The following is a 115,343-nucleotide window of genomic DNA, read 5'->3' as shown; positions in this document are numbered from 1 at the left end:
TAAAGCTTGTCGCAGCCTTGCTTGATTTCGATGGCTTAACTTGAATATATGGGCTAATCACCGCATCTAAGTTTTTCGCACCATCTAAACCTATGCTTGGGGTTGCGACCCAGAATTGACTGCCGCTGCGTGCAATGCTGCTTACATATTTTGGGAAAATACGTGCGGCTACTTTCACGCCGCCACGGTTAAAGTCGGGGTTCACATCTATCACTTCACCTACGGCAACGCCTTGATATTTAATCGCAGCGCCCGGCGCAACACTTGTATTGTCTTGCATGGTTAAATAAATTGTACGCCCAGATTGGCTCGCTTCTTTATAGCTATCATAAAGCTTAAAGCGTCCATTGGCAGCCTTGTTTTCAACGCCATTTAAGCTATCAAAGGCAATCCCGCCACGTACTAGCGTTGAAATTGGGTCAGCTTCAACCTGAATGCCGGTAATTCCTGCTGCGACTTTCACCCCAGAGCGATTCCAAAATACAGTGTCGGATTTGACCAAGTTCAAATAACGGTTTTCGATGCGTAAAGAAATCTCAACGCCGCCGTTATCAATAAGCTTAAAGTCAGAGACTTTGCCGACTTCAATATTATGATAAAGCACAGGGCTGCCTTTATTTATCCCAGGCAACTTGTCGGCATACAGCGTAAATTTCTTCGAGCCTTGGGCTTCATATTTTGCCAATTGAGATTGTGATTGGCTCTTATATAAGTGGAATTCTTTACGCGTTGTTGCTTGGCCATGGCTTTCAAAGGTGATCCCACCGGCAAGTAAGCTTTTTGCTGGTGGCACTGAAAGATCAAATTTACCATCTGCAAAACCTGCGCTAATAGTACCTGAAACATAAAAGCGATTTTCAGATTTAATCAGCGGCATGTATTGATTATCAATCAGTAGGTCAAATTTGATTTCTTCATTATCTAAGTAAACTTTTGTCACGGCGCCAACATTGATCCCACGATAGGTGACGCTAGCGCCTGGTTCAAGGCCAAAGGTATGGTTGGCGGTCAGCGTTATTTTGCTTGATTTTGCAATACTTTGGCTAAGTTCGTTGCTGCGCAAGGCGACAAAATCGCGTGAGCTTTCACCTTCACCCGGCACTATAGTTAAAAAGTTACCGCGAAAAAGGTTGCCAATATTCTTCATTTTACTAAATGAAAGCTGCGGCTCTTCGAGCATAAATTTTGTGCCTTCATTTAAAGTATCGGTAAAGGCAGGCTCAATGGCAGCTTGAGCAACGATTTTTTCACTATGACGCGACAGGTGCACATCTGTGACCTGACCGACCTCAATGCCGCGATACATGATAGGCGAGTTGGCATTAATATCACTGTTATCAGGCAGTTCGATATTGATGCGGATCCCGCGGCCTGCGGTTTTTAGGTTTGAGTAAAGTCTAAAGTTTGTGCCTTCTTCTACCGGCTCACCACCACTTGGCGAATCAACTGAAATGCCGCCGATGAGTAGCGAGGTTAAACTTTCAAGTTGAATGTCAACACCATCAAACCCAACCGTTGCCCCAAGGCCGCTGACATTCCAAAAACGGCTGTCGCTATTAATTAAATGCGCATATTGCTTTTTAATGCTGACTTGGATCTGTACATAGTTAGCATTTTCAGACAACTGATAGTTGGTCACCTTACCGATAGGGATCTTACGATATAAAATTTGTGAGCCAATGCTGACAGAGGCGAGATCAGAAGAGCGTAAGTTAAAGGTCACACCATTGGCAGAGCGGATATCTGAAGGTTCGCTATCTAGCGCAATGTATTCAGGTTTAAAATCTTCTGGCTCCTTGTCCATATCATTGGCAGGTTGCAGCGCAATATAGTTGCCCGAGACAAGGGCATCTAAGCCAGTGATGCCTTCAAGGCTAGCACTTGGTTTGACCAGCCAAAAACGCGTATTGGCGGATAAAAGTTTGGTCGCATTTGGATAGATGTCAGCATCGACATAGATATCTGAAAGGTTGTCGGCAAGACGGACTTTTTTGACCACACCCACTTCAAGGCCCTGATAGCGAATAGTGGTGCGTCCTTCAACTAAGCCTTGGGCATCGCTAAATAAGATTTGGACACTGTCACCTTTTTCACTATATGCTTTATAACCCAGCCAGCCGGCTAAACAAAAGGCTAAAATAGGTAAAATCCATAAAGGCGAAATCTTTCGCTCCTTTTTGATTTTTACTTTTTGAGCATGTTGCAGTACAACAGGTTTATCTTGATTCATGCTTAGTTCTCAACATCCATATGTTCATTATTTTCGTGTGTATCAGTATCTATGTGCTTGTGCCTGCGGGTAACGTCTTTCCAAATCAGTTTGGTATCAAAACATTCTGCAGCAAGCATGGTGAAGATGACGACCAGCCCAAAAGCAAATGCAGCAGGGCCTGGGCCAAAATCTAATAATTGATCGCGATTGAGCAAGTTTACCATAATGGTAATGACAAATAAGTCTAAGACTGACCATTTACCAATCCAGTGAACCAGTCCAAATAACTTCATTCGAAAGGCGTGTTTTGTTTTCACTTTGAAACGAATACAAATCAGAATATACACTAAGCTCACGACTTTAAAAAATGGAATCGCAATACTCGCGGTGAAAATGATAAATGCAATCATTGGGGCGTGAGATTCGACGAAAGCGATCACCCCAGACATGATCGTATCCTCATAAATCACGCCATTACTAAAGACTTGCGTAATGTTCAATAAATTAGCAGCGGGTAAGAATATTGCCGCGCTAATTAAAAAAGCCCAAGTTTTTTGCAGCGATCTTGGCTTTGAAGGGTAAATACGGCCCAGACAGCGTACACAATGATGGCCATGGGGTTGAGAGAGGTGACAATGACTACAATGACGCTCAATTAAAGGCTGCTGTTTTCCCGTTTTATTTTGAATTTGGTATGCAAAGGCAAAAGAGCGCGCGGGTTGCCATAACTCCCAATAGCGACGAACGCGAATCTTTAAAATAGTTGTGACAGCAAACACCTGATAAATCACGAGAAAGATCAGCCCAACTTCAAAGCTTATATCTGCGTAGTCGCGTAGTTTAATATAGGAAACGGCAATGCTGATTAAAAATACATCTATCATTAGCCAGCTTTTAAACAGACTGACAACGCCCATAGAAAGGTGAAAGGTACGAAAGTGGCGTGTGTGTAAACCCCAGTGTGCGCCAATCACGCCGCCAAACACCAGCAAAGGGGTAAAAACACTACAAAACAAAATTAAGGTCGCAAGCCAACCAAAGCCGTCATCAAACAGCATCATGCTGCCTGAAAGCAGACTGGCAGAAAAGTTCACATTAAGCAGTCGCACTTCAATAAAAGGGAAATATAAGGTTGGAATGAAGAGCAATAAGCAAGTGATACTTAAGATTAAATTTGTATTCAGGCTGAGCTCACAGCCGCGATATAACTCTGTGCCGCAGCGAGGACAGTGGGCATTGTGCCCTTGAGCTAAGCTTTCACCTGCGACTTTGAGATCGCAACCCGAGCAAATCACTTCATCTTGTGGTGCTTGATGTAGCATTTGCTGCGCACTGGTTAAATCCGGTACTTGTGTCGTTGGGTCTAGATTAGGCACTTGCATAGGGGGTGATATTATCCTTAATATATCCTTCAATCTTGAGTCTATTGAGTTGCGTTTCAATATTTTTCATGTGTTTTGCGAAAGACAGATGTTTTCATTTGTTAAAAAGTATTTTATCTTAATCTCAAAGAATATGAGTTATATTTTTTGTAAATTGTGTTTTTTATCTTCAATTGGTTATTTTTTGGTTAATAATTAGCCGCTTGAGTCGCAGATATTAAATACTTAGATTATTTTGTTTTATAAATGGATGTACGCATGCAACAGCAACAAGACAGCGCCAAGCTAAAAGACTATCAAACGATGAGTGCTCAAATTTCGGCTTTAATTGAAGGTGAGCCAAATTTGATTGCAAATCTTGCCAATATCAGTGCGCTGCTTAATTTAGAACTTTCTGATATCAACTGGGTTGGTTTTTATCTTTATGATGAAACCAAAGACGAACTTGTACTTGGACCGTTCCAAGGCAACCCAGCTTGCATCCGTATACCTATGGGTCGCGGCGTTTGCGGTACTGCGGCGAAAGAAATGCAAGTCCAACGTGTGGAAGATGTGCATGCATTTGCTGGGCATATTGCCTGTGATGCACGCAGTAATTCTGAAATCGTTGTGCCATTTTCGATTGACGGCAAACTGGTCGGTGTTCTAGATATAGATAGCCCAGAGATTGCAAGATTTGATTTAGAAGATGAGATTGGCTTAACTAAATTAATGAAAGACGTAGAAAATCGCCTCCAATCTAATCAAAAGGCATGATAATTTGCACTTGTTGGTGGTTTTTATGCGCCAAGTCTTTATAATAGCGACAAATATTTACTATAAGAACATCCGTGCGTTTATCGCATTAACCAGGAATCCTCATGGAAAACACTGAAAAGTTAAAAAACACCAAAGAAGTTATCGCTTATATTGCACAAAGTTTCCCTTCATGCTTTACTCTAGAAGGTGAAGCGAAGCCATTAAAAATTGGTATCTTTCAAGAACTTGCTGAACGTCTAAAAGACGATCCTAAAGTCAGTAAAACCCAATTACGTGCAGCGTTACGTCAATATACATCATCTTGGCGTTATCTCCATGGTGTTAAAGCTGGCGCAGTTCGTGTTGATCTTGATGGTCAAGCTTGTGGTGAAATTGAGCAAGAACATGTCGATCATGCTCAAAAAGAACTTGCAGAAAGTAAAGCGCGTGTTGCTGCTCGTCGTAAAGAGCAAGCTCAAAAAGCGCGAGCTGAGAAGCAAGCGAAAAATAAAGACAGCAAGTTTAGCAAGGTCAAGTCGTCTAAGCCGCAGGCGAAGCGTCAAAAGCCTAAATCTGAAACAACTAAACAACAACAATTACAGCAAGCTCAAACTCGTGCCTTAAATGCTGATGAGTTAACCATCGGTAAAGCTGCTTATGTCAATATGGGACAGGGCAACATGGCTGCAACAATTGTCGAAGTCAATAAAGACGACGTTCGTGTACGTCTTGAAAATGGCCTACAAATGGTTGTAAAAGCGGAGTACTTGCGAGTATAAGGAGCTTTCCTACGCATGAATTGCCGATTTAAAAAATCATTGATCGCTGCGAGCCTCGTGCTTGCAGTATCACCAGTTTTAGCATTAGAGGTGACCACACCTGAAACTGCTATTCCTGTATTAAAAGCTGAGTCTCAACATGCGACTGCAAGTCAACGTGTTGCAGCAAGGTTTACCCGATCTCATTATAAACGCTTTATTTTAAACGACGAATTTTCAGAAGCTATCTATGCGCGTTATCTTGATAACTTGGACTATAGCCGTAATATCTTCACTCAAGATGATATTAAGCAAATGGACCAATACAAAGATGTGCTTGATGATCAGCTAAAATCAGGGGATACCAGCGCAGCCTATGCCATGTATAACCTGTCTTTAAAACGTCGTTATGAGCGTTTTGCTTATGCCTTAACCTTACTTGATAAAGAAATTAAGTTTGATACGGATGAGAAGATTGAGCTTGATCGTAGTGAAGCGGCTTGGCCAAAAAATACAGCTGAACTTGATGAACTATGGCGCCAACGTGTTAAATATGACGCGCTAAACTTGAAACTGACTGATAAAAAATGGCCAGAAATTCAAGAGTTACTTGGTAAACGTTATAACAATGCGATTAAGCGTTTAACCCAAGCCCATAGTGAAGATGTGTTCCAAATTTATATGAACTCATTCGCACGTCAAGTCGACCCGCATACAAGCTATCTGTCCCCTCGAAATGCTGAAGAATTCCAATCGGAAATTAGTCTTTCACTAGAAGGGATTGGCGCTGTTTTGCAAGCCGGTGATGATTACACCACGATTCGTTCTCTTGTGCCTGGCGGCCCCGCTGCTATGTCAAAAGAGCTGAAAGAAGGGGATCAGATCCTAAGCGTCGGTCAAGAAAAAGGTGAAATGGTTGATATTATCGGCATGCGCTTGGATGATGTGGTTGAGCTAATTAAAGGGCCAAAAGGTTCGAAAGTTCGCCTGTTAATTTTACCTGAAGGTAAAGACGCCAAGACTCATGTGGTCACCATTAAGCGTGACAAAATCCGCCTTGAAGAAAACGCTGTCAAATCAAAAGTGATGAGCGTTGGTAATAAGAAAATTGGTGTCCTTGAGGTCCCAAGTTTCTATGTTGGCCTAACCCAAGATACAAGCAAGCTAATTAGCGAGCTGAAAAAGCAAGATGTTGACGGCATCGTTGTTGATTTACGCAACAATGGTGGTGGCGCTTTAACCGAAGCGACGGGTATGTCTGGTTTATTCATTAAGAAAGGCCCGATTGTGCAAGTGCGTGACAGTTATGGACGTGTCAATATTAATGTCGACCCTGATGGGGTTGCTGCTTATGATGGGCCAATGACAGTTCTGATTAACCGCTACAGTGCGTCTGCTTCAGAGATTTTTGCCGCAGCGATGCAAGACTATGATCGCGCAGTGATTGTCGGTGAAAACAGTTTTGGTAAAGGTACGGTTCAGCAGCACCGCTCACTCAATGACATCTTAGATGTATTTGATAAAGAGTTAGGTTATGTGCAGTACACGATTCAAAAGTTCTATCGCATTAACGGCGGCAGTACCCAAGAAAAAGGTGTGGTGCCAGATATTGCCTTCCCAACAGCGGTAGACGCATCTGAAACAGGGGAAAGCGTTGAAGATAATGCTTTACCTTGGGATCAAATCAAGCCGGCAAGTTACGATAAAGTGACGACAGATGCTAAGCTTCAGTCTTTAATTCAAGACTTGCAAGCCAAGCATACGGCGCGTATTGCTCAAAGCAAAGAATTCCAATATATCCTCCAAGATATAGAAGAATATAAAGCTGAAAAAGATGATAATTATATCTCTTTAAATGAGAAGATCCGAAAAGAAAAAGCAGATAAGGCTGAAGCAAAATCGCTTGAGCGCATCAACCTAAGGCAAAAAGCTGCAGGCAAAGAAATCTATAAAGATATCGACGATGTGCCCAAAGATTACGAAAGCCCAGATGCTTTCCTTGAAGAAGCGGTAGCGATCACGGCAGATATTATTTCAAAGTAAGCATATTCTGATCACTTTTTCAGTGAAAAGTTTAGTTTTATTTTATTTGCTAACCTTTTGATGACATAAAACATTTAATATCTAAGCGACTTCATCCTGAGGTCGCTTTTTTTTGCAATACAGTTTAAGCTTATAGATAGCAAACTGCCCCTAAACCCTGGTGATATATGTTGTACTCTTCTACTCGAATTCTTTTAATCAGCTCCTTGTTGCTCCCGAGCGCTGCCAGCTTTGCGAATAATATGGCGCGAGTAGAGAAAGATTCACCTTTGCTTCAAATGCCAATCCTAGAACAAGGTGCAATGGTCGATGATCCGAGCCTTGAAACTGAGCTTGAGACAGAGCAAAGGTTGCAAGCAGAAGAAGATGATTATCAACGCAGCTTTGATGACGAAACCTATATTTCATTATTCCCCAACCCTATGTTACTTGGCCAATGGCTGCATAAACAGCAGCGCCCAAATGGGGAGGATTTAACGGTTTGGCTTGAGCTTAAGCCAAATTTTGATTATGAATATTACAGCTATCAAAATGCCGAGCATGTGACCTTTGATCAAGGCCGCTATCAGATGAATAATCAGCAAATGCGCTTTGGTAACTTGTCACATTGGGGCGAGAAGCTCGACTATTATCTTAATTACAATCAGCTTTATCTCAATGGCAACATGTATTATAAAACTATGCCAAAAGAGCTGTTAGGGCACTGGGCAAGTACCAAACTCATTGGCAATCAGCAAAATATTGAGCAAACAGACTTTGTTGAAATATGGCTGTACGATGATTTTTATTTTAATTTTATTAACCGCACCAAGTCGGGTAAAAGTAAAGCGGTTGATGGGATTTACATTGTCACCGGTGATCGTTTGGTATTCTTATACGAAAACGGTGAGTTTTATACTAAGTTTCGTTTTCAAGATAATCGTTTGATCTTAAAAAGTTATAATATTGAAATGCAATTAGTGACGATGAACCCGTAAACCCCAAAACCGATACCCCCCAAAACCTCTAGTGGCTCATATACACTAAGTATTCATATCGGTGAAACTGCTTAGATTTAAATCGATTAGCATATATTCCTATTAAATTAAGCATATATCCTGCATGCATCCTTGTTGCTCGCTTGAATTATTGTCTTTTATTCCATAAAGTGAAGGAGACTAAAAATAATCAAGAATAAGGATATACAATGAGCGACACAGCTTCCGCGACTTTGCAGCCTCAAGCAAAATACCGCAAAGACTATACTCCATCGACTTATACCATTGATGATCTGCATTTAACCTTTGAGCTTGATGATACCAACACGCTCGTCACCGCTATCTCACAAGTACGCCGTCAAACCCAAGGTGACACCTTAATCTTAGATGGTGAAGGGCTTGAACTCTTGAGCCTTATGGTTGATGACAAGAAATGGACGGACTATGAGCAGACCGACACCCAACTTATCTTAAAAAACCTGCCTGATAATTTTAAACTTAGCATTGAAAACAGCATTAACCCAAGTGCCAACACTGCGCTGGAAGGTTTATATAAGTCAGGCGGTGCATTTTGTACCCAATGTGAAGCCGAAGGTTTCCGTCGTATTACCTATTTCCTCGATCGTCCAGATGTACTGGCTAAATATACAGTAACTATCATTGCAAGCCAAAATGACTACCCATATCTCTTAAGTAACGGTAATAAAGTTAAAGAAGGTGCGCTTGAAGATGGCAAACACTGGGTGACCTGGGCCGATCCGCATCCTAAGCCTAGCTATTTATTTGCTTTGGTCGCGGGTGACTTTGATGTCTTGCGTGATCACTTTGTGACCAAGTCTGGACGTGATGTAGCGCTAGAGATTTTTGTTGATAAAGGCAACCTAGATCGCGCGCCACATGCCATGACCTCGCTGAAAAATGCGATGAAATGGGATGAAGATCGCTTTGGCCTCGAGTACGATCTCGATATTTATATGATTGTTGCGGTGGACTTCTTTAATATGGGCGCAATGGAGAACAAGGGCTTAAATGTCTTTAACTCTAAATATGTGCTTGCCAATGACACGACTGCGACCGACCAAGATTATCTTGGGATTGAAGCTGTGATTGGGCATGAATACTTCCATAACTGGACAGGCAACCGTATTACTTGTCAAGACTGGTTCCAATTAAGCCTTAAAGAAGGTTTAACCGTGTTCCGCGATCAAGAGTTTTCATCTGATCTCGGCTCACGCGCGGTGAACCGTATTGATAATGTACGCATCATTCGTGGTCCGCAGTTTGCTGAAGATGCAAGCCCAATGTCACACCCCATTCGCCCTGAAAAAGTTATCGAAATGAATAACTTCTATACCTTAACTGTGTATGAAAAGGGCAGTGAAGTGATCCGCATGATCCATACTTTACTTGGAGAAGAAAACTTCCAAAAAGGCATGCAGCTATATGTGAAACGCCATGATGGCACGGCTGCAACTTGTGAAGATTTTGTCAGTGCGATGGAAGATGCCTCCGGCGTATGCTTAAAACAATTCCGTTTATGGTATAGCCAATCGGGGACGCCAGAAGTCACTGCAAGCAGTGAATACGACAGCGCGGCGCAAACTTGGACTTTAAGTCTTACTCAAGAAACCAAGCCAACCCTAGATCAAGCAGAAAAACAAGCACTGCATATTCCGCTGCGTTTAGGTTTATATACTAAAGCAGGTGACGCGATTGAATTACCAGGCTTTAAGCGTGCGGATACACAAACTCAAGATGTAATTTTAGACTTTACTAAAGCAAGCCAAACTTTTGTGTTTGAAAACATGGCAGAGGATATCGTGCCTGCGTTATTTGCTGAATTCTCTGCGCCAGTGAAAGTCAGCTATGATTATTCAGATGCCGATCTCATGACGCTGATGGTGCATAGCCAAAATGAATTTGCACGTTGGGACAGCGCGCAAAGCTTAATGGCGAAATACATTCGCGCCAATATTCAAGCCTTTGCAGATAAGCGTGAGATGGACTTACCAGAGTCTGTGATTGACGCATTGCGCGGCGCACTTTTAAGTGAGACGTTAGAGCCTGCTTTCATTGCGCAAATGCTTAGCCTGCCAAGTGCCAACGAAGTCGCAGGTTGGCAAACTCCAATTCAAGTAGACGGCATTGACGCAAGCCTTGGCTTTATTAAGAAAACTCTTGCCGATGCCATGAGCGATGAGTTCACAGCGATTTATCATTCACTTAAACAAGAGCGTTATGATATTTCGCATGCGTCAATTGGTAAGCGTAGCCTACGTAACCTATGTTTGAGTTACTTGGCGCATACAGAGCTAGGTGAAGCACTTGTGACAGCGCAATACCAAGCGGCAAACAATATGACAGATACCATGGCGGCGATGAGCGCTGCAAACCAAGCGCAACTATCTTGCCGTGAGCGTTTGATGCAAGATTTCAGTGACAAGTGGTCACACGATGGCTTAGTGATGGATAAATGGTTTATGCTGCAAGGCTCAAACCCTGTGTCAAATGCACTGGAGCAAGTCAAAGCGACCATGTCACACTCTGCCTTTAGTTTGAGTAATCCAAACCGCACGCGCAGTTTGGTGGGCGCTTTCTTTAACCAAAACCCAGTCAATTTCCATGCGCTGGATGGTTCGGGTTATGCCTTTGCGGGTGAAATTTTAGCTAAGCTAAATAAAACTAATCCACAAGTGGCGTCACGTATGATCGATCCTTTACTAAAATATCGTTTATATGATGAAACTCGCCAAGACTTGATCCGCGCTGAGCTTGAAAAACTCGCAGGGCTAGACAACTTAGCCAAAGATTTGTTTGAGAAGATCAATAAAGCCTTATCTATCTAAGCGATAAGCCTAGACATAGCATAAATTCAAAGCAGCCAAGGGGAACTAAGGCTGCTTTTTTATGCGCCAAGTTTTTCGTTTAGTGCGCTTAGTATGTCATTATATTTAAATATTCAAAAAGCATGCCGAAAGATAAAGTTTGGCTCAACTAGGCATGCCAAAGTCAATAAAACCAATGTTGCTCACATTTTTATAACATATATCTAATATTCCACTAAAAACATTTAACTTCAACAAGATAAGTCTTTTAGAATAAGGCGAATTTAATCCAATGTTGGAGTTACAACCTTATGCCGACACGTGAATATATTGCCCCTGTTATTCTAGAAAAAGTCACTCAATTGATTGCAGATAAACTCGATAAAAAAACGCAACCATTTGTGGTGAATCTCTCCCATGCTTTATTTTCCAATGTTTCACATACTGATTTACTGCCACGTCAAGAAGCAGACTTATTCGGCGCCGTGGTTAGCCTCTGGCAACACTTGCAAGCGCAGGCTGAATCTATGACGCAAGCTAAAAAAACTGACCTCAAACCCTCTGTGAAGGTGTTCAACCCAAGCTTGCGTCAAAATGGTTGGAAATCCAGTCATACCGTGGTCGAAATTGTTCTGCCAGATATGGCATTTCTAGTCGACTCAATCAAAATGACCTTGATGCGCTGCGGTTTAACCAGCCACTTTATGGCGAATGCGCCGTTGCAAGTAGAAGTGGATACAAAAGGTGAGATCAAGTCCGTCGCCCAAGATAAAGGCGGGCGTTTTTCTCTTTTTCATATTGAGATAGATAGAATTGATGATGCCAAGCAAATGCAAGCCTTGCAAGCTGAGCTGCTATCTGTGCTAGAAGATACGAAGCTCGTGGTTCAAGACTGGGAGCCAATGGTCAAAAGCTTAAATCAAGTGATAGATGAGATCAAAGCGCATAAACATTTGCCTATAGGTAAAGAGCGCCTTGAAGAAGCTTTAGCCTTTTTAGATTGGCTTGGGGATCATAACTTTACCTTTATGGGCTACAAAGAGTTTATTCTCGGCGAAGATGAAGGCGAAGAGGCATTATTGCCAACCAAGCAAGCCCCGCTTGGGATTTTTAAAGTCGATGGGCGCGTGCGCACGACTAAATTGTCTGAGTTCTCTCAATCAGCGCGTTTAGAAGCGCGTAAAGCTGAGCTGTTAATTCTCACCAAGGGCAATGCCCAGTCACGGATCCACCGTCCTGCGTATACAGATTATATCGGGATCAAAAAGTTTGATGATAAAGGCAAGGTGATTGGTGAGTATCGCTTTACCGGTTTATATACCTCTGCTGTGTATAACCAAAGTGTTGAAAATATCCCGCTGATCCGCGATAAAGTCGCGCGCATTTTAGATAACAGTAGCTATCTTCGCGGCTCACACTCATGGAAGGCGCTGCATAATATCCTTGAAAACTATCCGCGCGATGAGCTCTTGCAAGCAGGTGAAGATGAACTGCTTGAAGTCGGCATGGGTGTGGTGCAGATGCAAGATAGAGACTTATTGCGTTTGTTTGTGCGTCCCGATCCGTTTGGCCGCTTCTTTAGTTGCATGGTGTATGTCAGCAAAGAGCGTTATACCACAGCGCTGCGGATCCAAACCCAAGCCTTGTTTAAACGCTATTTTAAAACCGATCAAGAAGTGGAATTCACGACTTATTTCTCTGAAAGTCCACTTGCGCGCACCCATTATATAGTCAGAGTGGATAGCACGCATGATGTAGATATAGATGTTTCCCTAATCGAGAAGAATTTAATGGAAATTTCAACCAGTTGGGATGATAGATTAAAAGAATCCATGCTCCAAAGTTTTGGCGAAAACAAAGGCACACAAATTGCAAAAGCCTATCAAGGGGCCTTTCCGCCATCTTATAAAGAAGTGACCCTTGCGGGGGCGACAGCTGTGGCAGATGTCGAGCGTTTAGAGTCGTTAACCGATACGCATAAGCTGGAAATGCTATTTTATCGCCCACAAGAAGAAGCAATTGATTCTAAATCTGTGCGTTTAAAGCTTTACCATAAGGATGAGCCAATTCATCTTTCAGATGTGATGCCTATGTTGGAGAACTTTGGCTTGGTCGTGATTGGTGAATCCCCATATCAAATTCAAAAGCAAGACGGCAGCGTGTTTTGGGTTTTAGATTTTTCCATGCAATACACGGCCAAGGCGCTTGACCTTAATAAAGTGCGTGATAATTTCCAAGATGCTTTTGCGAAAGTTTGGCAAGGCGCACTGGAAAATGATGGCTTTAACCGTTTATTGTTAGCATCGGATCTTAATGGCCGCGAAATTACTATCTTACGCGCCTATGCACGTTATATGCGTCAAGTTGGCTTCCCATTTAGTCAGCAATATATTGAAGAGACTTTAACCGCTTATCCAATGCTTGCAAAACGTTTGGTGGAATACTTTACCAAGCGTTTTGATCCAAAGGCGAAAAGTCGTCAAAGTGCACTGGAAAAGCTTGAAGAAAAATTTATTGCTGAGCTAGAGCGTGTCGAGAGTCTTGATGATGACCGCATCTTAAGACGCTATTTAGAGATGATGCAGGCAAGTTTGCGCACCAACTATTTCCAAACATTGGCAAATGGTGAGTTTAAACCTTGGCTATCGATTAAGCTAAGTCCAAAACAGATCCCCGAAATTCCAGCGCCAGTGCCTGCATTTGAAATCTTTGTTTATGCGCCGGATGTGGAAGGGGTGCACTTACGTGGCGGCAAGGTGGCGCGTGGCGGTTTACGTTGGTCGGATCGCCCAGAAGATTTTCGCACTGAAATTTTAGGATTAGTCAAAGCGCAGCAAGTGAAAAATACCGTGATTGTGCCTGTGGGCGCAAAGGGCGGCTTTGTGTGTAAACGTCAGCATTTATGCCAAGGACGCGACGCTATTTTTGCCGAAGGCCAGCGCTGCTATCAAACCTTTATTCGCGCATTGCTTGATGTCTCGGATAACATTATCGATGAGAAGATTGTCGCGCCGAAAAACGTGGTGCGTCATGATGAGGATGATGCGTACCTTGTGGTTGCTGCGGATAAAGGTACGGCAACTTTTTCTGATTTAGCCAACCAAGTCTCGGCAGAATATAACTTCTGGCTTGGCGATGCTTTCGCCTCTGGCGGCTCCAATGGGTATGATCACAAAGCCATGGGGATCACCGCAAAAGGTGCATGGGAGTCCGTCAAACGCCACTTTAGAGAAATGGGCGTCGATTGCCAAACCACGGACTTTACCTGTATCGCAATTGGTGACATGGCTGGGGATGTGTTTGGCAACGGGATGTTGTTATCTAAACATATACGTTTGCAAGCCGCATTTAACCATCTACATATCTTTATTGACCCAAATCCAGATGCTGCGAAAAGTTATGTCGAGCGTGAACGTTTATTTAATCTGCCGCGCTCAAGCTGGGAAGATTACGACAAGTCGCTGATTTCAGAAGGCGGTGGTATTTTCTCACGTAAAGCCAAGTCGATTAAGTTAAGCCCGCAAATTCAAGCCATGCTTAATACCCAAAAAACATCACTGGCGCCAAATGAGCTGATCAAAGCCTTATTGCAAATGCAAGTCGACTTGCTCTGGAATGGCGGCATTGGCACTTATGTGAAAGCGACAAGCGAAACCCATATCGATGTGGGCGATCGCGCCAATGATAACTTACGCGTCAATGGCAGTGAGCTTGGGGCTAAGATTGTGGGTGAAGGCGGCAACCTTGGGATGACCCAACGTGCGCGTATGGAATATGCACTGCATGGCGGACGTGTGAATACTGATTTTGTGGATAACGTTGGCGGGGTGGATTGCTCGGATAATGAAGTTAATATCAAGATCTTACTCAACTCATTGGTTGCAGCGGGCGATTTGACGCTAAAACAGCGCAATCAAGTGCTCGAGAGCATGGAAGATGAAGTTGGACAGATTGTATTAGAAGATGCTTACTTACAAGCTGAGTCCATTTCAGTCACCCAATGGCAAGGAAGTGATCAGCTTAAGACTCAATTGCGCTTTATCCATGCGCTAGAGAAGCAAGATAAGCTGGATCGCGCTTTGGAATATCTTCCAGATGATGAAACCTTACTTGAGCGTGAAAAGCAAGGGCAAGGGCTAACTCGTCCTGAGCTTGCTGTCCTAGTAGCCTATGCCAAAATGGTGTTAAAAGAGCAGCTGATTGTCGAGGGGATCACGCAAGATAGCTATTATGAAAGCCATTTGAGTCATTACTTCCCAAGTAAGATCCGTAAGACCTATGCAAGTGCGATTGCGCAGCACTCATTGCGCCCACAACTAATAGCCACTTCGCTTGCCAACCAAGTGGTCAATGAAATGGGGGCGACTTATGTCATGCGTATGGTGGATGAAACCGGCGCGGATGTTGAATATATCTTACATGCTTATAGCTGCGCACGTGAGATTTTTGATTTTGGTGCGGTATTTGAGCAGATCCGCCAACTCGATAACAAGGTAAACAGTGCGCTGCAATATGAGCTTTTAAGTGAACTGCGCCGTATGATCCGCCGTATTAGCCGCTGGCTTTTGCGTAACCGCTTAAGTGTCACAAGTTTAGCCGAAGTGATTGATACCTTTAAAGCGGATGTGACTTGGGTGGTTGAGCATCTTGATGACGTGCTGGTGGCGAAAGAGCTCAAAGAGCATCAGCAACAGGCGAAAAAATGGCAAGCACAAGGGGTACCACAAGACCTCGCGGTGCGTATCTCATGCTTTAGTAGCTTGTATAGCGCCTTGGATATGAACCGTGTGGCAGTGGAAGCTGGGGTGAGTATTTCTGTGGCGACTCGTTTATATTTCTTGCTCGGTGATAAGCTCTCGCTACATAGCTTCTTAAAACAGATTAATCAGCAATCTGTAGAAAACCATTGGCAAGCGTTGGCGCGCGCAAGTTTTCGAGAAGATTTGGATTGGCAGCAAAGACAGCTTACGGTTCAAGTGCTGCAATGTGAGTCCTTTACGACACTTGCGCAAACTAAGATTGAGGAAAGCGAGCTTGTCAGTCAAAGTTTAAGTCACTGGATGCACGAGCATAAAGAGGCGCTGGGGCGTTGGGAGGCTATTTTGACTGAGTTTAATGTCGGGAGTACCCATGAATCTGCAAAATTTTCAGTCGCATTGCGAGAATTAATGCTTTTAAATTTGAATTGTTCGACAAATCAGTAAATAATATGACCCCGTTTGCAGTGGCTAAATTTATTTTAAATAAAATAGCTTTGTCATTGCCGGGGTTTCTTTATTTTGGAGGCATCATCCATGCTTTATCGCATTGCTCGTACAGGTCTTTTTCAGTTCGATCCAGAAACGGCTCACGAACTCGCTATTAGTAATTTCAAACGCTTCACGCACACACCGCTCGATATTTTCTATTCACAAAATTTACCGCATCGCTCAGTGGAAGTGATGGGCTTAACCTTTAAAAATGCAGTCGGTTTGGCTGCAGGTCTAGATAAAAACGGCGAATGTGTCGATGCCTTTGGAAAAATGGGCTTTGGCTTTGTCGAAGTTGGAACGGTGACGCCGCGACCACAACCGGGGAATGATAAACCGCGTATTTTCCGTTTATTGCCAGCAGAAGGTTTAATTAACCGCATGGGATTTAATAACGAAGGTGTGGATAAGCTGATTGAAAATATCCAAGGGATCAAATTTGATGGGATCTTGGGAATTAATATTGGTAAGAATAAAGACACGCCAATTGAAGAAGGCACGCAAGATTATTTAATTTGTATGGAGAAAGTGTATCCACATGCAGGCTATATCGCGGCAAATATTTCTTCACCAAATACTCCAGGACTGCGCACGCTTCAATATGGTGAAGCCCTAGATGAATTATTATCAGCATTAAAAGCTAAACAAGCAGAGCTTGCCACTTTACATGATAAATATGTTCCGCTGGCGCTTAAAATTGCCCCTGATTTAAGTGACGAAGAATTAGTTCAAATTTGTGATTCATTGAAAAAACATAAAATTGACGGTGTCATTGCAACCAATACGACACTTGATCGCTCACTTGTTGAAGGTTTAAAACATGCGAATGAAACGGGCGGTTTAAGTGGCCGTCCACTCCAATCTCGTAGCACAGAAGTTGTTAAAGCGCTTTATCAAGAATTAGGGGAAGCGATCCCAATTATTGGTGTTGGCGGGATTGATAGCGCAGTGGCGGCAAAAGAAAAGCTGATGGCGGGCGCGAAATTGGTCCAAGTGTATTCTGGTTTTATTTATCACGGTCCAGGGCTTGTGAAAGATATTGTTAAATCTTTGTAAGACTTTTTAGCGCTTGATAAAGGAATATATGAGAAAGGACCTATTTTATATATAAACTTTCAATATTACATGAGCTTTTATTGATAAATTTGATGTCTTTGGCAGAAATAATTACTTTTATATAACAAAGTCGCAATAAATTTATCGAATCAAGGAGCTAGATCAAATTAGGGGCATCAATGTCCCTTTTTTTTTTATAAAAATATAGTAAAATAGATGTATATCTAATTTTTAGCTTCACCATCAGGGAGTGAGAGAGAGGCAATGATTAATCCTTTAAATATTAGCCATTGGTATTTTGATGACGCGAACGCATCTTTATACCTTGCAGTGGAAGGTGAGGATGACGTAAAAGTCAGTTTACCTAAACTGTGTTTGATTCCAAGTGCATTTCAAGAAAATGAATTTGATTTTGAAGATTCAACCGCGATGACTCTTTTTATTGAACAAGTTCGTGATTTAGAATTAACACCTGCGCAACAAATTGAATTGGCTGTTAACGCAACGGCTGCAAAACGTTTTCATAAACCCGTCCAACCTAAGTCTTGGTTTTTTGATATGCAAGATTTAATGCTTGAGCCAGAAGAAGGCGTTTTTTATCAATTAAGCAATGCATTTAACCAAGGTCACTTCTTAACCGTTGATGTGGAAGAGAAGGCAAGTTTATGCCTTGCGTTAGATCTAGACGGTTTCGTTTTAGCTGAAGATAAACATCTAACTTTTGCTGAGCCGATTCGGGTGATGAATAATCGCTTTATTGAAGCAGATATTAACTTTGCGTTGCAATCAGATATGTGGGCAAAAGTTGGTTAATCAGATATAAAACTTGCGCTTAATAGGTAACACCTTTCTTTATCGCTTCCATTTTCTAAGCGTTATCACTTTTCCTCGTCCTTTTTTCGTTAAATTCTCATTCTTTAGCATTGTGATCTTTAGCCTTATTTAACTTTAAGGTATACTGCAACTCCTTTGCGTAACGAAAAATGCCACAATGAATCAATATTTAGCTATCACTTCAAATGGTCTTGAAAACCTGCTTGTCGAAGAACTCACCAAATTAGGTGTCACAGACGCCAAACCTGTTCAAGCTGGGGTGCGTTTTAGCGCCGATCTTGAGCTTGCTTATCGCTGCTGTCTCTGGAGCCGTTTGGCTTCACGCTTTATTTCTATCCTGTCTGAATTTTATTGTAATGATGACATGGATCTCTACCTTGCCGTGCAAGCAATTAACTGGCCAACACATTTTGATTCAGATAAAAAAATCATTGTGGACTTTAACGGGACCAACCGTGAAATTCGTAACAGCCAATATGGCGCGATGAAAGTTAAAGACGGCATTGTTGATACTTTCACCAAGCGTAACCTTGCTCGCCCTGAAATTAGTAAAGAAGCCGCTGATCTGCGCATCCATGTGCGTTTGCATCGTGACCGCGCGATTTTAGGCATAGATATGGTCGGCCGTGGTTTGCACCAACGTGGCTATCGCACTGCAGCAGGGATGGCGCCACTGCGTGAAACCTTAGCGTGCGCAATTTTACTCCGTAGTGGTTGGCAGCCGGGTGAAGCTTTACTTGACCCTATGTGCGGCTCAGGCACCATCTTGATTGAAGCTGCGCTCATGGCAGCGGGCGTTGCCCCTGGCGTAAAACGCGCGCGCTGGTGTTTTGAATCACTCAAAAACTTTGATATTGAAACTTGGATGCAAGTTAAATCTGAGGCGCGCGTGCAATCTAAACGTGGTCTTGGCAAACTTGAACCGATGTTCTTTGGTGTCGATAATGATCCACGCGTATTGAAAACCGCGCAAGAAAATGCCAAACGCGCTGGTGTTGAGCATCTGATCCAATTCTCCCAAGGGGATGCTGCAACTCTTAGCAAGCCAGAAGGCTTTGAAACTGGCGTGATCGTGTCAAACCCTCCATATGGTGAGCGTTTAAGCACAGAGCCGGGCCTTATTGCCTTGTATACTGCATTTGGCGCAGCGATGAAAAACAATTTCACCGGCTGCAAAGCAAGTATCTTCTCATCCAATGATGATCTTTTAAGCTGTTTACGTATGCGCGCAGACAAGCAATACAAGCTCAGCAATGGCGCAATCATGTGTCATCAAAAAAATTATCAGATCACAGCTAAACCTTCGAGTGCTGATGCCAATGGGCCTACCACGCAACACGCTGTTGAGCCTGAAATTGCACCAGATTTTGCCAATCGTTTGAAGAAAAATATGGCAAAATTAGGCAAGTGGGCACGTAAAGAGAAACTAGATTGTTTCCGCATTTATGATGCTGATTTACCCAATTATAATGTAGCGATTGATAAGTATGACGATCACTTGGTGATCCAAGAATACGCGGCGCCAAAATCGGTCCCAGAAGAAACAGCTAAGCGTCGTTTAACTGATATTATTCGCGCGACAATTCAAGTTTTAGATGTTCCTGCTAACAAAGTCATCTTAAAGACCCGTGAGCGTAAAAAAGGCAAAAGCCAGTATCAAAAGCTTGCACAAGAGTCGAACTATATGACAGTGCATGAATATGGCGTTGAGCTACTGGTGAACTTGCATGATTATTTAGATACAGGTTTATTCTTGGATCATAAACTCACGCGTAAACGCATTGGTGAGCTTGCTGCGGGCAAAGATTTCTTAAATCTATTTGCTTATACCGGCAGTGGCAGTGTGCACGCAGCAAAAGGCGGCGCGAAATCAACGACAACGGTTGATATGTCGAATACCTATTTGCAGTGGGCGCAGCAAAATATGGCGCTGAACGGCTTTGACAGTGATGCGCATCAGTTTGAACAAGCCGATTGCTTGCAGTGGCTTGCGCATGAAGATCGCACCTTTGATTTGATTTTTATCGATCCGCCAACATTTTCAAACTCAAAACGCATGAAAGAAAGCTTTGATGTGCAGCGTGATCATATTGCCTTGATGACAGATCTAAAACGTTTATTGCGCCCTGATGGGACCTTGATTTTCTCAAACAATAAACGTCATTTTAAAATGGATCTTGAAGCTTTAGATGGCTTAGGTTTGAAGGCAAATAATATTTCAAGTCAAACCTTACCACTTGATTTTGCGCGTAATAAGCAAATTCATAACTGTTGGTTGATCACCCACAAATAAGGATATTCATGAAGCTATATCTTTTCTCAACCCAAGGTTGTCATTTATGTGAACAGGCCAAAGCTTTATGCCAAGAGATTGGTATTATGCAAGCAATAGAAGAGATAGATATAGCTTTTGATGATGCGCTTTTTGCGCAATACGGGGTGCATATTCCGGTATTGCAACTTGCAGATGACTTAGCGCCAAGTGCGTGTCTTGGGCCGAAACTCTATTGGCCATTTGATAAAACGCAATTAGAACATTGGCTCTTAAGCATTCAATAAGTCATTGAATAGATAAATAAATATAAGGTTTTGATACATATGGCGTTACTCACCATACACAATGGGCAGCTTGCTTTTGGCGATCACCCATTATTAGATAAAGCGGATTTTGCCCTGCAAAACAACGAACGCGTGTGTTTAGTTGGGCGTAATGGCGCAGGAAAATCAACCTTAATGAAGGTGATTGCTGGCGAAATCATTATGGATGATGGACGCCTGCAAGTGACGCAAGATGTTGTGGTTTCACGCCTTGAGCAAGATCCACCCCGTAATGAGCCGGGCACTGTGTTTGAATATGTGTCACAAGGTCTTGCTGAAGCGGGTAAAGTTTTGGCGCGTTATCACGAGCAGCTTGATAAAGTGACCGAAGATCCAAGTGAAAAAAACATCAACCAGTTATCGCGTCTGCAAGAGCAGCTTGATCACTTGGATGGGTGGCGTTTGGATGACCGCATCACGAATATTTTAGCCTCGCTTGGTTTATCGGCAAATACATTGCTTACCGAGCTTTCAGGTGGATGGCAACGTAAAGCAGCGTTAGCTCGCGCTTTGGTTTGCGACCCAGATGTGTTACTTCTTGATGAGCCGACCAACCACTTAGATGTCAGCACCATTGAATGGCTTGAAGGTTTTTTGAAAGATTTTCGCGGATCAATTATCTTTATCTCGCATGACCGCTCTTTTATCCAATCGATGGCCACACGTATTGTCGACTTAGATCGTGGTAAACTAAGCTCATACCCAGGCGATTATCAAACATATCTCACAGATAAAGAAGAAGCACTGCGCGTTGAAGAAATGCAAAATGCAGAGTTTGATAAAAAGCTAGCCCAAGAAGAAGTTTGGATCCGTCAAGGTATTAAAGCACGTCGTACACGTAACGAAGGTCGTGTGCGCGCACTGAAAAAACTACGTGAAGAGCGTGCAGCACGCCGCGAAGTTCAAGGTCGCGCCAATATTAATATTGATGAATCAAACCGTTCTGGCAAAATTATCTTTGAAGCTGAAAACTTGCATTATCGTTTCGATGATAAAATCATCGTGGATAACTTTAGCTTCAATATTATGCGTGGCGACCGGATTGCCTTAATCGGGCCAAACGGCTGTGGTAAGAGTACAGTTTTAAAGCTTCTGCTTGATGAACTCCAGCCACAAGCAGGGCGCTTGCATTGCGGCACGAAACTTGAAGTCGCTTATTTCGACCAATATCGCGAAACCCTTGATCCTGAAAAAACTGTTATGGATAACTTGGCTGACGGCAAACAAGAGGTCACGGTCGGTGGCCGTACGCGTCACGCGCTTGGTTATTTACAAGACTTTTTGTTTGAGCCAAAACGCGCGCGTACACCAGTTAAAGCCTTATCCGGTGGTGAAAAAAACCGTTTACTTTTAGCCCGTTTGTTCTTAAAGTCGAACAACTTATTGATTCTCGATGAGCCAACCAATGATTTAGATATTGAAACATTGGAACTTTTGGAAGATTTACTTGCCAATTATCAAGGCACTTTGCTTTTGGTCAGTCACGATCGTCAATTCGTTGATAATACAGTGACTACAAGTTGGATCTTTGAGGGCGATGGCGTGATTGAAGAATTTGTTGGTGGCTATCATGATGCCAAGCAGCAAAGAGAGCAAGCACTTGCCAAGCGTCAGACAATTCAAGCGGCAAGTACAGCGCAAGCTAAAGCTGAAGAAAAGCCAGCGGTGAAACCTGTTGAGCCAAAAGCTAAGCCAAAAAAATTATCTTATAAACTGCAACGTGAGCTGGAAGCATTGCCTGCACGTTTAGAGGAACTTGAGCAAGAAATCGAAAGCTTGCAAACACAAGTCAATGCACCTGATTTTTTCAGTAAAGATCCTGCTGAGACGCAAAAAATACTAAATCAGCTGCAAACAACCGAAGAAGAATTAGAAGTAGCTTTTGAGCGATGGGAAGCGCTTGAATCGATGCAAAACGCATAAGCTATATTCGTATTAAAGTGATAGGAATCAAATTTTCAATGAAGAATAAAACGTTTAAACTCAGCACTTTATCAGCCGCTTTATTGATGGCGACTGGCGTAAATGCCGCAATTTACAAAGTCGTTGAAGTCACTCCGAGTGATGTGAAAACAACGACTCAAGCTATTGTGGTTCAGCCATCAGATGAAAGCTTAAATAGCTCCAACCCTTTGGGCTGCTTTGGTGAATCGTGCACGGATACAACATATGCGGTAGCAGGTAATACATTTAGTGGTAATCCTGGTATACCTTATGAACAAGAAGTGCCATTTGGTTATGATAATTCGTGGTCTTATTTAGATGAAGACGATCTAGAAAACTATTGTGATTATAATTATGGTTATGAAGATCAACTTTGTGAGAACGTTGCAGATGAACTTTGGTATGGAAATGTTGATGCAGACGCTGAATTAGGTGGTTTGCGTCGTGAGCGTGATGCATTTTATGATGCTAATTATGTGACTAACTCGCTAGGCTTTGTTGAGTCAAGCACTGTGACAGCGCCACTTGATTCAGAGTATAAACCAGGACAAGACACAACAGAAGGTACGCTTGTTGATAACACGAATAATGTGTATATCACCAATTTAGATGATGAAACGCCAATCGGTATTACAAGCTCTGGCTATTATGATGTAGACGGTCATTATGCGCTTGCTTATCGTCAACGTGGTTTTTATGGTGATGTCTCACTACTGCCAAAACAAGATGCAGAGCAAGATATTGTAAAACAAATGGGCCGAACTTACGCCTATGATATATTTGAATATGCCGGTAATAAATATGTTGTTGGCGCAGCGGCTGTAGCACCAGTAAATTTCGGTGAGGCTTATGATTATGATTCAGATGAGTATAATGTTGAAGCAAACATTAGTAATTGTGAAAATGTAACCGATCCTGCGGCCATGTTTGATTGCCAACATGTTGGTTTTGCTCAAAAAGCATATGTTTGGAATATAACCGATGGCGCATCAGGTGTTGCTGCGGCGCAGTGGCATGATGGTGATACTGCGACTGATGATGAAGAAACGGCTCAATCGAGTGTACGCGCGGCAGTTGTACCAGAAACGGGAACATACGCGGGCTTGCCTATTTTAGTTGGCTATGATTCTGATTATGATGATGATGATTTTCGAATGCAAGCGGCTGTATTCTATCCTAAAGATGGTTTTAATGGGGTAACAGAGGAAGCATGGGAGTCGAGCTTTGTTTCAAATGCAGAACTTGAAGATGACAATGATCTAATTTATAGCCACTCGGTTGTGAAAGACATCAATAAAAACTTGATTGCAATTGGTGAATCCAAACGTCGTACCTATTATCCTGAAAACGGAAGTGGTAATACGGAAGGTTTTTATATTGATAATATTGAAAGTGGTAGCCCAAGCGCTACATATTTAGCTGGCGGATTATTCTTGGATGGCACGACTGCTATTCCAAATGCTATCAATAACTTTAATGAAATGGTTGGTACTGTCAGCGTTGAAAATACGGAAGAAGTCGATGGAAAAGCACGTCGCATCCGTGGTTTCATCTATGCGCTTGATGCAGAAGGCACAAATGCTGAGCGCCGTGATATTATCGGTACAAGTGCGACACTTTTGGATGACTTAACGCTTTCAGAAGGTGATAGCGCTTCATCAGAGGCTAATCAATATCGCATTCTTGAAGCCAACGATATTAATGATGCTGGCGTGATTGCTGCAAAAGCAATTAAGTGTGAAGGGGGATACGATGACCTATCTCGTGACGCGCTTTGTGGTAATGGCAGTCAAGATGAAGAAACCGTTGCTGTTAAATTAATTCCAATTAATGGCGCAACAGCCGCTGATCGCGTTTCACGTGATGAAGATGATGGTGAAACTGTTGATCGTGATGGCGGTGGTAGCTTAGGTGTATTTGGCTTATTTGCTTTGGCTTTGGTTTCATTACGCCGAAAGTTTAGCTAAGTCACCAAATTGAAATAAAAATGCAAAATACTTGCCAAAGTAAATAGGACTAAATTGTAAGTCCATATTATACAGTCTAAGTTTTTGTTTTATTTCAGTTAATATACATATTATGAAAGTGGGTTTTGAGATTTCAAAGCTCACTTTTTTTATGCTTGAATTATCATTAAAACTAAACCAAACTGTCATAAGTGGCTTCGTAAAGCGTAAGAAATTTTCTTCATGTTTTATTTAATCTAGAGCCACTGTTATTTGCTTAATGAAATAACTAAGTTGCGAAACTCACAAGTAAAAGGACTGTTTTATGAAGAGACAAAAACGCGACCGCCTCGAAAGAGCTCAATCACAAGGTTACAAAGCTGGACTTAATGGCCGTTCAATGGACGACTGTCCATATCAACAAGCTGAAGCAAGGTCAAATTGGATGGGCGGATGGCGTGATGCTCGGGATGATAAACAATCTGGATTAATTAAATAGAGTAACTTACAGCCAAAACTTGCTATAAAGAATAACGCGATATGAGTTGTTATTTTAGCTGACAGTTTTGGCTTTTATATAAACATCTAGAGCATTATAACTAAATTGATATATGATGAAAATTCAAATCAAACACTGAGGAATAAAAACATAGTTAAATAAAAGATAGGGCTAATAGCAATAAAAAACGCCCTTAATTAAGAGCGTTTAAAACGAGACTATCGAAGGTGTTAGAAAGAAGAGGTGTCTTGGAACAAACCAACTTTTAAATCTTTCGCAACATAGATTTCTTTACCATCAACTAAGACGCGACCATCAGCAAGGCCCATGACTAAGCGACGGTTAACAACACGCTTCATGTTTATTTCGTATGTTACTTTTTTGGCTGTTGGCAAAATTTGACCAGTGAATTTCACTTCACCCACACCTAGTGCGCGACCTTTACCTTCGCCACCAACCCAACCAAGGAAGAAGCCAACTAATTGCCACATTGCATCAAGACCAAGACAACCAGGCATCACAGGATCACCAGGAAAATGGCAATCAAAAAACCATAGATCAGGAGTAATATCTAACTCAGCAATAATTTGACCTTTGTCGAATAGGCCTCCTTCATCACTGATATTGCTGATTCTGTCCATCATGAGCATATTTGGCGCCGGTAATTGTGGGCGACCAGGACCGAAAAGTTCGCCTTGGCTTGAGGCAAGAAGATCTTCACGAGTATAAGCGTTACGTTTGTTTTGCATAATATATCACTCCAAAAAATATCCTACTATCTTAGTGGACAGGTGTACGCTAAACAAATCCGATCAGTGCTGAAAGAGCTTGTTTTTTAAGCGATAGAACCAATTTTCATGTGTATGTTCATCTTTATGAAGATGCTGAATGCGTTTTGCAATTTCATCTAAGACACAAGAGTCACATTCATGATTATCTTCTTCATGGCGGAAAACTTGGTTCAATAAAAGTGGGATGGCATCGTCGACTGAATCAACAGACCATAAATGGAATTGGCCGTCCTGAATTGCTTGCATCACTTCAGGGTTTAAAGATAGGTGACGTAAGTTCGCTTTTGGCAATACAACACCTTGCTTTTGATTAAAACCTTGGTGTTTACAGATATTAAAAAAGCCTTCGATTTTTTCATTTAAACCGCCAACAGCTTGCACACGGCCGAACTGATCAACTGCGCCAGTGACAGCAACATGTTGATTTACAGGGATATTTGAAAGGGCGCTGACCAATGCCGTTAGCTCTGCAAGTGATGCACTGTCCCCATCAACTTCGCTGTAAGACTGTTCGAACACAATCGATGCAGCAAAAGGCAAAGGTTCTTCTAAATCAAGAGCACTAGTCAAGAATGCTTGCATAATCATCATACCTTTCGCATGTAAATTACCGCCTAGCTCTGTTTTATGCTCAACATCAGAAATATCACCATCACCAAGATGCACAACACAAGAAATACGCGCGGGTTCACCATAACTCGTTGGGTGTCCGGTGACTTCAACAACAGTTAATCCATTTACCTGACCTATACGTTGGCCTTGCGTTTCAATAATAACTTGACCATCTAATATATCTTCAAGCGCGCGTTTAGGTAAGTATTCATGATAATAATTTTGCTTTTGAATAGCTTTTTCAATCACAGCCTTATGAATAACAGTGTTGGTTGATAACTGTTTGATTTCATTTAAAATATATTTATGCCATAGCGGTGATAAGGGTAAATAAAACTGGTCTTCAGTCTGACGCGTTCCTTGATTTAAGAAAGCAGCTAACGAAGGTTTATCCGCAAAAGCAGAGAAACCCATCTCTTGGGTTAATTTTTTTAAGTAACCTAAGTAAAGTGAGCTATTATTTTGGTTAAATCTGTATTCAAGTTCAATCTCAGCAAACATCGCAACAGGTGGTCTTAGCCCATCGTCAATTAGCTCAAGATCAGCAAGTTGGTCTCTATCACCAGTGATCACAAGTTTAAACTGGGATTTTTTATCTTCAGGACTTGGATAAATGCGTTTTGGATCACATGCTAGCGCTTGATAAGCTTGCTGATTTAAAATACCTTTAATCAAAGGCCAGTCTTTTGGGTTAGCTAATATTAAATTTGCAGGGATGATTAAAAGTCCTTGATCGGCCAATTCAAATAGACCTTTAATTTCATGAATATCAGCCCCTTGAACTTGATACTGGCCCAAGTAATCTTCAATTTTAATTGATTCAGAAGTCAGTACATGAACAGTACCTTGAGCATCGAACGCATCTTTTAGTAAGTTTCGATATACCAGGTTATCAGGCATATTAATGAGCATCATGGTATGCATCGAGCGTTGAAAGCTTTCGATACTTGCCATCAGGCGGGGTTGCAAGTGATAAAACTCAGTGATTGAGATATCTTGATAGTTATCAAATAAAGATAAAAAAGGTTCGAAAGATGCTTGAAGAGACTGCCAAGGTTCTGGTTTTTTCATTAATTATTCATTCTTTTAAAGGCATACTAAGTTAGCCTAAGTATATAGAAAAAAACAGCTTGAGTATATTCTTCATATCGTTAGAATAGAGATATATTGTGACAGCGTAACTGGCAAAAAACGAGAGTAAACGCGATGAAATACCAACAGCTCGAAAACTTAGAAGCAGGGTGGAAATGGCAGTATCTGCTTAAAAAACATCAATCACAAGTAAAAATCAGTCGATTTATTGATTCCAGTGAAGCGCAAGTTTCTGTTAATAAATTACTTGCCGCAGAACACGATCCGCAAGCGATTGAAAGCTGGATAAATGAAGAAATGAATCCAGATTTAGAAGTGAAGCTAAGCCAAGCCATTAGAGCAAAGCGTAAACGTTATTTCAATGCTGAGCATAAACACACCAAGAAAAAATCGATTGATTTGGAGTACATTGTTTGGGAAAAACTTTCTCAACGTGCCAATCAACTTGGCGCCACATTATCAGACACGATCGAGTATCTATTAACTGAAACCACGCAATTAGATAACTTAGTTGATGATGAATTGGAATTGAAATAAGGCCAAGGTATATCGCAAGGAAAATTAATTATAATATTAAAATACAGGTTTAATAAAATCACATACTTTCAATGATAAGGAATAGCAAATGAAAGCATATCTAGTCTTACTACTGGTAGCAATTGGTTTTCAAGCACAAGCATCAGATGCTGATATTGCAGCGGGTCAAGCGAAGTCGTCTGCATGTGCGGCATGTCACGGCGCAAATGGAATTGCCATTTTACCAACATATCCAAATTTACGTGGCCAAAATGCACCATATATGGAAAAGCAATTAAATGCATACCGTAGCGGTGAACGTAATGATCCATTAATGTCGCCAATGGCGAAAACATTGTCTGACCAAGATGTGAAGAATATTGCAGCGTATTATGAAAGCTTAAAAGATGCAGAGTAAGCATCTTTATTATAAGCATGCCTTAGCGAGCTGACTATAACAATCATTAGGTGCGCATAATGTATCTTATGTTAAATAGGATTTGTATAAATATTCGGATGACTTGCTTTATCTAGACTGCATTTAAATGTTTTAACCAAGTAAAAAGCGAGATTCTATAACTGCGGATTTGTGATATAGATATCTCGCTTATTCTACCCTACTAATTTTTGCTATATATTTTACTCAGCAGATTTCGCTGCGACGACCTCGATTTCAATTAACCAACCAGGGTTTACTAAGCTATGTACATTGAGCGCCGATCGGCTTGGTAAATTCGGCTGCGCTTCTGTACCAAAAAATTGTGTATATCCGGCCATGAAACCTTTAAAGTCAGAGATCCCCGTTTCTTTATCTGGCACAAGGAAAGCCTGCATTTTTACAACATCTTTCATTGTTAAACCTAGTGACTTTAATTTTGCGTCAATAGCGTTTAAGACTGAGACCGTTTGCTGCTCCATATTGCCAAAATACTCAATTGAGTTTTTCTCTTTGGTTTCATCAAAAGCGCCCGGTACTGTGCCACTTAAATAGATAATATCTGTGCCCGCTTTTAAAGTTACAGCTTTGGCAATTGGAAAACTACTGCCCTCATTATAATGTCTTTCGATGGTATCTTGAGCAAAAGCCAAACTTGAAGCGCAGCTCAGGGCTAAAATACATAATTTCTGGCTTACTAATAATTTTTTCATGTTAAATATCCTTATCTAGTTTTGACGTGCAAGTGCTTCATGACCTGCTTTATTATTTCGTGACGTTGTCACTATTGACATTTCAATCGGTTTGCCCTGATTTCCCCATGCGGATTTAATGTAATTCACAACTTGTGTAAATGATTCATCATCTAAGCTATCTTTAAATGAAGGCATTCCAGCACGACCATACATAATGGTATCGACTAACAACTCATTTTCATTTTGCACATAATCGTTGCCTTTTAAGGCAGGAAAAGCACCAGTTATTCCTTCACCTGTAGCTTGGTGACATGCTGCGCATTGTTGCATAAATAATCCTTCACCATCTGGATTTGCAAAACTTGTGGCCGACACAGTTATAAAAAATAGACTCACAATTACTTTTTTCATTATGCTACCTTCGCTGTCTGCGATGCCATTGCATCAAGTTTTGCCAATTGCTCCCATGCCGACTCAATCGCGCCTGCCATCCAGCCCGTCATGTAACTCATATGTTCACCTGCTAGAAAAATATTTCCTTCCGGTTCGCATAACGTTGGATAATATTTGTCACGAGCTTCTTGCGTCCAGCTTGCCCAACCACCTAAGTTATATTTCATTAAATGCCAGCTAACACTTACATGTTTCTCTGCATTAGTCGCATAATCATCGCCATGAACTAAGCTGCCCGATTCAATTGCTTTTTTGAAACGTTCGTCAGCTTTCAAAGCACTAAATTGTGCAGCATCACCATTATAGTTATATGCCGCAAGCAATACGCCTTTATCTGTAAACATATCATGACTTGGATAAGTAATATTTCCAGTCTTAGGGTTGCCAGCTGTGATTAAACTATGACCACCATAAATACCATCGTTTGTCTCCCAAAATCTTGTTTTAGTTTGAATCCCTAGTTTGCAGGCTGGCGTATAAGCGACCGCGCTCATTGCTTGTTTGTACGCTTCAGAAAAATCGGTATCAATTTGTTTTAATACTGAAAGTGGTAAAGTACAAATACAAAAATCAGCTTCAATCGTTTGTGTGCTATCATCCTTTAAGCTTTTGGTTTCAACAAAAACCTTTCCATTCGATTGACGTATTTTGCTGACTTCAGTTTGGTAGCTGATAAATTGTTTCGTTTGCGCTTCAAAGCCTTTGGCAATTTTATCCATACCACCAACTGGTTGGAACGTTGTTTTCGGTTGCGAATGGCTGCTGACAGAACCTGCCACTTTCCAAAGGTTTGATTTGAGTAATTGATCAAGCTTATATGCCTGACTTTCTTTACCTGGATTCATTAATGCAGCCGGATCTTGTAAATAACCACGACCTGAATAACCCTTATATTTCAAATCTTTAGAGTCTAAGTGGCCTTCTTTAACAAGATAATCAAGCATTAACACTTTATCTTCATCTGTCATTGGCATATCAAAGGTTTCACTGCCGATAGATTTTGCCATCATCTCACTCGTATAACCTCGCATATCTGCAAGAATTTCGCGCATTCTTACAGGTTTATCAAAGATACCTTTTTGATGATCATCATAAACCCAAGCATCTTCGTTATAATTGATATAGGTTTCGAGTGGAATGTTGAATTCTTTGGTGTAATAAAGTGTTGATTTATGATGCGCAGGAATACGCATCGGACCCATGTTTAAATACTGACCTTCATCAAAATCGCAGGTTTGTTTTTCATGTCCAAGCTCTTCAATGACTTTGCCATGCCGAGCTGTTTGGCAACGACCACCTGCAAAATCACGTGCTTCTATTATTTGTACTTGATAACCTTTTTTTGCAAGTTCGTATGCAGATGTCATTCCTGCAATCCCTGCTCCGAGAATCACTACTTTTTTACCTGTTCCATTGCTGACAAGCTGCGGTGGTAGATCAGCACTTTGTGCTTGTCTTGCAGTGAATGCATTTAAACCCACAAATGCTGCACTTGCACCACCTAATGCCATCATCTTATATATAAAACTTCTACGACTAATCCCATAAAATTGATTTTCCATAGCATATCCCTATAAATTATATTGTATACATAAGCGTCTTATATTTGACAGGTTTATACTTGCAAGCTTTGTGCCAATATTTTAAATGGGATGAACGATGAGAGATTGGGAATAAAATAGATACAGTTTGAATCATATGCTTAATTTTGGAACTTAACATTGCACTAAAATGATGGGTTTGCGCTAACTTAGTGCTAATTTACATCCTACTATGGGAGTAAAATGTGGTTTTTTTCTATACTAAAGTATTAAGGGTTTGGCTTATTTTTTAAATAAAGGTTGTTATAGTGCATTAGAGGTGCATGTATGAGGCATAGTTAGTGATAATTACCATGCATGTGACACTGTCACTGGAGAAATGATAGAGAATATGAAGGGATTTATTCTTGTGCTGTGTCCATATTACAAATATCATTGCTTGCATCACACTGCGCTTCCACTACAGGATGTTTTGTAAGTTCAGAAGGAATTGAATCAGCGTCTTTTTGATAATTGACCGTTCGCCAGACAAAAGCTGCGATGAGAATTGCCATCATGACTAAAATTTGAATTAATCTTGCCCGTGTGAGTTTTTGCGCTGCCATATATTTACCTTGTTAAATTGTCTGCAATACGAAATCAAGCCGCTGCACAGTTCAAACTTTTTAACATTTATTTCTGTAATGATAAAGGTTATTCCACCCCGAACTAGGATTAAGTGGTTAATTCCAGTATAGTTATCACAACCTTTAATTTGGAAACAAATGCTAGGTTAATTATCTTAACATATTTTGGCTATGCCATTCACAAACCTTTTCCTTATTTACAAGGATGTAGATACCAAGATAATAATGAAAATGTCGAACTCTCATATAATGATCAATAAATTGGAAGCATTGAACTATGAGCCATGAACTTACTACAGCGCATGATTACAACTACAAAGTTGTTCGCCAATTTTCACTCGTCACCATTTTATGGGGCATAGTGGGAATGAGTGTTGGTGTTTTGATTGCCGCACAGCTTGTTTGGCCTGCGCTAAACTTTGATACCCCTTGGCTAACTTATAGCCGCCTTCGCCCACTTCATACCAATGCTGTTATTTTTGCATTTGGTACCAGTGCCCTCTTTGCAGCCTCTTATTATGTGGTGCAACGCACTTGCCAAACTCGCCTTTTTGGGGGCTGGTTAGTTCCTTTCACTTTTTGGGGTTGGCAAGCCGTCATCCTAGCTGCGGCAATAAGTCTGCCTTTAGGTTATACCACAAGTAAAGAATATGCCGAGTTAGAATGGCCAATTGATATAGCCATAACCATTGTTTGGGTAGCCTATGCTATTGTTTTCTTTGGTACTTTAATCAAACGAAAAACCACACATATTTATGTTGCAAACTGGTTTTTTGGCGCATTTATCTTAACCGTGGCTGTCTTACATATTGTAAATAGCTTGGCGTTACCTGTTTCAGCAATGAAATCTTATTCAGTATATTCAGGCGCAGTCGATGCAATGGTGCAATGGTGGTATGGACATAATGCCGTCGGTTTCTTATTAACTGCTGGCTTTTTGGGCATGATGTATTATTTTGTACCAAAACAAGCCCAGCGCCCAGTTTACTCCTATCGTTTATCTATCGTTCACTTTTGGGCTTTGATTTCATTATATATCTGGGCTGGTCCGCACCACTTACATTACACAGCCCTGCCAGATTGGACTCAGTCATTGGGCATGGTAATGTCTGTGGTTTTATTTGTCCCATCATGGGGGGGAATGATTAACGGGATCATGACCCTTTCCGGTGCTTGGCATAAATTACGTTATGATCCTATCTTACGTTTCTTAATTGTGTCCCTTTCTTTCTATGGTATGTCTACGTTTGAAGGCCCAATGATGGCAATTAAAACGGTAAATGCCTTATCTCACTATACAGATTGGACGATTGGTCATGTGCACTCTGGCGCATTAGGTTGGGTTGCAATGGTCACCATAGGTTCACTTTACCACTTGATCCCACGCTTATTTGATCAAGAACGTATGTATTCTGTCAAACTTATCAATGTGCATTTTTATTTAGCTACTTTAGGAACTGTGATTTACATTGTTGCGATGTGGATTTCAGGGGTTCAGCAAGGATTAATGTGGCGCAAAGTTAATTCAGATGGCACTTTAACTTATAGCTTTGTAGAATCTGTTGTGGCGTCACATCCTTATTATTTGGCCCGCTTTGTCGGTGGCTGCATTATTGTGGTTGGGATGCTGATTATGGCTTACAACACTTATAAAACTGTTACAGCACCAAAAAATACTTTAAAAGCAATTGATTATGAGAAGGAAGATGCCCAAGCCATGGAGGTGCGAGCATGAGTGAGAATAAATCAAATCGACACGCCTTAGTCGAGAAAAATGTTGGCTTACTGGCTATCTTAATGGTATTTGCGATTAGCTTAGGGGCTTTAGTAGAGATCACCCCGCTCATTTTTCAAAAGCAAACCAATGAACCGGTTGATAACTTGCGCCCTTATACTGCGCTAGAAATGGAAGGTCGTGATATCTATATCCGTGAAGGCTGTAGCGTTTGTCATAGCCAAATGATCCGACCGTTTCGCTCTGAAACCGAGCGTTATGGTCATTACTCTGTAGCCGGTGAATCCGTCTGGGAACATCCTTTTCTTTGGGGGTCAAAACGTACCGGGCCTGATCTTGCTCGTGTTGGCGGACGATATTCCGATGAATGGCACCGCGTTCACCTGATGGATCCGCGTGCTTTAGTCCCCGAATCCATTATGCCAGCCTATCCTTGGCTTGAAACCAACATCTTAGATGGTAAAGATACGGCGGCCAAACTTAAGCTTTTTAAAGAAAAATTTGGCGTACCTTATACGGATGAGCAAGTTGCAAATGCTCAACAAGATGTCGCAGGTAAAACAGAGATGGATGCTCTGGTTGCCTACCTTCAATCTCTCGGCCATGCCATGAAATAAGGAGTCTTAAATGGATATTATTGATTTTCATACTGTTTGGACTGTCATTATTTTTGTTGGCTTTTTTGGTATTGTCTTTTGGGCCTACAGCTCACGCCAGAAAAAACGCTTCGATGAGGCCGCAAACCTTATCTTTGCCGACGAGAAGAAAGAACTGCAAAATGAACAAGAGGGACACAAATCATGAGTACGTTTTGGAGTGTCTGGATAACCCTTATCACCATCGGAACTTTAGTCGGATGTTTTGCGATTTTAGTCTGGTGTTTAAAAGATAATATGGGGGTAAAAGATGGCGAAGATATGGGCCATGAATATGATGGTATTCGTGAGTTAAATAATCCACTACCAAAATGGTGGACCTACTTGTTCTACGCTTGCTTTATCTTTTCAATCATTTATTTAGCTTTGTTTCCTGGGCTAGGTAACTTCGCCGGCTTACTTGGTTGGACAAGCTCAGATCAACGCGTGAAGAATGTTCAAGAGTTAAAAACTTCAATTGAATATTCAAATCAAAACAAAACTTTAAATCAATACGCAAAAGAGCTTGAGAGCGCAGATAAGTTTTATACTGAGCAATTACAAAAGCTTATCCGCGGCCAAGATGGCGAATATTTAGCGACACAAGAGATAGCCAAAAACCTCGATGCGCTCAAAGTTGGTCAGAACCTGTTTATCCAAAACTGCGCGCAATGCCATGGCTCTGACGCCCGAGGCCAAAAAGGCTTTCCGAATCTAACCGATAAAGCTTGGTTATATGGTGGTGAGCCCCAAGCGATTCTAACCACTATTATGGATGGCCGGATTGGCGCAATGCCAGCTTGGGGGGAAACTCTCGGTGAACAAGGCGTGGAAGAAGTGGTCAGCTACACCTTGAGCTTAACGGGACGTAAAGTAAATACCAAAGATGCCGCAGCAGGAAAAGCTAAATTTGGTGTCTGCGCTGCCTGTCATGGCACAGATGCGAAAGGTAACCCAGCATTTGGTGCACCCGATCTAACCGATGAAGACTGGCTATTTGGTAATTCACGTGAAGATATTACCCAAACTGTCGCCTACGGCCGTCAAGGCATTATGCCCGCTTGGAAAGATATTTTAGGTGAAGATAAAGTTCAACTCTTGACCGCTTATGTTTGGAGCTTAAGTCAAGATAAGCCAGCAGCGCAAAGCAATCCAGCGAACTAAGCGCTGTCTACTCTGCATAAGCCATAAGTTGTAAGATATATACAGCTTATGGCTTTATTTTCTTAATCATGAACAGGAAAACCTGAGATGAAGGCAGTCCATCCACCTTGGTATAAGCAGTTTTGGCCTTGGTTTTTATTACTCTTTCCAATTGGTGTTATTGTTGCTAGTTTTAGTACTTTATATATTTTTACGCAAAATAGCGTCAGCTTAGTCACGGAAGATTATTACAAAGAAGGCAAAGCTATCAACTTAGATCTGACTAAGATTAAAGTCGCCAAAGAACTTGGTTTAGCTGCAGATATTCGCAGTCAGAATACGAGCGTTGAAATTAAATTAAACAAAGGCAAACTTAAACAATATCCCGCGCTAATGGTTAATTTTGCCCATCGAACACTTGCCAATCAAGATTTTAGCCAAACCTTAAGTGCAGATGCGCAAGGTGTGTATCGTTTTCAAAGCGAACATTCCATACAAGGACCTTGGCATATAAAAATTCAGCCACATGATAACGCTTGGCTTATCCAGGGCAAAATTAGCTTCCCAAGCCAAACATTTATAAAAATAATGGAATAATATTGGATGGATGAAGTTTGTTATCACTGCGCAGAACCACTGCCAAAAGGTGAAGATTATCAAATAATTATTTTGGATAAGCCAAGGCAGATGTGCTGCCCCGGTTGTTTGGCCGTGGCGCAAACCATTTTAGATAGCGGTTTAGCATCTTATTATCAATATCGAACTGATACCGCAGCCAAAGCGCAAGCCATACCAAAAGAGCTTGAAGATCTACTGTATTATGACGATCTTGCAGTTCAAGATGAATTCGTTCGCCATGTCGATGATTATAAAGAAATCAGTTTATCGCTTGAAGGCGTCACTTGCGCAGCTTGTGCTTGGTTAATCGAAAAACAGCTGCAAAAGCAAACTGGCATCCTCAAAGTGCAAGTCAATCTCACGACAAGTCGCGCCCTGATCCAATGGGCGCCAAAACAAATTTTATTAAGCAAAATCTTAACCCATATTCATCAACTCGGTTATACCGCTGCCCCATTTGAAGCCAGTCAGCAAGAGGCAAGTTATCATAAGCAAATGCAGCAACTTTTGTATCGATTAGGGATTGCGGGACTTGCCAGCATGCAAGTGATGATGTTGGCTGTCGGCCTATATTTTGAAGTTTTCTCTGATTTAGATGATAAATTTAAACAGTTTTTGCGCATCATCAGCCTGATTTTTGCCACCCCTGTTTTACTTTATTCTGCGCAGCCATTTTACAAGAATGCATGGCATACACTGCGTGCGGGTACGCTGGGCATGGACGTTCCGGTAAGTATCGCACTTATATTTGCTTATGTCGCAAGTATTTATGCCACCTTAACTGGCGTTGGCGATGTATATTTCGAATCCATTTCAATGTTTTGCTTCTTCTTATTACTTGGTCGATTTTTAGAAATGCGCGCACGACGTAAAGCTGCTAGTGCCAGTAGTAACCTTTTAAAGCTCATCCCTAAGGTTGCAACTAAAATCAATGGTGAGCAAATTGCAGTAAAAAGCTTACAACTTGGCGATCAAATCAAGGTGCTCGCTGGCGACACTATTCCTGCTGATGGCGTTATCATCACAGGCAAAACTTATGTGGATGAATCCATGTTAACGGGCGAATCTGTCCCTGTATTGCGCGAAATCAACCAAAGTGTGTATGCTGGCACAATCAACTCTGGTGACACTATTAGTGTGCAAGTTTGCGCGCAAAAACAAAACTTTATGATAGAAAACATCGTCCGCTTGCAAGACAAAGCTCAACAAGCAAAACCTAAAGTCGCTCAACTTGCAGATCAGTTAGCTAAATATTTTGTCGCCCTTTTACTTATTATCGCTGGCTGCACTTGGGCCTATTGGCATGCTTACCTACCTGAACGCGCATTTTGGATCATGCTTTCTGTCTTGGTTGCCACTTGCCCGTGCGCCCTCTCTTTAGCCACTCCAACAGCAATAACTTGCGCGACCTCAAGTTTAAGTAAGCTTGGGATTTTAATGCGTCAAGGCCATGCTTTCGATGCACTGTGTCATGTCAATCAAGTCATTCTAGATAAAACTGGCACGTTGACCACGGGAAAAATTAGTATCACTGAGATTGAAAGCATCAATAGTGATTATACCCAAGCAGATTATCTTGCAATTGCCGCAGCAATCGAGTCCAATGCAAATCATCCCATAGCGCAGGCATTTAAAGGTATAGATTATTCTTCTATTGACTTAGACTTTATTGAAAACCACATAGGTGAAGGTCTTAGCGCTAGGTATCAAGGTCGTTTATGGAAGATAGGAAAACTTAGTTATAGTGCGCCAGATATTAGTTTAAATCATCAAAATTCAGCTAATGAGCATTTACATCGCACTATACTGGATACAGACAAAAATAAAAGCACAGTAATCCAAGAAGCCCAATCTTATATATATTTAAGTTGTGATCATCAGTTGATGGCAAGATTCACTTATCAAGACCCCATTCGCCCTCAAAGTCAGGCATTCATTCAAGCGTTACACCAATCAGGTTTAAGCGTCAGCATCTTAAGTGGTGATCAACTTGAAAGCACCCAAGCAGTTGCGCAACAACTTGGGATTCAACGTTTTCATGCCAATGCCAGCCCACAAGATAAACTGGATATTTTACAAGCGCATTACCAAGATAAAATATGTCTCATGATTGGCGATGGGATAAACGATGCGCCCACTCTGGCCGCAGCTCACCTCTCGATAGCTATGGGAGAAGGGACAGATATTGCCAAAGCATCTGCTGATATGGTGTTACTTGGAGATAAATTAGAACGGGTATTATTTGCAAGGGAACTAGCAAAGCAAACCCAAAGGATCATCCGCCAAAATTTACTCTGGGCACTAGGCTACAACGCCATCATTTTACCTTTAGCCGTGATGGGATATATCGCCCCCTATTTTGCTGTGGTCGGTATGTCGTTAAGCTCACTCATTGTTGTGTCGAACTCCTTGCGCTTATTGACACCAGATCACCAAAACAGGCATTTAAGTGACCTTGTCACACACTCATTACCTAAGCAAAAAGAAGACATTTATGGCTAGTTTATATTTACTTATCCCGATTGCGATTATCTTTGTTTGCATCGCTGTCGGCGTTTTCATTTGGGCCGTAAAATCAGAGCAATTTGAAGATCTTGATCGACAAGGTCACAGCATTTTGTTTGAAGAAGATGATACCAATCACCCCAGTAAAAAGTAATTTCGAATTATAATAATATATTCATAAAGGACGTATATATGAATCTTGATCTCCTTACCGCATTTAGCCTAGGTTTATTTGGCTCAGGCCATTGCCTTGGCATGTGCGGCGGCATTGCTGGTATTTTATCCGTGTCGCAACAATCGCCTTCGCCAGCCCCTTGGCAATCAATGCTTAACCGTAGCAGCGCCTATAATTTAGGACGTTTGTTTAGTTACGCATTAATCGGTGGTTTATTTGGCGCAGCCGTCGCAAGTATGGCTGATCTGATGCAGATCCGGACACCGCTTGTTTATCTACGTTTGTTCTCCGCGATATTTTTAATATTGCTAGCATGTTACCTCGGTCGTTGGTGGATGGGATTAACCTACTTAGAAAAATTAGGCCAAGGGGTATGGCGAATACTCGCTCCCTTGCGCGCAAAACTGCTGCCAATTGAAAATACAAAGCAAGCATTCGGTTTGGGAATGGTCTGGGGATGGCTACCTTGCGGGTTAGTTTATTCAGCGTTAGCTTGGTCAGCCAGCAGTGGCAGTTTTGGCGCAGGCGCCTTAACTATGTTAAGTTTTGGTCTCGGGACACTTCCTATGATGCTTGCCGTTGGGGTTGGCGCAGATAAACTTAAAGCCTTGCTTAATCATTCATTATTTCGCCAAGGCGTTGCTGTCAGCCTTCTCCTCTACGCCGCTTATTTAGTAATGATGTCGTGGCATATGTTATCAAAAATGGCGCACTAAAGGCTGCAAAAAGATTAATCAATTGTTAACTAGCTGTTGGAAGTCAATTTTTTTGTGTCAGTTCACTGAAAAAATAATAAAAAAATATGACAATTCGCTTAAGAATCCTATCCATAGGGGTTACAAACTGCTAAAATTGATATATGTCAATTAAAAGGCTCGATGAAGTTATGAACTCAGAACAACTCAAAATTAAGCGTGTTCAATCTGGTGGCTGTGCAATCCATTGTCAAGATTGTAGTATCAGTCAACTTTGCATCCCTTTCACGCTCAATGAAACAGAACTTGATCAACTTGACGATATTATTGAACGTAAAAAACCTGTGCAAAAAGGTCAAGAAATCTTTAAAGCAGGTGATGATTTAAAATCTCTGTATGCAATACGTTCGGGAACAATCAAAAGTTATACCATTACAGAACAAGGTGACGAGCAAATTACTGCCTTTCATCTTGCCGGTGATTTAATTGGTTTTGATGCGATCAATTCTGATGCACACCCAAGCTTTGCCCAAGCACTTGAAACCTCTATGGTGTGTGAAATCCCTTACGACACCTTAGATGAATTATCAGGTAAAATGCCTAAACTTCGCCAGCAAATCATGCGTTTGATGAGTAGCGAAATTAAAGGCGACCAAGAGATGATTCTATTATTGTCGAAGAAAAATGCAGAAGAGCGTTTAGCCGCTTTCTTGTATAACCTGTCGACCCGTTTTTCAGCGCGTGGTTTTTCTCCAAGAGAGTTTCGTTTAACCATGACCCGTGGGGATATTGGTAATTATCTTGGTCTTACCGTTGAAACTATTAGTCGTTTACTTGGGCGCTTTCAAAAGTCAGACATCTTAGTGGTTAAAGGTAAATATATTACCATCAATGATCATGATGAACTGAAAAAGCTCGCAGGGATCAACTAAACTTCATCTCTCTATCAGAAGCCTTATCGATAACCGTTGCTTTTTACAAGTAGCGGTTTTTCTTTATATATCAATAATTTTATAGGCAGTTTAGCGAGTTCACATCTTGATATTTTACTTTGTATTTACATGGCAATCCTAAAAATCCTGTGATATAACTTATTTATAGTACTCAACAAAGAGCATGGATCTGCTCGAAATGAGTGAAGCCCATTCATGTTAAAGGGGTTATTTATGAGTAAATATAAAAGCTTGCTAGTTGTCGCAAATATCAATCAAATGGAACAATCCGCCCTTGCGCGTGCTTTCTCATTGATCAAATCAACACCAAAAGAAGCAAAAATCACTTTCTTCCTTTCTATCTATGATTTTTCATATGATATGACTTCAATGCTTTCATCTGATGAACGTGATGCGATGCGTCGCGGCGTGATTGCTCAGCGTGAAGAGTGGCTTGCAGAAGCTGCCAAACCTTATTTATTACCTGATGTGGAATTTGAAATCAAAGTCGTCTGGCACCATCGACCTTATGAAGCCATTATTGCTGAAGTCTTCTCCGGTGCACATGATATTGTGATCAAAGCGACACGCAAACACGACACCCTCGAATCTGTGCTCTTCACACCTACTGACTGGCACTTATTGCGCAAATGCCCAACGCCTGTGCTACTAGTGAAAAACCACGACTGGCCAGAAAATGGCGGCAACATTGTTACCTCTGTGCACATTGGATCTGAAAATGAAGCCCACCTTGCCTTAAATGAGTCTATGGTTGAACTCGGCCAAGCTTTTGCCACGCGTTTAAATGCAAATCTTCATCTTGTGAATGCCTATCCGGTAACACCAGCCAATGTGACGGTTGAATTGCCAGAATTTGACCCAACAGCTTACACAGATGCGGTCCGTGGCTACCACTTAACCGCAATGAAAGCGCTACGCCAAAAGTTTGGCATTGATGAGTCATTCACTAAAGTAGAGGAAGGTTTACCAGAGGATGTGATCCCAAATGCTGCGCATGATTTGGATGCGGGTTTGGTCATTTTAGGCACGACAGGTCGCACAGGCTTGTCTGCTGTCTTTATAGGTAATACCGCTGAGCATGTGATTGATAAGATCAACTGCGACGTGCTGGCGCTTAAACCTTCAGGTTATATCAGCCCACTGGATCCAACCCAAGTAGCAAATTAACCCCTTAAGCTTAAATAAAAAAACGGCGCCCAAATCTGAGGCGCCGTTTTTTATCAAATGAGTCAATAATATTTAGTCAACATTCGCCACATTGATAAACATTGAGTCGTCTACATCTTTAGCCGAGACATCAAAAAGCTCAGTTGTTTGCTCACCAGATGATGAAATTTGTGCTTCGTTATAGGCATATTCAGCGCGCTCTTGAGTGCGATCAATTGGCAAATCAATAAAGTTAAAGATTTCGCGATCAGCTAACTGACTAGGGCTCACGTTTTGCAGCGACTTAAAGATATTCTCAATACGTCCTGGAGTCTTTTTATCCCATTCCACCAGCATAGCTTTAATCGATTGACGCTGAAGGTTTTCTTGCGAGCCACATAAGTTACACGGAATAATTGGGAATTGCTTTTGCTCAGCGTAGCGGATCAAATCTTTCTCACGGCAATACGCTAGCGGGCGGATCACAACATTACGTTTATCATCAGAGCGAAGCTTAGGCGGCATAGCTTTTAAGCGCGCGCCGTGGAACATATTCAAGAACATGGTTTCAACCATATCATCCATGTGATGCCCCAGCGCAATCTTAGTCGCGCCAATTTTTTCCGCAAAGGCATATAAAGTGCCGCGGCGCAGACGTGAACATAAACCACAAGTGGTTTTCCCCTCAGGGATCTTTTCTTTCACAACAGAATAAGTATCTTTATCAATCACGTAATAATCAATGCCTAAGGTTTCAAAATAATCAGGCAAGATATGCGCAGGAAACCCAGGTTGCTTTTGATCTAGGTTAACCGCAATCACGCGAAAGTTAATTGGCGCAGCTTTTTGCAAATTAAGCAAAATATCTAGCATCGCAAACGAGTCTTTGCCGCCACTAATACAAGCCATGACCACATCGCCCTCTTCAATCATATTATAATCAATGATGGCATGTCCCATTTGACGACGAAGGCGTTTTTGGAGTTTATTAAACTCATGTGCTTGTTTACGCGCGATAGCTGTTTGTTCTGTCATAATCTTATATTGGTTATATGATGGAAGAAGTGGGCGCAGATTATACGCCTTTTGGCTAGTGCGTGTAAAGTCACACACTGTCGCAAGACTTAAATGAAGGCTAAATCGACGCTAAATGAAAGCTTGAGAGATGTTTACAAGGCCTATGGCTAGTCTAACCTACTGACTCAGCGCGATATAAGGCAAGATGCGGACACTTTGACTTGGCAAATGTACGATTTCATTTTCCGCTAAGCTTGAAAGCGGCACTTGCAAACGCCCATTATCAATTGTTAAACGCTGCCCTTGTGTGGTTTCAATCGTTTGTGTGAGCGGCTGTTTAAATTCAAAGGTAAGCCCTATCACGTTCGGCGCATCACCAAAGCTTCCAACTAGCTTTTGATATAAGCCTTGCATTTGATTCACAATCGGCTTCATCTGTTGCAGACTCACCTGATTGAGGTTCTCTTTTGCGCGTGCGACCATAGAAATATTACAGCTATCACCTTGCACAAGTTTGATATATACCAAGGGATTGGCTTTCTTTAAGTTACTATCGATTGGCAAAGCCAGTGAGCGATCGGCATTGGCAGATAAACGTTCAAAATGCGCTTCTTTTTCCATCCAAGCATCTTGAATTTCACACCGTTCACCTGATGTTGGGGCTACAAAATAGAGCCCCATAGTGAGCTTAGGAAAATCAGCATCTTGACTGTATTTCAATTGAGAATACAGCTGGCTATAGCTAAAGCGATAATCATAGTCCGCTTCGCCTTGATTGGCGAAAACATGCAGCGGCATCGCAAACAGCAAGCTGAGCAAGAGTGATTTCCCTAAACCTTTATGCATCAAATGTAGAATCCTTTTTATCATCAGAGGTTTTCACAGCTTCTGGTTTGACATGACTTTGCGCGGCGTCCGATGAAGTATTGACATCACTTGGGTGCGTATCGGCCTTGTTCGCTTGCGAGTGGCTATGCTCAGATGAAGAGGCTGTCGAATCCTCAGAATGAGTGTTTGGCGCATGAATATGTAAGCGAACCCCAAACATGTCGCGATACAACACGCCTTTGAGATGGAAGAACCAAGGCAAAGTAAAGATAAGCGGAAAGCCTGAGAAGAAAATCGACAAAGCTAAAATACTAAAACCAAACAATGAAATCATCAGTACTGCAGAGAACTTCTTGTTCACAGCTTTAAACGACACCAGCATCGCTTTTAACGGCGGCAAGCGTTTTTCACAAATAAGTAAGTTGGCTTGGCCCAGTGCTATCACCACATAGAGAGAAATTAAGGCAAAAATCATCCCAGCAATGCCTTGAAGCAACATAGAAAACACAGTCATCACAATAATTGGCAGGGTAAATTGCAAGCCACGCAAAATATGTGAAGGTTTGGTCGCAAGCCCTACCGCATGGCTCATTCCCATTAAACACACCCCAGCATAAAGTGGCGCAGTGATGATTTCATAGCTTAAGTTTGCAATAAAAAAGGCATCAAGGACAGGCAGCAACATCTCATTCATCTGCGCCTCGGTTAGACTCGTATCACTTTGTAGTTGTCTCGCCAATTCCACAAGCGGCGTTAAATCCCCAAGCTTCATTTTTAATGCAAGATAGAAAATGCCAACCACAACGATGAGCAAAATTAAGATTGAAGGCACGAAACTGAAAAAATGCTTTAAGGTGAGCTGCCAGCTTTCTTTGATCACTTTGGCAGGACTAAGTTGGTAATTACCCGTTAAGGCTTGCTCTAGGCTACCTCCAACGTGAACTTCTTGAACTTTTTTTTCTTGCATGTAAAAACCTTGTAAAACGCGAATCCATACGTATGTAGATTGCAAAGACTCGCATATAGATTACTAAATAAATGAACCCAAGAGTATACGACAATTTAAACATCAGAATAACTATTTATCCGAAATTCAAGGTAAAATACATACTTGCACAGCAAGTTTAAGTGAAAAATTTGTGATCAAGCTAGGAAAAAACTAGGAATTTAAACGCTCAAAGATTATTATCGCCCTTGTCATTCATTTTATTATTCGATAAGCCAAAAGTTTATGCCTAAACTATTAAAATGGTGCCTAAACTGACTTATCTAGACCTTGGAGGTTCACAGACATTGAACGCAGCAATAGCCAAAGCGCCAAGTATCATCCAACTACAAAATGTAGAAAAGAGTTTTGATGGCAAGACCGTCATAGAAAAATTCAACCTAGAAGTCAATCATGGTGAATTTTTAACGATTCTTGGTCCTTCGGGTTGTGGCAAAACCACAGTTTTAAGGATGTTAGCAGGGTTTGAATCCGTTGATTCGGGCACTATTTTACTCGCCGACCAAGATGTGACAGATTTGCCTCCAGAGCAGCGTCATGTCAACACTGTCTTTCAAAGCTATGCCTTGTTCCCACACATGAGTGTGTATGACAATGTCGCATTTGGCTTAAAGATGCAAAAAGTTGCCAGTGATGAAATTCATCAACGTGTGATGGACACCTTAAAAATTGTGCGTTTGGATAATATGGCGCAACGCATGCCGCATCAGTTATCTGGTGGCCAGCAACAACGTATCGCCATTGCACGCGCTGTGGTGAACAAACCAAAAGTATTGCTACTCGATGAATCCCTTTCTGCGCTGGACTATAAATTGCGTAAGCAAATGCAATTAGAGCTTAAGCAATTGCAACGCCAGCTTGGCATTACCTTTATCTTCGTGACCCATGATCAAGAAGAAGCCCTATCTATGTCCGATCGCATTATCGTGATGCGTGATGGCGTGATCGAGCAAGACGGTTCGCCGCGTGAAATCTATGAAGAACCAAAAAACTTATTTGTCGCCCGCTTTATCGGTGAGATTAATGTCTTTGAAGCGACAGTGATTGAACGCATTGATGAGAAAACCATTCAAGCGAGCATTGAAAATGTGCCATGCGTGGTGCATTACGATCAAGAGGTTGAAGCCGGTCAAACCTTACAAGTGCTGCTGCGCCCTGAAGATATCCGTATTGAAGAAATCAAAGAAGAGCAAGACAAAGGCATTGTCGGTCACGTGTTAGAGCGCACCTATAAAGGCATGACGCTTGATTCTGTGATTGAGCTTGAAGAGTCTGGCATGCGCGTGATGGTGAGTGAGTTCTTTAACGAAGACGATCCGGATGTGGATCACTCGCTTGGGCAAAAAGTGTCTATTACTTGGGTCGACAGTTGGGAAGTTGTCTTAACTGATACGGATACACTCCTTGAGAATGAGTAATAAAATGAAATCTAAATTTTCTTTGCAAAATTGGATCATTACTTTAATTGTTGGTTGGCTTACTTTATTTGTGCTTGTGCCAAATATTATGATTATCGTCACCAGCTTTCTCACCCGTGATGAAGCCAATTTAATCAGTTTAGTCTTTACTTGGGATAACTATCTTCGCCTTGGCGATCCTCTATATGCGAAAGTGCTGTGGCACTCGTTATATATGGCGGTGATTGCAACTGGGCTATGCTTACTTATTGGTTATCCCTTTGCTTACATTATTGCCAAGATGCCAAGCCGCATCCGCCCTTTAATGCTGTTTTTAGTGATTGTCCCATTTTGGACCAACTCTTTAATCCGCACCTATGGTTTAAAGATAGTCTTAGGCACCCAAGGGATCATCAATAAAAGCTTGATCAGCCTTGAGATTATTGAACGCCCTATTCGCATCATGTATACCGAGCATGCGGTGATGATTGGCCTTGTTTATATCCTCTTGCCTTTTATGATTTTGCCTTTATATTCAGCGATAGAAAAGCTAGACCGTTCATACATTGAAGCGGCGCGTGATTTAGGTGCCAACCGCCTGCAAACCTTTAAAAACGTAACCTTGCCATTAACTATGCCGGGGATCATCGGCGGCTGCTTATTGGTGCTTTTGCCAGCCTTAGGTATGTTTTATGTCTCCGACTTACTGGGCGGTGCGAAAAACCTACTCATAGGTAATGTGATTAAGAGCCAAGTACTCAACGCACGTGATTGGCCATTTGGCGCCGCAACGAGTATCGCCCTCACCCTTGTGATGGCCTTGATGCTGTATTTCTATTATCGTGCAGGTAAATTGCTGAACAAAAAAGTGGAGTTAGATTCATGATGAGCAAAGTTTTCAAATCTAGCTTTATGAGCATAGTATATCTGTTCTTGTATCTACCCATTATTGTATTAATTGTAAACTCATTTAATAACAATAAGTTTGGCATGCGTTGGGATGGTTTCACGTTAAAGTGGTATCAGCAATTAATTCACAATGACAGCTTGATGCAAGCCGCTGGCCACTCCATTACCATTGCCGTGTTGTCAGCGTCAGCCGCAGCGCTCATTGGCAGTTTAACCGCTGTCGCGCTGTATCGTTATCGCTTTCGTGGTAAAGGCGCGGTCAATGGTCTCTTGTTTGTTGTGATGATGTCGCCGGATATCGTGATGGCAATTTCCTTGCTTGCGCTCTTCTTACTCCTTGGGGTGCAACTTGGGTTCTTGTCGCTACTTATTGCACACATTACTTTTTGTCTGCCATTTGTAGTGGTCACCGTCTACAGCCGGCTGAAAGGCTTTGACCTAAAAATGCTTGAAGCGGCGAAAGATTTAGGTGCAAGTGAATGGATTATTTTAACTAAAATTATTCTGCCACTGGCAAAACCTGCACTGGCTGCCGGCTGGCTACTAAGCTTTACCCTGTCACTGGATGATGTGATCATCAGCTCCTTTGTAACAGGCCCAAGCTACGAAATTTTGCCACTGAAGATCTACTCAATGGTCAAAGTTGGCATTTCTCCAGAAATCAATGCACTAGCGTGCGTGATGCTGATTGCGTCACTCATTTTAGTCATCATCTCTCAATTACTTGCGCGTGATAAAGCCCAAGTAAAACCTTGATATTAATCTTTAATCTCAAACAGCCTTGTGTAAAATAGATACTTTATATCGTATTACACAAGGCGCTTCTTGTTTATCTAGTAATACCAACCACCAACATGATGGGAATTAATATGAAAAAATGGACAACCCTCATTGCAGGCGCAGCGCTTGCAGCTTCAGTTATCGCAGCGCCAGCATCGGCTGCCGATGATGAGCTTTATTTCTATAACTGGTCTGAGTATATTCCAAGCTCAGTGTTGCAAGAGTTCACCAAAGAAACCGGTATCAAGGTGATTTACTCGACTTATGAATCAAACGAGTCAATGTATGCAAAATTAAAGACTCAAGGGGATGGCTATGATTTAGTTGTGCCATCTACTTATTTTGTATCGAAAATGCGCAAAGAAAACATGCTGCAAAAAATCGATCACAGCAAACTTGAGCACTTCAAAGATTTAGATCCTAACTATTTAAATAAACCTTTTGATCCAAATAATGATTACTCTATTCCATACGTATGGGGGGCAACAGGGATTGGTATCAACAACGATATGATTGATGGCGCTGATATCAAAAACTGGGCTGATTTATGGGATCCGAAATGGGTCGGTCAACTAATGGTAATGGATGACCCACGAGAGCTCTTCCACATTGCTTTGGTTAAGCTTGGTTATTCACCAAACACCACCAATCCAGATGAAATTAAAGCTGCCTATGAAGAGCTGAAAAAGCTGATGCCAAACATCTTGGTCTTTAACTCTGATAACCCAGCGAACCCTTATGTAGCAGGTGAAACCTCACTTGGTATGCTATGGAATGGTTCTGCGTATGCAGCCGAAGAGTCTGGCGCTCCGGTAAGTATTATTTGGCCTGAAAAAGGTGCTATCTTCTGGATGGACAGCTTAGCAATTCCTGCAGGTGCAAAAAACGTTGAAGCGGCGCATAAGATGATAGATTTCTTACTTCGCCCTGAAAATGCGGCTAAGATTGCTGCTGAAGTAGGTTATCCTACGCCGGTGAAAGCTGCTTACCCATTACTGCCAAAAGAGTTTGCCAATGATCCAAACGTCTTCCCACCACAAGAAGTCATGGACTCAGGCGTTTGGCAGGATGAAGTTGGCGAAGCAAATACCTTATATGAAGAGTATTTCCAAAAGCTAAAAGTTGATATGTAAGCAAAGCTTAAGCATTAACATATAAACAAAAAGCATACCTAACTATTGGGTATGCTTTTTTTACCTTCAATCCGATGAACGGAAAGTTAAAGCGCAATGGCCTCAATGCGATAGCCTTGACACAGTTGTTCCACCAACTTTGGCACAACTTCCCCAGCTTTGCCATATATAGCATTGGAGAACTCACTTTCCACTGCACTAGGCTCCAAGTTAACTTCTAAGGTCTGCGCGCCGTGGATGCGTGCATCACGCACAAAGCCTGCTGCCGGGTAGACGACTCCGGATGTCCCAATGGCAATAAATAAATCTGCAGCTGCAAGCTTGTCATAGATTTGCGTCATATATAATGGCATCTCACCAAACCACACAATATGCGGACGCAATGGGTTAGGGATCTGGCAGCAATGGCAGAGGTCGGATTCACTCACGTCGCTAAGCTCCTCTTGGACTTGGTTGGTCTGTGGACAACGCACTTTTAAAAGCTCACCGTGCATATGCAAGATATTTTGGCTCCCCGCACGCTCGTGAAGGTTATCTATATTTTGGGTAACCAAAGTGAAAGTGCCCGACTGGGCTAAAATCGCCGCTTCCAATTGCGCCAAAGCTAGATGCGCCGAATTCGGCTGAATCTTAGGATCGAGTAGCTGAGCACGACGCTGATTATAAAAACCTTGTACTAATTTAGAGTTACGCGCATAACCTTCGGGAGTTGCCACATCTTCAATCGAATGATTTTCCCATAAACCGTCACTACTGCGAAAGGTTGCAATCCCAGATTCTGCTGACACCCCAGCACCTGTTAAGACGACAATATTTTTATAGGCTAAGCTTGAAGCGCCCATTATTTGCTTACTCATTTACTGTCCTTAGGTTTTAATATTATAGAAATACAATAGCTGTTGCTAAAATGTTATTAAACTGATAAAACAAAAACATATATATAAATAATAAGGATATACCTTGTGATAAAGCAGCTTACCCCTATGCTTTGGTGTGTACTCGTGCTCCTTTGTAGCTTATTTTCACCATATTCTATGGCAGCGCCTTGGTCGCTCACCCCGGATATGATGCAGCCTAAGATCAGCGCGAGCGCCAAAAATATCGAAGATGAAGTGAATAAATTACCTGAGTTGATTTTTCAATCAAGTAAAAATCAGCAGCAAGTAAAGAACCTTCTTGCGCAAACCTTGTTGGAAATTCAAAACGAACAGCGTAACTTTGGGCAAATGTTGCAGCGTTATCGCTCTCGTCAAGATGAATATTCTTGGCATCAAGCACAAGCGCTTTACCTTAGCCTACATAGCTTAAGCCAGTCAAAGCAAAACCTACTCGCCCGCGCCGATAGCCAAACCAAACGTCATCTCACAGGTTTTGGCCCTGATGGCGTGCGTCAGTTTAAAGCAGAGCTCTCTCTTACTTTATTAAATGCACAATTTTTGGGCCTGTATCAAATTGAAAGCTTTAAACAGCTACTAAAAGATGTTCGCGTCTCCCCTATCCCAGTGTTATTTGCTTTGTTTAAAATTTTAATTGTACTGTGGATTTTGCGCTGGTGGCTAAAACAAAGCGGTCCTATCATTCAACAGTTTCGCAGACATCACTTCTTATCTGAGAAGCCGCCGTCGCACCTTGCTAAAACCGCTTGGTATATTCTAAAAGCGCATCGACCAATTGCCTTTTTAATCGCCATTACGATTAGTCTGCGTATCCTGTCTGGTTTACCTAGTTTGCAACACTTGCAACTACTCGACATTTTTATCTGGTGGATTTTAGGCGGCTCGATTGCCGTGCAGCTTATCTTAGAGTTTGTATACCGCAACCGCTCGAAGAATAACCCAGAACTCACCAAGTTGCGTCTTTCCAGCATTCGTTACTATGTGTGGAGCTTTATTATTGCAGGCGTAACCTTGCAACTGGCAAAACGCACCATAGGTGAAGGTACCATTTATTATTGGATCTCTCACTTTATGGTCTTGTGGTTTGTGATTGTGACCATCATCGTATTGAGAAAATGGAAAGATTTCATTTTTGAATTTGATACCTTAGACGAAAATCAAGTCCTACCGGTTTGGGTTCGTTGGGCGCAAAACCATAAAAATGACTTTGGTTTATCCAGCATCGCAACCATAGCGATGGCTTTTTATCGCTTTGCAAGGCATCTAAAGTTCTTAACCATAGCTTGTTTATCGCGTTATACCATTTTCCGCCAATTGCTAGCGTATCTGTTTAGAATTGAGGTGGCCAAGCAAACTGATAACGAAGATTGTCGCCATTTATTGCCACTTGATGAAGAAACCATTTATCAATACGTCCTACCTGGTCACGAAAACAGTGAACTTATCGCGTATGCAGATGCTGAAATCGAGCAGCTTGGGCATTATATTTTAAGTGATACCCCAGCCCTGTGCGTGATTTCAGGTGAACGCGGCGTGGGCACCACCACTGTGCTCAAACGCATCTTATCCAATGTTGAAACCCACGCGAGCGCAACGCCAGTTTATCTCAACTGCCCTAACGCAGGTTATCAAGCGCTTTTAACTGAGTTTGCATTGCAAATTGGCCTGAGCGAGGAAACCACTGAAATTCAACTTCTTGGCCACTTACGTAAAAGTGAAATCTGTTATGTGATTGCGATTGATAACTGCCAACGCTTAGTCAAACCAAAAGTAGGCGGTTTAACCGAGCTGTTGAAACTAACGAACCTTATCCGCCGCTCGAAGAAAAATCATCGCGCTATTTTAGCAATTGAAAAATCAAGCTGGCGCTTTGTTGATCGCGCGCGTGGTGAACGTTTGTTATTTGATCTCGTCAAGATGCTGCCGCGTTGGAGTGAAGTCCAAATTGGGCAACTGTTTGATACCCGTTTAAATAAAGAGCATCCAATTAGCTTTGAAGGTTTAAACCTGCCCAAACAATGGGATCAAGATGATATGAGCGAAGAAGAACGCACGCGTACCGGTTTATATAAAGTGCTTTGGCACTATGCAGACGGTAACCCAAGTATCGCACTGCGCTTTTTCCGTTTATCGCTGCGCCACAATACGCGCTCAGATAAAGTTGTCTTGCGTCTGTTTAATGCCCCGCAAGCACAAGAGCTTGATAGCATGCCAAAACCTATGCTTGCGATCTTACGCGCAATTGTTCAGCTTGAAGTCTCAACGCCGGAAGAGCTTGCCCAATGTACTCAGCTTGGCCTTGCTGAAGTCATTGGTTGTATGCGCTTTTTTGAAAGTCGTGGTTATGTTGAATGGCGCGATGAAAAAGCCCGCATTTCCGATCACTGGTATCGCTATATTACCAACACCCTGCATCGTCAACATCTATTGGTGAAGTAAGATGAAAAATACTTATATGAAATTTATATCCGCGACGCGCCAGCGATTGCTTCTACTTGGCAGCTTAGTGCTGATGCTTATGAGCCCATTGGCCTTTGCTGAAGATCCTAGCTTAGATCTAGAAAATATTACCCAAATCACTAGCCTTATCCGCTGGGGAGGTGTCGTCTTTTCTTTCTTCATCATTCTAGGCGTTTGGATTTTACTCAAAACCATTAGCAAAATTATTGAAGGGATAAGTAGCCAATTTGTCCAATACCGCTTGGTACTGCAAAAATTCTTCTCATTCTTTCAGTTTTTTGTTTATGTCAGCGCAGGCTTAGTCGTCTTTATGATGAGCTTTCGCATCAACGAGCAAATCTTAACCTTGATTGGTGGCACGCTCGCCGTGTCGATAGGTTTTGCGATGAAAGATCTCGCAGCATCCTTTATCGCCGGCTTAACCGTAATGATTGACCGCCCCTTCCAAGTTGGTGACAGGGTCACCTTCGAAGGTTTTTATGGTGATATCATTGCCATCGGTTTACGCTCGGTTCGTATGCGCACCTTAACCGATGACATTATCACGATTCCAAATAACAAGTTCCTAAGTGAAGCCAGTATGAGTGGCAACTATGGCGCGTTGGATATGCAATGCGTGATCCCCTTTTACATAGGTATGGATCAAGACATTAACCTTGCGCGCGATTTGATCCAAGAAGCGGCATCATCAAGTCGCTATATTCACTTGCCACAACCTGTCGTGGTCTTGGTCTCACAAGATATACATGATAATTACTTGGCGATTAAACTCACTTGTAAAGCGTATGTCGTGGACACTGTTTATGAGAAGCTGTTTGAAACTGATATTACCTTGCGTGTGATGCAAGAGTTTCGTAAGCACAAGATCATGCCACCAATGATTGCGGTGCAGCATACGCCATCAGCCCAGTCTTAAGTGTCTGGCCAAGGCTTCGCTTTATTATTGCTAAGAGATGCTTTATCATCTGCGCAAAGTAATGATATTAAAAAATGAGAAATTATGTCGCGTATTATTAGCTACACCTACAAAAAAGAACAAAAAACGCTGCTCTTTAGCTATAGAGAGTATCGAAACATTCATGAAGCTGTTGCAGCGCATGAAGGAATTGATATTTCAGCTTTTTTAAAAACTGAGCTCGCGCTTGAAGCTGTCAGTGATGACAAGACAGTCCGTGAGCACAGAGATGCGCACTTTAAGAAGCTAGGTTTTGGTCGTATCTTCCTTTTGCCTAAAGAAAATAAAGGCATAGGTAAAAAATAAACACTGCGCCTAATAAAAAACCTCTTTATTCATGCCGACAACGCAAACGAATAAAGAGGTTTAATTATAGCTAAGCCTTGGCTTATTTATGAGTTAAAAGCGATTAATCCAAGTTAAGGAAAGCTGCGCCGCGCACGCCACCTGAATCACCGTGTTTTGCTTTTAATATTTGTGGCACTTGCGCCGCCGCCATTAAGTGTGGACGAATGGCATCAGGTAACACCTTGTACAAATGTTCAAAGTTAGATAACCCACCACCAAGTAAAATCACGTTCGCGTCAAACATGGTTTGAATGTTAGCAATACAACGCGCCAAAAGCTCGACAAACATCTCGACAAATTCAACCGCTTGCGCCTCACCTAATGCAAACTGCTCAATGATTTTAACCGCTTTCACTTTCTCGCCGTGTTTGGCTGCATAAAGCCACTCAAAACCACGTCCAGAAAGATAATTATCAATACAACCTTTGTTGTCACAACCGCACTCAAAAATTGGTGCTTTGTCTGCGCCACCAAAGAAATCAACTAAAAGCATCCAAGCATCAAGCGGCAAACGTGTATGCCCTAACTCTCCTGCTACATTGCTTGAGCCTGAGACCACATGCCCGTTAACGACAATTCCGCCACCAAAGCCTGTGCCTAAAATTAGCCCCAAGACAACTTCTTTCCCTTGATGCTCCTCATCCCATGCTTCAGACAATGCAAAACAGTTTGCATCATTTGATATTTTCACAGGACGACCAAGACGCGCTTCGAGATCGGCGCGCAGCAGTTTGCCTTTTGCAGCAGGCACGTTTGATGTCAACAGTGAACCATCCACAACATTTTCAACCCCAGGTAAGCCGATCCCGACTAAGCCTTTCGTTTCAAATTGTGCATCATACTCTTCCACCAGCCCAACAATCGCATCAACCAGAGCTTGATAGTCAGAAGTTGGGGTTGCAACACGCTGCGTTGCCATACGCGTAAGTGTTTTATCAAATGCACCGAATTCAATTTTCGTGCCACCTACGTCTAATCCATAATACATGCACATTTCTCCAAAAGTTCAACAAAGATTCATTTGATTTGCATATAATAACTGATTTTTTGCGATAAACTGCGACTTATTTACAATAAACTGAATAAAAACATTTAAATAATGAATTTTTTTAGCTAGAAATATATAGCTGTGTGATGTAGAATTTTGTTTTAGTTTACAAAACACATTGTCCTATTTTATGAAAAATTGATCTAGATTAAGAACTTAATCTAAATTGTTCGTAAAATAGCCAAACTAACCTTTTATTAACATAACTTTTAAAATTAGAATAATTATGAAAAATAGATTAAAGCCTCAAGGAATGATGGCGGCGGGTCTTTTAGCTGCGCTTTTACTCTCGGGATGTTCGACGACCCCTGATTCAGCTAATAAACTAGAGCAAGCCAATTATCAAACAAATGCTCATAAATTGGCTTCAAACAAAGCCTCGCAAAATATGGACCTAGCACCAGAGCTCGATGCTAGAACGCAATTTCAACAGTTATTTAATTCATGGTCAGGTGTCCCGTATCGTTTCGGTGGCAACTCAAAGCGCGGCATTGATTGCTCAGCACTGATGCAAGTTTCGATGCAGCGACTGTTCGACATGAACCTTCCTCGTACCACTGCTCTTCAAGTCAAACAAGGTCATTACATTGACCGCAAAGATGCCAAATTTGGTGATCTAATTTTCTTTAGAACCGGTCGTAACGCCCGCCACGTAGGTCTTTATATCGGCGAAGGCAAATTCATGCACGCATCCTCTTCTCGCGGCGTGATGATTTCACGAACGGATAATCCATACTGGGCAAGCAAATTCTGGCAGTTCCGCCGTTACGAAGGCGTTCAGCAAAGCCTAAACCCAACACAAAACTTTAATCGCTTGCAAACCGTTTCAACCAACGGCTAAAAGTAATACTAAATCATCAGTAAACCCATAAGCTGCTTTTTATGCTCGTATTTGTGGATTTACTGATGATTAGCGACCTTCTGTAAAATACTTCCGCTGCTCGACTTTTCTATCGCTCTGCTTTTAATCCCCTTCACACTGTGTTTTCTTATTTTTGAATGTAATATTTCATTATAAAATCATTCAATCTGGGACAGATCTCAAAGCTTCGCCCTATTTTAATAAAAGTATATGATAAACAAGTACCTAGTTTTCAGCTACACTATGCATAGCGTCTTAATTTATCCGAGGTGATGTATGTGGCGAGCAATAGAAGCACAATTAAGTCAAAGCTTAGGTTTTTCTTTCAAAATTCTTGAGCGTCAGCAACTTAAACGTAAAGATATTCACGGTAGCCCTGCGCAAAACTATTATCTCATTGGTGATCAAGATAAACGTTACTTCATTAAGTTAAGTGCGCGTGAAAATCTCGAACACTTTCAAATCGAAGCAGACAATATCGAACTCTTGGCTAAATCAGAGACCTTGCAAGTCTCGATGCCTATTTGTTATGGCCACTGTAAAGATCATGCTTTTATCGCGTATCACTATTACCCAACTAAATCTCTTGCTGCGCCAAATGATGCGCAAGTCTTTGGGCGCCAGTTAGCAAAATTGCATGCATGGGGTGAACAAATTGAATTTGGGTTTGATCATGATAACTACCTTGAGCATATTTTACAGCCCAACCAATGGCATAAAAAATGGGCAAGTTTCTTTGCCGAACATCGCATTGGTTGGCAATTACAGCTGCTCAAAGAAAAAGACATCACATTTGGCGACATCGATGAGATTATTTCACAGGTCAGAACCCAACTAGCTTCCCATCAACCCAAACCAAGTTTGTTGCATGGCAACCTCACCCCTGAGCACCTTGCACTTTCAGTCGAAGGGCCGATTATTTTCCAGCCTGCAAGTTATTGGGCCGATCGTGAATATGATATCGCCATCTTACTGCAAAACAATGAGATTCATCCAAGCTGGCTGGAAGCCTACCAGACGCAATATGCTTTGCCTCAAGGCTACCATAGTCGAAGCGGCTTATATCAAAGCTACCATTTACTTAATCAATATAATCAAGAATTAGCCATGCAACAGGAAGATTCAACTCGCCATCAAGAATGCCAACAAGCCATTGATAAGCTTTTTGTCTAAATAAATACTTGCGACTTGATTGTGGCTAAATCTTTTCTTTTAGAATAAAGCAAGATAAACTCCGAAGATTGAGCTTTTCTACTTTATTTTTAAAAGGAAATTGTGTGCAGCGTTATCAAAAAGAAGCGAAGTTATTAGTTAAATTAGCAACCCCAGTACTCCTCGCTTCGATCGCACAAACGGGCATGGGCTTTGTCGATACAGTCATGGCTGGTGGCGTAAGTGCAACCGATATGGCGGCTGTTGCCGTCGCAACCAGTATCTGGAACCCTGCGATTTTATTTGGCATCGGCTTATTATTAGCCTTAGTGCCTGTTATTGCTTATTTGAACGGTGCTTCTCGTCAAGAAAAAATTGCCTTTGAAATCCAACAAGGTTTTTATCTTGCTTGTTTTATTTCAATTCCAATTATATTGATTTTGACGCAAACACAATACATCATGCAAGTCTTGGAAGTTGAAGAAGCGCTTGCTAGCAAAGCCAATGGTTACCTGTTTGCCATGGTGTTTGCTGTGCCTGCTTTTCTATTTTTCCAGACTTTACGCAGCCTTGCTGATGGTCTTTCCTTAACCACGCCGGCAATGATTTTAGGCTTTTTCGGTCTTTTAATTAATATTCCACTAAACTGGATTTTTGTTTACGGTAAATTTGGCATGCCGGCGCTTGGCGCAGTCGGTTGTGGCGTCGCAACTGTAATCGTTTATTGGTTAATGTTTCTTGGCATGCTTGGTTATGTACTAAAAGCTAAACGCCTGCAAAAGCTAAAGATTTTCGCAAAGATTTATCCGCCAAAGTTAAAAGAATTAACCCGTTTATTTAAGCTAGGTTTTCCTGTCGGCGCAGCAATTTTCTTTGAAGTCTCACTCTTTGCCGCTGTCGCGTTATTAATTGCGCCGCTTGGCTCGATAACAGTAGCAGCGCACCAAGTCGCACTGAATTTCTCTTCGCTTATTTTTATGCTGCCAATGAGCATCGGCTCAGCGACTACCATTCGCGTTGGCCATCAACTCGGCGAATCACATGTCGATGGCGCGCGTGTGTCTTCCCGTGTGGGCATTTTGTTTGGTTTATCGACTGCGATTGTAACGGCCGTGCTAACCATCGTCTTTCGCCCTGAGATCATTAACCTCTACACAGACAATGCAGAAGTAGCAAATGTTGCGATGACGCTATTATTGATGGCTGGTATTTATCAATGCACAGATGCGATTCAAGTAATTGCTGCGGGTGCGCTGCGTGGTTATAAAGACATGACAGCAATTTTATTTGCCACCTTAATTTCCTACTGGGGCGTTGGCATGACGCTGGGTTATATCTTTGGCCACACCAGTTTGCTTACGCCTGAACCACTTGGCGCAATGGGCTATTGGATTGGCTTAATTTTAGGTTTAACCTGCGCCGCTGTTTTATTAGGCTTAAGGCTGCATTGGATCCACAAACAAAGTGATGCTTTTCAGCTAAGGTTCTCTAATCACTAAAACATCAGTGATTTATTTTAGAGATATCGACGCCATCATCTAAACTAAATAAATTCGTCAAATAAAGCGCTTAAGCTATCATGATGACGAATTTAGATTCAATTTTTTATAGGATATTTATGCAAAACGCAGCGATCTTTGATATGGATGGTTTAATGGTCAACTCCGAACCATTCTGGCAACAGGCCCAATTGGAAGTTTTCCCTACTTTAGGAGTGAGCATTAGTCAACAAGATACGATCGATACAACCGGCGTGCGTATCGACCAAATTGTCGAAAAATACTATAAAAGCCAAGGTTGGAAAAATCTCAGCTGTAAGAAAGTTGAAAAGATGATTTTAAATCGCGTGATTGAATTGGTGCAAGAGCATAAGCCTATGATGCCAGGCCTGATGCCGGCGATTGAATTGTTTGAATCGCTCGGCTTTCGTTTAGCCCTTGCTTCTTCATCGCCGATGCAACTCATTCAAGCCACATTGAGTGCCTTTGAGCTTGAAAGCCGCTTTGAAGCCGTTGTTTCTGCGGAAGAACTGCCCTATGGTAAACCGCACCCAGAAGTCTATTTAAATGCCGCAGACGCACTTGGGATCCACCCGTTTGATTGTGTCGCATTGGAGGACTCCTTTACAGGCCTACTTGCGGCAAAATCTGCGCAGATGAAAACTATCGTCGTCCCAGAGTTGAGCCACTTTGCCCAAGAGCGTTTTGCGATTGCAGACCTAAAACTGCAGTCTTTAACTGAGCTTGATGCTGAAAAAATCAAAAGCTTGTTTTAACACTTGTTATCACTAGCAACATGTATTTAAAGTCTGCGCTGAATGCCTGCTTGGCACCAGCGTAGGATTCTTATTGACTATGCAAGGCATAAACTTTCGCGACATCTTTACTGCTTAATTTACCGCAAATTTGCTGCTTCTCATCGAGAACCCACAAGTCTTGTTTTTGACCGAGCAATTTTGGCATCACAGACTCAAGGTTCGCATTTTGATCCACCCATAAGGACTCGTCCATATCATTGGCGGCCTGAACTTGAAGCAAAGGCTGCATAAAGTGGCACACCCGCATGGCCTTAGCTTTATTCACATCATTGACAAAATCTGCCACATATTGATTGGCTGGCTTTTGCAAAATATCAATCGGACGCCCTTGCTGCACCAATTGTCCATCTTTTAAGATCGCAATCTTATCCCCAAGACGCAGCGCTTCATCTAAATCATGGGTGATAAAGATAATTGTTTTTTGCAGCTGTTGTTGCAGTGCAATCAATTGGCTTTGCATGTCACTGCGAATCAAGGGATCAAGCGCAGAAAAAGCCTCATCCATCAATAAAATTGGCGCATCGGTACACAAGGCACGCGCAAGTCCGACACGTTGCTGTTGCCCCCCGGATAACTGACTTGGGTAGTGAGACTCATAACCGCTTAAACCAACAGTCTCCACCCACTTTTGCGCTTTCGCCTGCACGGCTTGTTTAGGCAGTTTTTGAATATGTAGTCCATAGCCGACATTGTCTAAAATGGTTTTATGTGGCAAGAGTGCGAAACGCTGAAATACCATCGCGAGGTGCTTTTTTCTAAATTCATTCATGGCTTTTGGCGATAGATCGCAAATATTCGTGCCTTGAATTTGGATTTCGCCTGCGGTGGGTTCAATTAAGCGGTTAAAGTGACGTATCAGCGTGGACTTGCCTGAGCCGGACAGTCCCATGATGACAAAGATCTCACCTTCTTCAATGCTTAAATTAATATCTTCCAAGCCCAAGGTGTGATCGGTTTGCTCAAGTAGTTGGTCTTTGCTCATGCCACGCCGAACTTTTTCTAACACTTGCTTTGGGTAGGCGCCAAATATTTTATATAGGCCTTTAATTTCAATTAAGCTCATACGGACCCACCTTTGGTTAAATGACGTTGACTTCGTTTGGCATAGGCTTGCGAGATGCGATCAAATACAATCGCAAGAATAACTATCGCTAAACCGTTAAACAAACCGAGTGTAAAGTGCTGATTGGTAATTGATTTTAAAACAGGTTGGCCCAAGCCTTTAACCCCTATCATAGACGCCACAACCACCATGGCGAGCGCCATCATAATGGTTTGGTTTATCCCTGCCATAATATTTGGCATCGCCAACGGCAATTGCACGCCAAATAAGCGCTGCCACCGACTTGCGCCATAAGCGGTAGCCGCTTCCAGAATTTCTTTATCGACTAGGCGGATGCCTAAATTGGTCAAGCGTATCACAGGGGCAATGGCATAGGTCACAACAGCTAAAAGCCCAGGAATACGACCAATCCCTAAAAGCATCACCACAGGAATTAAATACACAAAAGCAGGCATGGTTTGCATCACATCTAAAATCGGCCGAAAACATTTTTCAAACCGATTCGAGCTTGCCATCAAAATGCCTATCGGCAACCCTATGCCAACCGCGAGAAAGGTCGCCACTAAAATAATCGACATGGTGCGCATCGTATCTTCCCACATGCCAAAAATGCCGATAAATAAGAAAGCCGCTGTAACGCCAAAAGTTAATTTGAATGAGCGGCTAGCTAGGTACGCAACCCCTGCAATGAAAGCGATGATGATCCACCAAGGCGTGCCGAGCAAGAGCTTTTCTAAAGCGATTAAAAAGCTTTGTAAAGGTTGAAAAAAACCTTCAATTTGCATGCCATAGTCGCGTGAAAAATCACGGTATGCCCCATCAAAGGTTTTTCTGATCCATGCCAGTTGGCTGCGATCAAGTTCAGGGAATTCGGTTAGCCAGTCCGCTGCAGACATATATACCTTCTTCTATTATTTTATGTATTCTTAAACTTATGCCATCATCGGCTATAAGTCTGCTGCGGCAGCTTTGAGTTTTTCAACCGTTGGCGCGTCAAACCAAGTAGACCACATGGATTGTTTGTTTTGCATAAACTCTATCATTGCCGCTTCACCATCTGCTTGGTTATCTTCCATCCAAACCAATAGTTGATTTAACTCTGTATTGGTAAAGCTTCGTTTTGCAAGATATTGCATTGCCTCTGGCGCACGTTTTGCAAACTCACCTGTGGTAACCGTTTTCACGCTCAAACGTGGCCACATAATTGGTTTTGGATTGTCACACACTTCTTGGGTAATGCAGTTTTCATAATGCGCCACATCAGTGCCTTGGCCAAAATCAACTTTCACCATAGGATATTTACCGAGTACAGCTGTCGGCGCCCAATAATAACCAAACCAAGGCGCCTCACGGGTATAAGCTTTGGCAATCGTTCCAGCTAGCGCGCCACTTGAACCTGGGTCAACTTTGACAAAATTTTGATCTTTAAGATTTAACGCATCAAAGATATGCCCTGCGGAAATTTGGCACGTCCAACCAGCAGGACAGGTATAAAAGGCATTGGTTTGCGGATCTTCTGGATTTTTAAATAGCGCAGCATTTTTCTTTATCCCTTCAATGGTAGCAAGGCTTGGGTCTTTATCTACCATATATTTAGGTACGTAATAACCTTCTTCTCCGCCATCAGCCAAACTATCCCCAGCATAAACGAGGCGACCTTCTTCAACCCCTTTTTCAAGCACTTCACGCGATGAGTTGGTCCAAAGCTCCGGCGCAATATCCGGACGACCTTTTTCCACCATAGAGGTAGTGGTTGGAATCGTATCCCCTGGCACGAGTTCCACTTCACAGCCGTAAGCATGAGATAAAATGAAAGCATCCAAATTAGCCATAAAACTTGCAGTGTTCCAGTTCATATCGGCAATCGTGACTTCTCCACAGCTTTGTGAAACCTCATCGCTCGCAGCAAATGCCACGCCGGCACCACTCATCCAAGTTGCAGCAACGCAAAGCGCTGTAAGTGTTAATCTTTTTTGCATCGTCTATCCCTAACTTTGTCGATTAAAATTCAGCATAGATCTTACTTGATGTCACAATGCGGCGCTAAACACAAAGCAAATTCTGTTAGCGAGGTCATGTTTATCATCCAAAATGCGAAACATTAGGCATAAAAAAACAGCAGCCACCTGAAATGACTGCTGTTTGATTTAAACTTATTTACGGATCAAGGTTTAAATTATTCTTCTTTGCCCGCAAGAAGTGAGCGGTAAATCACTGCGCCTAAAATTGCACCAATGATAGGAGCAACCCAGAACAACCATAATTGGCTAACAGCCCAATCACCCACATACAATGCAACACCAGTACTACGCGCTGGGTTCACAGACGTATTCGTCACAGGGATTGAAATTAAGTGGATCAAAGTTAAACATAAACCAATCGCGATTGGCGCAAAACCTGCTGGTGCGCGTTTATCTGTTGCGCCCATGATAACAATCAAGAACATCATGGTCATCACAACTTCACATACTAGCGCAGCCGTCATGCTGTAACCACCCGGTGAATGTTCACCATAACCATTTGAGGCAAAACCACTTGCAACTAAATCAAAGCCTGCTTGGCCTGATGCAATCACAGCTAAAACGCCACCAGCAATTAAACCACCAATAACTTGCGCGATAATATAAGGAACAAGATCTTTGGTTTCAAAGCGACCACCGGCCCAAAGGCCAATTGAAACAGCTGGGTTTAAGTGACAACCTGAAATATGACCAATTGCGAATGCCATTGTTAAAACTGTTAAACCAAAAGCAAGCGACACACCCAAAAGGCCAATCCCTACATCAGGAAATGCGGCAGCAAGCACTGCACTTCCACACCCACCAAGTACTAACCAAAAAGTGCCAAAGCACTCTGCAAGATATTTATTCATCCGTCCATCCTTAATTGTTTATTGTCTTGATCCGTAATTGCGTCATCACAACGCTTACGCTTAATACTGTATATTCACTGTATAAACACTGTGTAAAGTCTAAAAATTCACTGTATAAAGACTGTTTCACACCAATATTGAGCGTTCATTTTCAGTATAACTGCAATTTTTTACATTCTTAATATAAATCAGATTTAACAAATTAACCACAATTATATTAGTTATAAATTGTTTTACATCAAATAGATAAGCCAAATCACAACTAAATGTTATTTTTGCGTAAAGAGTTTCACAAAGCGAAAAGATCAAATTAATTCTTTACAATTGTGCCAGTCTAAACTACTGTTTACCTATACAGTATGTATATAGGAACAGTAATTATGTACCCAAGCAAATATCAAGCATTATCCAAAGAAATGATGACAAGTGCAGAGTTAACAAATACTGAGCACGTATATAAACTCAATCGTGTATGGCTTAAAAAAGCTGAACGTGAATATAACGTCAGTCATAAGACGCACACACATCTTGCGCATAACGGCTATGATGATGAATTCATCAGTCAATTAAACGCATACCTTGCTCAAGACGAAGATGACTTAATTGATGAGTTAATGGGGTTTACCGAAACACTTGCAGCCTGCATGCCGGTACATAAATGGATCCACTTCAGCGCCTACGCACAAATGCCAAGTCGCCAATTCCTATATAAATTTGGTATTCACGAAAGCTACAAATGTATTAAGTCGCGCCGAGCTTCACAGCGTAGCGAGTATGATATTCTGACGAAAGTGATCCAAGAAGGAAAATCTAGTCTCGTGATTGCAAGTGAAAACTTTAGCTACGCACAAAAGCAAAGCTTAACCAAACTTGCGCAAGAGTTTGATTGCCAGATTTACTTTCAATCTTCTCACTTAGCACACTTTTGTCAACGTGAGCATTTAACCTATTTAGATAAAAAAAATGCCCTGCCACAAAGTTACCGTGCAAGCCTTGCGCAATATCTAGATGGCGCGCAGGATTTACAAAATCTAAACCTAACGGCAAGACATTAAAAATTAACGAGATATAAACTTAAGCAAACGTTTGCTTTTTAATTTGGTGGGCGTAAAATATGGCACCAGAGTAAACCAATCGCTCATTTCTTTTGTTTAATCATCTTAATATAGGGTTCTTATGAGTCTTGCCAATCAAGTTTTAGCCGTAAATGATAATTTCCCGATCCGCACCAGCGCACCTGTTCACAGTGGTAAGGTCCGCTCTGTTTATTGGTTAACCGACGAAGATAGCCGCCGCCTTATCCAAGAAAGAGACTATCCGGTACCTGCAGATACCCCGCTTGCAGTGATGGTTATTAGCGATCGCATTTCAGCGTTTGACTGTATCTGGCAAGGTGAAGAAGGCTTAAAAGGCGTGCCGGGCAAAGGCGCTGCGCTCAATACAATTGCTAACCATTGGTTTAAGTTATTTAAGCAGCAAGGGCTTGCTGATAGCCATATTCTTGAAACGCCACACCCATTGGTTTGGATTGTCCAAAAAGCCCGTCCGATTAAACTCGAAGCCATTTGCCGCCAATACATTACCGGCTCGATGTGGCGTGCCTATGAAAAAGGCGAACGTGAATTTTGCGGGATCCAACTGCCTGATGGCCTTCACGCCAACCAAAAACTTGACACCCCACTTCTGACACCTTCAACAAAAGGCATCTTAAAAGGCATTCCAAACGTTCCAGAAGTGGATGATGTGAATGTGACACGTCAAGATATCCTTAACAGCTATACTGATTTTAACTTTAATAGCGCTGAAGATATCGACCTCTATGAAAAATTATTAGTTGAAGGCTTTGATGTTATTTCTGCGGCACTAGCAAACATAGGTCAAATCTTTGTCGATACTAAGTTTGAGTTTGGTTATGTCAAAGACAAGCAAGGCCAAGATAAACTCATTTATATGGATGAGGTTGGCACACCTGACTCCTCTCGTATTTGGGATGAAGCAGCATATAAAGAAGGCAAAATCATCGAAAAATCAAAAGAAGGTTTCCGCCAATTTCTGCTAAACCACTTCCCTGATCCAGATATCTTGCTCAATAAAGACCGCATGGATGAACGTACCGCACTTGCGACAGATAACCTTTTGCCGCAAGAAGCGATGCTTGATTTATCACGCGTGTACTTAGATCTAGCAGAGCAAATTACAGGTCATCTAATCCAAGTTTCAGCCGATCCAGAGCAAGAAATTTTAGCAATTCTGGACAAAGAGTTTCATTTAATCGCTAAATAAAGAAGGATTTGGAATAAAACTATCAAGGGCGCTTCATCATCCGTTATAATCTGTGAGATCGATCGGCAAATCAAATACCTAGACTTGTTATCATTATGTTCTGTCTAGTTTATAAGAAAGTGATTTATGTTGCATCTAAGTAAAAATGCGACCCATCACCCTATATAAAGCCGTCAAACCCTTAGCCAAGAAGAGTTTACAATGGATTATAACGACCAAAAGCGCCCTCTTTATATTACCTACGCAGGTCCTGTATTGATGTCTACCCCACTGCTCAATAAAGGCAGTGCTTTTACCTTTGAAGAACGCCAAGAATTTAACCTTGAAGGTCTATTGCCTGAAGCAATGGAAACTATTCAAGAACAAGCCGAACGCGCTTATAAGCAATATTTAGGCTTTGATAATGATATAGATAAGCACATTTATTTGCGCAATATCCAAGATACCAATGAAACGCTTTTTTATCGTTTAGTACAAAACCATATTGAAGAAATGATGCCAATCATCTACACCCCAACGGTTGGCGCAGCATGTGAAAACTTCTCAACCATTTATCGTCGTGGCCGTGGTTTATTCCTTTCTTATCAAAACCGCGATCGCCTTGATGATTTAATCAACAATTCCACTAGCCAAAACGTAAAAGTGATTGTGATAACTGACGGTGAGCGTATTTTAGGTCTTGGCGATCAAGGCATTGGCGGTATGGGGATCCCTATTGGTAAGCTCTCTTTATATACTGCCTGTGGTGGCATCAGCCCAGCCTATACCTTACCAATCGTGTTAGATGTGGGCACCAATAACCCACAACGCCTTGCTGATCCTATGTATATGGGCTGGCGACACCCGCGTATTACCGGCGCAGAATACGATGCCTTTGTCGATAATTGTATTCAAGCAATTCGTCGCCGCTGGCCGGATGCATTGGTTCAGTTTGAAGATTTTGCACAAAAAAATGCCATGCCTTTACTTAATCGTTATAAGGATAAAATCTGCTGCTTTAATGACGATATTCAAGGCACTGCGGCGGTCACGGTTGGCTCTTTGATTGCAGCCTGTAATGCTGCTGGCAGCCAACTCAAAGATCAACGCGTTACTTTTGTTGGCGCAGGCTCTGCCGGCTGTGGTATTGCTGAAGCAATTATTGCCCAAATGGTAGCCGAAGGTTTAGATGAGGCTTCTGCGCGTGCACAAGTTTATATGGTTGATCGCTGGGGGCTATTGCAAGAAGGCATGGCCAATCTACTTGATTTCCAAAAGCCATTGGCACAAAAGCTAGCGCATTTAGAAAACTGGCAAACCAGTGATGACACACAACAAGGCTTTTCTTTATTAGATGTGATGATCAACGCCAAACCAACCGTATTAATTGGTGTTTCTGGTGTGCCTGGGCTCTTTAGCCAAGAAGTCATTCAAACCATGCATCAACACTGCAAACGCCCGATAATTTTTCCACTCTCAAACCCAACCAGCCGCGTAGAAGGCGCGCCATGTGATATGCTTGAATGGACCAACGGCGAAGCACTTGTTGCGACCGGGAGCCCATTTAAAGCCGTCAATTATAAAGGCAAGTTAATTCCTATTGCGCAATGTAACAACAGTTATATTTTCCCTGGCATTGGGCTTGGCGTATTGGCTGTGAATGCCTCTCGAGTAACTGATGAAATGCTTATGGCATCGAGTCGAGCATTAGCCGAATGTTCACCTTTGGCGCAACAAGGCACAGGCGCACTCTTGCCACCGCTTGAAGAAATTCACAGCGTATCGAAAAAAATCGCCTTTGCGGTAGCGAAAAAAGCCATCGAGCAAGGTGTTGCCCTTGAAGTCACAGACAAAGCGATCACCAGTGCAATTGAAAATGGCTTCTGGCAGCCAGAATACCGCCGTTATAAGCGCACAGCATTCTAGCAAAGACCTTGTTTTTGTTAAGATTTGGTGATTTTTGAAGGATTAAAACAGCAGAGCTAACTAATCTGTTGTTTTTCTTTTCTTAATTGATCATTGGCTGTTATAGTAGGTGACTTGTTTGAACTTAGACACAGTAAATTAACCAGCATATGCCAAGATCTAATTATCACCAACATTCTAAACCAAGTCGCTTAAAGTGGATTTTCCTTTGGGGATTCATTGCGATGAATGTTGTGCTTGTCGGTCTTTTTGCTGCAGATTATTTATTTGTCTCGAAAGCACGCAATGACATCTATTATAAGATCTCAGATGTTCCGGTGCACGATGTTGGCTTAGTCCTTGGCACCAGTAAGTACATCGGCAAGGTCTTAAACCCCTATTATACGCATCGTATCGACGCTGCAATCGCCTTATATGAAAATCAAAAAGTCTCACACTTTTTGCTAAGTGGTGACAATGCCCATCGTTCTTATAATGAGCCTTGGACCATGAAGCGTGACCTTTTAAAAGCCAATATTCCAGAAACAAATATTCATCTCGATTATGCCGGGTTTCGAACCTTGGACTCTATCGTCCGCGCGAAAAAGGTATTTAAATCCGATAACTTTTTGATCATCACACAAAAGTTTCATTGTGAACGCGCCCTTTATATTGCCCATTTTAACGAGATACATGCCAGTTGTTTGGCTGTACCGGGCGCCAGTGATAACTCAGGCATTTATCTACGCTTGCGCGAGGTGTTTGCTCGTGTCAAAGCTTTGCTCGATTTATATGTTTTAGATCAAGAACCTAAATTTCTTGGCCCTGAAGAGCCGATCTTACATGATGCGCCAACAGAGCCATCACAGAGCGCAGAGCCAACTCAAACGCTCCCTGCCACTCTAGATTCAGCGAGTTAAGTGCGCAAGCGCCTCAAACAAAGCATCTATCTCTTCACGCTTGTTGTAATGCATCAAGCCCACTCTTAAAACGCCTTCATCTTCTTCAAACTCAATTTGTTTGATTAAATCTAGCGCATAAAAATGCCCACTCCAGGTATAAATTTCATCATCAGCCAACCATTCGCTAAGACTTTGCGCCGAGATGCCATGACATGATAAGGCAAAAGTTGGCGTACGAGATGTGGGATCTGCCTGTGCTTCACCATGCAAAACGATGTTTGGAAAATCACGTAATTTAGTTAAAAAATACTGACTCAGCTTAGTTTCATAAGCTTGAATATGTGCAAATGATTGCGCTAAGCGCGCTCGACGGGTTGCAAAAATTTTATCGCTCAAAGGCTCGCCCCATTGGCTTAGATAATCCAAAGTGGCAATAAACCCACTTAATGCTTCAAAGTTTTGGGTGCCAGTTTCAAAACGCGCCGCACCAATATTCTTCGCCGCTCTAAGTTTATATGGAATCAAACTATTTAAATGCTCAGGGGCGATATAAGCTAAGCCTAGATGTGGCCCATAAAATTTATATGCTGAGCAAACAAGGTAATCACAACCAAGCGCCTGCACATCCATTAAGCCATGTGGCGCATAATGCACAGCGTCAATATAAACTTGCGCGCCAACACTGTGCACCATCTCAATCACCTTTTTAAGATCGACAATGCTGCCAATCGCATTCGACGCATAGGTCAGAGCAACCAGTTTGGTTTTCGGACTTAACAGTGAGGCTAAATGTTCAAGGTCAATATTGGTTTTGTCTTGATTGAGTCCAACTTGATGACAAATCACGTTTTTATCTTTTGCCGCTAATACCCATGGGGTGATATTGGCATCATGATCAAGGCTTGAAACAATCACTTCATCTGAGCTTTGCCACTGATTGGCAATACTGCGACTGAGTTGGAAAGTTAAACTCGTCATATTTGCGCCAAAAACAATGCAATCTGAACGCGATGCATTCACAAGTACCTGACCTGCAATCCGGGCCTGATCTAACAATTCAGTGGTAGCAACACTTGGCCGAGAACTACCACCTAAGTTTGAATTACCGGTTTCTAAATAGGCACGCATCGCAGTCAAGACCATATTGGGCACTTGCGCACCACCGGGCCCATCGAAGTAAATCTGCTCACCTGCCAACGCTGGAAACTGAGCTCGAATCGAATCAATGTTTTGCCCTATCTTATCTGCTGTCAATGTACTGACCATAATCTAATCCCTATCCTATGCGCTACCTAGTCGTCAACTAGCTTAAAATTAAGAGTGGTGTGTGGGTAATGGATGTTTACTGGGTTCTCGATTAGCGGTAATCACCATCACATCCATATAACCATCACGACTCGCATCTTGACGTACGATTGGGCTCGCGTAATGCCATAATTGATGATCCGAAAGAATCACTAAATCCCCATCTTCTAATACCTTACTTAGCATAGCGGGCAAAGATTTATCTGCAAAGACTTGTGTTGTACCACCATAAATATTGCGACGACTAACACCAAAAAGTGCAACGCTATCAAAACCATCTTGATGGATCCCTTCTGGCGCAACTGGGGTTTGCTCAGCAAAAGTAACAATCCGCATTTGGTGGATTTCAAGGGCTTGTCCTGGGGCGAAGTGATTAGCTTGTATAAAGATATCGCACGCTTCTTTTAATGCCTCACTGTGTATCACTTGTTTTTCAAGACCTTGGAAATGACGCTTCACATCGCCTTGAAATTTATTGTAATCTTTCGATTGAATAAAATCGTGATTCGTAGATTCGATAAGTTTTTCAGGGTACCAATAGAGCACTGAATAACGTCTTAATCTGTATTGGCCATCGGCATGCGGTGTGTGCGGCAGACGATCAAAACTTGCGCGAATGTGATCAAGTTTAGCGCGCGTCACTTGCGTGATTTGAAGCAAAGGTGCAGGGGTGGCAAGAGGCATTTGTTGATGCGCTGAGTGATGCATAGCAAATGATGAAATATTTTGCTCTTGGTTAGGTATACGAGACATATATCCTCCTAGATGCGATTTAACGCATATTAATTCTATCTTTATAAGGATTAGCCAATATTTTTGATTTTTCAATATCCTTAGTTTTAAAATGCTCGTCCAATCTAACCCTTTTACGTCTCAATCTTGTTTATCTTTTCGCTAATCTATTGAAACTTGAAACAAAGGCTTTCATTAGCGAATTAATTTACTTACAATTTGCCAATATGTATTTTACACTCAAGCAGAATTAAAAAAGCACTCCAACAAAAGGGATCACCATGAGCGATATTAAACATTGCCCGTTACTTATTTTAGGTTCAGGACCTGCGGGTTATACCGCTGCTGTGTATGCGGCGCGTGCAAACCTAAACCCAGTTCTCGTGACGGGGATTCAGCAAGGTGGGCAGCTTACGACAACCACTGAAGTCGAAAACTGGCCAGGCGATGCAAATGATCTCACCGGCCCAGATCTTATGGTGCGAATGCAAGCGCACGCAGAGAAATTTAATACTGAAATTATTTTTGATCATATCAACGAAGTCGATTTCTCAAAGCGCCCATTTACCCTCACTGGTGACTCAGGCCAATACACAGCTGATGCAGTGATTATTTCAACCGGCGCAAGCGCTAAATATATTGGCCTTGAGTCAGAGGAAGCATTTAAAGGCCGCGGCGTTTCTGCGTGCGCCACTTGTGATGGTTTCTTCTATAAAAATCAAAAAGTAGCAGTCGTTGGCGGTGGCAATACTGCAGTTGAAGAAGCACTTTATCTTGCCAATATCGCAAGTGAAGTTCATCTGATTCACCGCCGTGACAATTTCCGCGCGGAAAAAATCTTAATTGACCGTTTAATGGCTAAAGTTGATGAGGGCAAAATTGTTCTGCACACCAAGCGTACGCTTGATGAAGTCCTAGGCGATGAGATGGGTGTCACCTCAGTGCGCCTACAAGATACGCAATCAAATGAAACCGAAGTGCTTGACGTGCTTGGCGTCTTTATTGCGATTGGTCACCAGCCAAATACCAGCATCTTCGAAGGTCAACTGGAGATGAACAATGGCTATATCAAGGTGCAATCTGGCCTTGAAGGCAATGCGACGCAAACCAGTGTCGAAGGTGTATTTGCCGCTGGTGATGTGATGGATCATGTTTATCGTCAGGCCATTACGTCTGCGGGCACAGGTTGTATGGCTGCCCTTGATGCTGAGCGCTATCTCGACGCAAAAACTCAAGCTTAATTTCAGCCTCGTTCATTCTCTCCTTGACTGCCTCGCACCGATGAGCTTTGTATGCCAAAGCCGGTGAGCGCATAATCAAGGAGAGACTTGTCCTTTCTATTCAAAGGCTATACTTTCCATGGATAAAGAACAAAGAAAACAACTCAATGCTTGGCTGAAAGATCAAAGTAAGCTAGCTAAGCGTTGGTTAACTATCAGTATTGTATTAGGGCTTGTTAGTACCCTTTTCTTAATCGCTCAAGCCGGCCTACTTGCTTCCATCTTACATCAGTTGATCATCGAGAGCGTCGCGCCCTCAGCACTGATTGCAAGCTTTGTTTATCTATTACTCGCCGTTGCAGGTCGCGCAGCCTGTCAATGGGGGCGTGAAATCGCAGGTTATCGCTGTGGTGAACAAGTCCGCATCTATATCCGTCATCAAATCATTGAAAAGCTGACGGATTTAGGCCCTGCTTATATTAAAGGTAAACCTGCTGGTGCATGGGCAAGTCTGTTACTTGAACAAGTCGAAGAGATGCAAGACTTCTTCTCTCGCTATTTACCACAAATGGCGCTTTCAGTACTGATCCCATTTATGATTATCGTCGTGGTATTTCCCGCCAACTGGGCAGCTGGTTTAATCTTTTTAATCACAGCGCCACTCGTGCCACTTTTTATGGCGCTAGCTGGTATGAAAGCTGCTGATGCGAATAAACGTAACTTTAAAGCCTTACAACGCTTATCTGGTCACTTTTACGACAGGCTTCAAGCCATGACAACTATACGCCTGTTTAATCGCGCAGAGGATGAAGCGCAGACGATGCAGGCTGCTTCTGAAGTTTTTCGTAAAAGCACAATGGAAATTTTGCGTATTGCGTTTTTATCCTCAGCGATTTTAGAGTTTTTCACCTCTATCTCCATTGCCCTAACCGCAGTTTATTTTGGCTTTAGCTTTATTGGCGAATTAAACTTTGGTTACTATGGCGCGGGGATCACTCTCTTTACCGGTTTATTTGTACTAATCTTAGCCCCTGAGTTTTATCAACCGCTACGCGATCTGGGTACATTTTATCATGCCAAAGCTCAAGCATTAGGCGCAGCTGAATCAATTGTTGAGTTTTTAGATGCCAAAGCTGACGGCGCGCAAATGGGTGATGCCGCCTTACCTGCTATGCCGGTACATATAAAAGCCAAAGATTTAACCGTGTTTAGCCCTGAAGGCGACAAACTTGTTGGTCCTATTAGCTTTGAGATTGCTGCCAATCAGTCAGTTGCATTAGTAGGCCCAAGTGGCGCGGGTAAAACGAGTTTAGTCAATGCAATACTCGGCTTCTTGCCATATACAGGCAGCTTACAAGTCAACCAAGTCGAATTAAAAACACTGAGTCGCTTGGATTGGCATCAACACATTAGTTGGGTGGGTCAAAACCCGCTACTACTGCATGGCACTATCTATGAAAATATTACCTTAGGTCAAACCCAAGTATCTGAAGACGCCTTACAACAAGCGATCAAAGCATCCTTTGCGGATGAATTCATTGCGCGTTTAGGCTTAGATCATCCGATTGGGGATAGATCATCTGGTTTATCCGTCGGCCAAGCACAACGTATCGCTCTTGCTCGCGCTATGCTCCAAAATGGTCTTTTTTGGCTACTCGATGAACCCAGTGCGAGTCTTGATGCTAACAGTGAAAAACTTGTCAGCAAAGCCTTGCGCACACAAACTCAAGATAAAACCTGCTTGATGGTCACCCACCGTTTGGATGATCTGGCCAATGTGGAACAAATTATTGTGCTTGAAAACGGCTTAATTTGTGAGCATGGTGATTTTGAGTCCCTTTCATCCGCCAACGGTCTATTCGCACAAATGCTCGCTGCAAACCAACCGCAACAAGGAGATCTCGATGCGTGATTTAATGCCTTATATTAAATTATATAAAAAGCATTGGTTTAGCTTAAACCTCGGCATATTACTCGCATTTGCGACTTTAGTTGCATCGCTGGGCTTATTAACCTTATCCGGTTGGTTTTTAACCGCAGCTGCGGTCGCGGGCTTAAGTGTCGCGCGTGAAACCTTTAACTATATGCTACCCGGTGGAGGCGTGCGCGGGTTTGCAATGGGCCGTACCGCTGGCCGTTGGGGTGAGCGTGTCGTTTCACACGATGCAACATTTAAGCTCTTGTCTGATTTACGTATTTTCTTTTTCAGAAAACTAACCCCGCTGATCCCAGGGAACTTTTCTAAGCTGCGTGACGCGGACTTGCTGAACCGTCTTGTGGCAGATGTCAGCGCAATGGATCATGTTTATTTACGCTTAATCAGCCCAATTGTGGTCAGCTTTTTTGGGATCATCTCACTCAGTTTAGTCGTCGGTTATTTCGACCGCACCATAGGTCTGACACTCGGCGGCATTTTGATGCTATTGCTATTTACTTGGCCAATTTTGTTCTACAAACTCGGTAAGAAAAATGGCTACGCACAAGCGCAAAACAAAGCCTCATTTCGTATAGCTACATTAGATTGGTTACAGGGTAACACTGAACTTGTCTTATTCGGAGCAGAGAAAGCCTATCGCGAAAAACTTGAAGCTCAGCAAACAAAGCTTTTACATAATCAATTAGTCGACGCCAAACTGACAGGGTTTGCCAATGCTCTACTTATTTTAGTCAATGGTTGGACTCTTGTTTTAATCATCTGGATGGGCGCGCAAGCAATTCAAGGTCCAGATGGCCTTACGCCACCTATGCTAGCTTTATTTGCCTTTGCTACCATGGCAAGTGTTGAGATTTTAATGCCAATTGCTGGCGCATTCCAATACTTAGGCCAAACCTTAGCCAGTGCTAAACGTCTAAACGAAGTCTTGCAAGCTACGCCTGATGTCGTCTTTGATGAAGATGGAATTAAAACAGCTGAGGATGCTCAAATTGAAGTATCAAATGTTAGCTTTAGCTACCAACAAGATGGCAAGGTGACAGCGCAGCCTTGGCAACTTGGCCCACTTAATATGAAAATTCCAGCCAAACATAAGGTGGCTATTTTAGGTCAAACGGGCTCAGGTAAATCAACGTTATTACAATTATTTACTCGTCAGTTTGATCCTCAATCTGGCAGTTTATTGCTCGGAGGTCATGAAATTAAAGACTGGAGCGAAGCCGGTTTACGTCAGATGATTTCAGTCGTTAGCCAACGTGTGGATATCTTAAACGCTAGCCTTGAAGACAACCTATTGCTTGCAGAACCGGATGCTACAAGAGCACAATTAAGTGATGCGCTAACGCAAGTTGGGCTTGCACACTTACTTGAAAAGCAAGGACTTGATACTTGGCTTGGCGATGGTGGTCGCCAGCTTTCTGGGGGTGAAAAACGCCGTTTGGGGATTGCTCGTGCACTCTTGCACAATGCGCCAATCTTAATACTTGATGAGCCAACTGAAGGGCTAGATCAATCGACTCAGCAACAAATCATGGCTCGTTTACTCGCACATAGCCAAGATAAAACACTGATTTTTGTTACCCATAGATTAGTGGGACTTGAGAAAATGGATGCAATATATCTAATGGATCAAGGCCAAGTTGTCGAAGCCGGTACGCATCAAGATTTAATCGCCCAACAAGGTTTTTATTATCAATTAAATCAACGTATTGATTGATTATTAGTAAACTAAAAATAAAGGCAGCTAAATATCAGCTGCCTTTTTTATGTCTCGATGAATAGAAGCTCTTATGCTTGATGCTTGGCCGCAAAAGATTTCATAAATTCAACTAAGGCTGCAACGCCTTCTAATGGCATGGCATTATAAATCGATGCACGCATTCCACCCACAGCGCGGTGCCCTTTTAGTGCAACCAAACCTTGCGCCGTTGCTTCTTTCAAAAACTCGCTATCTAGGCTTGGATCAGCAAGCAAGAATGGAACATTCATGCGAGAACGATTTGCCGCAGCAACATTATTTTGATAAAAATCAGACGCTTCAATATAAGAGTATAATAAATCAGCTTTTGCTTGGTTAGTCGCTTGCATGCTTGCGATCCCGCCATGCTCAAGCAACCACTCAAAGACTAAACCTGAGAGATACCAAGCAAAGGTTGGTGGTGTGTTGTACATCGACTCTTTCGCATCTAAAATTTTATAGTTCAAAATACTCGGCGTTGAGTCGGCCGCATACTCAAGCAAATCATCACGTACAATAACCAAGCAAAGACCGGCTGGGCCAATATTTTTCTGCGCCCCAGCATAGATCACGCCATAACGCGACACATCAATTTCTTTCGATAAGATATTCGATGACATATCTGCCACAATCGGCTTGTCTGTGACAGGTAAATCATTAATTTCAATCCCGTCAATCGTTTCATTCGGGCAAAAATGAACATAGCTCGTATCCTCAGGAATTTGCCACTGATCTGCCGGCACGACAGATTTTACGCCATTTTCTTCAATTACGGCATCAATACGGTGAACTTGCGTATATTTTTGCGCTTCTTCAATCGCACTATTTGCCCAATATCCAGAATTAACATAACAAGGTGTACCAGTAAGACCTGCAAGGTTTTGTGGTAATGCAGCAAACTGACCACGCGCGCCACCTTGGCAAAAAAGCACTTTATAATTGTTTGGAATACCCATCAACTGACGTAAATCTTGCTCAGCTTTGGTCGCGACATGAATGAATTCAGGACTGCGGTGGCTAATTTCCATCACAGAGCGTCCCATTCCTTGCCAATCAATAAACTCTGCTTGTGCTTTTTGCATCACAGCTTGTGGTAAAGCTGCTGGCCCTGCACTGAAATTAAACACTTTGCTCATTCCTGACTCCTTGTTTTGATTCAAATCTTGCCACCTTTGGCTATTCATTGGTTATATCATTTTTATCTTTATCTCTCATCTATTTATTTAGATTTTTTGCATAAAAAAAAGAGACCCGAAGATCTCTTTCTTAGCTTTTCTAGAAAAAATTATAAAAAGGCGGCACCCAGCATCATATATGGCATGGTTTGTCCATTTGAGAAGGTCATGGTGCCATCTTCAAGTTTACCTTTAAGCAAATAGCCTTCATCTGTTTTTTCCATCATTTTCATTTTTAATAACTTTTCAAACTTAGGCTTGAGCTCAGGAAATTGAAGTAAAATTTCTTCTGAGACCAATGTATCCGTGTCAAGCGTAATCGCGCTGATAAATTTAAACGGGGCACTCACAGGTGATGGCGCATTTTCAGGTACAGCAATATTAATCGCACTTTTGACCTTGCCCTCACCAAGCGAGACTTCAAAGTTATTTAAGCCTGTTTCAAAGCCTTGCTGCATAATTTGGTTTAAATAAGTAAATGCGCGCTGGCTATCTTCTTGATTTGGATTTTGCGCTTTATTAACCAGCTCCACTAAAGCAATAAAGCTTTGTGCATCAATATCTTTCACACCAAAATCAAGTTTTAAATCTTTAAAGTTTAAGCCTTGATAATCTAAACTATCTAAGGTCGCAATTGACTGATTTGAGAGTCTTGTCTGATCATCCCCTAGACTTGTTTGATATTCATAATCTAGGTTTTTAACCGTCAAAGCATCCAGAGTTTTAGCATTCGTAAAATCCAGATCTGACGCTTTGATGCCCTGCTTACCAATCCAGAAATTACCTTGACGGTAGCCATCAGCATAGCCTTCAAAGACAGCAGCAGTAAAAGACTCATCTTGATTTAAAATTAACTTCAGGCCTTCACTATGATACTGCATTTCTACCTTACCATCAGATCCAAGCGCGACATCAGCAGTCAGAGGTTTAATATCTAGTTGTGATGCATCATCAAAGACTTGCTTATATGCCCCCAGTTTGATGTCTAAATCTGTTGAACCCGTAATATAGGTCGTGGTTTTTAAATCGAGAGGAATCGGGTTTTCCATCTCAAATTCATTATCACTTGACACAGACCAAATGCCATGGCTGATATCATGCTTAATTGCAAACTCGGTTGGCAAATGCGCATCGGTTAAAATTGCTTTTAAATTAGGGTCAATAACCGTCACATTTGAACGAGCGAGAGAAGAAAGATAACCACGTTCATAGCTGACAAGCTCAAGCTTTACACGTGAATCATCAAACTGTGTAAATTGTTTTTCAATTTGCTTTTGTGCCAGTTGTCCAACCGCGAGTGGCCAACATGCAGCGATCGCTAACGCGCCTGCGATAGCCCCTGTTTTTTGAAGTGAATGCATTAAGCTTTTTCCGTATATAGGATGAGTTCAACACCAAAAGGTACGCCTTCTGATGCGTAGAATACTTGAATGATACTCAGTATATACTTAACGCCTTGTCGGATGCTAGCATTGCATCTCTTTCTGCCTAAAAGCTGCACAAATTAATGTTTTGTTTAGGCATTCTTTACATTTAAGATTTGCCTGTCATCACTTTAAAGAACAATATTGATGGCTTTGATAATTTACATTGTGCTTTGCATCTGTCAAAATTAGCTTTTTTCGTTGTTATCTTTATTCAAAAGGAATTTTCCACCATGCGTCAATCGCTTCTAGCCCTCTCTTTACTGCTTGCTACACCAGCAGTCTTTGCTCAAAGCCAATCAAACATGAGTAACTTTAGTTATGATTATCTCGAGGCACGAGTCGGGTTCTCTCCATTTACTTTTGGTGGCGCTGTGAGTAAATCAATCCACCCAAATGCACATGCAATTTTTGAACTTGATAGTGAATTTGAAGATGACTATAGCTTTGGTGCGGGTCTTGGCTTCCATGCTCCTATCAATAATTATGCAGATGTAATGGGTGAACTTGTCGTTCGTTTTGCAGATGACGACAAGCATAAATATGATAATGATGCGGGTGTTGATTTTAATATTGGCCTGCGTCAATGGATGTCACCACGTATTGAAGTCGGTGGTACTGTTGGTTATTACACGATGAATAACAAACGCGATACTGATGATGTATATGGCACAGTTTTTGGTCGCTTCCATGCAACTGAGCTATTTTCATTAGGTCTTGAGGCTAAAATCAATGACTTCTACGGCTCTCAAGGCATGATCAGCACACGTTTTAAGTTCTAAGCATTCAATAAAACGTAAACATTCTAGCCTTAAAGCACAACAAAAAAGCCAACCGAGATAATCAAGGTTGGCTTTATTTTTGTTATAGAAAAAATGTAGGATGTAGAGATAAAATGAGTGCAGTTATATTAATGAGTTAAACCTGCACTAGTTAATAACTCTTGTTTTCTAGGTTCTTGTAATAATTGCCAATGACAACCATCTGCTGCGCCAGCAAATTTCCACAGTAGACGAATATCAATGTCATCCCCATACGCTTGTTTGACTTTTTGGAATACAACTTCTGGGCCAACATCCATAAAGGTGCTGACATCAGGAATACCTGCTTTTTTCACCATTCTTTCAAGTGTCAATTGCATATTGGGTAGGTCACGCAGACGTAAGCTTTCTTGTGATTTTTGTTGCTTACGCTCAACTTTAGAGCAGTCAATTGATTGTTTAATATAATAATCTAATTCATTATCACGATTTGAGAACATATCTGTGATATCAAAATAGTTTACTGTTGCTACCGTTTGTTTCTTCACGTGTTTATAACGAACACAACCTTTTTCAGCGAGTGCTTCATCCAAGGTTTCACTGCCTCGAATAAAAATTGCACCGTTAGAAATCAAAGCATACATAGCACCATCGCTAAAAAGGCCTGTCCCTCCAAACATAGAACGTTTTTGAAATGAACCAAATTTAGCCACATACTCAACAAATGCTTGTTCCACTGTCGTTCCCATTATACCCTCCATTCTTATAGCCTCTCCCCCTGAGATCCTATAAGTTGATATGTTTTAAACATTTTGGTAAATGTCACCCATTGGTCATTTTTTCAACAAATGTTAACCAGTTAAAAAATAACGAATGGATTAACTCCTTGGTTTCACGTTTTTTGCGAGCGATAAAACATAATTATTCACCCGCCTATATCTTACTCGATGAAAGAAATGGCAAAAGTATTTAGATCACATTTATCCGAGAAAAGAGATTCAAAAATGTGAACCACACCGCATAAAAAATTAATCCATTTCTTTTATGGGGCAAATTAATTGCCCTATTTCGCAAAAATGTCATCTTATTATGCTAGCTAGATTAAACTTTTTGCACAAAATTGGCGTTTTTAACACAAATTCATATTTTCATACGAAGAAAGATAAATCCTTACAATTAAATATCTTTCTCACTAGACATCTTGTAAAATGTTACAAAGTTATCAAGTTGTTTAAATTCAATTGTAAAAATTCACTAAAAATTTAGACCTTGTGTCATAAAAACGCAAACAATAATTTCATATTCCCCTTAAAAATCACTGTGAGGAACCTATGTTTGGCAGCTTTTTGCTCATTTTTACCCCATTAATCCTTGGCTATTTGATCAAACTGAGCAAAAACCATCACCTTGATTGGGTGAATCAATTAACTGGGTATCTCATTGGTTTAATTTTATTTTTAATGGGTTTGAGCTTGGCTAGCTTGGATAATTTGTCACAAAACATTCAAAGTATTTTAAGTTATACCTTATGCTTTTTTGTTGTAATCGGCGCATTTAATCTTGCTGTGCTTCCCATCATAGATAAATATATCCCCTTGAATGTTGAGCAACATCAAACAAAACTGCCTTTATCAAAAATGGCCCTTGAATCCATTAAATTGATTCTCTATGTCTTCGCGGGTTTAGTGATTGGTTTACTGTTAAAACTACCAAACCTTTGGATTGATACGGCATCAGAGTCAATCTTGTTGTTTTTATTATTTTTAATTGGCATCCAATTACGTAATTCTGGCCTCACCTTGCGTCAAATTCTGATTAACAAACACGGTATGTTGATTGCTTTGGTGATGATTGGCACTTCTTTAATCGGCGGTCTGGTCTGTGCTTATTTGCTTGACCTGCCTTTGTATCAATCACTGGCGATGTCTTCAGGGTTTGGCTGGTATTCATTGTCTGGCATTTTAATTGGCGATGCCTTTGGCCCAATTTTTGGCGGAGCGTCCTTTTTACTTGAACTCTTACGTGAACTTGCAGCCCTCATCATGATCCCGCTGCTGATTGCTCGTTATCCAAACACAGCCATTGGTTATGCTGGTGCCACTGCTATGGATTTCACCTTACCGATTATTCAAAGCACTGGCGGTGTGCGCTGCGTTCCGGTTGCCATCGTCAGCGGCTTTATTTTAAGTTTGATGGTGCCGACCTTGATGGTCATGTTGATTTCACTTGCTGCGGCATAAAAAGAGCGAAACGAGAAGAAAAAGCCTAAACTGTGGCTGAGTTAATCTTTTTAATCTAGAAACTATGTTAGCTTATAAAAATATACAGCTGATAGGGATTTTATTGTGAGTTTACAAAAAGTATTGATTCATCAATCTAGGCTTTTGATTTCTTCTGCCATTTTTATTCTCGGGATACAAGTTTCCTCAGCAAGTGAAGCCCCAGCAGATCTTGCTTATACAGCGCCCCAAAAGCAATGCTTAGTCACTCAATACAAAACCTATGTGGATGCCTCATTAACTTGGTATCAAGCCCTCGTTACGCAAGTGGTAAGTCAAAATGAACGTCTTGATGATGTTGGCGAATGGTTTTTAACTGGGCGCCAACATCACTTTGCCTTAAATCAGGCTGCTTTCACTCACTTTCTTGAGACAAACCCTAAAAGAATCACACTCGATAATGGGGTCGAGTCTTCGCTCGTCTTAACTCAGCAAGATATTCAAGCCCTAAGTCAACAAGATTCGAGCTTAGGTAAAGTTGCCAAACAAACCTTTGATGATCGCCAAGCACCCAATCACCCACAAAACTACCAATTGCGTGAAGCCATTGCGCACGAGCTAAGCCAAACAGCCAATATGCAGGCAGCTTTAGATGATTACAATGCAAGTGTCAGCAAAATCTCTAAAGAGTCATGCCTCTAATGCTTAACTCTGCTTGCTATTTCTAGTCAGATTAGCTATTTTTGCTATCCATTTGAGACTTTTATTTATTTTTATCCCTAAAATAGTTAAAGGATATATAAGTTAGCTCGCTTGATAGTAATAATAAAAAAGGCTTATGCAGCAAGTGCAAACTACAAATTCAAATAAAGATGTTGATGTAAACTTTGAAAGCCTATTGCGAATATTTACAGTGCCAGAGGCTGCAAATTCGACATTAAGTCAAATTGAACAACACATCTCTCAAAACCTCAATCAATTCTTAAATGATCATATTGTGGCTGAAGAAAAACCTTTATCGGAAATCGAAAAAGATTTTTCTAGAGCTGCGATCCCTGAGCTGCCAAGTTTTGTATCCGATCATAGCCAGTATTTACTCGATACCTTGGTTGCCCATTCAGTGCATACCTCATCGCCAAGTTTTATCGGTCATATGACGTCGGCCCTACCGTATTTTTTGATGCCGCTTTCAAAAATCATGATTGCACTGAATCAAAACTTGGTCAAAATCGAAACCTCAAAGGCATTCACACCGCTTGAGCGCCAAGTTTTGGGCATGCTCCATCACCTTATATATCAACAAGATGACAGTTTCTATCAAACTTGGATGCACGATGCAAACCACCCGCTTGGCGCCTTTTGTTCGGGTGGCACAGTGGCGAATATTACTGCGTTGTGGGTTGCGCGCAATCAAGCCTTAAAAGCAGATGGGGACTTTGCAGGCGTCGGTCAAGAAGGCCTGCTGGCTGCGATGCGTCATTATGGCTATCAGGATCTTGCCATTTTAGTCTCGGAACGTGGCCATTATTCACTGAAAAAAGCGGCGAATGTGTTAGGCATTGGGCAAAAAAACTTGGTCGCGGTGAAAACTAATGCCAAAAATCAAATTTGCTTAGATGACTTAGAGGCTAAACTTGTCGCTCTGAAAGCTAAAAAGATCAAACCTTTTGCGATTATTGGTGTGGCTGGCACGACTGAAACCGGCACAGTGGACCCTTTAACTGAGATGGCCCATATTGCACGTGCCCATGATTGTCACTTTCATGTCGACGCAGCTTGGGGCGGCGCTTCATTAATGTCGAATAAATACCGTCATTTGCTTAAAGGCATTGAGCTAGCAGATTCCGTCACCATAGATGCACATAAGCAAATGTATATACCTATGGGCGCTGGCATGGTGCTGTTTAAAAACCCACAATCGATGCAAGCTATTGAACATCACGCAGAATATATTTTGCGTCAAGGCTCTAAAGATTTGGGGGCATATACATTAGAAGGCTCGCGCTCTGGAATTGCGATGCTTGTTTATGCAAGTTTGCATATTTTAGGTCGCCCAGGGTATGAGCTACTTATCAATGAAAGTATCGAAAAAGCGAAATATTTTGCCGATCTTATCAAACAGCACCCTGATTTTGAGCTGATCTCCGAACCTGAGCTTTGCCTATTAACTTACCGTTATGTGCCGCAAAAAGTTCAGCAAGCGCTAAAAGTAGCAACGCCAGAGCAAGCACAAGCATTGCACCAAGAGCTCAACTTGTTGACCCAGTTTATTCAAAAAATTCAGCGCGAAAACGGAAAATCCTTTGTTTCGCGTACTTTGCTGACCCCTGCCAAATATAACTTTGAAAAAACGAATGTGTTACGTGTTGTGCTAGCCAACCCGTTAACGACAAAAGAGATCTTGCAATCTGTCTTGGCAGAGCAAATCGAAATTGCACAAACCAGTATCCAAGCTTTGCCAGCTATCAATGCATTAGTGGATGAAATTCTAGCGATATAAAAGCAAGAAAGTCGCTCAAAATACAATGCGTTTAAATCCAAAACAATAAAAAACCGCAACGGAATCAATACCATTGCGGTTTTTCTATATAAGACTTAGTGCTCCTAAGACTCAATTCTGATAAAGCTAAACGAAACGAGAACCCTAGCAAGCTAAGGCTCCTTGTTAAAATTAAGCTTTTGGTGTATCAGAGTCGAGTTTGGTCTTTTCTACATCTGCGTCATCTGCCGCTTTTGCAGTATGCTTGACTTCTTCATACCAAAGATCATGGTGCTCTTTTGCCCAAGTCTCATCGACTTCACCGGTAACCATGCCCTCAAGCGCGCCTTCCATACCAAATAAACCGATATAAATATGGAAGATAAAGCCGCAGATCAGCACAAGCGCCGTCAGCATGTGAAGCAAGTTGGCGACATCAAGATCACGACGTCCTTGGCCAAAGATAGGGAAATCCAACACAAAGCCAGAAATACCTGCCACGAAGCCGCAGAAAATCAGCATCCAGAAGATAAGCTTTTCCCCTGCATTGGAGAAACCAGCCGATGGATGCGTCCCTTTATGCTTACCCACCATACCGCCAAGTTTTTGCATCCAACCAATATCGGTTTTATTAAATAAACTCTTACGCCACCATTTTAATAGCACACAGGTTAATAAAATAAAGAAGATTGGACCAATGTAGTTATGATATTGCTTGGCGCCATAAATAATTGCACCCCAGACATCCGTCGGTACGATTGGCTTAATGATAAACTTACCGTAAGTCAGGGTAAGGCCACTAAATGCCAAAGTCAAAAAAGTGAACGCCATCGACCAATGCAAAGTACGATCCCAACGTGACCAACGTTTGATCTTACGCCCTGTTCTTGGCGCAGACAGCTTCAATGGGCCAACGATAAAGTATGCCGCAATCACCATAGCCAAACTGCCAAAAACAGCCAAAGCGCCTAGCGGAGACATCCACTTTTCTTTCACTTTAAACCATAGCTCGCTTGGTGGACTCACCGCAATCCCATGCTCCATAGATTTAGAAGTGGTGTAACCCTCTGCGCCACCTTTGGCTTCTTCGAAAAATTCTTTGCCACCAAGGCTAGTCATTTCACGTTCAGCCGTGCCAACTGCAACCGACTCAGAGAAAGTGTTGTTGTCTTGTTTTGCTGCTTCTTGCTCTTGCGCAAAACTTGGCATACTCAGCCATAACAAGGTCGAGCAAACCAACACAACCCAAGCACGTATATTGAATAATTTCATTACTGCCTCCTAGCTTGCATCATAGCCAAGATTGGCTTTGAGTTGTTGATCGTTTTCATGCATGGCTAAAGCAACCTTATCCCCACGCATATCAAGACGTTTGTCCATCACCTCACGGATCACAGGTAAATCACCCGCAATCAATGCTTTGGTTGAACAAAGTGACGCGCACATTGGAAGCTTGCCTTCTGCAATACGGTTTGCGCCGTATAAAGTACGCTCTTTTTCTGAGCCAACTTCTGCATTTGGACCGCCCGAGCAATAAGTACATTTATCCATAGTGCCACGCTCTGCAAACGCGCCATGTTGGATAAATTGTGGCGCGCCAAATGGACAAGCCATCAAGCAATAGCCACAACCAATGCACAAGTCTTTGTCGTGCTGCACAATATTGTCTTCAGTGCGGTTAAAGCAATCTGCTGGACAGACTTGCATACACGGCGCATCATCACAATGCATACACGCAATTGAGATGGACACTTCATCTTTTTGACCATCATTTAAGGTCACAATGCGACGACGTTGGATGCCCCATTGAAGCGCATCGTCGTTTTCATTTTTACATGCTGTGACACACCCATTACACTCAATGCAACGGTCGGTATCACAGATAAATTTCATTTTAGCCATTGTTTTCTCCTAAACCTTGAAGGCATCCTATGCTTTGCTGATATGGCACAAGCTGACTTTTGTCTCTTGCATTTGCGTCACAGGATCATAACCATAAGTGGTTGCCGTATTTGCAGATTCACCTAATACGTAAGGCGCTGTGCCTTCAGGGTATTTGTCGAGTAAATCTTCACCTTGGAAATGCCCACCAAAGTGGAATGGCATAAAGGCAAGCCCAGGTTGAACACGTTCAGTCACCATAGCTTTGACCTTCACGCGGCCTTTTTCCGCGCCTTCAACCCACACATCATCGCCATCATTAAAGCCATTTTCTGCGGCGTCTTGCGGGTGAACTTCAACAAACATCTCTTGTTGTAGTTCTGCTAGCCAAGGGCTTGAACGGGTTTCTTCACCGCCCCCTTCATATTCCACCAAACGACCAGTGGTTAAGATAATTGGGTACTCTTGTGATTTGTCTTGATCTTGGATGCTCTTATATAAGGTCGGCAGACGGAAAATCGCTGCGTTATCATCCCAAGTTGGATAATCTTTCACGAGATCGCGACGGCGAGTATAAAGCGGCTCACGGTGCAGTGGCACGCGATCTGGGAACTGCCAGACAATCGTACGCGCTTTGCCATTACCAAATGGAATACAGCCGTGTTTAATCGCCACGCGTTGAATGCCGCCAGAAAGGTCGGTTTTCCAGTTTTTGCCTTCTGCGCTTTGTTTTTCAGCGTCAGTGAGTTCGTCCCACCAACCAAGCTGCTTCAATAGCTTGTCGCTAAATTCTGGGAAGCCTTCTTCGATTTCACAGCCGACAGGGAAACTGCCTTTTTCAGCCAGCAAACTCTTGCCTTCAAACGACACCCCAAAACGGGTTCTGAAGTTACCGCCACCTTTTGCAACCGGCTTAGATGTGTCATAAAGGATATGCGTGCCTGGGTGCTTCATCTCTGGCGTGCCCCAACATGGCCATGGCAGACCATAAGTTTCGCCGGCGAGCGCTGACACTTCACCATTGGCTTCGAGGTTATCGTGATCAAACACATGCCAGTTTTGTTGGTGCGCTTTTAAACGCTCTGGGCTTTGACCTGTGTAACCAATGGTCCACATGCCTTGGTTAAATTCACGGGTAATGTCTTCAATCACAGGTTGATTGTTTTCAATACGCACGTTTTTAAACAATTTGTCGGCAAAACCAAGTTTCTTGGTGAGCAAGTACATGATTTCATGGTCAGGCTTTGAATCAAACAAAGGTTCAATCACTTGATCGCGCCATTGAATTGAGCGGTTTGATGCGGTGACAGAGCCATAAGTTTCAAACTGAGTCGTAGCAGGCAATAAATACACGCCATCAGTGCGACCGTTTAATACTGATGCAACGGTTGGATATGGGTCCACAATCACCATCATATCTAGCTTTTGCATCGCTTTAGGCATTTCATGACCACGGGTTTGCGAGTTGACCGCATGGCCCCAATAGAACATAGCGCGAATGTTATCGTTTTGCTCGATTTTCGACTTGTCCTCTAACACGCCATCAATCCAACGCGAGACGGGAATCCCTGCGCTATTCATCGGCAAGTTGCCATTATATTCGGTTTGATCAAAGCGCGATTTTAGCCATTCATACTCAATCCCCCAGACGCCACACCAGTGTTGCCATGCACCTTCTGCAAGGCCGTAATAGCCTGGTAAGTCATGAGATAACACGCCTAAGTCAGTTGCGCCTTGTACGTTATCGTGCCCGCGGAAGATATTCGCACCACCGCCTGATTTACCCATGTTGCCAAGGGCGAGCTCAAGTACGCAGTAAGCACGAGTATTGTTACTACCGGTTGTATGTTGTGTGCCGCCCATACACCAGACGACGCAACCAGGGCGGTGCTCTGAAAGAATTTTTGCGGTTTGGAAAACATCTGCTTCAGGCACGCCAGTGACGCGTTCAACTTCTGCTGGCGTCCATTTGGCAACTTCTTCGCGGATCTCATCCATACCAAACACGCGTTGGTGAATAAATTCGCTATCTTCCCACTTGTTAGCAAAGACATGCCACAAAATGCCCCAAATAAAGGCGACATCTGTGCCTGGGCGCAAGCTTACATAATGATCAGACTTAGCTGCGGTGCGGGTGCGACGCGGATCGGCGACCACGATTTTACAATCATTGCGGTCTTTGGCGATCAAGATATGTTGCATCGCAACCGGGTGCGCTTCGGCAGGGTTGGAGCCAATAAAAAGAATCGACTTACAGTGATGCATGTCGTTAAACGAGTTGGTCATGGCGCCATAGCCCCAAGTGTTGGCAACACCTGATACTGTGGTGGAGTGACAAATACGCGCTTGGTGATCGACGTTATTTGTGCCCCACATCGACGCCATTTTACGAAAGCTATAGGCTTGTTCGTTGTTGTGTTTTGCAGAGCCTAAGAAGTAAACCGAATCAGGCCCTGATTCTTCACGAATTTGTAGCGCTTTATTGCCAATTTCTTCAATCGCGGTTTCCCAATCAATGCGTTGCCATTTGCCATCAACCATTTTCATTGGGTATTTTAGACGCTTCTCACCACGTCCATGCTCACGCAGCGCAGCACCTTTGGCGCAGTGACCACCAGCATTAAATGGGTGATCAAAGGCAGGTTCCTGCCCTGTCCAGACGCCGTTTTGTACTTCGGCGTAAATCCCGCAACCAACGGAGCAGTGTGAACAAATAGTGCGTTTGATTTCAACTTTGGCATCGTGATCAATGTCTTGCTCACTGGCCTGAGCTTTTTGCATCATCATTGGCGCAAACAAACTTGAGCTTGCCGCTGCCACTGAGGTTGACTTTAAAAAGTGACGACGGCTGAGTCCTTGCGCTTTTGGCGACTCAATCGTATCACTACGCTTGGTTAGTTTCATAAGGAGCTCCTAAGCCTACAGTGAGTCGTAATAATCACGAATGTGTGCGGTTTCGTGATAGTGATTTTCAATTTTGTCTTGCTTTTTGTCTTGCTTAGGCGATTGCGTGGTCGTCATCTCTTTTGCTACCACTGTAGTGGCAACACTTGCACCGGCAAGCACAGCCACACCTTTTAGCCATTGGCGACGACTTTGATCAACATTCGCTTGATCTTGAGCGTTATCCTCTGTCATCTTTTATTCCTTATCTTCCAGTGTATCGTGCGTATCAATCGTTTGAACTTGGATCTGTTGAGACGCTTGTTTGTTAAGTTTTAATGTGTAGCGTAACTTTTCATCTTGATAAAAAACGCTAAAAAATCCAGCCAAGGCTTTATAAAAGTCCGCTGATTTTGCTTTTTCTATCTCGTGAATCAAACTTTCACCCCAAGTGGCTAAGTGGCGTTTAAAAAAGCCGGCTTGGGCTGGGTGTTCATCTAAAATCAAATAGGCTTGCACTTCTAAAATTGCAGCCATTGAATCTTCTGGCTCTTTGACATCATCTTGACGCTCAAAGCCTAAAATTTTCAGATCTTGTCTTAGCTCGGCAAGTGGTTTTTCCATTAAACTGCCGGTTAAATGCCATGATGCATACGGCACTACTTCACCGCGCCCAAGGCCAATGAAAAGCTCAAAAAACTCGTCATTGATTTGTGCTGGTGTCAGCGACGCTGATTTTTTGGCTAACACTTGGGCTGCTTTTTTAAGTGGATCGCTTGCCAGCACTGCACTTGTGTCTAAATCGCTTAAAAAGTCTAGCTGCGCCTGACTTGGGGCTTGACGAAATAAAGCAGCAAAGAGTTGGTATAAGCCTGCGATATCTTGCGCATCTTGTTCTTTTTGAGGGCCCGGCATCGGCTTAGTTTGATCTTGAGTCATGTTTTATCCAATTAAATTCGTGATTGCTTGGCAGGATCGGCAATCAGCTCTTCCATCTTGTCTTTCACGCGGCAATCTTCACACATCGAAATACGTCTTTGTGCTTCAGGCGTCGCGAAGTGAGAATTACCAGCTAGTTTTTCGGTCAACATTTTAATCATAGACGCTGGCGCGAATGGTTTACTACAACGCAAACATAATGCCGCTTCTTCTTGATGCAAAACTTGCACGCCACGGCGTAAATTGCGATCCCAGTTCATTTGTGGGACTAATTCAAGCGCAGATTCAGGACAAGCTTTTTCACACAAACCACATTGCACACAATCTTGTTCGCATATCTGTAATTTAGGTTCATTCACGCCGGATTTTAAAGCCCCTGTCGGACAAACCGCGACACAGCTCATGCATAAGGTACAATCTTGGTTGCAGCTTAAGGTGCCAAAAGCATCGCCTTGCGCCATCGGGTAAACCTTAATCGCATCTTCTGCTTGCAGACTCGGCGCAGCATTGGCCAGCGCATCTAATGATTCAAATAAACGCATGCGTTTCGGTGATTTTGGTTTGACCACTGGCTTTGGCTTAGCAGCAGCTTTAAAATCAAACTCTTGCTTTTTACCTTTGCGCCCTTGGTCAATGGGCATTGGGCTAATATCAAGACTTGGGATCTGCGCATTTGGCGCCGTATCTGGCCAGCGCAGTGGCAGCGTTTCTTCAAACAATTCTGGCAACTGACCACGCATTTCTTCCATATACCAAATATCAATGCGCTTTTCACTGTGGCCAAGTTGGCTTAATAACGTTTTGGCTTGTGCCACTTGCGCTTCTAGCACATCTCTAACTTGCTTTGGCATACGTAAACTGGCAGCAAAAGCGACTTGCACCGCGCCATGGGTTAAGGCTTCAAACCAAGTATCTATGCCCACACTAGGCAGTTCTTCCAATTCAATCGGCAACACGCGCGCAGGCAACATTTGTAAAATCATTTGGTTATATTCTTGATGCGCTTGGCTGCAAAACAGCACCACAGGTGCATGCCCCTTTGCGGCTAAGAAATTGCCGAGCAAACGACGCATAAAGTTCTGGGTTTGCTGCGCTTGTGGGTAAATATAACGAATCGCTTCGGTTGGGCAGGCGCTGGCACATGTGCCAATGCCTTGGCATAAGTTGGGATTAATTTGAATATCAAATCCTGCGCGATCATTGGCAACGCTTGAAAGCGCGTCAGCCGGACATGCATCAATGCAGCGAGTGCAACCTTCAAGGCCGCGGACGCTGTGCGCGCACAACTCAGGCGTTAAATCAAAATACTTTGGCTTATCAAAAGCGCCTATCATCTCTGGCAACTCCTCAAGCGCTTGCTCAAGTTTTGGATAACCACGACCAACCGGATAATACCCCAGCGCCGGCAATGCAGCAGGCAATAAACCTTTTGTTGTCATATCAAGGACTAAATCAAAGCCAGATTGACCAATAAAAGCAGGTGCTAAGCTTATAAAATCACTCTCGGACGAGGGTTTGATCCGCGCGATAAACGCGCCTAAACTCCCTGATAAGTCTATTTCTTGCGCTGAAATAAGTTCAATTGTTGAATCTAGGTGAAGCGGCTTAAGCACTTCGGATAAAGCAATTTCATCTTGATTTAAGACGACTAAATACAAACTTGTCATCTGCGCGGCAAGCAAATTGAGCCAACTCAGATCGGTTTGTGCAAGCAGCCAACTTAGCTCAGTTGTGAGGAGCAAATTACCATTGGATTGAAACTCAACCGAGACTGGATTTAAGTTCTCAACCTCAGGCGTGTATAAAAATGCCTCACTGCGAGATGGGTGATATAAGGCATGCGCCTCATCGGTTAATTGTTGATATAGGCTCATAGTCATTGGCTCTTGATCTAGCATCTGGGAAGGCTCTGATATAGACAAAACATCTGCAACGAAAGGCTCAGAGTTGTCAACGTGATGGGATGGCGCCGCATCCTTTGCTTTATCTTCTACACTGGTTTGCAACGTTTTCCAAACCGCAAGCCCTTCCACATAGGCTTTGTCTAATTTGGGAATATTCGAATAATCTAAGTTATAGCTATCGAGTGGGTCGATCGCATCAAAATCACCACCATGGAAAATATCTGATAAATTAAGATCTTCTAATCGTGGGGAGGAAATTTTAATACTGGAATCAAGCGACTCTTTGGGGGTTGAATCTGTATTGCTTGAGAGTGATTGCTCAGAATCTAACGTAGAAGAAGTGTTATCTGACTGGGATGCGAATTGAGTATTATTTTCAATATTAGAATGAGATTCATTCTCTTGTAATTTGTGATTGGAATCGGATGACGCGATGAGGTTATCTTGGGAATGGTTCAATTTTTCTTTTTGAGGGCTAATATCGTTTTGATTTTGCGATGCTTTTCGCTTTATCCATCGCTGTAAACGCCCTTCATTTAATGATCCATCATTATTGGCTGGCACGCCCCACTCCTCGGTATTTTTTCTTTTTCACTTCAACTAACTCGCCATGCTTGGTCATATATGCTTCCATCCAAATCTGCACAGCAAGTGGCATATCTAACGCCAAAACTTGATAATCCGCATCCATATAAGCGGCAGCGCTAGCTTGAGAGGCAGTAAGCTTGACGGCTTTTTTATGCTCATCTTGGGTTAAAACTAAGAAGAGCTTTGGCTGTGTAGAGGATAAATTAAATCGATAATCCATACGCTCATCACGAAAGAGCTCAAGCACCAAACTGGTTTGATAGCAGGCAGCATCGCGATTACTGTCATCTGCTAAATTTACATTCGCATCGTGGACAAAATCTTGCGGGCTTAATATCACGCCCTGCCATTGCCACTCTTCACTCTGCCAACGGCTAATTTGATAGGTTTGTTTGATTAACTCACAAACGATTGGCCATTGCGCCGATGTTTTTTGCATTGCTCACTCCCGCATGCATTTTGACCTGACAAAGAGATATCCATAAAAAAACTAATGTTACAGAATTTAACTTAAAATCAAGTAAATGCCTATTTAAATAATAGAATATTAACTTAACTGAACATTTTTTGAACACCAAAAGAATTGTTAATTCAATAAATTGAATAATACGTCTATTAGTATATATTAACTTTATCATTCTACCTGGACATGCTCCCAATTGGTCATTTGAATTGATCAAGATCAATTAAATATCAATTAGTTAGTTTTTTAAAAATACTTCTCATTATACTCTTTGTGCTGTCACTTAAAGCCGCCACTGACGAAAAGGATGCTCTTTTGAAAACACCTCACTTTATTCAAACCGGAACCAAGCCTAGCCTCACTCAAGAAGTAGCCGTGGTGGATGAATATGGCGAAGCGATGACCCAGTCGATCGCATGTGAACAACCATTAACGGTTTTATTAAACTGGAAGGAAGTTGTGACCTTGATGACCTTAGGTGCGCGTCCGCAAGAGCTGGTCTTAGGCTATTTAAAAAATCAGAGTTTTTTAAGCGATCCGAGTCAACTGGAATCTGTGATTATTGACTGGGACACACATAGCGCAGCGGTCGTCACCAGCGAGCAAACCCAAGACATAGACAAAGCACTTGAGAAAAAAACCGTCACCTCAGGCTGCGGTCAAGGCACCATGTATGGCAACGTCATGGCAAGTTTGGAAGATTATCAAGTCCCTCAAACCGAGCTCAAGCAATCTCAAATCTACGCTTGCCTAGAAGCCTTAACTCATTTTAATCAAACTTATAAAAAAGCAGGTGCGGTGCACGGCTGCGCAGTATGTGAAGATGACAAAATCTTGTCTTTTGTCGAAGATGTCGGTCGTCATAATGCAGTCGATACCCTTGCAGGTGAGTTATGGCTCAAGCAAATCTCAGGAAATAACAAAATTTTTTATACCACTGGGCGCCTCACCTCTGAAATGGTGATTAAAGTCGCGCAGATGGGGATCCCTGTCTTATTGTCTCGTTCAGGGGTGACACAAATGGGTTTAGATTTAGCTCAAAAATTTGGTATCACTACCATAGCCAGAGCAAAAGGCTTACGTTTTCAAGTCTTTACTGGCGCAGAAAAAATCATCTTTGATGTTAAAGGTGACCAATAAGCTGTATTGTTTCAACTTTTTAGGACGGCTCTCGTTTTAAAAAATCTTTTCTTTCACAACACAATGAATAAGGATCATTTTATGAAATCTCGTTTTGCAGCGGTTTTACTCCTTTGCGCAAGTTTCTTGACTCACGCCGCCACAGATAACTCTGAGCTTCCAAAAATTCGTCTTGCGACAACAACGAGTACTTATCACTCTGGGCTTTTAGATTATTTATTACCTAAGTTTAAAAAAGATACAGGTTATGAAGTCGATGTACTGGCGACCGGTACAGGTAAAGCTTTGAAAATGGGTGAAAATGGCGATGTTGATTTAGTTATTACGCACGCACCAGCTTCTGAAAAAGCCTTCGTTGATGCAGGTTTTGGGGTTGAGCCGCACCATTTAATGTATAACGACTTCGTGCTTGTTGGCCCTAAAGCCGATCCGGCAAAAATCAAAGGCACTGACAAAGCAGCCGTAGCGCTTGAAAAAATTGCAGCAGCAAACCAAACCTTTATCTCTCGCGGCGATGACAGCGGCACAGATAAAAAAGAAAAAGCTTTATGGGCAAGTGTTAATGCAACGCCAGAGTTTGAAAACTATCGCTCAATTGGTCAAGGCATGGGCCCTGTGCTTACCATGGCAAATGAAACGCAAGGTTACACACTAACCGACCGTGGCACTTGGCTTGCGTATCAAGCAAAACTTGATCTTGAAATCGTGCTTGAAGGGGATGCTGAGCTATTTAACCCGTATCAAGTGATCTTGGTGAACCCTGCTCGTTATGATGGCCTAAACACGAAAGGCGCGCGCACTTTTTCTGATTGGTTGATTTCTGATGAAGGTCAAAAGCTCATCAACAGCTATCAAGTACAAGGCCAACAGCTATTTACTGCAAGCTATGACGGTAAATAACGACTAACGCTATGCAACTTTGGCAAACCACACAAGATGCAATAGCGCTACTCATACAATTTGACACGCACCTGTGGCAGATTGTATGGGTATCCTTTTCTGTATCCATCACCGCTCTCGCATTCGTCGCTTTACCTGCGATTCTTGCGGCTTTTATTTTAAGTTACTGTAAATTCCCCGGTCGATGGCTAATTTTATCTGCCATTCAAACCATGCAAGCCATCCCTACCGTCGTCATAGGTTTACTCCTGTATCTCTTGCTTTCACGCGCAGGACCTTTAGGCGATTGGCAAATGCTCTTTACTCAAAAAGCCATGATTCTCGGCCAAGCTTTTATTTGCTTTCCTATTTTAACCGCGATGATGCAAGCTGCGTTTACACAAAGTGATCGCCGCACGATAGAAACCGCCTACACCCTTGGCGTGTCTTACCCACGCATTGCGATGACGCTGTTATGGGAAACACGTTTTGCCCTTTTTGCCGCGCTTATCACCGCATTTTCTCGTATTATCACTGAGGTTGGCTGCTCGATGATGGTAGGTGGCAATATTTTAGGCAGCACCCGAAATATCCCCACAGCAATCGCTTTAGAAAGTCAAAAAGGTGCATTTGCACAAGGGGTTGCGCTTGGGATCGTATTATTGATTTTGGCATTGATTTTAAACATTGGTCTGAGCGTCACCAAAGGTCGATCGTATTTAAGGACTTGATATGACTTTTCCATTAGGGCTACAAGATGTGGTGATGTCTTTTAATGATCGCCTATTGTTCCACATTCCTCAGTTGTCACTCAGCCCTGGCGAGGCAATCTACCTTACTGGTGCCAATGGCATAGGTAAAACCACCTTATTAAAGATCTTATCTGGGCTGATAAAGCCCACTCAAGGGAAAGTCCTTGGCTTATCCCCTTGGTACCAACAGTTTTATGGACGCCGCAACCACCAAGCCGTGTATCTCCATCAAAGCCCATACCTATTTGATACCACAGTTTTTAAAAATATTTATTACCCCATTCGGTTTGAATCTGGCTTAAAACGTGACAAACGGGCGAAAGTATTGGATGCGATTCGCCGTGTTGGATTAGAACATTTAACCCACGAGCATATCAGCATTTTATCCGGTGGCGAAAAGCAGCGAGTGGCAATGGCTAGAGCTTGGGTCACCCATCCGCAAATTTTATTAATGGATGAACCCAGCGCATCACTTGATCAAGAGTCCATCTCTCGGTTAGTCTTATTGGCAAAAGATTTACTTCAGCGCGGCACAAGCCTTGTGATCACAAGCCATCAGCAAAATGCATTAACCGAGTTATGCCAACGCCAATGGGAAATAAAAGATCACAGCTTAACCGACGTTCCTATTTTACAAATTATTCAAGAGAAACAATATGTTAAAAGCATCGCAAATTGATTGGGTCATTCTCGCAGGTGGACGTGCAACCCGCATGGGCGGTCAAGATAAAGGTCTTATCATGCTCAATCAAGAGCCGATGATAAGCCATATTCTGCACCATTTAAGCCCGCAAACTGATTCAATTTATATCAATGCGAACCGCAATCTTGAGACCTATCAAAAATATGCGCCTGTTTTTAGTGATGAATCAAAAGATTTTGCAGGGCCGCTAGCTGGCATGCTGGCTGGCTTAAAACAGGCTGGCGAGCAGCCTTGGGTTGGTTTTATTCCCTGTGATGGGCCAAATATTCCTGCCGATCTTGCCGAGCGTTTTGTCAAAACGTATCAAGATGCAAACCAAAGTGATGCTCAAATTTTAGTTGCCCATGATGGTGATTTTTATCAGCCTGTGTTTACCCTCTTTCGTCGTGATCTCTTACCTAAACTCGAAGCATTTTTAGCCAGCGGTCAAAGAAAAATCATTGATTTATATAAAGATGCCACCACTATTGAAGTTGATTTTAGTGATGCGCGCGAAACCTTTATTAATCTCAATACGCAAGAAGATGTGAAAAATCACGCCGAAGTGATGCGCAGCGTGCAAGCACGAAAGAACCGCGACGCGCAAACACAAACCATGATTGAAAAGATGCCGACGCCAATCCTTGGCTTTGCCGCTTATTCTGGCACAGGTAAAACGACCCTTTTAGAGCAGTTATTGCCAAAACTGACGGCTGCGGGTTTGAAAATAGGTATGTTTAAGCATGCACACCATGCCTTTGATGTCGACAAACCGGGCAAAGATAGCTATCGCTTACGTAAAGCTGGCGCAGGTCAAATGCTGATTGCCTCACGTAATCGTTATGTATTGATGACAGAAACCCCAGAGGCGGAAGCCCAGTTTGTTGATCTTCTTGATCGCTTTGATCATCAAGCGCTTGATCTGATCTTAGTCGAAGGCTGTAAAAATTTAAGCTTTCCAAAAATTGAACTGCACCGTGAAGCCTTAGATAAACCTTGGCTCTATCCGTTTGATCCAAATATCATTGCTGTGTGTCATGATAGCCAATCCCTGCCGCACCCATTTTTAGATAAGCCTTTGCCTGAGTTAGAATTAAATGACTTGGATGCGATTGCCACCTTTGTCCAAGAATGGGCCAAGCAGTCAAAATCAACAGCGGCGCCAGCCTGCGTGACATCAAAGCAAGCCGTAACAGTGCAAAACGCAGCGCCATCCACTTCCAATCAATGTGACGTGCTTTCCCCTGCATTTTTATCGGTTGCCGAGGGACGCGAACGCATTTTGCAAACGTTAGCACCAATCGCTAACCAAAAATCTGAGAGCTTAGCTCTTGAGCAAAGTTATCACCGGCATTTAGCTACAGATATTTTCTCCCCACTTAATGTCCCAGCGCATACTAACTCCGCGATGGATGGTTATGCGGTTCGCAGTGAAGATTTTGTCAACCTTGAGGCTCATTCAGATGGTTTAACCTTTGAGTGTATCGGCACTGTGTTTGCCGGCCAAATGAGTGATAAAGTGCTTGGGAAAAACCAAGCGTTAAAAATTATGACAGGCGCGCCAATGCCACAAGGCGCAGATACTGTCATTATGCGTGAACTGGCAGACTTACAAGGTGACAAGGTCACTTTCTCTGAAAAAGTCTTGCCCTTTAAAGCCGGCCAACATGTGCGCCAAGCTGGGGAAGATTTAGCCAAAGATGCACTTGTGTTTGCCCAAGGCACACAAATTGCTTCTGCCCAAATGGGCATGCTCGCCTCGCTTGGTATCGCTCACGTTGAGGTACGCGCCAAACTTAAAGTCGCTATTTTCTCAACCGGTGATGAAGTGACAGCGCCCGGTCAGCCTCTTGCCAATGCGAGTATTTATGATGCCAACCGCTATAGCCTGACGGGGCAATTGCAACGTCTTGGTTGTGATGTAGTAGATCTTGGGATCATCGAAGACAATCAAGCCAGTATTGAAAACACCTTAACCAAGGCAAGCGAGCAAGCTGATTTGATTTTATCTTCGGGTGGGGTTTCCGTTGGCGATGCAGATTATATTAAAGCTGCATTAGATAAACTTGGGCAAATTGATTTTTGGCGGATTAATATGCGCCCGGGCCGTCCACTTGCCTTTGGTCATCTGTACACTGAAACTAAATCAGACGCTAAATCAGTGCCTTTCTTTGGTTTGCCGGGGAACCCTGTGGCAACCTTAATTGCTTTTTTAACCTTTGTGGAGCCGGCGATTTATCAGCTTCAAGGGCGCAGTGATTGGCAAGAAAATCTATTGCCTGCCATTGCGCAAGAAGATCTTCGCTCCCGTGTGGGACGCACTGAGTTTAGCCGTGGCTTTTATACGCTTAACAGCCAAGGGCAATTAGTGGTGAAATCGACTGGCTCACAAGGCTCAGGGATTTTACGCTCGATGCATGAAGCCAACTGTATCATTCAAATTGCGCCTGAAGTTGAAAAAGTCAAAGCGGGCGAAATCGTGATGGTGATGCCTTTATCTGGCAAGTTATAAGCTTATACGCTTGAAAGCATTTGCTTCAAAATAAAACAAAAAAGCTGCATTTAGGTACAGATTTCATACCTAAATGCAGCTTTTAGTTTGGTCAAAATTAAGCTTGAATGCCTCGATAAAACTTAATTTTCACATAAATTTCAATCGTTTTAATAAGATGTATTCACCCACAAAACATAAAAGCAAGAAAACGCAGAAAATACCGAATGCCCACGGACTGTCGACGCCTGGCATGCCGCCAATGTTGATCCCTAAAAGCCCAGTTAAGAAACTCACAGGTAAAAACAATGCCGCAATAATCGTAAATAAATAACTGTTACGATTCATAATTTCGTTTTGCTCTTGCTCCGCATCTGCCTTCATGATCCCCACTTGCTCCAGATAGAAATTAATCGATTCATTAATTCGGCTAATAGTATCGACGATATTTCTAAGCTTAGCTTGCAAATTTTCACAGGTATGATGCCCTGCTTCATAAAAATCACTCAGCGCGTAAAATTGAGGTTTCATAAAACGTTTAAATTTTAATAAGCGTTTATGGGTAAAATACAGCGCATCGGTATCATACCTTTCTTCTTCCTCAAGCTTTTCTAATGCTGTTTCGACTTGGTTTAAGTATTGCTCAATATTACGGTTTAAGCTTTCAACCATATTTAAGATCAAAAGCGCAATTGATTTTGGTCCTTTTCCCTCGCGTAACGCTTCACGAATTTGCGCAATCGCCCGTGACGGTGTTTTACGCGTGGAGATCAAACGATCTTTAAACCAATACAGACGTAAACTGAGCATATCATCCGCCTGCGCCCCTTCATTAAGGTTAACGCCGCGCAAGATCAATAAAAATGAGCCATCCTCATAGACCTCAAAGCGTGGGCGTGTATCATCCGCGGTTAAACTTTCAATCACCGCCGAATCAATGCCTTGCTCACGCATCCAAGTTTTAAGCCCTTTGGCTTCGCGCTGACAATGGCACCATTGATTGGCCTTGAGATTTATATCGTGATCAAGTGATGCTGCTATCGCCCCGCGGGGACCAAATTCCCAGTGATCAATTAAAAACTCTGCCATATTGTTCTCATTTTAAACGACTGATGAAAAGTTATGCTTGGAATGCTTCGCGCTGTGCAAGCGTTTCGTGCCAAGCTTTAATTGCTGGGTATTTGCCATACACTTCAATCTCGAGCGCTTTGATGCATACGCCAACAAACAAGAAGCCTGTGATGTCGACGATACTAAACTTATCACCAGCAATATAGGCTGACGCTTGCAGTCTTTTCTCAAGTTTAGGCAAAAATTCTTCTACGCGTAATTTTGACTCATCGCCCCATGCTTTGACGCAACGCTCGCGATCGCTATAGGCTCCGCTCAGGTTGCGGAAAGCTTGGAATGCCAGATAAAGACCATCTAATTCCAACACACGGTGCCACATTTCAATGCTAGCTTGCTCATATGGCGTTTCACCAAACAGGTGACCTTTATGATCATGCAGTGCATCAAAATAGCGACAAATCGCTACCGATTCACTTAAAGAATCGCCATTATCGAGTAAAAGTGTTGGCACCTTGCCGCTCACACTGATCGCCTGAAATTCTTCTTTTAGGTTATCACCACCACGAATATCAATCACTTCACGTGGGACGTCCACACCAATTTCTTTTAAGAAAATTGAGACGCGACGAGAACTTGGGCTTGGTGGTGCTTCATATAATTTCATGACAGATTTCCTTTCTTCTTAAAGATAACACTTTGTTAACAAAACTAGTTGAGTAACACTATATGTTCTCTCTTAGTTGGGTCAAGCTATTTTATTTTTATCAGGTCTTTATATAAAAAAACGCCGCCCATCTCACAAGGCAGCGTTTTGCATCAGATATAGCTTATTCGTTCAAGGCGCTGATGATGTCACGCCAATCGGCTAATTTAAAATTTTGATTTTCTTGCGCATACAAGGCGTTCACATTATAACCATCTTGGGCAATGAAAAAGCCTTCTGGGTATATACCATCAATCGCATAAGAAACCGCGTGGATCCCATCGGTTTCACTCGCCCCATCCAGGCCGTTTTGATCATCTGCAACCAAAGCAAAGGAGCCTAAATAAGTGTGTTCTTGCTCAAGATCATAGACTGCATAAGTATGATTACCTTGGCTAGAAGCTAATAAATAGCGCTCACCATTGGCTTCATAAATAGACAAGCCTTCCACATCATCGACTAAATTTTTTCCATCGATTTGGATGATCATCTGCCCCTCTGTGCTGGCATATTCCGACGCCTCAAACATCCAAATGCCTTCATCTTCTTCGCCGACATATAAGCGATCCCTTGTTGGATCACTAACGCAGCCCTCAGGTTGTGATGGCACACTTAAACGACGCACTATTTCACCAGATATCTCGCCTGAAGAAACCGTTAAGCGCCACTGTTCAATCTCGCCACTCTTGCCATTCATAAAGACATACGGCGTTCCATCATCGGCTTGATACATGCACAAGCCATACACTTCATTCAGCTCAGATAATAGTTGCCCTGATTGTGTATTATCTCCTACCGCAGACAAGCTTTGGATCACCGGCGCACCGCTATTTGGTGCTTGAATTTGATACAGTGCAATACTGTTATTAGAGCGATCACTAGCAGCGCCTAAGGCAATTGGCGTCGACGTATACCCATTCACTCTTTGGATGATATCCACATTATTTGGCTCGCCTTGATCTAGGTATTGCAACGTTTCCCCTTGCAAATTATAAGCAACTAAGCCGCCTTGTTTATTGGTTGCGATGATCAGGCTCTCCTGCGGCGCGTCTTGGTTATACCAAAATGCTGGATCATCTGCAGCGTCGCCATCATCTTCGACAGGCTCGGTTTCTGCGTGAACTGTGACTAATGCAGCATCCGCCTTTGCAATATCGTTGGCAGTTAAAGGGTTCACTATCGGCGCTGCGGCTAACATAGATGTTTGATTTAAATCTGTATAGGTAATTTTTTCATAAACCGGTTGCGCCAGCTCAGTATTGGCAAGCCAGAGTCCATCTGTCCCTGTGATGAGGGATTTCACGACCTCAAAGCCTTCAGGAACATATTGCGCATTAAATTGCCAATCTTCGCTCTGATACAAGGTTAAACCATTGGCTTCATCGCCAACCACAAGATAACCCTGCCCATCTTCTAAATAAACATAATCCAAACCTTCGATTTCACCAAGATGGCCTAATGGCGCAATCCCATCAACAAGTTGACGCGAGTTAATATCTTCAGGATCTGCGCCATATGCCCATACTCCAACATCTTGCTCTGCAATATATAAAGTTGCGCTGGCATCATCCACAATACATGCACTGAGCTCCCCTCCGATATTTAAACTACGCGCAGCAATGGCCATGCCTTGCGAATCAGTCAGAACGCTTTGGATGCTACCATCTTGATAATGCATCTTATACTGAGCCGCAACGCCCGCTTCACTGATGGCGGTCAAAAGTAACTGCCCATTGGTTGGATTTTTATACATGCATACCCCTTCAGCCGCCATATCTAAATCAAGTCGGCCTATATCTGTGAGTTGCAGTTGATTATTTTGGGTTGCAATACTATAAAAACCAATCGCACTTTCTTCAGGAAGCGCAAGCGCTAGCAAATCCACCGTTTCGCCAAAATCTGACGCGAGTTGATAGCGCACATCTGCGCCAGTCGGTTCAATGTTTTCTAGGTGCAATGTTTCAGCGCCTTGCGCATCATATGCCGCTAATCCATCCCCTTCTAACGTAGCAAACAAATAGGTCTCGGATGTATCTTGCGGATTTTGCCAATACGCGCCATCGCCAATGTCTTCATAACTCGTCTTAGTCTGCGCTGAACTTATAAGCGTATCTGTGGTGTAGGCGCCTTGGCTAGAACTTGAGTCAGAATCAGAACCACAAGCCGTTAATAAGCTTGTCGCAATCAAAGTTAAAGGTAAAAAAACGTTAGATTTCATGTGTTGCCTCCAAATAAATAGTGCTTAGCAATCTATCTATTGGATTTGACAAGTTTGTGACACCTAAAAATATAAAAGATATAAATCAATAGCTTATATTAATAAAAGGCAAGTAATGAGCTTTTAGGACTTTTGTTTAGCGACTTGTCTATCAGTATTAAGCGCAGCAAAAGCGGATATTTCTCAGTTTTCAAGCCTATTTACAGATACAAACTAAGATTCACTGAGCTTTTTTGACTACTTATTTTGTTCATCTATTCTTCATATCCACTGGCTACACTTCTAAGGTTTAAATGATTGTATTTAGGTAAATTATGTTGCATCAATATTGGAAACGTTGCGTTTATCAAGGACGAGAGATGTGCTACGCACTAAAGGTTCACCAGATTTGGTTTGTGCTCCAAAGCCTGCTTTTTTTATTGCTCTTACTTTGGAATCACCATTTTGGAAGCCTTAAACCTGCCGAGCAATGGGACTGGATAGATATTACCGCAGAAGGCTCATCTGTGGTGATGTGTCTCTTATGGCTCGCGTTTATTTTGTCTTTACGTCAACCTGGGGCGACGACGCGCTGCTTTGCGATTGGCTTTATTTGTATGAGCCTATCCTTGGCGCAAGACTTAATTGACGAATTTATCAAGTTAAGCCAGCACCAAAACATAGCGAATATGTTTGAATCTTTGGCTTTAGGTTTTGTTCTGATTATTTATGCATTTTGGAAGTGGCGCGAAGAGCAACAAGGTTTGACCCATTACCTGATCCAACGTCAAAAACTCAACGTGAATCACCCAATCCTGTCTCAAGGCCTAACCTTACCTGATTTTCAATTCTTAAAACAAAACATCCAGCAAGCCTCACAAAAAGATAGCTTAGAAGACCAATGGTTAGTCGTCATAAGCCTAGATCCGGGGCAAGTTTTACAAGCCCAACTACCCTGCGCACAAGTCAATAAATTGACCTTATTTATCTCAGAGTTACTCTTAATTAGTGTCCGTGAGCAAGATTTAGTCTGCCGTTATGCGGGGCAATCTTATATGATCTGGCTGCCCAATACTGATGAAACTCAAGCCAAGCGTCTCACGCAAACTGTGCATGAACAACTCAATCGCTATATCTTTCATGTATCCAACAGCCAAAGTTTAGGCTTTACTTGGCATGTTAATTTGGTGCCAAAGTCGAAGTCTGAGTACGCAAAGAGAAGTCCAGAACTGTTACTTAAGGAGGCAATAGACCTGATATCTAAACAGCAGCGCATGCCTGCCGCGCCGTTATCAACCAATCCTGATAGTGAAATAACCAATGCTTGCTAAGCTTGAGATTCAATCTTGTCAATCGATAAGCCTAGATCAAAAGGTGCTGCCTGCGCATCAACACTTGGCATTGTTATTTGATTTGATCCAAGAAAAAGGTCTAAATCTTGACTATTTACTCTGCAAAACGGGGATTTTTCAAGACGATCTGACGGATCTCAACTACAAAATAAGTGCCAAGCAATTGTCACAACTTATCATCAACTTAAGCCAAACTGGGATGGCTGATGAATTAAGTTTTTTATATGGTCAGCGGCTGTTTTTAAGCTTTTTTGATCCACAAAGCCATTTATTAACCCATGCACCGGATAGTTTAACCTTACTGAGAAATCTTTCGACGCATCAGTTGGTATTTTTTCCACTTTTAAAGTTGGTCATTCAAGCCAGTGAAACCGATATTTATTTAAGCTTTGAAGATCCCTTTGGGGTCAGCTTTGGGCTGACTCAATCTAAGAGGCGTGATTATATGGATTGGCTAGTGGAGAGTTTCATTAGTGGACTCGTAAGCTTATACCAGTGGTTAAGCAAGCAAGCGCCAAACTGGCAAATTCAAATGCCTTGGCATGAGAGCAAACAGCCCTATTATCATTTATATTGGCAACAAGCGGATAAGTTTGACGCTGGGGATTATATATTAGTTAAAAAAGAACCTACATTAGAGCCAATCGACACGGCTTCACCGCGTTTGTATGCCATGGCAAATAAGCGTGCCCACCCAATTGAAATAGGTTTTTTAAGTTATATTCGTGAGTATTTTCGGCAATCTTTGCAAGCGCCGCCAAGCCTAGAGCAATTGGCCGAAGACTTGGCTATTAGCCCTGCGACCTTGAAGCGACGTCTTAAAGCTCATCATACAAATTACCGCACCCTGCTAGATGAAGTGCGCAAGCAGCATGCGGATTTTTTATCTAAAGTCTATGCCTATTCAGATGAAAGGATAGCGCTTGAAATGAAGTTTTTTGATGTCAGCAATTATCGCCGCGCGTTTAAACGTTGGCTGTCGCTTCACACCTAACGCATTACCACATCAAATCATCTGGCACGACAAAATCTTTATATGGGTCATCTTCATCGACATCTTGCTCCACATCTACTTGGTTGTTTAACACAATGTAAGATGCATCACGTTGCGCGATTTTATCCGCAGCATTAGCGGAGATCACAGCATAACCTTCTCCAACACGCACAATGGCTAAACGACCTTTGACCAACTGCTTTTGCATATCTTCGGTCACATCTAAGAACTTCACTTTGTTGTCGTCGGTAAAGTTATAACGTACTTCACCTGCGCTTAAATCCAAGCGGTTCATTTCAATCATTTGTTTAATTTGCGCTTGGATCTCTTTGGCACGGGCTTGCTCTTTTTGCGCCGCAGCTAATTCTTTATCACGTTGTGCTTGCGCTTCTTTATTTGCCGCCACAGCCTCACGCGCTTCACGAACTTGAGTGCGTGACTTTTTAGATGATTTTTTAGCTTTGGCGAGTTTTTTTTGATTCACAAGGCCAGCTTTAAGCATTTGTTCTTGAAGAGTTAGTTTTGCCATGAAGATCTCAATAATAATTAAAAAAGTGTCTATCTTGCCCAAAATAAGTGGCATACAATCAAGAGGATTGCGGCTTCAACTATGCTAAAACTAGCATCTTGAGGTTACTTGGGTATATTGGCTTCATAATAAATCGAATACCCTTTGAATTCAAACCACAAATCGACATTTCAGCCGAATAATAGGTCTTTGTATGGCTTCTGAGCAAACGCCCGCTTTACTCCATAAATACCGCAAACCACGCTTTGCCCTCTCGCTTGGCGCCTTTGTTTGCTTTGCTCATCTTTATCTATTCCAACCTATGTTGCCTGATCTGGCGCGTGCATTTGACGTATCGGCAACCTTAGTTAACTGGGTACTTGCTAGCGCAACCTTAGCATTAGCTCTAGGCTTATTGCCTTGGGCTATTTTGTCTGAAAAGTATGGCCGCCGCCCCTTCATGCTGATGAGTTTATACGCCATTCCTGTGATAAGCCTGCTGATGCTGAGCGCCTCAAACTTACACGCTTTAATCTTCTTACGAGCACTTTTGGGTCTATTTTTAGGCAGTTATGTCGCCATTGCGTCCGCTTATATGGCAGAAGAGTTTCCACCGCAAGTTTTTATCGCTGCCATGGGGGCATATGTGGCGGCAAATGCGTTAGGTGGGATCACCGGCAGGGTTTATGGCGGGCTTGCAACGAGTTATCTTGACTGGAAATATGCCTTATTGATCTTAAGCCTAGTCACGATTATTGCTGCGTTTTATGTGCATAAACACTTACCTAAACAGCAGAACTTTGTTGCCAGTGATGCGAATTTTAAACAAGAGACCCAAAAAGCGATTCGCCACTTAACCAATCCAAAACTGTGGATAGCGATGCTCATTGGCGGATTAAACTTTGCCCTTTTTGTGAACCTTTATTCGGTGATGGGGTTTCGTTTAACTGCGCCGCCATATAACTATCCGGTTGGGATCAGCGCGATGATCTTTTTGTGCTATTTTGCCGGCACCATTAGCGCGCAGTTAACTAGTATTTGGCGCAAGCATTATCGCGCCACACAAGGCATGTGCATGGGCAGCATCATTTCCTTGCTTGGGATGTTTATTACCTCGGCAGCGCATCCGCTCGCCATGATTGCGGGCTTATTGTTAATCAGTTTTGGCGCATTCTTTACCCATGCCATGGCTTATGCTTGGGTGAGTCAACACGCGCAGCAAGCCAAGGCAAGTGCCAGCGCCTTGTATTTAATTCATTATTATACGGGCGGCAGTCTGGGCGGCTTTTTGCTTTTATATTGCTGGGAAGTGTTTGCTTGGCATGGAGTGATTTATGCCGCATCTTGCTTATATCTACTTCTATTTGTGGCTATCTGGCGTCTTTCACGATACAACCAAATGGCTTAATTAAATAAAAGTCGAGGTTTACCTGCGATATCCAAGCGCTCAACTGGGCTGTCAAACAAAGCGCTTAATCGCTCACTTGTCATCAGTTGATTCGTGTCACCAAAGCCTTGTACTTGACCCTTTTTGAGCAGTAAAACTTTATCGGCAAACTGCAAGCTACGGTTTAAATCATGACTCACCAAGCAGACCATCAGCCCCTCTTTGGCAAGCGCGTCAATAAATGCATACAGCAAACCTTGTTGCGCAATATCAAGTGGTGCGGCTGGCTCATCAAGCAACATGAGTTTTGCCTGTGGGTTTAAACGCGGCAAGACTTGCAGCGCGATCCCAACCAAACGTACCCGTTGAAATTCACCGCCTGAAAGCTGGTTTAGATCTTTATCTAGCATGCTTTGTATTTGCAGTGAAGTAGCTAATGACTTCAATGCGCTATCAAACTCAGCTTTTTTTGTCCATGGTTTGCGCGCTAAAGATAGAAAGTGGCTGACAGATAGATTAAATGCCATGTGCTGACTTTGGGTTAAGTAGGCTCTTAAATGGGATAAAGTTTGCATTGATTGGCTGCGCAGATTTAGCTCATCTAGCCAGACTTCACCTTGATAGCTAGTCAGCCCAGATAACGCTTGCAAAAGACTCGACTTACCGCTGCCGTTCGCGCCCAAGATATGCAAGATCTCGCCAGCTTGTAGCTGAAAGTTGACCCCTTGAACCCTTTTTTCAAGGCCTAAGTTAATGACATTTAAGCTCATGATTTTAATAACATCCAAATAAAAATAGGTGCGCCGAGTGTGGTGGTCACAACCCCTAATGGCAATTCAGCACTTGGCAGCGCAAAACGTGCAATCACATCGGAGAAAACAAGCAGTCCTGCCCCTAAAACCGCCGAAAATGGCAACACATATTTATTTTCATAACCTATCCATAAGCGCACAAAATGCGGCACCACGAGGCCAACAAAGCTTATTACCCCAGCTAAAGCGACAGAGAAACCGACTAAAATTGAGATAACTAAAATAAGTTGCCAGCGCATACGCAGCACATCGACGCCAAGCTGCTTTGCCCCCTCTTCGCCAAGCATTAAATAATCGAGTTTCTTACTTTGTAAAATTAAAAATGCCATGCAAGGCAGCATCAAAACACTTAAGCCTAGTTGTTGCCATGTGACGCTGCCAACGCTGCCCATCAGCCAATACATCAAAAGGCGCAAGTTTAAATTATCGCTAAAATAAAATGCCCAAGTCACCACGGCGCCAGAGATGATCCCAAAGGCCACCCCAATAAGCAGTAAGCGACTGGTTGAAAGGCGAAAATAATGGCTGCTGGTCACCAAGATAAAGGTGATCCCCAAGGCGCCAATAATTGCAGGTAAGAATTGCCCAAGGCCATCAAAAAGATTAGGAAAGATAAATAAAGTCAGCACCAATGCCATGCTCGCGCCACCTGAAATGCCAAGCATGCCAGCTTCTGCCAAGGGGTTTGCGAGTAAGACTTGCAAGCTTGCACCAGAGATGGCTAATGCTGCGCCAATTAAAAGGCAAGTCAGGACACGAGGCAGGCGCAACTCAAGCAACACTTGGCTGGCAAGATCGCTTGAAGTGTTGGGATCAAAAAATGACAGGTCGCCCCAAAAGAGCGCAATACTGATGCTAAGCAGTAAAAACAGACTGATCCCAGTCGCTGAGAGATGGAGCCGATTCTTAGAAACCAATGTATGCCCGACCGTTAAAGATAAAAGGCATAGGTTAACTGTGATTTTTTTCAATTGCAAACGGCAATAAATCACTTTCAATTAAAGGACTTGCAATTAAACCTGCACGTTGCCCCACTTCTACCGCGTCATTGGCAAATAAGATGATTTCTCCTGCCTTGGCAAGGTAGCCTTGTGAGGTATCTTTGGCGATTTCAATATCCGTTTCAAAACGATTGAAATTTATTAATTTATCTGGCTCTAAGAAATGTATCCCACCTTTATTTTCAATAACTTGAGAAACTTTATAAAAGGATGTGGAATGGCTTAGTTGGCGCTGCGGTGTGCGATTTGATTCAAAGCCATCTTTATGCGTCAACAGTTCACGCAATGGGGTTTCAAATCGGGCAAGATCCTGCGGATTATTCTCCCCTAGCGGTTTGAGTTGTCCAAGCTCTAAAGTGGCGGCATGCGCGCAATAAAAAGCATGGCTAAACCAACTTAAAGTTGAAGAAGCTTGATTCGACACCACCACAGCATCCATATTTAAATGGATTAACATCTGGTGCAAACGTTGGCTACGCTTTGGGTCAATCGGTAATGGGCTAATCGCAAAGTGCGGATAAATCGAGGGGCGAATGGAGCAATGCAGATCAAAATGCCATCTGTGGTGCGGGTTAGTTGTTGCATAAAAATCAGCTAAAGCGTGCTTAATTTGACGCGCGATATTGGCTTCAATGCCTTGCGCAGCAACCTCTTCTTCATCTTGATTGGCAAATAAGCGGTTTAAATTTTGCTCAAAGTAGCGCACATGGGCAAGGGTTGCTTTGGCGTGGGCGAAGATAAATAAACACGGCCAATGCAGTGCTTGTTTTTGATTGAGAATATCTTGCGCAATCTGTGCCAAGCACTCTATCGGCGCCGTCTCATCACCATGAATCCCAGCCGAAAGGACAATACTTTTATGCAGATCCCATACCTTTGGATCTTTCATTTCATAATGAGGATATATCTCTTGCGCCTGCCCGCCTTTTTTATCTGAACATGGCTTATCGAGTCGCGGCCGCAGCGCAAAGATGCCATCACCTAGAATTTCGATATCTAGATGTGGCAAACGCGTATGCCCAAGTGGCCAAGATGAATCCAGATAACAAGCAAGCAAGTCTTTTTGCATTAATTGAATAAATTGCAGCATACATCCTCCTTGATAAATACTTCAATTATTATTCAGCATGTTCGTTAAAGCTTAGATGACAATAGGTATAAGATCCTTTTGCGCTATCATTAATTCAAGCTTAGGTTCTCGGTTATGCTTGTCAATAAATATGCAGATTCGCTTATCTAGCATTTGAGAAAGCGCAAAATCTAGCTCAGATACTTCATGATAAATGGTTCGCTCTGCGTCACGACGCACAAGATCGATAAACTCAAACGGACAATCGGCAGGATAAAACACACACTCAGCCTGCTGCATCAAACGTAGTGCTTTTAAGCTTAACATTTCCGCGTCATCACCAAACTCGATCCAATGGACGCGTCCTTGCTGCTCAGGCGCTTGTTGCAGCAAGCTTTGATATAAATCTTCTAATTCATGTCTGGTTTGAATATTTTCAAGACTTGGCGCTTCAAAAAACACTTCCCAGAACTTGCGTCTGTCATCCACACTTGGCAGCTTTTGCTGAATATCTTGACGCTTACTCGCGGCAAAGTCTGCTAATAGAGCTAAGTTTTGCGCCAATTGGCTTTCAAGGCGCTCACGCAGTTTACGGATCAACACAGGTGAACTACCACCGCTGGAGATCGCGATTTGAATTCGCCCACGATTTAAAATGGATGGGGTAATAAAGTCACAATGTTTAGGGTCGTCGACGACATTGACTAAAATATTAGCGGCGTGGGCATCTTGGTACACTTGATGATTTAAGCTTGGGTTGTCTGTCGTCGCCCAAACTTGGATAAAGTTATCTAACATTCCCGCGTGATAAAAGTCTTGTAGCCAAATCAGCTCGCCTTTATCTACAGCTTGTTTAAGTTGTGGGTGGATTTGCGGCGCAATTAAAGTGACCAAGGCGCCAGCGCGCAGCAAACTCTCGACTTTACGACAAGCTACCTCACCGCCACCGACAACAAGGACTGGCTTTTGGTTTAAGTCTAAAAATATTGGAAAATAACGCATTGGGCTCCTTAACATAGATTCAAGCCGGCCAACTGGCTTTGGCTGAACCTTTATTCCATAATTGGGTCGTAATCTTAGGTCACTGAGGTGACATTGCATGTTACAACTTTTTCCGTTTATCTAAGATATTTTCAGTTATCATATACATAATAGCTAAATAAAGAAATAATAAGGATATATCAACTTCTTATCTGAAAAATCTTTTAGACTAAGGGTTGATTTGTGATCAAAAAGACCACATATTTAAAGGGACAGTGGTATGTTGGAACCCCTTTATATATCTAAGTTTATACCCTGAAAGTTTGGGCATATCTAGACCAACTTATCAACTATTCGCAAAAATGGAGTCGAACATGAACAATCAATATGTAACTCAAACTGCCTCGCAGTCTGCGCTACAAACCAACAAGGTGTTGCGTAATACATACTTCTTGCTATCAATGACCTTGCTTTGGTCTGCGATTGTTGCGGGCGTATCAATGGCAATGAACCTTCCGCGTCCTGGCATTATATTAATGCTTGTCGGTTTTTATGGCTTATTATTCTTAGTCGAGAAAAACCGTGATTCAAGCCTTGGACTCTTGTTCACTTTCTTGTTTACTGGATTTTTAGGTTACACCACAGGCCCGATTCTAAATGCTTACGTTGGCGCAGGCATGGGTGATGTGATTGTCATGGCGCTTGGCGGCACAGCACTCGCATTCCTTGGCGCTTCAGCTTATGCACTGACCACTAAACGTGATTTATCTGTTTTAAATGGCGTGATGATGGCAGGTTTCGTGGTTCTTCTTGTGGGCATGGTGGCAAATATCTTCTTGCAAATCACCGCGCTTCACATGGCAATGAGTGGCCTATTTATTTTGTTCTCAACCGGCGCAATCTTGCTTACCACGCAAGGCATTGTCCGTGGTGGTGAAACAAACTATATCTCAGCAACCATTACGCTGTATGTATCGATTTATAACCTATTTATCAGCTTGTTAAGCATCCTAGGTTTTGCAAATAACGATTAATTTTATCACTAACTAGACTTATCTAGTTGGTTGAAAGAATAAAGCCCGAAGCAGAATTAACTTGCTTCGGGCTTTTTGTTGCGCCTCATTTAGCTAAATCATTAGACTTTCACGAGCTTGCAGTTCTCTTTATCAAACCATAAGTAATCAGGGATAAGCTCAACCTCTTCAAAATAACGACGCAAAAAGTCAAGCAGCAGCACAGTCAACAAACTGCGACGGCGTGATCGGTTCAACTCACGGGTTAAGCATAAATGCAGTGCTAAGGACTCATTTTTATACCTTAAGGTAAACACCACCTTATTATTCTCTTCGATAAAGCAGCCGACTTGGCAAAGTTTATCTTCTGGGTTTAACGCATGCTTTTGAGCAATTTTAAGCGCCCTGTCGATATTACTAACTCTTTGATCGCTAAGCATGATCCCTTGCACTAAGGTGTCACTTATGTATTCATTTTGATTGAGTACATAGCCAAGTTCGCCGCCTGTTGCTTTATCAATAAAGCTCAACCTTACCTTACGTTTTTCAAGTAACGCGCCTAAATGGGACAACAAATCTTGCTGCTCACTGACAATAAAGGGTGCGATTTGACTGCGAATATTCTCAAGAATTTGCGCTTTGTCAGCAAACCCTGTCGGCGTAAACAGCTTAATTTCTATATAAGGCACATACGAGCGATAGCCTAGAAACACCCCATCAGGCAAAGCGATCGGCTCAAGAAGTTCTGCTAGCGCCGATTCACCAGCGCCAATCGTATAAATTTTGAAGCACTCTTGACCATTGGCTTGGCTAAATCGCGATTTTAAGTATGGCAAGATATAATCTTGTGTCATGCGCTTAAATTCAGACGGCACACCAGGCGTATAGATGAAATTCGTTTGGCCGATTTTATGATTAAATCCACACGCTGTGCCAACTGGGTTATCGATCATCTCTGCGCTTTGTGGGATCATCGCTTGTTTGATATTGCTTGGTGGCATTTCACGATTATATTGCGCAAAATACTCTTGCATACGCAAAACCCAAGATTCTTCTAAACGCAAAGACTCGCCAGCAGCATTTGCAGAGGCCTGCGCACTGACATCATCAGTGGTTGGCCCAAGACCGCCATTGACTATCACCACATCACAATCTTGACTCATTTTAAGTAAGGTTTGTGACAAGCTATCCAGACCATCGCCTACCGTCATGCGATAATCAAGACCAAAGCCATGAGCAAAGAGTTGCTCGGCAAGCCATGCGGCATTGGTATCAACGATATCGCCATGTAGCACTTCTTCACCTGTGCTAAGCATTGCTATTTTCATAGGGTATCCTTTTGATTTATATATCCATTATTATTCAATAAATTAGCTAAAAAAAATGCGCGAGCTATCCCACAAAAACAACTAATTAAGATAAATTTTGTATAAAAAATACACTATACTCAGATTAGCTATCTAGCTGACTGATAAGTAAATCTTCCATTATGACAGCGCTTTATTGTGGAAAGATTATAAACGAAATAATGAGTCTAGGAGTTTTTATGAAAGAATTATTTATCGTCAATCTTTCAGGAACAGCAAAGCCTGAAGAGCTCAAACAACTTGCCACAGAGACAGCAGCATTTGGTGGTGATTGGCTATATAGCCAAATTCATTACATGGATGACCAAGTCTCTGCGCTGATTAAGGTGCAATCGTCTGAAAAGCAAGTTGAACTGATTAAAAAGCTATTTCGTAAAAACCCTAAACTACACGCCATCATCACCCCTTGCAAACACCCTGCGCACAATGAGCAAGATAGCTTTTTACTGTTACTCTCCTGCCCAGATAGAAAGGGGCTGATCCGTGATATTACTTATATCCTTGAGCAGCAACGGGCAAAAGTTTTATCCTTTACGAGCCAAAGAGTGTTTATTGCGCGCACCAATTATGTGGATCACCAAGAGTTTTCTGCAACCATTGAATTACAGTTGCCGATCACATCCCACATTCAAGACTTGATTCATGAACTTGAAGGCTTAAACCAAAATGCGACGGTGAAACTCAGCCAAGTCACGCATCAAGACACAAACAGCGAACAAGAAACACCTTTAGTCTGAATCCTTGCTTAACTTGCAAACAAAAATGACGCCAACTTGGTTTCACAAGTGGCGTCATTTATTTTATCTTTTGAAAGTCTCAGCGTTTAGCTTGCGTACATTGCCGCAATTTCATTTGAATATTTAGAATAGATGTTCTTACGTTTGAGCTTTAATGTTGGCGTAATTAACCCTGATTCCATTGAAAAAGCTTCTGGTAATAAGGTGAATTTTTTAATCTTCTCAAAACCTGCAAGCTCAGTTTGGATCTCTTTTAAACGCGCCTCAAAAAGCTCCATCACATGTGAGTGTTTCACAAGCTCCATCGGGTTTTCAAATTTGATCCCCTTCTCTTTTGCCCAAGCTTCTAGCTGTTCAAAAGCCGGAACAATTAATGCCGTCACATAGTTACGTGCATCCGCAACAATTGCAACTTGCTCAATAAATGGGCAGCACCCCACTTTGCCTTCAACACGTTGCGGCGCAATATATTTACCATTTGAGGTCTTCATCAACTCTTTAATGCGATCGGTAATCACTAAATTGCCGGTTTCATCTAACTTACCCGCATCGCCAGTTTTCAACCAACCATCTTCAGTAAAGGCTTCAAGGGTATCTTGATCTCGGTTGTAATAACCGCGCATCACAGTATCCCCTTTAATTAAGATCTCATCATTTTCACCGATTTTAATCTCAGTTTCAGGCAAAATACGTCCATTCGTACCAAGCAAACGATTATCAACAGTTTGGCAAGAAACCGTCGCTGTGGTTTCTGTCATGCCATAGCCACATAAAATTGGCAAACCAGATGCTTGGAAGAATTGTGCGACATTTTTATCTAATGCTGCGCCGCCACAAGGAATAAACTTAATGCGTCCACCCATTGCCGCTTGCACTTTACTAAAGACCAATTTTTGCGCAATTTTTTGCGAGAGGCCAAGCCAAGGGAAAACTGTTTTTTGCGCTTGGGTGTGATGAAAATGCTTTAAACCCGTGCGCTGCGCCCAATTGAAAATTACTGCGGTTGCGCCACCGGCTTTGGCCGCTTTTTGATTGACAGCAGTATAGATTTTCTCTAGCACACGTGGCACCACACATAAGACATGTGGACGTGCGTACGCCATGGCTTCTTTAACTTTTTGGGTATCGTTTAGATACACATTACGTCCACCACGCGAGAGCACATAAAAGCTCCATGCACGTTCAAAGATGTGGCTTAACGGCAAGAAAGCCAGCGAGACTTCACCTTGGTTAAAATCAATCACTTTATCATGCTGCGCGATTGAGGCAGCGATATTACGGTAATCTAGCATCACGCCTTTTGGATCGCCCGTGGTGCCCGAGGTATAAATAAGTGTCAATAAATCATCTAGATTCGCATCATCAAGCCTTGCAGCGAGCTCATGGTTTAAGCTGTCTGCATCAGCTAAATCAAGCGTGCGATAAGTTTCAATGATGGCGTCAAATGAATAATGGTGTGGTGATTTCAGCTCGATACCTTGCTCAAACACGATCACTTGCTCGATGCTGTCACACATCATTTCAAGCTCACACGCCATTTTGTATTCAGCTGCTGTTTGCACAAAAAGCACTTTTGCACGTGCATCGGTTAAGATATAACGCGCTTGCTCAAGGGTGCTGGTTGGATAAATCGGCACAATCACTTGACGTGCTTTTAAACTGGCTACATCTGCGCATGTCCATTGTGGACAGTTGTTCGCTAGAATCGCACATTTGTCTTGTACCTTGAGTCCAGAGTGGATCAAGTGTTTTGCGAGAGCATCCGTCATCTCATTAAAATCTTGCCATGTCACCTTATCCCAAGGTGCTTGCATTTCAAAGCCTTCTAATGCAATTTGGCTTGCTTGCAATTTGGCTTGCTCGGTTAATAGAGATATAACATGGTATTGGCTAAGAGACATTCGCCCTCACTTTTTTAGCTTACAAGTGTACGTTAGAGAGCTGCATTTTACTAAAATTGCCTGAAAACTCTAGCTTTTTCTTGGTTCATTTATTGATAAAGGTCATAAAAATGACGTATAAAGAAGATAAAAGAATCGAATATTCAAGAAGTTAGTCAAAGTGTTAGCAAATATTGAAATAATTAAGCAATCGCTGCAAATTCACTCAATATCACCGCATTTTCCAATAAAAAAGCCTTATTGTCTGGTCACACTTGCAAAAAATGCAAGCCGATAACCAGATCAACAAGGCTTTATACCACTAACTCATTTATAAATAAGAAATTATATTTTAAGTGGTTGAATTACATCAACAAAATAGTTCACCATGCGAATATCAGGCACTGAGGTAAAGTTTTCCATCAAATAAGCAGGTTTAGGGTAACGGTAGTACCCTTGACCAGATTGTACTCCTAATAGACCTTTATCTAAGAAATGCTCTTTAAGATAATCTGCATTTTTGCGCATTTGCTCATCTTCATAGATCTCAGACCAATGGTACAAAATATTACATGCGGTGCGCATACCCACCACATCCAAGATACCAAATGGACCCATGCCACTGCCCTTGTTGAAGATCATATAGGTGCGATCCACATCTTCAGCAGTACCGATACCATTAGTCACCAAAGTTTGCGCTGAGTTAAGCAAAGACACCAGCCAAGTATTGAGTAAATAACCGTGTTGCTCTTTTTTCAACGGGATTGGCACCATACCAATTTCAATTGCAAATTGGGTGATCGCGGCAATGGTTTCACGCGCGGTAGTGTCATGCGCCATGATTTCAGCAAGGTTGAGTTGCCAAGGCGTCGCAGCAAAGTGAAGGGTACAGAATTTTTCAGGTCGCCCTGTCACATCGGCAAACTGACTCGGAACTAAAGTGGAAGTATTGGTTGCGATCAGACTATGCTCAGGCAAAGTTGTTGCCAATTGAGTATAAACGCTATTTTTGATTTCAGGCTTTTCTGGTACAGCTTCAATAACTAAATCAACGCCTTGAGTCGCTTCGTCGAGATTGGTGGTAAACTGGATACGTTTGAGCAGAAACTCAATATCCGTTTCAGTTAGATTGTACTCTTTGCG

The 115,343-nt window shown here is 42.4% G+C and carries 97 protein-coding genes and 1 pseudogene (2 of these 98 cut by a window edge); 58 read left to right on the top strand and 40 right to left on the bottom strand.

The annotated features are described in order from the left end of the window. Both AC2VOY_RS01000 and AC2VOY_RS00995 read right to left on the bottom strand, forming a co-directional pair. Positions 1 to 2,230, bottom strand: the 5' portion of a protein-coding gene (locus tag AC2VOY_RS01000) for an MlaD family protein (RefSeq protein WP_491831779.1). It extends 422 nt beyond the left edge of the window; 2,230 of the gene's 2,652 nt are visible here — the first part of the coding sequence; it begins with the start codon at positions 2,228 to 2,230; the stop codon falls past the left edge of the window. A 2-nt stretch (positions 2,231 to 2,232) separates the two neighbouring features. Further along, positions 2,233 to 3,594 (bottom strand): PqiA/YebS family transporter subunit, encoded by a 1,362-nt coding sequence (locus tag AC2VOY_RS00995; RefSeq protein WP_491831778.1) that lies wholly within the window; start codon positions 3,592 to 3,594, stop codon positions 2,233 to 2,235. Positions 3,595 to 3,852: 258 nt separating this feature from the next. Here AC2VOY_RS00995 and AC2VOY_RS00990 point away from each other — a divergent pair, with 258 nt between their 5' ends. From AC2VOY_RS00990 to rmf, 13 genes are all read left to right on the top strand, one after another. Further along, on the top strand, positions 3,853 to 4,350 hold the full coding sequence (locus AC2VOY_RS00990) for a GAF domain-containing protein (protein ID WP_491831777.1): 498 nt from the start codon (positions 3,853 to 3,855) through the stop codon (positions 4,348 to 4,350). Between the two features lie 104 nt (positions 4,351 to 4,454). After that, positions 4,455 to 5,111 carry an RNA chaperone ProQ gene (gene proQ / locus AC2VOY_RS00985; protein ID WP_491831776.1) on the top strand — a complete coding sequence of 219 codons (657 nt, stop codon included), beginning with the start codon at positions 4,455 to 4,457 and terminating at the stop codon, positions 5,109 to 5,111. Between the two features lie 15 nt (positions 5,112 to 5,126). Then, entirely contained in the window at positions 5,127 to 7,133 is a 2,007-nt protein-coding gene (prc, locus tag AC2VOY_RS00980) for a carboxy terminal-processing peptidase (protein ID WP_491831775.1), read from the top strand. Between the two features lie 167 nt (positions 7,134 to 7,300). Continuing rightward, positions 7,301 to 8,110: a hypothetical protein gene (locus AC2VOY_RS00975; RefSeq protein WP_491831774.1), complete on the top strand. Its 810-nt coding sequence runs from the start codon at positions 7,301 to 7,303 to the stop codon at positions 8,108 to 8,110. 209 nt (positions 8,111 to 8,319) lie between these two features. Further along, complete coding sequence (gene pepN / locus AC2VOY_RS00970; protein ID WP_491831772.1) at positions 8,320 to 10,956, top strand: aminopeptidase N; 2,637 nt, start codon at positions 8,320 to 8,322, stop codon at positions 10,954 to 10,956. Positions 10,957 to 11,246: 290 nt separating this feature from the next. Continuing rightward, positions 11,247 to 16,139 carry an NAD-glutamate dehydrogenase gene (locus AC2VOY_RS00965; RefSeq protein ID WP_491831771.1) on the top strand — a complete coding sequence of 1,631 codons (4,893 nt, stop codon included), beginning with the start codon at positions 11,247 to 11,249 and terminating at the stop codon, positions 16,137 to 16,139. Positions 16,140 to 16,229: 90 nt separating this feature from the next. Then, positions 16,230 to 17,240, top strand: a complete 1,011-nt coding sequence (gene pyrD / locus AC2VOY_RS00960; protein WP_491831770.1) for a quinone-dependent dihydroorotate dehydrogenase — start codon at positions 16,230 to 16,232, stop codon at positions 17,238 to 17,240. A gap of 264 nt (positions 17,241 to 17,504) precedes the next feature. Then, positions 17,505 to 18,053 (top strand): cell division protein ZapC domain-containing protein, encoded by a 549-nt coding sequence (locus AC2VOY_RS00955; protein ID WP_491831769.1) that lies wholly within the window; start codon positions 17,505 to 17,507, stop codon positions 18,051 to 18,053. A gap of 178 nt (positions 18,054 to 18,231) precedes the next feature. Then, positions 18,232 to 20,367 (top strand): bifunctional 23S rRNA (guanine(2069)-N(7))-methyltransferase RlmK/23S rRNA (guanine(2445)-N(2))-methyltransferase RlmL, encoded by a 2,136-nt coding sequence (gene rlmKL, locus AC2VOY_RS00950; protein WP_491831768.1) that lies wholly within the window; start codon positions 18,232 to 18,234, stop codon positions 20,365 to 20,367. Positions 20,368 to 20,375: 8 nt separating this feature from the next. After that, positions 20,376 to 20,633 (top strand): glutaredoxin family protein, encoded by a 258-nt coding sequence (locus AC2VOY_RS00945; protein ID WP_491831766.1) that lies wholly within the window; start codon positions 20,376 to 20,378, stop codon positions 20,631 to 20,633. A 39-nt stretch (positions 20,634 to 20,672) separates the two neighbouring features. Then, positions 20,673 to 22,595 (top strand): ABC transporter ATP-binding protein, encoded by a 1,923-nt coding sequence (locus tag AC2VOY_RS00940; RefSeq protein ID WP_491831765.1) that lies wholly within the window; start codon positions 20,673 to 20,675, stop codon positions 22,593 to 22,595. Between the two features lie 38 nt (positions 22,596 to 22,633). After that, positions 22,634 to 24,583 (top strand): DUF3466 family protein, encoded by a 1,950-nt coding sequence (locus AC2VOY_RS00935; protein WP_491831764.1) that lies wholly within the window; start codon positions 22,634 to 22,636, stop codon positions 24,581 to 24,583. Between the two features lie 304 nt (positions 24,584 to 24,887). Then, positions 24,888 to 25,061, top strand: a complete 174-nt coding sequence (gene rmf / locus AC2VOY_RS00930) for a ribosome modulation factor (protein WP_491831763.1) — start codon at positions 24,888 to 24,890, stop codon at positions 25,059 to 25,061. Between the two features lie 230 nt (positions 25,062 to 25,291). On the opposite strand, the gene fabA is transcribed toward rmf, so the two are convergent. Both fabA and AC2VOY_RS00920 read right to left on the bottom strand, forming a co-directional pair. Beyond that, on the bottom strand, positions 25,292 to 25,810 hold the full coding sequence (gene fabA, locus AC2VOY_RS00925; protein ID WP_491831762.1) for a bifunctional 3-hydroxydecanoyl-ACP dehydratase/trans-2-decenoyl-ACP isomerase: 519 nt from the start codon (positions 25,808 to 25,810) through the stop codon (positions 25,292 to 25,294). Positions 25,811 to 25,873: 63 nt separating this feature from the next. Then, complete coding sequence (locus AC2VOY_RS00920) at positions 25,874 to 27,535, bottom strand: S16 family serine protease (protein ID WP_491831761.1); 1,662 nt, start codon at positions 27,533 to 27,535, stop codon at positions 25,874 to 25,876. A gap of 135 nt (positions 27,536 to 27,670) precedes the next feature. On the opposite strand from AC2VOY_RS00920, the gene matP reads away from it, so the two are divergent. Together matP and AC2VOY_RS00910 are read left to right on the top strand one after the other, a co-directional pair. Continuing rightward, entirely contained in the window at positions 27,671 to 28,093 is a 423-nt protein-coding gene (gene matP, locus AC2VOY_RS00915; protein WP_491831760.1) for a macrodomain Ter protein MatP, read from the top strand. Between the two features lie 88 nt (positions 28,094 to 28,181). Beyond that, on the top strand, positions 28,182 to 28,490 hold the full coding sequence (locus tag AC2VOY_RS00910) for a c-type cytochrome (RefSeq protein WP_491831759.1): 309 nt from the start codon (positions 28,182 to 28,184) through the stop codon (positions 28,488 to 28,490). Between the two features lie 221 nt (positions 28,491 to 28,711). On the opposite strand, the gene AC2VOY_RS00905 is transcribed toward AC2VOY_RS00910, so the two are convergent. The 4 genes from AC2VOY_RS00905 to AC2VOY_RS00890 all read right to left on the bottom strand — a co-directional run bounded on the left by AC2VOY_RS00905 (position 28,712) and on the right by AC2VOY_RS00890 (position 31,802). Beyond that, positions 28,712 to 29,221, bottom strand: a complete 510-nt coding sequence (locus AC2VOY_RS00905) for a RidA family protein (protein WP_491831758.1) — start codon at positions 29,219 to 29,221, stop codon at positions 28,712 to 28,714. 15 nt (positions 29,222 to 29,236) lie between these two features. Next, positions 29,237 to 29,614 (bottom strand): c-type cytochrome, encoded by a 378-nt coding sequence (locus AC2VOY_RS00900; RefSeq protein WP_491831757.1) that lies wholly within the window; start codon positions 29,612 to 29,614, stop codon positions 29,237 to 29,239. Further along, positions 29,614 to 31,218, bottom strand: coding sequence for a flavin monoamine oxidase family protein (locus AC2VOY_RS00895; RefSeq protein WP_491831756.1), 1,605 nt, complete (start codon positions 31,216 to 31,218; stop codon positions 29,614 to 29,616). The genes AC2VOY_RS00900 and AC2VOY_RS00895 overlap by 1 nt, the downstream gene beginning before the upstream one ends. Positions 31,219 to 31,598: 380 nt before the next feature. After that, positions 31,599 to 31,802, bottom strand: a complete 204-nt coding sequence (locus AC2VOY_RS00890) for a hypothetical protein (protein WP_491833090.1) — start codon at positions 31,800 to 31,802, stop codon at positions 31,599 to 31,601. A gap of 298 nt (positions 31,803 to 32,100) precedes the next feature. Here AC2VOY_RS00890 and ccoN point away from each other — a divergent pair, with 298 nt between their 5' ends. The 10 genes from ccoN to uspE all read left to right on the top strand — a co-directional run bounded on the left by ccoN (position 32,101) and on the right by uspE (position 41,449). Beyond that, positions 32,101 to 33,558 carry a cytochrome-c oxidase, cbb3-type subunit I gene (gene ccoN / locus AC2VOY_RS00885; protein ID WP_491831755.1) on the top strand — a complete coding sequence of 486 codons (1,458 nt, stop codon included), beginning with the start codon at positions 32,101 to 32,103 and terminating at the stop codon, positions 33,556 to 33,558. Continuing rightward, positions 33,555 to 34,175, top strand: coding sequence for a cytochrome-c oxidase, cbb3-type subunit II (ccoO, locus tag AC2VOY_RS00880; RefSeq protein ID WP_491831754.1), 621 nt, complete (start codon positions 33,555 to 33,557; stop codon positions 34,173 to 34,175). The genes ccoN and ccoO overlap by 4 nt, the downstream gene beginning before the upstream one ends. Positions 34,176 to 34,185: 10 nt before the next feature. Beyond that, positions 34,186 to 34,362 (top strand): cbb3-type cytochrome oxidase subunit 3, encoded by a 177-nt coding sequence (locus AC2VOY_RS00875; RefSeq protein WP_491831753.1) that lies wholly within the window; start codon positions 34,186 to 34,188, stop codon positions 34,360 to 34,362. Further along, the gene (ccoP, locus tag AC2VOY_RS00870; protein WP_491831752.1) at positions 34,359 to 35,357 is read left to right on the top strand and encodes a cytochrome-c oxidase, cbb3-type subunit III; all 999 of its coding nucleotides are present in this window, start codon (positions 34,359 to 34,361) and stop codon (positions 35,355 to 35,357) included. Before AC2VOY_RS00875 ends, ccoP begins: the two co-directional genes overlap by 4 nt. 87 nt (positions 35,358 to 35,444) lie before the next feature. Further along, positions 35,445 to 35,933, top strand: a complete 489-nt coding sequence (locus AC2VOY_RS00865) for a FixH family protein (RefSeq protein ID WP_491831751.1) — start codon at positions 35,445 to 35,447, stop codon at positions 35,931 to 35,933. Between the two features lie 6 nt (positions 35,934 to 35,939). Further along, the gene (locus tag AC2VOY_RS00860) at positions 35,940 to 38,456 is read left to right on the top strand and encodes a heavy metal translocating P-type ATPase (RefSeq protein ID WP_491831750.1); all 2,517 of its coding nucleotides are present in this window, start codon (positions 35,940 to 35,942) and stop codon (positions 38,454 to 38,456) included. Further along, the gene (gene ccoS / locus AC2VOY_RS00855) at positions 38,449 to 38,613 is read left to right on the top strand and encodes a cbb3-type cytochrome oxidase assembly protein CcoS (RefSeq protein ID WP_491831749.1); all 165 of its coding nucleotides are present in this window, start codon (positions 38,449 to 38,451) and stop codon (positions 38,611 to 38,613) included. The genes AC2VOY_RS00860 and ccoS overlap by 8 nt, the downstream gene beginning before the upstream one ends. A 38-nt stretch (positions 38,614 to 38,651) precedes the next feature. Continuing rightward, positions 38,652 to 39,350, top strand: a complete 699-nt coding sequence (locus tag AC2VOY_RS00850; RefSeq protein WP_491831748.1) for a sulfite exporter TauE/SafE family protein — start codon at positions 38,652 to 38,654, stop codon at positions 39,348 to 39,350. Between the two features lie 170 nt (positions 39,351 to 39,520). After that, the gene (gene fnr, locus AC2VOY_RS00845) at positions 39,521 to 40,261 is read left to right on the top strand and encodes a fumarate/nitrate reduction transcriptional regulator Fnr (protein ID WP_491831747.1); all 741 of its coding nucleotides are present in this window, start codon (positions 39,521 to 39,523) and stop codon (positions 40,259 to 40,261) included. 234 nt (positions 40,262 to 40,495) lie between these two features. Then, positions 40,496 to 41,449, top strand: coding sequence for a universal stress protein UspE (uspE, locus tag AC2VOY_RS00840; RefSeq protein ID WP_491831746.1), 954 nt, complete (start codon positions 40,496 to 40,498; stop codon positions 41,447 to 41,449). Between the two features lie 72 nt (positions 41,450 to 41,521). Here the strand turns inward: uspE and ttcA are convergent, their stop codons facing one another. The 3 genes from ttcA to AC2VOY_RS00825 all read right to left on the bottom strand — a co-directional run bounded on the left by ttcA (position 41,522) and on the right by AC2VOY_RS00825 (position 44,240). Further along, positions 41,522 to 42,463, bottom strand: coding sequence for a tRNA 2-thiocytidine(32) synthetase TtcA (gene ttcA / locus AC2VOY_RS00835; protein WP_491831745.1), 942 nt, complete (start codon positions 42,461 to 42,463; stop codon positions 41,522 to 41,524). A gap of 159 nt (positions 42,464 to 42,622) precedes the next feature. Next, positions 42,623 to 43,291, bottom strand: coding sequence for a DUF2987 domain-containing protein (locus tag AC2VOY_RS00830; RefSeq protein WP_491831744.1), 669 nt, complete (start codon positions 43,289 to 43,291; stop codon positions 42,623 to 42,625). Beyond that, positions 43,284 to 44,240, bottom strand: a complete 957-nt coding sequence (locus tag AC2VOY_RS00825) for a hypothetical protein (protein ID WP_491831743.1) — start codon at positions 44,238 to 44,240, stop codon at positions 43,284 to 43,286. Before AC2VOY_RS00825 ends, AC2VOY_RS00830 begins: the two co-directional genes overlap by 8 nt. A gap of 281 nt (positions 44,241 to 44,521) precedes the next feature. On the opposite strand from AC2VOY_RS00825, the gene potA reads away from it, so the two are divergent. The 4 genes from potA (at position 44,522) to AC2VOY_RS00805 (ending at position 48,498) form a co-directional block, all read left to right on the top strand. Then, a complete protein-coding gene (gene potA, locus AC2VOY_RS00820; RefSeq protein ID WP_491831742.1) occupies positions 44,522 to 45,697 on the top strand; it encodes a spermidine/putrescine ABC transporter ATP-binding protein PotA in 1,176 nt (391 codons plus the stop codon). A 4-nt stretch (positions 45,698 to 45,701) separates the two neighbouring features. Continuing rightward, positions 45,702 to 46,562, top strand: a complete 861-nt coding sequence (potB, locus tag AC2VOY_RS00815) for a spermidine/putrescine ABC transporter permease PotB (protein ID WP_491831741.1) — start codon at positions 45,702 to 45,704, stop codon at positions 46,560 to 46,562. Next, a complete protein-coding gene (gene potC / locus AC2VOY_RS00810; protein ID WP_491833089.1) occupies positions 46,562 to 47,341 on the top strand; it encodes a spermidine/putrescine ABC transporter permease PotC in 780 nt (259 codons plus the stop codon). The genes potB and potC overlap by 1 nt, the downstream gene beginning before the upstream one ends. Positions 47,342 to 47,454: 113 nt before the next feature. Beyond that, complete coding sequence (locus tag AC2VOY_RS00805; protein ID WP_491831739.1) at positions 47,455 to 48,498, top strand: extracellular solute-binding protein; 1,044 nt, start codon at positions 47,455 to 47,457, stop codon at positions 48,496 to 48,498. A gap of 86 nt (positions 48,499 to 48,584) precedes the next feature. Here the strand turns inward: AC2VOY_RS00805 and cobB are convergent, their stop codons facing one another. After that, positions 48,585 to 49,355: a Sir2 family NAD+-dependent deacetylase gene (gene cobB / locus AC2VOY_RS00800; protein ID WP_491831738.1), complete on the bottom strand. Its 771-nt coding sequence runs from the start codon at positions 49,353 to 49,355 to the stop codon at positions 48,585 to 48,587. 126 nt (positions 49,356 to 49,481) lie between these two features. Here cobB and AC2VOY_RS00795 point away from each other — a divergent pair, with 126 nt between their 5' ends. The 3 genes from AC2VOY_RS00795 (at position 49,482) to AC2VOY_RS00785 (ending at position 53,115) form a co-directional block, all read left to right on the top strand. Beyond that, positions 49,482 to 51,833, top strand: coding sequence for an AAA family ATPase (locus AC2VOY_RS00795; protein WP_491833088.1), 2,352 nt, complete (start codon positions 49,482 to 49,484; stop codon positions 51,831 to 51,833). Positions 51,834 to 51,906: 73 nt separating this feature from the next. Continuing rightward, entirely contained in the window at positions 51,907 to 52,770 is an 864-nt protein-coding gene (locus AC2VOY_RS00790) for a mechanosensitive ion channel family protein (RefSeq protein WP_491833087.1), read from the top strand. Positions 52,771 to 52,854: 84 nt separating this feature from the next. Continuing rightward, entirely contained in the window at positions 52,855 to 53,115 is a 261-nt protein-coding gene (locus AC2VOY_RS00785; RefSeq protein WP_491831737.1) for a DUF2960 family protein, read from the top strand. Between the two features lie 103 nt (positions 53,116 to 53,218). On the opposite strand, the gene nagK is transcribed toward AC2VOY_RS00785, so the two are convergent. Next, positions 53,219 to 54,145 carry an N-acetylglucosamine kinase gene (gene nagK / locus AC2VOY_RS00780; RefSeq protein ID WP_491831736.1) on the bottom strand — a complete coding sequence of 309 codons (927 nt, stop codon included), beginning with the start codon at positions 54,143 to 54,145 and terminating at the stop codon, positions 53,219 to 53,221. A gap of 286 nt (positions 54,146 to 54,431) precedes the next feature. On the opposite strand from nagK, the gene AC2VOY_RS00775 reads away from it, so the two are divergent. The 4 genes from AC2VOY_RS00775 (at position 54,432) to hxpB (ending at position 58,494) form a co-directional block, all read left to right on the top strand. Continuing rightward, the gene (locus AC2VOY_RS00775; protein ID WP_491831734.1) at positions 54,432 to 55,046 is read left to right on the top strand and encodes a C40 family peptidase; all 615 of its coding nucleotides are present in this window, start codon (positions 54,432 to 54,434) and stop codon (positions 55,044 to 55,046) included. Between the two features lie 297 nt (positions 55,047 to 55,343). Further along, positions 55,344 to 56,240, top strand: a complete 897-nt coding sequence (locus AC2VOY_RS00770) for a fructosamine kinase family protein (protein ID WP_491831733.1) — start codon at positions 55,344 to 55,346, stop codon at positions 56,238 to 56,240. A gap of 104 nt (positions 56,241 to 56,344) precedes the next feature. After that, entirely contained in the window at positions 56,345 to 57,718 is a 1,374-nt protein-coding gene (locus tag AC2VOY_RS00765; RefSeq protein ID WP_491831731.1) for an MATE family efflux transporter, read from the top strand. A 119-nt stretch (positions 57,719 to 57,837) separates the two neighbouring features. Beyond that, complete coding sequence (gene hxpB, locus AC2VOY_RS00760; RefSeq protein ID WP_491831729.1) at positions 57,838 to 58,494, top strand: hexitol phosphatase HxpB; 657 nt, start codon at positions 57,838 to 57,840, stop codon at positions 58,492 to 58,494. A gap of 70 nt (positions 58,495 to 58,564) precedes the next feature. Here hxpB and AC2VOY_RS00755 read toward each other — a convergent pair whose 3' ends face one another. The 4 genes from AC2VOY_RS00755 to aqpZ form a co-directional block, all read right to left on the bottom strand. Then, positions 58,565 to 59,599 (bottom strand): quaternary amine ABC transporter ATP-binding protein, encoded by a 1,035-nt coding sequence (locus AC2VOY_RS00755; protein ID WP_491831727.1) that lies wholly within the window; start codon positions 59,597 to 59,599, stop codon positions 58,565 to 58,567. Next, positions 59,596 to 60,495, bottom strand: a complete 900-nt coding sequence (locus AC2VOY_RS00750) for an ABC transporter permease (protein ID WP_491831725.1) — start codon at positions 60,493 to 60,495, stop codon at positions 59,596 to 59,598. The genes AC2VOY_RS00755 and AC2VOY_RS00750 overlap by 4 nt, the downstream gene beginning before the upstream one ends. 51 nt (positions 60,496 to 60,546) lie before the next feature. Then, a complete protein-coding gene (locus AC2VOY_RS00745) occupies positions 60,547 to 61,530 on the bottom strand; it encodes an ABC transporter substrate-binding protein (protein ID WP_491833086.1) in 984 nt (327 codons plus the stop codon). Between the two features lie 245 nt (positions 61,531 to 61,775). Beyond that, positions 61,776 to 62,471 carry an aquaporin Z gene (gene aqpZ / locus AC2VOY_RS00740; RefSeq protein ID WP_491831723.1) on the bottom strand — a complete coding sequence of 232 codons (696 nt, stop codon included), beginning with the start codon at positions 62,469 to 62,471 and terminating at the stop codon, positions 61,776 to 61,778. Between the two features lie 380 nt (positions 62,472 to 62,851). On the opposite strand from aqpZ, the gene AC2VOY_RS00735 reads away from it, so the two are divergent. The 4 genes from AC2VOY_RS00735 (at position 62,852) to AC2VOY_RS00720 (ending at position 67,558) form a co-directional block, all read left to right on the top strand. Beyond that, complete coding sequence (locus tag AC2VOY_RS00735) at positions 62,852 to 63,526, top strand: hypothetical protein (protein WP_491831722.1); 675 nt, start codon at positions 62,852 to 62,854, stop codon at positions 63,524 to 63,526. A 121-nt stretch (positions 63,527 to 63,647) separates the two neighbouring features. Next, on the top strand, positions 63,648 to 64,754 hold the full coding sequence (locus tag AC2VOY_RS00730) for a phosphoribosylaminoimidazolesuccinocarboxamide synthase (RefSeq protein WP_491831720.1): 1,107 nt from the start codon (positions 63,648 to 63,650) through the stop codon (positions 64,752 to 64,754). A gap of 201 nt (positions 64,755 to 64,955) precedes the next feature. Further along, positions 64,956 to 66,659, top strand: a complete 1,704-nt coding sequence (locus AC2VOY_RS00725; RefSeq protein ID WP_491831719.1) for an NAD-dependent malic enzyme — start codon at positions 64,956 to 64,958, stop codon at positions 66,657 to 66,659. 149 nt (positions 66,660 to 66,808) lie between these two features. Then, a complete protein-coding gene (locus AC2VOY_RS00720) occupies positions 66,809 to 67,558 on the top strand; it encodes a SanA/YdcF family protein (protein ID WP_491831717.1) in 750 nt (249 codons plus the stop codon). Here AC2VOY_RS00720 and AC2VOY_RS00715 read toward each other — a convergent pair. Next, positions 67,547 to 68,806 carry a cysteine desulfurase-like protein gene (locus AC2VOY_RS00715; RefSeq protein WP_491831715.1) on the bottom strand — a complete coding sequence of 420 codons (1,260 nt, stop codon included), beginning with the start codon at positions 68,804 to 68,806 and terminating at the stop codon, positions 67,547 to 67,549. The two genes, AC2VOY_RS00720 and AC2VOY_RS00715, sit on opposite strands and share 12 nt — an antisense overlap. A gap of 48 nt (positions 68,807 to 68,854) precedes the next feature. Continuing rightward, entirely contained in the window at positions 68,855 to 69,598 is a 744-nt protein-coding gene (locus AC2VOY_RS00710) for a 2OG-Fe dioxygenase family protein (RefSeq protein WP_491831713.1), read from the bottom strand. A gap of 260 nt (positions 69,599 to 69,858) precedes the next feature. Between AC2VOY_RS00710 and trxB the strand changes: the two genes are divergently transcribed. From trxB to cydC, 3 genes are all read left to right on the top strand, one after another. Then, a complete protein-coding gene (gene trxB / locus AC2VOY_RS00705) occupies positions 69,859 to 70,818 on the top strand; it encodes a thioredoxin-disulfide reductase (RefSeq protein WP_491831712.1) in 960 nt (319 codons plus the stop codon). A 118-nt stretch (positions 70,819 to 70,936) separates the two neighbouring features. Continuing rightward, positions 70,937 to 72,709 (top strand): heme ABC transporter permease/ATP-binding protein CydD, encoded by a 1,773-nt coding sequence (gene cydD / locus AC2VOY_RS00700; RefSeq protein WP_491831711.1) that lies wholly within the window; start codon positions 70,937 to 70,939, stop codon positions 72,707 to 72,709. Next, positions 72,702 to 74,447, top strand: a complete 1,746-nt coding sequence (gene cydC, locus AC2VOY_RS00695) for a heme ABC transporter ATP-binding protein/permease CydC (protein ID WP_491831710.1) — start codon at positions 72,702 to 72,704, stop codon at positions 74,445 to 74,447. Before cydD ends, cydC begins: the two co-directional genes overlap by 8 nt. A gap of 71 nt (positions 74,448 to 74,518) precedes the next feature. On the opposite strand, the gene serC is transcribed toward cydC, so the two are convergent. Both serC and AC2VOY_RS00685 read right to left on the bottom strand, forming a co-directional pair. Further along, positions 74,519 to 75,604 (bottom strand): 3-phosphoserine/phosphohydroxythreonine transaminase, encoded by a 1,086-nt coding sequence (gene serC / locus AC2VOY_RS00690; RefSeq protein WP_491831708.1) that lies wholly within the window; start codon positions 75,602 to 75,604, stop codon positions 74,519 to 74,521. A 149-nt stretch (positions 75,605 to 75,753) separates the two neighbouring features. Beyond that, positions 75,754 to 77,004 (bottom strand): DUF945 family protein, encoded by a 1,251-nt coding sequence (locus tag AC2VOY_RS00685; RefSeq protein WP_491831706.1) that lies wholly within the window; start codon positions 77,002 to 77,004, stop codon positions 75,754 to 75,756. A gap of 296 nt (positions 77,005 to 77,300) precedes the next feature. Between AC2VOY_RS00685 and AC2VOY_RS00680 the strand changes: the two genes are divergently transcribed. Next, entirely contained in the window at positions 77,301 to 77,849 is a 549-nt protein-coding gene (locus AC2VOY_RS00680) for a hypothetical protein (RefSeq protein WP_491831704.1), read from the top strand. Positions 77,850 to 77,977: 128 nt separating this feature from the next. On the opposite strand, the gene AC2VOY_RS00675 is transcribed toward AC2VOY_RS00680, so the two are convergent. After that, positions 77,978 to 78,577: a TfoX/Sxy family DNA transformation protein gene (locus AC2VOY_RS00675; RefSeq protein ID WP_491831703.1), complete on the bottom strand. Its 600-nt coding sequence runs from the start codon at positions 78,575 to 78,577 to the stop codon at positions 77,978 to 77,980. A gap of 582 nt (positions 78,578 to 79,159) precedes the next feature. Here AC2VOY_RS00675 and AC2VOY_RS00670 point away from each other — a divergent pair. From AC2VOY_RS00670 to panP, 3 genes are all read left to right on the top strand, one after another. Beyond that, complete coding sequence (locus AC2VOY_RS00670; RefSeq protein WP_491831701.1) at positions 79,160 to 80,068, top strand: LysO family transporter; 909 nt, start codon at positions 79,160 to 79,162, stop codon at positions 80,066 to 80,068. A 105-nt stretch (positions 80,069 to 80,173) separates the two neighbouring features. Then, positions 80,174 to 80,749, top strand: a complete 576-nt coding sequence (locus tag AC2VOY_RS00665; RefSeq protein ID WP_491831699.1) for a hypothetical protein — start codon at positions 80,174 to 80,176, stop codon at positions 80,747 to 80,749. A 145-nt stretch (positions 80,750 to 80,894) separates the two neighbouring features. Next, a complete protein-coding gene (gene panP / locus AC2VOY_RS00660; protein WP_491831697.1) occupies positions 80,895 to 82,547 on the top strand; it encodes a pyridoxal-dependent aspartate 1-decarboxylase PanP in 1,653 nt (550 codons plus the stop codon). A 171-nt stretch (positions 82,548 to 82,718) separates the two neighbouring features. Here panP and AC2VOY_RS00655 read toward each other — a convergent pair whose 3' ends face one another. The 7 genes from AC2VOY_RS00655 to AC2VOY_RS00625 are packed head-to-tail and all read right to left on the bottom strand — an operon-like array spanning position 82,719 to position 91,160. Further along, positions 82,719 to 83,798, bottom strand: a complete 1,080-nt coding sequence (locus AC2VOY_RS00655) for a formate dehydrogenase subunit gamma (protein ID WP_491831695.1) — start codon at positions 83,796 to 83,798, stop codon at positions 82,719 to 82,721. A gap of 9 nt (positions 83,799 to 83,807) precedes the next feature. Continuing rightward, positions 83,808 to 84,428, bottom strand: a complete 621-nt coding sequence (gene fdh3B, locus AC2VOY_RS00650; RefSeq protein ID WP_491831694.1) for a formate dehydrogenase FDH3 subunit beta — start codon at positions 84,426 to 84,428, stop codon at positions 83,808 to 83,810. 27 nt (positions 84,429 to 84,455) lie between these two features. Next, positions 84,456 to 87,311: a formate dehydrogenase subunit alpha gene (locus tag AC2VOY_RS00645; RefSeq protein WP_491831692.1), complete on the bottom strand. Its 2,856-nt coding sequence runs from the start codon at positions 87,309 to 87,311 to the stop codon at positions 84,456 to 84,458. Between the two features lie 15 nt (positions 87,312 to 87,326). Next, the gene (locus AC2VOY_RS00640) at positions 87,327 to 87,545 is read right to left on the bottom strand and encodes a transcriptional initiation protein Tat (protein ID WP_491831690.1); all 219 of its coding nucleotides are present in this window, start codon (positions 87,543 to 87,545) and stop codon (positions 87,327 to 87,329) included. Between the two features lie 3 nt (positions 87,546 to 87,548). Next, the gene (locus tag AC2VOY_RS00635; protein ID WP_491831688.1) at positions 87,549 to 88,229 is read right to left on the bottom strand and encodes a TorD/DmsD family molecular chaperone; all 681 of its coding nucleotides are present in this window, start codon (positions 88,227 to 88,229) and stop codon (positions 87,549 to 87,551) included. An 11-nt stretch (positions 88,230 to 88,240) separates the two neighbouring features. Next, positions 88,241 to 90,697, bottom strand: a complete 2,457-nt coding sequence (locus tag AC2VOY_RS00630; RefSeq protein ID WP_491831686.1) for a DUF3306 domain-containing protein — start codon at positions 90,695 to 90,697, stop codon at positions 88,241 to 88,243. Continuing rightward, on the bottom strand, positions 90,684 to 91,160 hold the full coding sequence (locus AC2VOY_RS00625; RefSeq protein ID WP_491831684.1) for a DUF3305 domain-containing protein: 477 nt from the start codon (positions 91,158 to 91,160) through the stop codon (positions 90,684 to 90,686). Before AC2VOY_RS00625 ends, AC2VOY_RS00630 begins: the two co-directional genes overlap by 14 nt. Before the next feature lie 339 nt (positions 91,161 to 91,499). On the opposite strand from AC2VOY_RS00625, the gene AC2VOY_RS00620 reads away from it, so the two are divergent. The 6 genes and pseudogenes from AC2VOY_RS00620 (at position 91,500) to AC2VOY_RS00595 (ending at position 97,149) form a co-directional block, all read left to right on the top strand. Then, complete coding sequence (locus AC2VOY_RS00620) at positions 91,500 to 92,324, top strand: formate dehydrogenase accessory sulfurtransferase FdhD (RefSeq protein WP_491831682.1); 825 nt, start codon at positions 91,500 to 91,502, stop codon at positions 92,322 to 92,324. An 81-nt stretch (positions 92,325 to 92,405) separates the two neighbouring features. Next, the gene (locus AC2VOY_RS00615; protein WP_491831681.1) at positions 92,406 to 93,224 is read left to right on the top strand and encodes an ABC transporter substrate-binding protein; all 819 of its coding nucleotides are present in this window, start codon (positions 92,406 to 92,408) and stop codon (positions 93,222 to 93,224) included. 11 nt (positions 93,225 to 93,235) lie between these two features. Next, a complete protein-coding gene (locus AC2VOY_RS00610) occupies positions 93,236 to 93,934 on the top strand; it encodes an ABC transporter permease (RefSeq protein WP_491831679.1) in 699 nt (232 codons plus the stop codon). Position 93,935: 1 nt separating this feature from the next. Further along, on the top strand, positions 93,936 to 94,634 hold the full coding sequence (locus tag AC2VOY_RS00605; RefSeq protein ID WP_491831678.1) for an energy-coupling factor ABC transporter ATP-binding protein: 699 nt from the start codon (positions 93,936 to 93,938) through the stop codon (positions 94,632 to 94,634). Beyond that, positions 94,612 to 95,127: pseudogene (gene mobA, locus AC2VOY_RS00600) on the top strand (molybdenum cofactor guanylyltransferase MobA); the annotation flags it as partial. The gene AC2VOY_RS00605 and the pseudogene mobA, both read left to right, overlap by 23 nt. Positions 95,128 to 95,253: 126 nt before the next feature. Further along, on the top strand, positions 95,254 to 97,149 hold the full coding sequence (locus AC2VOY_RS00595; protein ID WP_491833085.1) for a bifunctional molybdopterin-guanine dinucleotide biosynthesis adaptor protein MobB/molybdopterin molybdotransferase MoeA: 1,896 nt from the start codon (positions 95,254 to 95,256) through the stop codon (positions 97,147 to 97,149). Positions 97,150 to 97,278: 129 nt separating this feature from the next. Here AC2VOY_RS00595 and AC2VOY_RS00590 read toward each other — a convergent pair whose 3' ends face one another. The 3 genes from AC2VOY_RS00590 to AC2VOY_RS00580 form a co-directional block, all read right to left on the bottom strand. Then, positions 97,279 to 98,217 carry a CorA family divalent cation transporter gene (locus AC2VOY_RS00590; RefSeq protein WP_491831676.1) on the bottom strand — a complete coding sequence of 313 codons (939 nt, stop codon included), beginning with the start codon at positions 98,215 to 98,217 and terminating at the stop codon, positions 97,279 to 97,281. Between the two features lie 31 nt (positions 98,218 to 98,248). Then, the gene (locus tag AC2VOY_RS00585; RefSeq protein WP_491831675.1) at positions 98,249 to 98,863 is read right to left on the bottom strand and encodes a glutathione S-transferase family protein; all 615 of its coding nucleotides are present in this window, start codon (positions 98,861 to 98,863) and stop codon (positions 98,249 to 98,251) included. 163 nt (positions 98,864 to 99,026) lie between these two features. Next, positions 99,027 to 101,120 carry a phytase gene (locus AC2VOY_RS00580; RefSeq protein WP_491831673.1) on the bottom strand — a complete coding sequence of 698 codons (2,094 nt, stop codon included), beginning with the start codon at positions 101,118 to 101,120 and terminating at the stop codon, positions 99,027 to 99,029. 314 nt (positions 101,121 to 101,434) lie between these two features. On the opposite strand from AC2VOY_RS00580, the gene AC2VOY_RS00575 reads away from it, so the two are divergent. Next, positions 101,435 to 102,430 (top strand): diguanylate cyclase domain-containing protein, encoded by a 996-nt coding sequence (locus AC2VOY_RS00575; RefSeq protein WP_491831671.1) that lies wholly within the window; start codon positions 101,435 to 101,437, stop codon positions 102,428 to 102,430. Further along, on the top strand, positions 102,420 to 103,445 hold the full coding sequence (locus tag AC2VOY_RS00570; protein ID WP_491831670.1) for a helix-turn-helix transcriptional regulator: 1,026 nt from the start codon (positions 102,420 to 102,422) through the stop codon (positions 103,443 to 103,445). The genes AC2VOY_RS00575 and AC2VOY_RS00570 overlap by 11 nt, the downstream gene beginning before the upstream one ends. A 4-nt stretch (positions 103,446 to 103,449) precedes the next feature. Here the strand turns inward: AC2VOY_RS00570 and AC2VOY_RS00565 are convergent, their stop codons facing one another. Next, a complete protein-coding gene (locus AC2VOY_RS00565) occupies positions 103,450 to 103,974 on the bottom strand; it encodes a DUF2058 domain-containing protein (protein WP_491831669.1) in 525 nt (174 codons plus the stop codon). Between the two features lie 193 nt (positions 103,975 to 104,167). Between AC2VOY_RS00565 and AC2VOY_RS00560 the strand changes: the two genes are divergently transcribed. Next, complete coding sequence (locus AC2VOY_RS00560; protein ID WP_491831667.1) at positions 104,168 to 105,361, top strand: MFS transporter; 1,194 nt, start codon at positions 104,168 to 104,170, stop codon at positions 105,359 to 105,361. Here the strand turns inward: AC2VOY_RS00560 and AC2VOY_RS00555 are convergent. From AC2VOY_RS00555 to AC2VOY_RS00540, 4 genes are read right to left on the bottom strand one after another with little or no spacing between them, the layout of a single operon-like run. After that, positions 105,358 to 106,110: an ATP-binding cassette domain-containing protein gene (locus AC2VOY_RS00555; RefSeq protein ID WP_491831666.1), complete on the bottom strand. Its 753-nt coding sequence runs from the start codon at positions 106,108 to 106,110 to the stop codon at positions 105,358 to 105,360. The two genes, AC2VOY_RS00560 and AC2VOY_RS00555, sit on opposite strands and share 4 nt — an antisense overlap. Next, positions 106,107 to 107,129: a vitamin B12 ABC transporter permease BtuC gene (btuC, locus tag AC2VOY_RS00550; RefSeq protein ID WP_491831664.1), complete on the bottom strand. Its 1,023-nt coding sequence runs from the start codon at positions 107,127 to 107,129 to the stop codon at positions 106,107 to 106,109. The genes AC2VOY_RS00555 and btuC overlap by 4 nt, the downstream gene beginning before the upstream one ends. Further along, on the bottom strand, positions 107,104 to 108,243 hold the full coding sequence (locus AC2VOY_RS00545; protein WP_491831662.1) for a succinylglutamate desuccinylase: 1,140 nt from the start codon (positions 108,241 to 108,243) through the stop codon (positions 107,104 to 107,106). Before AC2VOY_RS00545 ends, btuC begins: the two co-directional genes overlap by 26 nt. A 51-nt stretch (positions 108,244 to 108,294) precedes the next feature. Beyond that, complete coding sequence (locus AC2VOY_RS00540; protein ID WP_491831660.1) at positions 108,295 to 109,224, bottom strand: precorrin-2 dehydrogenase/sirohydrochlorin ferrochelatase family protein; 930 nt, start codon at positions 109,222 to 109,224, stop codon at positions 108,295 to 108,297. A gap of 353 nt (positions 109,225 to 109,577) precedes the next feature. Between AC2VOY_RS00540 and AC2VOY_RS00535 the strand changes: the two genes are divergently transcribed. Continuing rightward, on the top strand, positions 109,578 to 110,237 hold the full coding sequence (locus AC2VOY_RS00535) for a Bax inhibitor-1 family protein (protein WP_491831658.1): 660 nt from the start codon (positions 109,578 to 109,580) through the stop codon (positions 110,235 to 110,237). A 101-nt stretch (positions 110,238 to 110,338) separates the two neighbouring features. Here AC2VOY_RS00535 and AC2VOY_RS00530 read toward each other — a convergent pair whose 3' ends face one another. Beyond that, positions 110,339 to 111,544 carry a CinA family nicotinamide mononucleotide deamidase-related protein gene (locus AC2VOY_RS00530; RefSeq protein WP_491831656.1) on the bottom strand — a complete coding sequence of 402 codons (1,206 nt, stop codon included), beginning with the start codon at positions 111,542 to 111,544 and terminating at the stop codon, positions 110,339 to 110,341. 218 nt (positions 111,545 to 111,762) lie between these two features. Here AC2VOY_RS00530 and AC2VOY_RS00525 point away from each other — a divergent pair, with 218 nt between their 5' ends. Continuing rightward, positions 111,763 to 112,320 (top strand): ACT domain-containing protein, encoded by a 558-nt coding sequence (locus AC2VOY_RS00525; protein ID WP_491831655.1) that lies wholly within the window; start codon positions 111,763 to 111,765, stop codon positions 112,318 to 112,320. Between the two features lie 86 nt (positions 112,321 to 112,406). Here the strand turns inward: AC2VOY_RS00525 and AC2VOY_RS00520 are convergent, their stop codons facing one another. Beyond that, on the bottom strand, positions 112,407 to 114,221 hold the full coding sequence (locus tag AC2VOY_RS00520) for an AMP-dependent synthetase/ligase (RefSeq protein WP_491831653.1): 1,815 nt from the start codon (positions 114,219 to 114,221) through the stop codon (positions 112,407 to 112,409). A gap of 324 nt (positions 114,222 to 114,545) precedes the next feature. Further along, positions 114,546 to 115,343 carry the 3' portion of a 3-hydroxyacyl-CoA dehydrogenase gene (locus tag AC2VOY_RS00515; RefSeq protein WP_491831651.1) on the bottom strand. Its footprint extends 168 nt past the window's final position, so the window shows 798 of its 966 coding nt (coding positions 169-966); its start codon lies beyond the right edge, outside the window; the stop codon is at positions 114,546 to 114,548.

It is taken from the genome of Vibrio sp. KMM 9700 (assembly GCF_058545285.1).
The sequence above is the reverse complement of the archived record's forward strand: the minus strand, read 5'-3'. Positions and strand labels throughout refer to the sequence as shown.

What these genes read in the sequence shown, in the direction of transcription:
- AC2VOY_RS00685 (WP_491831706.1), bottom strand. Translation starts at nt 77,004, where the DNA reads ATGCATTCACTTCAAAAAACAGGGGCTATCGCAGGCGCGTTAGCGATC.
- cobB (WP_491831738.1), bottom strand. Translation starts at nt 49,355, where the DNA reads ATGAGTAAGCAAATAATGGGCGCTTCAAGCTTAGCCTATAAAAATATT.
- AC2VOY_RS00865 (WP_491831751.1), top strand. Translation starts at nt 35,445, where the DNA reads ATGAAGGCAGTCCATCCACCTTGGTATAAGCAGTTTTGGCCTTGGTTT.
- AC2VOY_RS00595 (WP_491833085.1), top strand. Translation starts at nt 95,254, where the DNA reads ATGATTGAAAAGATGCCGACGCCAATCCTTGGCTTTGCCGCTTATTCT.
- AC2VOY_RS00975 (WP_491831774.1), top strand. Translation starts at nt 7,301, where the DNA reads ATGTTGTACTCTTCTACTCGAATTCTTTTAATCAGCTCCTTGTTGCTC.
- AC2VOY_RS00655 (WP_491831695.1), bottom strand. Translation starts at nt 83,798, where the DNA reads ATGAAATTATTCAATATACGTGCTTGGGTTGTGTTGGTTTGCTCGACC.
- AC2VOY_RS00850 (WP_491831748.1), top strand. Translation starts at nt 38,652, where the DNA reads ATGAATCTTGATCTCCTTACCGCATTTAGCCTAGGTTTATTTGGCTCA.
- AC2VOY_RS00715 (WP_491831715.1), bottom strand. Translation starts at nt 68,806, where the DNA reads ATGGTCAGTACATTGACAGCAGATAAGATAGGGCAAAACATTGATTCG.
- AC2VOY_RS00750 (WP_491831725.1), bottom strand. Translation starts at nt 60,495, where the DNA reads ATGTCTGCAGCGGACTGGCTAACCGAATTCCCTGAACTTGATCGCAGC.
- AC2VOY_RS00710 (WP_491831713.1), bottom strand. Translation starts at nt 69,598, where the DNA reads ATGTCTCGTATACCTAACCAAGAGCAAAATATTTCATCATTTGCTATG.
- AC2VOY_RS00570 (WP_491831670.1), top strand. Translation starts at nt 102,420, where the DNA reads ATGCTTGCTAAGCTTGAGATTCAATCTTGTCAATCGATAAGCCTAGAT.
- serC (WP_491831708.1), bottom strand. Translation starts at nt 75,604, where the DNA reads ATGAGCAAAGTGTTTAATTTCAGTGCAGGGCCAGCAGCTTTACCACAA.
- cydD (WP_491831711.1), top strand. Translation starts at nt 70,937, where the DNA reads ATGGATAAAGAACAAAGAAAACAACTCAATGCTTGGCTGAAAGATCAA.
- AC2VOY_RS00900 (WP_491831757.1), bottom strand. Translation starts at nt 29,614, where the DNA reads ATGAAAAAAGTAATTGTGAGTCTATTTTTTATAACTGTGTCGGCCACA.
- AC2VOY_RS00755 (WP_491831727.1), bottom strand. Translation starts at nt 59,599, where the DNA reads ATGAGCTTAATTGAAATTAAAGGCCTATATAAAATATTTGGCGCCTAC.
- AC2VOY_RS00730 (WP_491831720.1), top strand. Translation starts at nt 63,648, where the DNA reads ATGAGTCTTGCCAATCAAGTTTTAGCCGTAAATGATAATTTCCCGATC.
- ccoS (WP_491831749.1), top strand. Translation starts at nt 38,449, where the DNA reads ATGGCTAGTTTATATTTACTTATCCCGATTGCGATTATCTTTGTTTGC.
- AC2VOY_RS00935 (WP_491831764.1), top strand. Translation starts at nt 22,634, where the DNA reads ATGAAGAATAAAACGTTTAAACTCAGCACTTTATCAGCCGCTTTATTG.
- ccoO (WP_491831754.1), top strand. Translation starts at nt 33,555, where the DNA reads ATGAGTGAGAATAAATCAAATCGACACGCCTTAGTCGAGAAAAATGTT.
- AC2VOY_RS00555 (WP_491831666.1), bottom strand. Translation starts at nt 106,110, where the DNA reads ATGAGCTTAAATGTCATTAACTTAGGCCTTGAAAAAAGGGTTCAAGGG.
- AC2VOY_RS00940 (WP_491831765.1), top strand. Translation starts at nt 20,673, where the DNA reads ATGGCGTTACTCACCATACACAATGGGCAGCTTGCTTTTGGCGATCAC.
- AC2VOY_RS00795 (WP_491833088.1), top strand. Translation starts at nt 49,482, where the DNA reads ATGCTTTGGTGTGTACTCGTGCTCCTTTGTAGCTTATTTTCACCATAT.
- AC2VOY_RS00875 (WP_491831753.1), top strand. Translation starts at nt 34,186, where the DNA reads ATGGATATTATTGATTTTCATACTGTTTGGACTGTCATTATTTTTGTT.
- AC2VOY_RS00965 (WP_491831771.1), top strand. Translation starts at nt 11,247, where the DNA reads ATGCCGACACGTGAATATATTGCCCCTGTTATTCTAGAAAAAGTCACT.
- ccoP (WP_491831752.1), top strand. Translation starts at nt 34,359, where the DNA reads ATGAGTACGTTTTGGAGTGTCTGGATAACCCTTATCACCATCGGAACT.
- AC2VOY_RS00560 (WP_491831667.1), top strand. Translation starts at nt 104,168, where the DNA reads ATGGCTTCTGAGCAAACGCCCGCTTTACTCCATAAATACCGCAAACCA.
- AC2VOY_RS00895 (WP_491831756.1), bottom strand. Translation starts at nt 31,218, where the DNA reads ATGGAAAATCAATTTTATGGGATTAGTCGTAGAAGTTTTATATATAAG.
- AC2VOY_RS00725 (WP_491831719.1), top strand. Translation starts at nt 64,956, where the DNA reads ATGGATTATAACGACCAAAAGCGCCCTCTTTATATTACCTACGCAGGT.
- AC2VOY_RS00905 (WP_491831758.1), bottom strand. Translation starts at nt 29,221, where the DNA reads ATGAAAAAATTATTAGTAAGCCAGAAATTATGTATTTTAGCCCTGAGC.
- trxB (WP_491831712.1), top strand. Translation starts at nt 69,859, where the DNA reads ATGAGCGATATTAAACATTGCCCGTTACTTATTTTAGGTTCAGGACCT.
- cydC (WP_491831710.1), top strand. Translation starts at nt 72,702, where the DNA reads ATGCGTGATTTAATGCCTTATATTAAATTATATAAAAAGCATTGGTTT.
- AC2VOY_RS00645 (WP_491831692.1), bottom strand. Translation starts at nt 87,311, where the DNA reads ATGAAACTAACCAAGCGTAGTGATACGATTGAGTCGCCAAAAGCGCAA.
- AC2VOY_RS00920 (WP_491831761.1), bottom strand. Translation starts at nt 27,535, where the DNA reads ATGAAAAAACCAGAACCTTGGCAGTCTCTTCAAGCATCTTTCGAACCT.
- AC2VOY_RS00825 (WP_491831743.1), bottom strand. Translation starts at nt 44,240, where the DNA reads ATGCAAGAAAAAAAAGTTCAAGAAGTTCACGTTGGAGGTAGCCTAGAG.
- AC2VOY_RS00535 (WP_491831658.1), top strand. Translation starts at nt 109,578, where the DNA reads ATGAACAATCAATATGTAACTCAAACTGCCTCGCAGTCTGCGCTACAA.
- pyrD (WP_491831770.1), top strand. Translation starts at nt 16,230, where the DNA reads ATGCTTTATCGCATTGCTCGTACAGGTCTTTTTCAGTTCGATCCAGAA.
- rlmKL (WP_491831768.1), top strand. Translation starts at nt 18,232, where the DNA reads ATGAATCAATATTTAGCTATCACTTCAAATGGTCTTGAAAACCTGCTT.
- AC2VOY_RS00990 (WP_491831777.1), top strand. Translation starts at nt 3,853, where the DNA reads ATGCAACAGCAACAAGACAGCGCCAAGCTAAAAGACTATCAAACGATG.
- rmf (WP_491831763.1), top strand. Translation starts at nt 24,888, where the DNA reads ATGAAGAGACAAAAACGCGACCGCCTCGAAAGAGCTCAATCACAAGGT.
- AC2VOY_RS00735 (WP_491831722.1), top strand. Translation starts at nt 62,852, where the DNA reads ATGTACCCAAGCAAATATCAAGCATTATCCAAAGAAATGATGACAAGT.
- AC2VOY_RS00545 (WP_491831662.1), bottom strand. Translation starts at nt 108,243, where the DNA reads ATGCTGCAATTTATTCAATTAATGCAAAAAGACTTGCTTGCTTGTTAT.
- AC2VOY_RS00945 (WP_491831766.1), top strand. Translation starts at nt 20,376, where the DNA reads ATGAAGCTATATCTTTTCTCAACCCAAGGTTGTCATTTATGTGAACAG.
- fnr (WP_491831747.1), top strand. Translation starts at nt 39,521, where the DNA reads ATGAACTCAGAACAACTCAAAATTAAGCGTGTTCAATCTGGTGGCTGT.
- ccoN (WP_491831755.1), top strand. Translation starts at nt 32,101, where the DNA reads ATGAGCCATGAACTTACTACAGCGCATGATTACAACTACAAAGTTGTT.
- hxpB (WP_491831729.1), top strand. Translation starts at nt 57,838, where the DNA reads ATGCAAAACGCAGCGATCTTTGATATGGATGGTTTAATGGTCAACTCC.
- AC2VOY_RS00995 (WP_491831778.1), bottom strand. Translation starts at nt 3,594, where the DNA reads ATGCAAGTGCCTAATCTAGACCCAACGACACAAGTACCGGATTTAACC.
- AC2VOY_RS00565 (WP_491831669.1), bottom strand. Translation starts at nt 103,974, where the DNA reads ATGGCAAAACTAACTCTTCAAGAACAAATGCTTAAAGCTGGCCTTGTG.
- AC2VOY_RS00680 (WP_491831704.1), top strand. Translation starts at nt 77,301, where the DNA reads ATGCGTCAATCGCTTCTAGCCCTCTCTTTACTGCTTGCTACACCAGCA.
- prc (WP_491831775.1), top strand. Translation starts at nt 5,127, where the DNA reads ATGAATTGCCGATTTAAAAAATCATTGATCGCTGCGAGCCTCGTGCTT.
- AC2VOY_RS00610 (WP_491831679.1), top strand. Translation starts at nt 93,236, where the DNA reads ATGCAACTTTGGCAAACCACACAAGATGCAATAGCGCTACTCATACAA.
- AC2VOY_RS00785 (WP_491831737.1), top strand. Translation starts at nt 52,855, where the DNA reads ATGTCGCGTATTATTAGCTACACCTACAAAAAAGAACAAAAAACGCTG.
- nagK (WP_491831736.1), bottom strand. Translation starts at nt 54,145, where the DNA reads ATGTATTATGGATTAGACGTAGGTGGCACGAAAATTGAATTCGGTGCA.
- potB (WP_491831741.1), top strand. Translation starts at nt 45,702, where the DNA reads ATGAAATCTAAATTTTCTTTGCAAAATTGGATCATTACTTTAATTGTT.
- AC2VOY_RS00585 (WP_491831675.1), bottom strand. Translation starts at nt 98,863, where the DNA reads ATGAAATTATATGAAGCACCACCAAGCCCAAGTTCTCGTCGCGTCTCA.
- AC2VOY_RS00635 (WP_491831688.1), bottom strand. Translation starts at nt 88,229, where the DNA reads ATGACTCAAGATCAAACTAAGCCGATGCCGGGCCCTCAAAAAGAACAA.
- AC2VOY_RS00910 (WP_491831759.1), top strand. Translation starts at nt 28,182, where the DNA reads ATGAAAGCATATCTAGTCTTACTACTGGTAGCAATTGGTTTTCAAGCA.
- AC2VOY_RS00805 (WP_491831739.1), top strand. Translation starts at nt 47,455, where the DNA reads ATGAAAAAATGGACAACCCTCATTGCAGGCGCAGCGCTTGCAGCTTCA.
- AC2VOY_RS00720 (WP_491831717.1), top strand. Translation starts at nt 66,809, where the DNA reads ATGCCAAGATCTAATTATCACCAACATTCTAAACCAAGTCGCTTAAAG.
- aqpZ (WP_491831723.1), bottom strand. Translation starts at nt 62,471, where the DNA reads ATGAATAAATATCTTGCAGAGTGCTTTGGCACTTTTTGGTTAGTACTT.
- AC2VOY_RS00530 (WP_491831656.1), bottom strand. Translation starts at nt 111,544, where the DNA reads ATGAAAATAGCAATGCTTAGCACAGGTGAAGAAGTGCTACATGGCGAT.
- AC2VOY_RS00745 (WP_491833086.1), bottom strand. Translation starts at nt 61,530, where the DNA reads ATGAGTGGTGCCGGCGTGGCATTTGCTGCGAGCGATGAGGTTTCACAA.
- AC2VOY_RS00590 (WP_491831676.1), bottom strand. Translation starts at nt 98,217, where the DNA reads ATGGCAGAGTTTTTAATTGATCACTGGGAATTTGGTCCCCGCGGGGCG.
- AC2VOY_RS00615 (WP_491831681.1), top strand. Translation starts at nt 92,406, where the DNA reads ATGAAATCTCGTTTTGCAGCGGTTTTACTCCTTTGCGCAAGTTTCTTG.
- AC2VOY_RS00890 (WP_491833090.1), bottom strand. Translation starts at nt 31,802, where the DNA reads ATGGCAGCGCAAAAACTCACACGGGCAAGATTAATTCAAATTTTAGTC.
- fdh3B (WP_491831694.1), bottom strand. Translation starts at nt 84,428, where the DNA reads ATGGCTAAAATGAAATTTATCTGTGATACCGACCGTTGCATTGAGTGT.
- AC2VOY_RS00955 (WP_491831769.1), top strand. Translation starts at nt 17,505, where the DNA reads ATGATTAATCCTTTAAATATTAGCCATTGGTATTTTGATGACGCGAAC.
- AC2VOY_RS00525 (WP_491831655.1), top strand. Translation starts at nt 111,763, where the DNA reads ATGAAAGAATTATTTATCGTCAATCTTTCAGGAACAGCAAAGCCTGAA.
- pepN (WP_491831772.1), top strand. Translation starts at nt 8,320, where the DNA reads ATGAGCGACACAGCTTCCGCGACTTTGCAGCCTCAAGCAAAATACCGC.
- AC2VOY_RS00580 (WP_491831673.1), bottom strand. Translation starts at nt 101,120, where the DNA reads ATGAAATCTAACGTTTTTTTACCTTTAACTTTGATTGCGACAAGCTTA.
- AC2VOY_RS00830 (WP_491831744.1), bottom strand. Translation starts at nt 43,291, where the DNA reads ATGCATAAAGGTTTAGGGAAATCACTCTTGCTCAGCTTGCTGTTTGCG.
- uspE (WP_491831746.1), top strand. Translation starts at nt 40,496, where the DNA reads ATGAGTAAATATAAAAGCTTGCTAGTTGTCGCAAATATCAATCAAATG.
- proQ (WP_491831776.1), top strand. Translation starts at nt 4,455, where the DNA reads ATGGAAAACACTGAAAAGTTAAAAAACACCAAAGAAGTTATCGCTTAT.
- potA (WP_491831742.1), top strand. Translation starts at nt 44,522, where the DNA reads ATGGTGCCTAAACTGACTTATCTAGACCTTGGAGGTTCACAGACATTG.
- potC (WP_491833089.1), top strand. Translation starts at nt 46,562, where the DNA reads ATGAGCAAAGTTTTCAAATCTAGCTTTATGAGCATAGTATATCTGTTC.
- ttcA (WP_491831745.1), bottom strand. Translation starts at nt 42,463, where the DNA reads ATGACAGAACAAACAGCTATCGCGCGTAAACAAGCACATGAGTTTAAT.
- fabA (WP_491831762.1), bottom strand. Translation starts at nt 25,810, where the DNA reads ATGCAAAACAAACGTAACGCTTATACTCGTGAAGATCTTCTTGCCTCA.
- AC2VOY_RS00860 (WP_491831750.1), top strand. Translation starts at nt 35,940, where the DNA reads ATGGATGAAGTTTGTTATCACTGCGCAGAACCACTGCCAAAAGGTGAA.
- AC2VOY_RS00575 (WP_491831671.1), top strand. Translation starts at nt 101,435, where the DNA reads ATGTTGCATCAATATTGGAAACGTTGCGTTTATCAAGGACGAGAGATG.
- AC2VOY_RS00775 (WP_491831734.1), top strand. Translation starts at nt 54,432, where the DNA reads ATGAAAAATAGATTAAAGCCTCAAGGAATGATGGCGGCGGGTCTTTTA.
- AC2VOY_RS00625 (WP_491831684.1), bottom strand. Translation starts at nt 91,160, where the DNA reads ATGCAAAAAACATCGGCGCAATGGCCAATCGTTTGTGAGTTAATCAAA.
- AC2VOY_RS00640 (WP_491831690.1), bottom strand. Translation starts at nt 87,545, where the DNA reads ATGACAGAGGATAACGCTCAAGATCAAGCGAATGTTGATCAAAGTCGT.
- AC2VOY_RS00605 (WP_491831678.1), top strand. Translation starts at nt 93,936, where the DNA reads ATGACTTTTCCATTAGGGCTACAAGATGTGGTGATGTCTTTTAATGAT.
- AC2VOY_RS00790 (WP_491833087.1), top strand. Translation starts at nt 51,907, where the DNA reads ATGCTTATGAGCCCATTGGCCTTTGCTGAAGATCCTAGCTTAGATCTA.
- matP (WP_491831760.1), top strand. Translation starts at nt 27,671, where the DNA reads ATGAAATACCAACAGCTCGAAAACTTAGAAGCAGGGTGGAAATGGCAG.
- AC2VOY_RS00670 (WP_491831701.1), top strand. Translation starts at nt 79,160, where the DNA reads ATGTTTGGCAGCTTTTTGCTCATTTTTACCCCATTAATCCTTGGCTAT.
- AC2VOY_RS00520 (WP_491831653.1), bottom strand. Translation starts at nt 114,221, where the DNA reads ATGTCTCTTAGCCAATACCATGTTATATCTCTATTAACCGAGCAAGCC.
- AC2VOY_RS00675 (WP_491831703.1), bottom strand. Translation starts at nt 78,577, where the DNA reads ATGGGAACGACAGTGGAACAAGCATTTGTTGAGTATGTGGCTAAATTT.
- AC2VOY_RS00540 (WP_491831660.1), bottom strand. Translation starts at nt 109,224, where the DNA reads ATGCGTTATTTTCCAATATTTTTAGACTTAAACCAAAAGCCAGTCCTT.
- AC2VOY_RS00770 (WP_491831733.1), top strand. Translation starts at nt 55,344, where the DNA reads ATGTGGCGAGCAATAGAAGCACAATTAAGTCAAAGCTTAGGTTTTTCT.